This is a genomic window from Mesorhizobium sp. SP-1A (genome assembly GCF_032460275.1).
Taxonomy (GTDB): Bacteria; Pseudomonadota; Alphaproteobacteria; order Rhizobiales; family Rhizobiaceae; genus Mesorhizobium.
The window spans coordinates 565,950-676,205 of sequence record NZ_JAVXZD010000003.1 but is presented as its reverse complement, the minus strand read 5'-3'; the positions used below and the strand labels follow the sequence as shown (position 1 = coordinate 676,205).

The 110,256-nt window shown below is 65.7% G+C and carries 114 protein-coding genes (1 of these 114 cut by a window edge); 48 read left to right on the top strand and 66 right to left on the bottom strand.

Going from position 1 to position 110,256, the window contains the following annotated elements; genetic code table 11:
- Positions 1-50: 50 nt before the first annotated feature.
- The 3 genes from QU595_RS18265 to QU595_RS18255 form a co-directional block, all read right to left on the bottom strand.
- Positions 51-1,199, bottom strand: a complete 1,149-nt coding sequence (locus tag QU595_RS18265; RefSeq protein WP_315924473.1) for a DUF2333 family protein — start codon at positions 1,197-1,199, stop codon at positions 51-53.
- 224 nt (positions 1,200-1,423) lie between these two features.
- The gene (gene rpsU / locus QU595_RS18260) at positions 1,424-1,696 is read right to left on the bottom strand and encodes a 30S ribosomal protein S21 (protein ID WP_315924471.1); all 273 of its coding nucleotides are present in this window, start codon (positions 1,694-1,696) and stop codon (positions 1,424-1,426) included.
- 173 nt (positions 1,697-1,869) lie between these two features.
- The gene (locus QU595_RS18255; RefSeq protein ID WP_315924469.1) at positions 1,870-2,481 is read right to left on the bottom strand and encodes a thymidine kinase; all 612 of its coding nucleotides are present in this window, start codon (positions 2,479-2,481) and stop codon (positions 1,870-1,872) included.
- A 244-nt stretch (positions 2,482-2,725) separates the two neighbouring features.
- Between QU595_RS18255 and QU595_RS18250 the strand changes: the two genes are divergently transcribed.
- The 3 genes from QU595_RS18250 (at position 2,726) to choV (ending at position 5,810) form a co-directional block, all read left to right on the top strand.
- A complete protein-coding gene (locus tag QU595_RS18250; RefSeq protein ID WP_315924467.1) occupies positions 2,726-3,661 on the top strand; it encodes a choline ABC transporter substrate-binding protein in 936 nt (311 codons plus the stop codon).
- A gap of 116 nt (positions 3,662-3,777) precedes the next feature.
- Positions 3,778-4,632: a choline ABC transporter permease subunit gene (gene choW, locus QU595_RS18245; RefSeq protein ID WP_315924465.1), complete on the top strand. Its 855-nt coding sequence runs from the start codon at positions 3,778-3,780 to the stop codon at positions 4,630-4,632.
- Entirely contained in the window at positions 4,629-5,810 is a 1,182-nt protein-coding gene (gene choV / locus QU595_RS18240; protein ID WP_315924463.1) for a choline ABC transporter ATP-binding protein, read from the top strand. The genes choW and choV overlap by 4 nt, the downstream gene beginning before the upstream one ends.
- Before the next feature lie 94 nt (positions 5,811-5,904).
- On the opposite strand, the gene QU595_RS18235 is transcribed toward choV, so the two are convergent.
- Both QU595_RS18235 and QU595_RS18230 read right to left on the bottom strand, forming a co-directional pair.
- Positions 5,905-7,311, bottom strand: coding sequence for an ATP-binding protein (locus QU595_RS18235; RefSeq protein ID WP_315924462.1), 1,407 nt, complete (start codon positions 7,309-7,311; stop codon positions 5,905-5,907).
- The gene (locus QU595_RS18230; RefSeq protein ID WP_315924460.1) at positions 7,308-8,021 is read right to left on the bottom strand and encodes a response regulator transcription factor; all 714 of its coding nucleotides are present in this window, start codon (positions 8,019-8,021) and stop codon (positions 7,308-7,310) included. Before QU595_RS18230 ends, QU595_RS18235 begins: the two co-directional genes overlap by 4 nt.
- Before the next feature lie 268 nt (positions 8,022-8,289).
- Between QU595_RS18230 and QU595_RS18225 the strand changes: the two genes are divergently transcribed.
- The 3 genes from QU595_RS18225 to clpS all read left to right on the top strand — a co-directional run bounded on the left by QU595_RS18225 (position 8,290) and on the right by clpS (position 9,283).
- Positions 8,290-8,589, top strand: coding sequence for a hypothetical protein (locus QU595_RS18225; protein ID WP_315924458.1), 300 nt, complete (start codon positions 8,290-8,292; stop codon positions 8,587-8,589).
- A 35-nt stretch (positions 8,590-8,624) separates the two neighbouring features.
- A complete protein-coding gene (locus QU595_RS18220) occupies positions 8,625-8,858 on the top strand; it encodes a hypothetical protein (RefSeq protein WP_315924456.1) in 234 nt (77 codons plus the stop codon).
- A 116-nt stretch (positions 8,859-8,974) separates the two neighbouring features.
- Positions 8,975-9,283: an ATP-dependent Clp protease adapter ClpS gene (gene clpS / locus QU595_RS18215; RefSeq protein WP_315924454.1), complete on the top strand. Its 309-nt coding sequence runs from the start codon at positions 8,975-8,977 to the stop codon at positions 9,281-9,283.
- A gap of 68 nt (positions 9,284-9,351) precedes the next feature.
- Here clpS and QU595_RS18210 read toward each other — a convergent pair whose 3' ends face one another.
- Genes QU595_RS18210 through QU595_RS18195 form a run of 4 tightly spaced genes read right to left on the bottom strand, consistent with a single transcriptional unit; the run spans position 9,352 to position 16,165 of the window.
- Complete coding sequence (locus tag QU595_RS18210; protein WP_315924452.1) at positions 9,352-11,427, bottom strand: hypothetical protein; 2,076 nt, start codon at positions 11,425-11,427, stop codon at positions 9,352-9,354.
- 3 nt (positions 11,428-11,430) lie between these two features.
- Positions 11,431-14,247: a DUF4159 domain-containing protein gene (locus QU595_RS18205; protein ID WP_315924450.1), complete on the bottom strand. Its 2,817-nt coding sequence runs from the start codon at positions 14,245-14,247 to the stop codon at positions 11,431-11,433.
- Positions 14,244-15,161: a DUF58 domain-containing protein gene (locus QU595_RS18200; protein WP_315924448.1), complete on the bottom strand. Its 918-nt coding sequence runs from the start codon at positions 15,159-15,161 to the stop codon at positions 14,244-14,246. The genes QU595_RS18205 and QU595_RS18200 overlap by 4 nt, the downstream gene beginning before the upstream one ends.
- Positions 15,161-16,165, bottom strand: a complete 1,005-nt coding sequence (locus QU595_RS18195; protein ID WP_315924446.1) for a MoxR family ATPase — start codon at positions 16,163-16,165, stop codon at positions 15,161-15,163. The genes QU595_RS18200 and QU595_RS18195 overlap by 1 nt, the downstream gene beginning before the upstream one ends.
- Positions 16,166-16,297: 132 nt before the next feature.
- Between QU595_RS18195 and QU595_RS18190 the strand changes: the two genes are divergently transcribed.
- Genes QU595_RS18190 through QU595_RS18180 form a run of 3 tightly spaced genes read left to right on the top strand, consistent with a single transcriptional unit; the run spans position 16,298 to position 18,827 of the window.
- Positions 16,298-16,936 carry a DUF1285 domain-containing protein gene (locus tag QU595_RS18190; protein WP_315924535.1) on the top strand — a complete coding sequence of 213 codons (639 nt, stop codon included), beginning with the start codon at positions 16,298-16,300 and terminating at the stop codon, positions 16,934-16,936.
- Entirely contained in the window at positions 16,936-17,568 is a 633-nt protein-coding gene (locus QU595_RS18185) for a CoA pyrophosphatase (protein ID WP_315924444.1), read from the top strand. The genes QU595_RS18190 and QU595_RS18185 overlap by 1 nt, the downstream gene beginning before the upstream one ends.
- Positions 17,565-18,827: a CCA tRNA nucleotidyltransferase gene (locus tag QU595_RS18180; protein WP_315924442.1), complete on the top strand. Its 1,263-nt coding sequence runs from the start codon at positions 17,565-17,567 to the stop codon at positions 18,825-18,827. Before QU595_RS18185 ends, QU595_RS18180 begins: the two co-directional genes overlap by 4 nt.
- 118 nt (positions 18,828-18,945) lie before the next feature.
- Here the strand turns inward: QU595_RS18180 and QU595_RS18175 are convergent, their stop codons facing one another.
- From QU595_RS18175 to hemF, 3 genes are all read right to left on the bottom strand, one after another.
- Positions 18,946-19,131 (bottom strand): DUF1059 domain-containing protein, encoded by a 186-nt coding sequence (locus tag QU595_RS18175; protein ID WP_315924440.1) that lies wholly within the window; start codon positions 19,129-19,131, stop codon positions 18,946-18,948.
- 147 nt (positions 19,132-19,278) lie between these two features.
- The gene (locus QU595_RS18170; protein WP_315924438.1) at positions 19,279-19,542 is read right to left on the bottom strand and encodes a DUF1344 domain-containing protein; all 264 of its coding nucleotides are present in this window, start codon (positions 19,540-19,542) and stop codon (positions 19,279-19,281) included.
- A gap of 231 nt (positions 19,543-19,773) precedes the next feature.
- Positions 19,774-20,688, bottom strand: coding sequence for an oxygen-dependent coproporphyrinogen oxidase (gene hemF, locus QU595_RS18165; RefSeq protein WP_315924436.1), 915 nt, complete (start codon positions 20,686-20,688; stop codon positions 19,774-19,776).
- A gap of 100 nt (positions 20,689-20,788) precedes the next feature.
- On the opposite strand from hemF, the gene QU595_RS18160 reads away from it, so the two are divergent.
- The gene (locus tag QU595_RS18160; RefSeq protein ID WP_315924434.1) at positions 20,789-21,046 is read left to right on the top strand and encodes a hypothetical protein; all 258 of its coding nucleotides are present in this window, start codon (positions 20,789-20,791) and stop codon (positions 21,044-21,046) included.
- Between the two features lie 22 nt (positions 21,047-21,068).
- On the opposite strand, the gene QU595_RS18155 is transcribed toward QU595_RS18160, so the two are convergent.
- Positions 21,069-21,539, bottom strand: a complete 471-nt coding sequence (locus QU595_RS18155; protein ID WP_315924533.1) for a tRNA (cytidine(34)-2'-O)-methyltransferase — start codon at positions 21,537-21,539, stop codon at positions 21,069-21,071.
- Between the two features lie 298 nt (positions 21,540-21,837).
- Between QU595_RS18155 and QU595_RS18150 the strand changes: the two genes are divergently transcribed.
- From QU595_RS18150 to QU595_RS18135, 4 genes are read left to right on the top strand one after another with little or no spacing between them, the layout of a single operon-like run.
- Positions 21,838-22,371, top strand: coding sequence for a hypothetical protein (locus QU595_RS18150; RefSeq protein ID WP_315924433.1), 534 nt, complete (start codon positions 21,838-21,840; stop codon positions 22,369-22,371).
- A 9-nt stretch (positions 22,372-22,380) separates the two neighbouring features.
- On the top strand, positions 22,381-24,267 hold the full coding sequence (locus QU595_RS18145) for an ABC transporter ATP-binding protein (protein WP_315924431.1): 1,887 nt from the start codon (positions 22,381-22,383) through the stop codon (positions 24,265-24,267).
- Positions 24,264-26,147 (top strand): ABC transporter ATP-binding protein, encoded by a 1,884-nt coding sequence (locus QU595_RS18140; protein ID WP_315924429.1) that lies wholly within the window; start codon positions 24,264-24,266, stop codon positions 26,145-26,147. The genes QU595_RS18145 and QU595_RS18140 overlap by 4 nt, the downstream gene beginning before the upstream one ends.
- A gap of 36 nt (positions 26,148-26,183) precedes the next feature.
- Entirely contained in the window at positions 26,184-26,498 is a 315-nt protein-coding gene (locus QU595_RS18135; protein ID WP_315924427.1) for a DUF6665 family protein, read from the top strand.
- A 15-nt stretch (positions 26,499-26,513) separates the two neighbouring features.
- Here the strand turns inward: QU595_RS18135 and QU595_RS18130 are convergent, their stop codons facing one another.
- From QU595_RS18130 to QU595_RS18120, 3 genes are read right to left on the bottom strand one after another with little or no spacing between them, the layout of a single operon-like run.
- A complete protein-coding gene (locus QU595_RS18130) occupies positions 26,514-26,993 on the bottom strand; it encodes a hypothetical protein (RefSeq protein WP_315924425.1) in 480 nt (159 codons plus the stop codon).
- Positions 26,974-27,978 carry an archaeosortase/exosortase family protein gene (locus QU595_RS18125; protein WP_315924423.1) on the bottom strand — a complete coding sequence of 335 codons (1,005 nt, stop codon included), beginning with the start codon at positions 27,976-27,978 and terminating at the stop codon, positions 26,974-26,976. Before QU595_RS18125 ends, QU595_RS18130 begins: the two co-directional genes overlap by 20 nt.
- 3 nt (positions 27,979-27,981) lie before the next feature.
- Positions 27,982-28,212 (bottom strand): hypothetical protein, encoded by a 231-nt coding sequence (locus QU595_RS18120; RefSeq protein WP_315924421.1) that lies wholly within the window; start codon positions 28,210-28,212, stop codon positions 27,982-27,984.
- A 401-nt stretch (positions 28,213-28,613) separates the two neighbouring features.
- Here QU595_RS18120 and petA point away from each other — a divergent pair, with 401 nt between their 5' ends.
- From petA to QU595_RS18095, 5 genes are all read left to right on the top strand, one after another.
- Positions 28,614-29,174 carry a ubiquinol-cytochrome c reductase iron-sulfur subunit gene (petA, locus tag QU595_RS18115; protein ID WP_315924419.1) on the top strand — a complete coding sequence of 187 codons (561 nt, stop codon included), beginning with the start codon at positions 28,614-28,616 and terminating at the stop codon, positions 29,172-29,174.
- A gap of 16 nt (positions 29,175-29,190) precedes the next feature.
- Positions 29,191-30,495 carry a cytochrome b gene (locus QU595_RS18110; RefSeq protein ID WP_315924417.1) on the top strand — a complete coding sequence of 435 codons (1,305 nt, stop codon included), beginning with the start codon at positions 29,191-29,193 and terminating at the stop codon, positions 30,493-30,495.
- Positions 30,496-30,520: 25 nt separating this feature from the next.
- Positions 30,521-31,375, top strand: a complete 855-nt coding sequence (locus tag QU595_RS18105; RefSeq protein ID WP_315924415.1) for a cytochrome c1 — start codon at positions 30,521-30,523, stop codon at positions 31,373-31,375.
- Positions 31,376-31,519: 144 nt separating this feature from the next.
- Complete coding sequence (locus QU595_RS18100) at positions 31,520-32,917, top strand: MFS transporter (RefSeq protein WP_315924413.1); 1,398 nt, start codon at positions 31,520-31,522, stop codon at positions 32,915-32,917.
- Positions 32,918-33,061: 144 nt separating this feature from the next.
- Positions 33,062-33,607: an adenine phosphoribosyltransferase gene (locus QU595_RS18095; RefSeq protein WP_315924531.1), complete on the top strand. Its 546-nt coding sequence runs from the start codon at positions 33,062-33,064 to the stop codon at positions 33,605-33,607.
- Between the two features lie 17 nt (positions 33,608-33,624).
- Here the strand turns inward: QU595_RS18095 and QU595_RS18090 are convergent, their stop codons facing one another.
- From QU595_RS18090 to QU595_RS18035, 12 genes are all read right to left on the bottom strand, one after another.
- Entirely contained in the window at positions 33,625-34,092 is a 468-nt protein-coding gene (locus QU595_RS18090) for a MaoC family dehydratase (protein ID WP_315924411.1), read from the bottom strand.
- The gene (locus QU595_RS18085) at positions 34,089-34,553 is read right to left on the bottom strand and encodes a MaoC family dehydratase (RefSeq protein ID WP_315924409.1); all 465 of its coding nucleotides are present in this window, start codon (positions 34,551-34,553) and stop codon (positions 34,089-34,091) included. The genes QU595_RS18090 and QU595_RS18085 overlap by 4 nt, the downstream gene beginning before the upstream one ends.
- A gap of 133 nt (positions 34,554-34,686) precedes the next feature.
- Entirely contained in the window at positions 34,687-35,013 is a 327-nt protein-coding gene (locus QU595_RS18080; RefSeq protein WP_315924407.1) for a YMGG-like glycine zipper-containing protein, read from the bottom strand.
- 97 nt (positions 35,014-35,110) lie between these two features.
- Entirely contained in the window at positions 35,111-37,069 is a 1,959-nt protein-coding gene (locus QU595_RS18075) for an FAD-dependent oxidoreductase (protein ID WP_315924405.1), read from the bottom strand.
- 110 nt (positions 37,070-37,179) lie between these two features.
- Positions 37,180-38,523, bottom strand: coding sequence for a uracil-xanthine permease family protein (locus QU595_RS18070; RefSeq protein ID WP_315924403.1), 1,344 nt, complete (start codon positions 38,521-38,523; stop codon positions 37,180-37,182).
- 84 nt (positions 38,524-38,607) lie between these two features.
- Positions 38,608-39,960, bottom strand: a complete 1,353-nt coding sequence (locus QU595_RS18065; RefSeq protein ID WP_315924401.1) for an 8-oxoguanine deaminase — start codon at positions 39,958-39,960, stop codon at positions 38,608-38,610.
- A gap of 224 nt (positions 39,961-40,184) precedes the next feature.
- Entirely contained in the window at positions 40,185-41,288 is a 1,104-nt protein-coding gene (gene ychF, locus QU595_RS18060; RefSeq protein ID WP_315924399.1) for a redox-regulated ATPase YchF, read from the bottom strand.
- A gap of 11 nt (positions 41,289-41,299) precedes the next feature.
- Positions 41,300-41,764: a PIN domain-containing protein gene (locus QU595_RS18055; protein WP_315924397.1), complete on the bottom strand. Its 465-nt coding sequence runs from the start codon at positions 41,762-41,764 to the stop codon at positions 41,300-41,302.
- Entirely contained in the window at positions 41,751-41,987 is a 237-nt protein-coding gene (locus tag QU595_RS18050; protein ID WP_315924395.1) for a hypothetical protein, read from the bottom strand. Before QU595_RS18050 ends, QU595_RS18055 begins: the two co-directional genes overlap by 14 nt.
- Positions 41,988-42,088: 101 nt before the next feature.
- Positions 42,089-42,817, bottom strand: a complete 729-nt coding sequence (gene pth / locus QU595_RS18045) for an aminoacyl-tRNA hydrolase (protein ID WP_315924393.1) — start codon at positions 42,815-42,817, stop codon at positions 42,089-42,091.
- Positions 42,818-42,843: 26 nt separating this feature from the next.
- Positions 42,844-43,476 carry a 50S ribosomal protein L25/general stress protein Ctc gene (locus QU595_RS18040; RefSeq protein ID WP_315924391.1) on the bottom strand — a complete coding sequence of 211 codons (633 nt, stop codon included), beginning with the start codon at positions 43,474-43,476 and terminating at the stop codon, positions 42,844-42,846.
- A 206-nt stretch (positions 43,477-43,682) separates the two neighbouring features.
- Positions 43,683-44,915 carry an MFS transporter gene (locus QU595_RS18035; RefSeq protein ID WP_315924389.1) on the bottom strand — a complete coding sequence of 411 codons (1,233 nt, stop codon included), beginning with the start codon at positions 44,913-44,915 and terminating at the stop codon, positions 43,683-43,685.
- A 123-nt stretch (positions 44,916-45,038) separates the two neighbouring features.
- Between QU595_RS18035 and QU595_RS18030 the strand changes: the two genes are divergently transcribed.
- Complete coding sequence (locus QU595_RS18030) at positions 45,039-45,884, top strand: helix-turn-helix transcriptional regulator (RefSeq protein WP_315924387.1); 846 nt, start codon at positions 45,039-45,041, stop codon at positions 45,882-45,884.
- Between the two features lie 8 nt (positions 45,885-45,892).
- On the opposite strand, the gene QU595_RS18025 is transcribed toward QU595_RS18030, so the two are convergent.
- The 8 genes from QU595_RS18025 to QU595_RS17990 all read right to left on the bottom strand — a co-directional run bounded on the left by QU595_RS18025 (position 45,893) and on the right by QU595_RS17990 (position 52,330).
- Positions 45,893-46,828 (bottom strand): ribose-phosphate pyrophosphokinase, encoded by a 936-nt coding sequence (locus tag QU595_RS18025; protein ID WP_315924385.1) that lies wholly within the window; start codon positions 46,826-46,828, stop codon positions 45,893-45,895.
- A gap of 128 nt (positions 46,829-46,956) precedes the next feature.
- Entirely contained in the window at positions 46,957-47,658 is a 702-nt protein-coding gene (locus QU595_RS18020) for a hypothetical protein (RefSeq protein WP_315924383.1), read from the bottom strand.
- Positions 47,659-47,663: 5 nt separating this feature from the next.
- Entirely contained in the window at positions 47,664-48,815 is a 1,152-nt protein-coding gene (locus tag QU595_RS18015; protein WP_315924381.1) for a Xaa-Pro peptidase family protein, read from the bottom strand.
- Positions 48,815-49,612: a peptidoglycan editing factor PgeF gene (gene pgeF / locus QU595_RS18010; RefSeq protein WP_315924380.1), complete on the bottom strand. Its 798-nt coding sequence runs from the start codon at positions 49,610-49,612 to the stop codon at positions 48,815-48,817. Before pgeF ends, QU595_RS18015 begins: the two co-directional genes overlap by 1 nt.
- A gap of 100 nt (positions 49,613-49,712) precedes the next feature.
- A complete protein-coding gene (locus QU595_RS18005) occupies positions 49,713-50,798 on the bottom strand; it encodes a class I SAM-dependent methyltransferase (RefSeq protein ID WP_315924378.1) in 1,086 nt (361 codons plus the stop codon).
- Between the two features lie 5 nt (positions 50,799-50,803).
- Positions 50,804-51,658, bottom strand: a complete 855-nt coding sequence (gene lgt, locus QU595_RS18000) for a prolipoprotein diacylglyceryl transferase (protein WP_410000525.1) — start codon at positions 51,656-51,658, stop codon at positions 50,804-50,806.
- Positions 51,659-51,767: 109 nt separating this feature from the next.
- The gene (locus QU595_RS17995; protein ID WP_315924374.1) at positions 51,768-52,067 is read right to left on the bottom strand and encodes a type II toxin-antitoxin system RelE/ParE family toxin; all 300 of its coding nucleotides are present in this window, start codon (positions 52,065-52,067) and stop codon (positions 51,768-51,770) included.
- Positions 52,064-52,330, bottom strand: coding sequence for a type II toxin-antitoxin system ParD family antitoxin (locus QU595_RS17990; RefSeq protein ID WP_315924372.1), 267 nt, complete (start codon positions 52,328-52,330; stop codon positions 52,064-52,066). The genes QU595_RS17995 and QU595_RS17990 overlap by 4 nt, the downstream gene beginning before the upstream one ends.
- 142 nt (positions 52,331-52,472) lie before the next feature.
- Between QU595_RS17990 and QU595_RS17985 the strand changes: the two genes are divergently transcribed.
- The 3 genes from QU595_RS17985 (at position 52,473) to QU595_RS17975 (ending at position 54,077) form a co-directional block, all read left to right on the top strand.
- On the top strand, positions 52,473-52,778 hold the full coding sequence (locus QU595_RS17985) for an accessory factor UbiK family protein (RefSeq protein ID WP_315924370.1): 306 nt from the start codon (positions 52,473-52,475) through the stop codon (positions 52,776-52,778).
- A gap of 312 nt (positions 52,779-53,090) precedes the next feature.
- Positions 53,091-53,591, top strand: coding sequence for a YbjN domain-containing protein (locus QU595_RS17980; RefSeq protein WP_315924369.1), 501 nt, complete (start codon positions 53,091-53,093; stop codon positions 53,589-53,591).
- Between the two features lie 126 nt (positions 53,592-53,717).
- Positions 53,718-54,077, top strand: a complete 360-nt coding sequence (locus QU595_RS17975; protein WP_315924367.1) for a tRNA-binding protein — start codon at positions 53,718-53,720, stop codon at positions 54,075-54,077.
- A gap of 149 nt (positions 54,078-54,226) precedes the next feature.
- Here the strand turns inward: QU595_RS17975 and QU595_RS17970 are convergent, their stop codons facing one another.
- The 4 genes from QU595_RS17970 to QU595_RS17955 form a co-directional block, all read right to left on the bottom strand.
- Positions 54,227-55,249: a glycosyltransferase family 1 protein gene (locus tag QU595_RS17970; protein WP_315924365.1), complete on the bottom strand. Its 1,023-nt coding sequence runs from the start codon at positions 55,247-55,249 to the stop codon at positions 54,227-54,229.
- Between the two features lie 95 nt (positions 55,250-55,344).
- Complete coding sequence (locus QU595_RS17965; protein WP_315924363.1) at positions 55,345-56,757, bottom strand: ATP-binding protein; 1,413 nt, start codon at positions 56,755-56,757, stop codon at positions 55,345-55,347.
- 58 nt (positions 56,758-56,815) lie between these two features.
- Complete coding sequence (locus tag QU595_RS17960) at positions 56,816-57,535, bottom strand: response regulator transcription factor (protein WP_315924361.1); 720 nt, start codon at positions 57,533-57,535, stop codon at positions 56,816-56,818.
- A 17-nt stretch (positions 57,536-57,552) separates the two neighbouring features.
- Positions 57,553-58,071 carry a MarR family transcriptional regulator gene (locus tag QU595_RS17955; protein ID WP_315924359.1) on the bottom strand — a complete coding sequence of 173 codons (519 nt, stop codon included), beginning with the start codon at positions 58,069-58,071 and terminating at the stop codon, positions 57,553-57,555.
- Between the two features lie 254 nt (positions 58,072-58,325).
- Between QU595_RS17955 and QU595_RS17950 the strand changes: the two genes are divergently transcribed.
- From QU595_RS17950 to QU595_RS17940, 3 genes are all read left to right on the top strand, one after another.
- Positions 58,326-59,219: a branched-chain amino acid aminotransferase gene (locus QU595_RS17950; RefSeq protein ID WP_315924357.1), complete on the top strand. Its 894-nt coding sequence runs from the start codon at positions 58,326-58,328 to the stop codon at positions 59,217-59,219.
- A gap of 144 nt (positions 59,220-59,363) precedes the next feature.
- Positions 59,364-59,672: a hypothetical protein gene (locus QU595_RS17945; RefSeq protein ID WP_315924355.1), complete on the top strand. Its 309-nt coding sequence runs from the start codon at positions 59,364-59,366 to the stop codon at positions 59,670-59,672.
- Between the two features lie 132 nt (positions 59,673-59,804).
- Positions 59,805-60,446: an MBL fold metallo-hydrolase gene (locus QU595_RS17940; protein ID WP_315924353.1), complete on the top strand. Its 642-nt coding sequence runs from the start codon at positions 59,805-59,807 to the stop codon at positions 60,444-60,446.
- Between the two features lie 92 nt (positions 60,447-60,538).
- On the opposite strand, the gene QU595_RS17935 is transcribed toward QU595_RS17940, so the two are convergent.
- The 3 genes from QU595_RS17935 to QU595_RS17925 form a co-directional block, all read right to left on the bottom strand.
- Complete coding sequence (locus tag QU595_RS17935) at positions 60,539-60,979, bottom strand: BA14K family protein (protein ID WP_315924352.1); 441 nt, start codon at positions 60,977-60,979, stop codon at positions 60,539-60,541.
- Between the two features lie 303 nt (positions 60,980-61,282).
- Positions 61,283-61,498 carry a cold-shock protein gene (locus QU595_RS17930; RefSeq protein WP_315924350.1) on the bottom strand — a complete coding sequence of 72 codons (216 nt, stop codon included), beginning with the start codon at positions 61,496-61,498 and terminating at the stop codon, positions 61,283-61,285.
- 225 nt (positions 61,499-61,723) lie between these two features.
- On the bottom strand, positions 61,724-61,936 hold the full coding sequence (locus QU595_RS17925) for a cold-shock protein (RefSeq protein WP_315924348.1): 213 nt from the start codon (positions 61,934-61,936) through the stop codon (positions 61,724-61,726).
- A 534-nt stretch (positions 61,937-62,470) separates the two neighbouring features.
- Here QU595_RS17925 and QU595_RS17920 point away from each other — a divergent pair.
- Complete coding sequence (locus QU595_RS17920) at positions 62,471-64,105, top strand: tetratricopeptide repeat-containing sulfotransferase family protein (protein ID WP_315924346.1); 1,635 nt, start codon at positions 62,471-62,473, stop codon at positions 64,103-64,105.
- Positions 64,106-64,108: 3 nt separating this feature from the next.
- Here QU595_RS17920 and QU595_RS17915 read toward each other — a convergent pair whose 3' ends face one another.
- From QU595_RS17915 to uvrB, 4 genes are all read right to left on the bottom strand, one after another.
- Positions 64,109-65,026, bottom strand: a complete 918-nt coding sequence (locus QU595_RS17915; RefSeq protein WP_315924344.1) for a hypothetical protein — start codon at positions 65,024-65,026, stop codon at positions 64,109-64,111.
- An 87-nt stretch (positions 65,027-65,113) separates the two neighbouring features.
- Positions 65,114-65,467, bottom strand: a complete 354-nt coding sequence (locus tag QU595_RS17910; protein ID WP_315924342.1) for a DUF1428 domain-containing protein — start codon at positions 65,465-65,467, stop codon at positions 65,114-65,116.
- Between the two features lie 9 nt (positions 65,468-65,476).
- Positions 65,477-65,911: a glyoxalase/bleomycin resistance/extradiol dioxygenase family protein gene (locus tag QU595_RS17905; protein ID WP_315924340.1), complete on the bottom strand. Its 435-nt coding sequence runs from the start codon at positions 65,909-65,911 to the stop codon at positions 65,477-65,479.
- Between the two features lie 94 nt (positions 65,912-66,005).
- A complete protein-coding gene (gene uvrB, locus QU595_RS17900; protein ID WP_315924338.1) occupies positions 66,006-69,173 on the bottom strand; it encodes an excinuclease ABC subunit UvrB in 3,168 nt (1,055 codons plus the stop codon).
- Between the two features lie 169 nt (positions 69,174-69,342).
- Here uvrB and QU595_RS17895 point away from each other — a divergent pair, with 169 nt between their 5' ends.
- The gene (locus QU595_RS17895) at positions 69,343-70,470 is read left to right on the top strand and encodes a CapA family protein (RefSeq protein WP_315924335.1); all 1,128 of its coding nucleotides are present in this window, start codon (positions 69,343-69,345) and stop codon (positions 70,468-70,470) included.
- On the opposite strand, the gene QU595_RS17890 is transcribed toward QU595_RS17895, so the two are convergent.
- Positions 70,360-70,710, bottom strand: coding sequence for a SemiSWEET transporter (locus QU595_RS17890; RefSeq protein WP_315924333.1), 351 nt, complete (start codon positions 70,708-70,710; stop codon positions 70,360-70,362). The two genes, QU595_RS17895 and QU595_RS17890, sit on opposite strands and share 111 nt — an antisense overlap.
- A gap of 116 nt (positions 70,711-70,826) precedes the next feature.
- Here QU595_RS17890 and QU595_RS17885 point away from each other — a divergent pair, with 116 nt between their 5' ends.
- On the top strand, positions 70,827-71,759 hold the full coding sequence (locus tag QU595_RS17885; RefSeq protein ID WP_410000524.1) for a diacylglycerol/lipid kinase family protein: 933 nt from the start codon (positions 70,827-70,829) through the stop codon (positions 71,757-71,759).
- Between the two features lie 223 nt (positions 71,760-71,982).
- Here the strand turns inward: QU595_RS17885 and QU595_RS17880 are convergent, their stop codons facing one another.
- Entirely contained in the window at positions 71,983-73,194 is a 1,212-nt protein-coding gene (locus tag QU595_RS17880) for a mandelate racemase/muconate lactonizing enzyme family protein (RefSeq protein WP_315924330.1), read from the bottom strand.
- Between the two features lie 49 nt (positions 73,195-73,243).
- Positions 73,244-74,863 (bottom strand): GMC family oxidoreductase, encoded by a 1,620-nt coding sequence (locus QU595_RS17875; protein WP_315924328.1) that lies wholly within the window; start codon positions 74,861-74,863, stop codon positions 73,244-73,246.
- A gap of 213 nt (positions 74,864-75,076) precedes the next feature.
- Here QU595_RS17875 and QU595_RS17870 point away from each other — a divergent pair, with 213 nt between their 5' ends.
- Positions 75,077-75,475, top strand: a complete 399-nt coding sequence (locus QU595_RS17870) for an acyl-CoA thioesterase (RefSeq protein ID WP_315924326.1) — start codon at positions 75,077-75,079, stop codon at positions 75,473-75,475.
- Positions 75,476-75,490: 15 nt separating this feature from the next.
- Here the strand turns inward: QU595_RS17870 and QU595_RS17865 are convergent, their stop codons facing one another.
- Positions 75,491-75,862 (bottom strand): helix-turn-helix domain-containing protein, encoded by a 372-nt coding sequence (locus QU595_RS17865; RefSeq protein WP_315924324.1) that lies wholly within the window; start codon positions 75,860-75,862, stop codon positions 75,491-75,493.
- Positions 75,863-75,947: 85 nt separating this feature from the next.
- Here QU595_RS17865 and QU595_RS17860 point away from each other — a divergent pair, with 85 nt between their 5' ends.
- Positions 75,948-76,553, top strand: a complete 606-nt coding sequence (locus QU595_RS17860; protein WP_315924322.1) for an NADPH-dependent FMN reductase — start codon at positions 75,948-75,950, stop codon at positions 76,551-76,553.
- Positions 76,554-76,635: 82 nt separating this feature from the next.
- On the opposite strand, the gene QU595_RS17855 is transcribed toward QU595_RS17860, so the two are convergent.
- The 3 genes from QU595_RS17855 to QU595_RS17845 all read right to left on the bottom strand — a co-directional run bounded on the left by QU595_RS17855 (position 76,636) and on the right by QU595_RS17845 (position 80,214).
- Complete coding sequence (locus tag QU595_RS17855) at positions 76,636-77,946, bottom strand: hemolysin family protein (RefSeq protein WP_315924320.1); 1,311 nt, start codon at positions 77,944-77,946, stop codon at positions 76,636-76,638.
- Between the two features lie 194 nt (positions 77,947-78,140).
- Positions 78,141-79,154: an extensin family protein gene (locus QU595_RS17850; protein ID WP_315924318.1), complete on the bottom strand. Its 1,014-nt coding sequence runs from the start codon at positions 79,152-79,154 to the stop codon at positions 78,141-78,143.
- Between the two features lie 97 nt (positions 79,155-79,251).
- Positions 79,252-80,214, bottom strand: coding sequence for an extensin family protein (locus QU595_RS17845; protein WP_315924316.1), 963 nt, complete (start codon positions 80,212-80,214; stop codon positions 79,252-79,254).
- A gap of 176 nt (positions 80,215-80,390) precedes the next feature.
- Here QU595_RS17845 and QU595_RS17840 point away from each other — a divergent pair, with 176 nt between their 5' ends.
- The gene (locus QU595_RS17840) at positions 80,391-80,741 is read left to right on the top strand and encodes a DMT family protein (RefSeq protein ID WP_315924314.1); all 351 of its coding nucleotides are present in this window, start codon (positions 80,391-80,393) and stop codon (positions 80,739-80,741) included.
- Positions 80,742-80,920: 179 nt separating this feature from the next.
- Positions 80,921-81,394 carry a transcription elongation factor GreA gene (greA, locus tag QU595_RS17835; protein WP_315924312.1) on the top strand — a complete coding sequence of 158 codons (474 nt, stop codon included), beginning with the start codon at positions 80,921-80,923 and terminating at the stop codon, positions 81,392-81,394.
- 300 nt (positions 81,395-81,694) lie between these two features.
- Here greA and waaC read toward each other — a convergent pair whose 3' ends face one another.
- The 4 genes from waaC to QU595_RS17815 all read right to left on the bottom strand — a co-directional run bounded on the left by waaC (position 81,695) and on the right by QU595_RS17815 (position 85,583).
- Positions 81,695-82,687: a lipopolysaccharide heptosyltransferase I gene (gene waaC / locus QU595_RS17830; RefSeq protein WP_315924310.1), complete on the bottom strand. Its 993-nt coding sequence runs from the start codon at positions 82,685-82,687 to the stop codon at positions 81,695-81,697.
- On the bottom strand, positions 82,684-83,691 hold the full coding sequence (gene waaF, locus QU595_RS17825; RefSeq protein ID WP_315924307.1) for a lipopolysaccharide heptosyltransferase II: 1,008 nt from the start codon (positions 83,689-83,691) through the stop codon (positions 82,684-82,686). The genes waaC and waaF overlap by 4 nt, the downstream gene beginning before the upstream one ends.
- On the bottom strand, positions 83,664-84,614 hold the full coding sequence (gene rfaD, locus QU595_RS17820; protein WP_315924306.1) for an ADP-glyceromanno-heptose 6-epimerase: 951 nt from the start codon (positions 84,612-84,614) through the stop codon (positions 83,664-83,666). Before rfaD ends, waaF begins: the two co-directional genes overlap by 28 nt.
- 87 nt (positions 84,615-84,701) lie before the next feature.
- Positions 84,702-85,583 (bottom strand): lysophospholipase, encoded by an 882-nt coding sequence (locus QU595_RS17815; protein ID WP_315924304.1) that lies wholly within the window; start codon positions 85,581-85,583, stop codon positions 84,702-84,704.
- A gap of 263 nt (positions 85,584-85,846) precedes the next feature.
- Here QU595_RS17815 and rfaE1 point away from each other — a divergent pair, with 263 nt between their 5' ends.
- The 6 genes from rfaE1 to QU595_RS17785 are packed head-to-tail and all read left to right on the top strand — an operon-like array spanning position 85,847 to position 91,003.
- Entirely contained in the window at positions 85,847-87,337 is a 1,491-nt protein-coding gene (rfaE1, locus tag QU595_RS17810; RefSeq protein WP_315924529.1) for a D-glycero-beta-D-manno-heptose-7-phosphate kinase, read from the top strand.
- A gap of 1 nt (position 87,338) precedes the next feature.
- A complete protein-coding gene (locus QU595_RS17805; protein ID WP_315924302.1) occupies positions 87,339-87,911 on the top strand; it encodes an SIS domain-containing protein in 573 nt (190 codons plus the stop codon).
- A gap of 5 nt (positions 87,912-87,916) precedes the next feature.
- Entirely contained in the window at positions 87,917-88,555 is a 639-nt protein-coding gene (locus QU595_RS17800) for an HAD family hydrolase (protein WP_315924300.1), read from the top strand.
- Complete coding sequence (locus QU595_RS17795) at positions 88,552-89,295, top strand: glycosyltransferase family 2 protein (RefSeq protein ID WP_315924298.1); 744 nt, start codon at positions 88,552-88,554, stop codon at positions 89,293-89,295. Before QU595_RS17800 ends, QU595_RS17795 begins: the two co-directional genes overlap by 4 nt.
- The gene (locus QU595_RS17790; protein WP_315924296.1) at positions 89,292-90,179 is read left to right on the top strand and encodes a glycosyltransferase family 25 protein; all 888 of its coding nucleotides are present in this window, start codon (positions 89,292-89,294) and stop codon (positions 90,177-90,179) included. The genes QU595_RS17795 and QU595_RS17790 overlap by 4 nt, the downstream gene beginning before the upstream one ends.
- 56 nt (positions 90,180-90,235) lie before the next feature.
- Positions 90,236-91,003, top strand: a complete 768-nt coding sequence (locus QU595_RS17785) for an FkbM family methyltransferase (RefSeq protein WP_315924294.1) — start codon at positions 90,236-90,238, stop codon at positions 91,001-91,003.
- A gap of 32 nt (positions 91,004-91,035) precedes the next feature.
- Here QU595_RS17785 and QU595_RS17780 read toward each other — a convergent pair whose 3' ends face one another.
- Positions 91,036-91,509 (bottom strand): Lrp/AsnC family transcriptional regulator, encoded by a 474-nt coding sequence (locus QU595_RS17780; RefSeq protein ID WP_315924292.1) that lies wholly within the window; start codon positions 91,507-91,509, stop codon positions 91,036-91,038.
- Between the two features lie 242 nt (positions 91,510-91,751).
- Here QU595_RS17780 and trxB point away from each other — a divergent pair, with 242 nt between their 5' ends.
- Together trxB and QU595_RS17770 are read left to right on the top strand one after the other, a co-directional pair.
- The gene (gene trxB / locus QU595_RS17775; RefSeq protein ID WP_315924290.1) at positions 91,752-92,726 is read left to right on the top strand and encodes a thioredoxin-disulfide reductase; all 975 of its coding nucleotides are present in this window, start codon (positions 91,752-91,754) and stop codon (positions 92,724-92,726) included.
- A gap of 88 nt (positions 92,727-92,814) precedes the next feature.
- A complete protein-coding gene (locus QU595_RS17770) occupies positions 92,815-93,711 on the top strand; it encodes a LysR family transcriptional regulator (RefSeq protein ID WP_315924288.1) in 897 nt (298 codons plus the stop codon).
- 928 nt (positions 93,712-94,639) lie between these two features.
- Here QU595_RS17770 and QU595_RS17765 read toward each other — a convergent pair.
- On the bottom strand, positions 94,640-96,706 hold the full coding sequence (locus QU595_RS17765; protein WP_315924285.1) for an elongation factor G: 2,067 nt from the start codon (positions 96,704-96,706) through the stop codon (positions 94,640-94,642).
- Between the two features lie 200 nt (positions 96,707-96,906).
- Between QU595_RS17765 and QU595_RS17760 the strand changes: the two genes are divergently transcribed.
- Positions 96,907-97,401 (top strand): DUF2127 domain-containing protein, encoded by a 495-nt coding sequence (locus tag QU595_RS17760; protein WP_315924283.1) that lies wholly within the window; start codon positions 96,907-96,909, stop codon positions 97,399-97,401.
- A 105-nt stretch (positions 97,402-97,506) separates the two neighbouring features.
- Here the strand turns inward: QU595_RS17760 and QU595_RS17755 are convergent, their stop codons facing one another.
- Positions 97,507-98,709, bottom strand: coding sequence for a pyridoxal phosphate-dependent aminotransferase (locus QU595_RS17755; protein WP_315924281.1), 1,203 nt, complete (start codon positions 98,707-98,709; stop codon positions 97,507-97,509).
- 195 nt (positions 98,710-98,904) lie between these two features.
- Between QU595_RS17755 and QU595_RS17750 the strand changes: the two genes are divergently transcribed.
- The 4 genes from QU595_RS17750 (at position 98,905) to QU595_RS17735 (ending at position 102,055) form a co-directional block, all read left to right on the top strand.
- Positions 98,905-99,792 carry an EAL domain-containing protein gene (locus QU595_RS17750; RefSeq protein ID WP_315924279.1) on the top strand — a complete coding sequence of 296 codons (888 nt, stop codon included), beginning with the start codon at positions 98,905-98,907 and terminating at the stop codon, positions 99,790-99,792.
- On the top strand, positions 99,789-100,655 hold the full coding sequence (locus QU595_RS17745; protein ID WP_315924277.1) for an EAL domain-containing protein: 867 nt from the start codon (positions 99,789-99,791) through the stop codon (positions 100,653-100,655). Before QU595_RS17750 ends, QU595_RS17745 begins: the two co-directional genes overlap by 4 nt.
- A 115-nt stretch (positions 100,656-100,770) precedes the next feature.
- Positions 100,771-101,382 carry a glutathione S-transferase family protein gene (locus QU595_RS17740; RefSeq protein ID WP_315924275.1) on the top strand — a complete coding sequence of 204 codons (612 nt, stop codon included), beginning with the start codon at positions 100,771-100,773 and terminating at the stop codon, positions 101,380-101,382.
- A gap of 46 nt (positions 101,383-101,428) precedes the next feature.
- Entirely contained in the window at positions 101,429-102,055 is a 627-nt protein-coding gene (locus QU595_RS17735) for a glutathione S-transferase family protein (RefSeq protein WP_315924273.1), read from the top strand.
- A gap of 237 nt (positions 102,056-102,292) precedes the next feature.
- On the opposite strand, the gene QU595_RS17730 is transcribed toward QU595_RS17735, so the two are convergent.
- Entirely contained in the window at positions 102,293-102,502 is a 210-nt protein-coding gene (locus QU595_RS17730) for a cold-shock protein (RefSeq protein WP_315924271.1), read from the bottom strand.
- Positions 102,503-102,829: 327 nt separating this feature from the next.
- Between QU595_RS17730 and QU595_RS17725 the strand changes: the two genes are divergently transcribed.
- Complete coding sequence (locus QU595_RS17725; protein WP_315924269.1) at positions 102,830-103,183, top strand: hypothetical protein; 354 nt, start codon at positions 102,830-102,832, stop codon at positions 103,181-103,183.
- 29 nt (positions 103,184-103,212) lie between these two features.
- Here QU595_RS17725 and QU595_RS17720 read toward each other — a convergent pair whose 3' ends face one another.
- Positions 103,213-103,845 carry a methylated-DNA--[protein]-cysteine S-methyltransferase gene (locus QU595_RS17720; RefSeq protein ID WP_315924267.1) on the bottom strand — a complete coding sequence of 211 codons (633 nt, stop codon included), beginning with the start codon at positions 103,843-103,845 and terminating at the stop codon, positions 103,213-103,215.
- A gap of 185 nt (positions 103,846-104,030) precedes the next feature.
- Here QU595_RS17720 and QU595_RS17715 point away from each other — a divergent pair, with 185 nt between their 5' ends.
- Positions 104,031-104,879, top strand: a complete 849-nt coding sequence (locus tag QU595_RS17715) for a transglycosylase SLT domain-containing protein (protein ID WP_410000515.1) — start codon at positions 104,031-104,033, stop codon at positions 104,877-104,879.
- A gap of 944 nt (positions 104,880-105,823) precedes the next feature.
- Here QU595_RS17715 and QU595_RS17710 read toward each other — a convergent pair.
- The 3 genes from QU595_RS17710 to carB form a co-directional block, all read right to left on the bottom strand.
- Positions 105,824-106,045 carry a hypothetical protein gene (locus QU595_RS17710; RefSeq protein WP_315924265.1) on the bottom strand — a complete coding sequence of 74 codons (222 nt, stop codon included), beginning with the start codon at positions 106,043-106,045 and terminating at the stop codon, positions 105,824-105,826.
- Positions 106,046-106,248: 203 nt separating this feature from the next.
- Positions 106,249-106,656 carry a hypothetical protein gene (locus tag QU595_RS17705; RefSeq protein WP_315924263.1) on the bottom strand — a complete coding sequence of 136 codons (408 nt, stop codon included), beginning with the start codon at positions 106,654-106,656 and terminating at the stop codon, positions 106,249-106,251.
- A 513-nt stretch (positions 106,657-107,169) separates the two neighbouring features.
- Positions 107,170-110,256: the 3' portion of a carbamoyl-phosphate synthase large subunit gene (carB, locus tag QU595_RS17700; protein ID WP_315924261.1), read on the bottom strand. It continues 387 nt past the right edge of the window; 3,087 of the gene's 3,474 nt are visible here — the last part of the coding sequence; its start codon lies beyond the right edge, outside the window; the stop codon is at positions 107,170-107,172.

The window sequence follows — 110,256 nt, the reverse complement described above, 5'->3', positions numbered from 1 at the left end:
GCGGAAAACGACAGGTTCGCGAGCCGGGACCGGGTCGCGGGACCGCAGCCTCACCGATCCAGAACCGAACGAAGCTCGACGATGTTGGAGCGCACCTGCAAAAGGTTGAAGCCCATGGTGGCGAGGTGCGAGGGAAAGAACGAGCTCGATTCGCTGCCGTTGGAGATGATCCACGGCTGGACGTTGAGCGAGGCGCGCAACTGGCTTTCCATGCGCGTCCACAGGTTGGTGAGGTTGCGTTCGGCGATGACGGCGGCGAAATCCGAGCGTGCGGCGACGAGGACGCCGTAATAGGCGTAGAGCTGGCCGTAGGCGAACCAGAAGCGGTCGTCGGCCCGCATGTCGAACCAGCCGGCGTCGGAAGCGTCGATGCGCTGGCGCAATATGTCCGAGGTCGAGCCGATGTCGCCGGCGATGCGATCCAGGAACTGCATCAGATTATCGGCGCGGGCGTCGAAGGTGGACTGGCACTTCTCCAGGCTGGCGTTGAAGGCGCGCAGCTTGGCGATGGCTTCCCGATAGACGCTGGGCGTCGGGCGGGTCGGGCCGCGCAGCCCGATGTACCAGGCGGTCTCGTTCCAGGCCAGCGCCGTGCGCGCATCCTGAAGGTTCTGGTCGATCTGCGAGGTGCCGCGCACGCGCCCGAGCGTGTCGACCAGCTCCGTGGTGGTGCGCCGCATCACCTGATTGATGCCGAGCTGGAACGCCGCCTTGTTGTCGAAGAAGGGCGTGTCCTTCCAGTCGATGCCGAAGAGGCCCATCTTCGACACGATCATCGACGGAATCCAGGCATTGCGGTTGACGTTGAAATCGATGAGATCGGCCGAAAGGCCGGCGATCGCCGAAGGCTTGCAACTCTGCGCCGGCTGGCCGGAGCCCTGCGTGGCCGCGCCCGTCTGCGTGCCGGCGGCGGTGCCGACCGGATCTCCGGCGGCGACATTGTCGCGCGCCTGGGCCAGTGCGGCGGGATAGTCCGGATTGAAGCCTGTCCAGAACTGGGTGACGTAGAAGAAATAGCCGTACAGGCACACGATCACCAGCAGCGCGGCGCCGCCGACGGTCTTGAGGATCCAGCCGCGGCCCCAGTACCAGCGGCCGAGCCACATGAACGGCCACGCGATGATGCCGATGAGGAAGCCCAGACCCCGGCCGATCCACTGGAACATCCAGGTGAAGAAGTTCACGATCGGATCAAGCATCAAGTCCCTCGCAGGTGCCGCGCCCGATCCTCAGATATGTGGTTTTCTCACGCGCCACAACCTGCAAGCGCAAGCTGGCGAGAGCTCTCAGCACTTTCGCCTGCTTTCAGGCGGCACTGTCACATGTCGATCGGCCTTGAACCGGCGCGGAAATATCGCTCGGGGCATCCGCCCGCCATCGGCGCGCTGCGCGATGGGGACGGATGATGGTTGCCCGTTCGGGCTCAGGAAGCGGAGGTCGCAGGGGCTGCCTTGCGTGGGGCGGCCGGCCTCGGCTTCTTGGCGGGCCCGGCGATCAGGCCCTCGCGGATGGCGAGCTTGCGCGCGGCCTTGCGCGTGCGGCGAATGGCTTCGGCCTTTTCGCGTCCACGCCGCTCGGACGGCTTTTCATATGCGCGCCTTGCCTTCATCTCGCGGAAGACGCCTTCGCGCTGGAGTTTCTTCTTCAGGACCCTGATGGCCTGTTCGACATTGTTATCACGTACGAGTACCCGCAATGGTCTTTCGTCCTCCTGTCGGTTGGATTGTCACGGAATGACGGTGAACGGGACGGCCAGTCTCGGCTCGTCCCTGCGGGCTTATATAGGGTCTAAAGACCGTTCCGAACAGGCCTTTTGCCAAAAGCAAGGAATTACAAATATTTAGGCTGTCGTCCTGACAAACGGATTCGTCAGCCGGCTGCGAATCCGATCAGGTCGTCCGGCTCGCCGCGCCCCATTTCGTCCTCCCAGTGGCGGCGGCAGAGCGAAACATAGATGTCCTTGCCGATGGCGACCTGCTCGCCCTGGCGCGCGACCTTTCCATCCGGCCCGAGCCGGACGACCATGGTGGCCTTGCGGCCGCAACGGCAGATGGTGCGCACCTCGCGCAGTTCGTCGGCGATCGCCAGGAGGGCGCGCGAACCGCCGAACAGGTTGCCCTGGAAATCGGTGCGCAGGCCGTAGCACATCACCGGTACGTTCAACCGGTCGGCGACGCGGGCCAGTTGCCACACCTGTTCTTCCTCGAGGAACTGGGCTTCGTCGACGAAGACGCAATGCACCGTGGAATGACGGTGATGCTCGGCTATGCGCGCGAACAGGTCGTCGCCGTCGCGGAACATCTCGGCCTCGGCTTCGAGGCCGATGCGCGAGGAAATCAGCCCGCTTTCGTCCTTGCGGTAGTGCCCGGCCACGAAGAGCATGGTGGACATGCCGCGCTCGCGATAATTATAGGATGCCTGCAGCAGCATCGTGGTCTTGCCGGCATTCATGGTGGCGTAGTTGAAGTAAAGTTTTGCCATACGGTCTTTTACGCCCAAGCCCGCTCGCGCGGGGAGGGGCGCCGGGTCCTCGTCCACCAAAAATGCGCGGCACGGGAAAAACCGGGGGCGGTGTCGCTGATCGGCCAGTCCGCGCCGCCTCTCGTGAGGTGCACACGCTTGAAACCACCTCAGAATGGTGTTTGGCTGGCGCACTGAACAAGCAAGAACAAATATGCCGGGCCGAGGAATCGTATTGAGGACCAACCAAATGGGAGACTTCTTCATGTCGCACATGAAATCCATCGTTGCGGGGCTGAGCCTTGCGACGTTCCTGAGCACGAGCGCCGCCCTGGCCGGCGATCCCGACAGCTGCAAGGCCGTGCGCCTGTCGGATGTCGGCTGGACCGACATCCAGGCCACCACGGGTGTCGCCTCGGTCCTGCTCACCGCGCTCGGCTACGAGCCGGACGTCAAGCAGCTTTCCGTCCCGGTCACCTATGCGTCGCTGAAGAACAAGGATATCGACGTCTTCCTCGGCAACTGGATGCCGTCGATGACCAACGACATCAAGCCGTACACCCAGGACGGTTCGGTCGAGACCATCAGCGAGAACCTGTCGGGCGCGGGCTACGGCATCGTCGTGCCCGACTATGTCGCCGAAGCCGGCGTGAAGACGCTGACTGACCTCGGCAAGTTCAAGGACAAGTTCGATGCCAAGATCTACGGCATCGAGGCCGGCAATGACGGCAACCGCATCATCCTCGACATGATCAAGAACCCGGCCGACAACCTGCAGGGCTTCGAACTGGTCGAATCCTCCGAGGCCGGCATGCTGACGCAGGCCGAGCAGTCGATGAAGAACAAGGAATGGATCGCCTTCCTCGGCTGGACGCCGCATCCGGTCATGGGCCGGATGAAGATCACCTATCTTGAGGGCATGGGCGATTCGGGCTTCGGCGCGGCCACGGTGCACACCAACGTGCGCAAGGGCTACACCAGCGAGTGCCCGAACGTCGGCAAGTTCATCGCCAACCTGAAGTTCAATCTCGACATGGAAGGCGAGATGATGGACGCGATCCTGAAGGGCAGCGATGCCAACACGGTCGCGACCGACTGGCTGAAGAAACACCCCGACGCGGCGACGCCCTGGCTGAACGGCGTGACGACCTTCGACGGCGGGGATGCCGCGGCGGCGGTCAAGACCGCGCTGGGAAGCTGAGCCGAGGAACTCGCAAAGACGAGAAGGGGCGGCGCCGCAAGGGCTGCCCCTTTACCTGCGCTATAATAATATTGACGCTTCGCAGCGTGTTCGGCGCTGCAAGTTGAGAGGGGCGTATGGATCCTGTTTCCAAATTCCTGGTCACCTGGAAGATACCGATCGGCAGATGGGGGAAGGACTTCTTCACCTTCCTGACCGACAATTTCGACAGCTTCTTCCGCGGCCTGTCGCGTGGCCTGAACACGGTTCTCGACGGAACGGTGGACCTGCTGCTCCTGTTGCCGCCCTCGCTCGTGGCGCTGCTGATCGCGCTGCTTGCCTGGTGGCTGCAGCGCTCCAAGGCGCTGGCGCTCGGCGTCTTCATCGGTCTTCTGTTCATCATCAACCAGGGCCTGTGGAAGCAGACCGTGCAGACGCTCGTGCTGGTGGTGGCCGCGGCGGCGGTGTCCATGGCCATCGGCGTGCCGCTGGGCATCTGGGCCGCGCACAAGCCCAAGGTCTACCGCTTCCTGCTGCCCGTGCTGGACATGATGCAGACACTGCCGACCTTCGTCTATCTCATTCCGGTGCTGACCCTGTTCGGCCTCGGCAACGCGCCGGGCCTGATCGTGACCATCATCTTCGTCATCCCCACCCCGGTGCGGCTGACATATCTCGGCATCACGTCGGTGCCGAAATCCATCGTCGAGGCGGGCGAGGCGTTCGGCGCCACCAAGCGACAATTGCTGTGGAAGGTCGAGCTTCCGTCGGCGCTTCCCACCATCATGGCCGGGCTGACCCAGGCCATCATGCTGTCTCTGTCGATGGTCGTGTTCGCGGCGCTGATCGGGGCCGGGGGCCTCGGCACCGAGATCAACCGTGCGCTCGGCTCGCGGCGCATCGACCTCGGCCTTGAATCCGGTCTCGCCATCGTGGTGCTGGCCATCGTGCTCGATCGCATGACGCGCATCGGCGTGGGGGGCAAGAAATGACCGTCGCCGTCGATTTCCGCAACGTCGATATCATCTTCGGCGACGACCCGCGCGAGGCGCTGGCCATGGTGGATCGTGGCGCCAGCCGCGCCGAGATACTCGAGAAGACCGGCAACGTGCTCGGCTGCGCCGGCGCCAACCTCACCGTCAACGAGGGCGAGATCTCCGTGCTGATGGGCCTGTCGGGGTCGGGCAAGTCGACCCTGCTGCGCGCCGTCAACCGGCTGAACGTGGTGTCGCGCGGCCAGGTGCTGGTCAAGGAAGGCGAGCGCGTCGTCGATGTCGTCACCTGCGACGAGACGACCCTGCGCCGGCTGCGCCAGAAACAGGTGGCCATGGTGTTCCAGCAGTTCGGCCTTCTGCCGTGGCGCACGGTGGAGGAGAATGTCGGCTTCGGGCTCGAACTGGCCGGGGTTGCGGAAGCCGAGCGAAGGGAGCGGGTGCACCGCCAGCTCAAGCTCGTCAATCTGGAGCAATGGGCGAAAAAATATGCGCATGAGCTGTCGGGCGGCATGCAGCAGCGCGTCGGCCTTGCGCGCGCCTTCGCCACCGATGCCCCGATCCTTCTCATGGACGAGCCGTTCTCGGCGCTCGATCCGCTGATCCGCACCAAGCTCCAGGACGAGTTGCTGCAGCTTCAGGCGGAACTGAAGAAGACCATCCTGTTCGTGTCGCACGATCTTGAAGAAGCGCTCAAGATCGGCAGCCACATCACCATCATGGAGGGCGGGCGGATCGTCCAGACCGGCGCGCCCGAAGACATCGTCCTCAGCCCCGCCAACGATTACGTGCGCGACTTCATCGCCAATGTGAATCCGCTTTCGGTGCTGACGGCGTGGAACGTCATGCGGGCCCTGCACGAACTGGAACAGGACGAGGGCGGCTGGATCTGGCTGGACCGGCGCCGCACGACCCGCTTCAAGCTGGACGATCACGGGCTGGTGGCCGCGGCCGAGCGCCAGGGCAAGCCGATCGAATGGGTTTCGGCCGCCGATGTCGAGAAACATCCGGAACAGGGAAGCCAGGTGTTCTGGGCGACGCCCGCGACTTCCCTCAAGACGGTGATGCTGGCCATGCACCGTTCGCAGACGGCGCCGGTGGCGCTGTTCGACGAGCGGTCGCGTTTCGTGGGCGCCATCGGCATACGCGACGTGCTGAGCGCGGTGCTGAGGCGATAGGCGCTGGCGGCGACTTCATGAAGCGAGTCGCCGGATCGCTCCATGCGCCTGTTTTCGAATCGGATTTCCTTGAGGCGGCGCCCTCGGCTTTGTCCTACGCCGAAGGCAGGCGCAGCTCGGTGAGAAGGCCGCCTTCGGGGTGGTTCATGAGGCTGATTTCGCCGCCGGCTCCGCGCGCGATGTTGCGGGCGATGGTCAGGCCGAGACCGAGGCCGCCTGTCTCGCGGCTGCGCGAGCTTTCCAGCCGCACGAAAGGATTGAAGACGGCATCAAGCTTGGCCTGGGGAATGCCGGGTCCTTCGTCGCGTATGGAAAGCACGATCGAATTTCCGCTGCGGTGCAGGCTGAGATGGGCTTTCGCGCCATAGGTCACGGCGTTCTGCACGAGGTTCGTCACGCAGCGCTTGAGCGCCACGGGACGCGCCATGCAGATCAGTTCGCGCGAGCGAAGGCTCGCTTCCTCCAGGTTGGCGGCCTCGAAATCGTCCGCCACCGATTCCACCATGGACAGGAAGTCGATGCGCTCGGCCGGTTCCTCGGTCACCTCGAACGTGGCGAAGTCGATCACCGAACGGGCGATCATCTCGATGTCGGCGAGATCGCGCGCGAGATCGTCGCGGATCTTGGAATTGCGCAGCAACGCAAGCCTGAGGCGCATGCGCGTCAGCGGCGTGCGCAGGTCGTGGGCAAGGGCCGCGGCAAGCTGTTCCCGGTCCTCCACATATTCGCGCAATCGCGCCTGCATGGTGTTGATGGCATGGGCGGCGGCGCGGATTTCGCGGCTGCCGGTTTCGGCTATCGGCGCGCTCTTGAGATCCTCGCCGATCCGCTTCACCGCCCGTTCCATGACCCGGTAGGGCGCCGTCAGCCGCCTGAGCGACCAGGCGGAGGTGATCACCACAAGGCCTGCCATGACCGTGTAGAGCGGCAGGCTGTCGATGCTGAGCACGGGGCCGGGCGGAATGATCGGTTCGGTGAAGTTCAGCCATTGCCCGTCCGCGAACTGGATCGAGGCGGTCAGCTTGTCGCTCCTGGAAAATCCGGCCGCCAGGGCGAGCAGGTCCTTCTCCACCTCGCCGGCGTCGGAATCCACGGCGCGGCCGCGCGGCGTATGGTCCATCAGCGAGGCGGGGTCGCGCCTGACGAGCGCCTGGGTGACGCCGAATTTGGACAGCCGTCCGACCAGAATGTCCTCCAGCTCCGCCAGCTGGTCGTCCTGGGCGATGGCGGAGGAAACGGCCGGCCTGTCCGAGACCGTCATCGCATAACTGGAATTGCCGATGCCCGTCGCCAGGCGTTTGCGCTCGTCCGGCGTCGCCGAATACATGAGCTGCACGACGGAAAAGGCGCGGTCGTTCAGCCGGTAGTAGTCCACGATGTCGCTGGAGGCGGCGCGGTCCCGCGCCACGATGTAAAGCGTGGTCACCTGGCTGGCGAGGAGGCCGGCGATGACGATGATCAGCACCCAGATGGGCAGCGTCTGCGGCAGCAGGCGTCTCATTCGGAGGTCGTCTCGGGAATGAACTGGTAACCGCCGCCGCGCACCGTCTGGATCAGCTTGGGCGAACGGGGGTCGTCTTCCATCTTGCGCCGCAGCCGGCTGACGAGGATGTCGATGGAGCGGTCGTAGCTGATGCCGTCGCCGCCTGACAGCTCGATGAGCTGGTCGCGGGTGAGCACGCGCTGGGCGCTCCTGACCAGCGTGTGCAGGAGATTGAACTCGGCCGCCGTCAGTTCGACGCGCACGTCGCCCGGCGCGATCAGCCGGTGGCGCCCGCAATCCATGATCCAGCCGGCGAAGCGGTAGATCTGGCGCGGCGCCAGGCCTTTCGGCTCGGCGCTGGAGTTGCGGCGCAGCACGGCGCGGATGCGCGCCAGCAATTCGCGCGGATCGAACGGCTTGGGCACGTAGTCGTCCGCGCCCATCTCCAGCCCCACGACGCGGTCCGTAGTCTCGTTGACGGCGGTGAGCATGATGATGGGGGTGGACTGGCGCGCGCGCAGTTCGCGGCAAAGCTCCAGCCCGCTCTTGCCCGGAAGCATCACGTCCAGCACGACGAGATCGACCTGGCTGCGGCGCAGCACCGCTTCCATTTCCGTGCCGTCGCTGGCGACGGAGACATGCAGACCGCGCTTCTGGAAGAATTCCTGCAGCAGGTCGCGAATGCCCTTGTCGTCGTCGACGATCAGAATATGCGCATCTGATTTCACCGGATACCTGCCGCCCGCACCGTCTCGACCATCGGCTCCATAACAGGCTCTAGAATAGGAATCGCGGCTTTTGTTGACCAGCGGGGCAAGGCCCGGACCAGAAAATAAAGTTGGGCCGCCCTAAAAAAACGTCGTCAGAAACAATCCAGAAACAAAATTCAACATCGCGGAAAAACTCGCGAAAAAAACGGCTGTCATAAGGATACCCGTGCCGGCCAGAACAACGGCTTGAGGCGCTTCGTAAACCGGGGGTTCCAGAAACCCGACCATGCAAAGATTCTCGTTCGGATTGATGGGTGCTTTGCTCTGCATATCGCTCGTCACGGCAAGTGCCGGAGAATCGGAAGCCAAGGCGGCAATCACCCGGGGCGAAACATGCAGCAGGCTGAGTCACCAAGTCGACGAAGCCATCGAAACCCACGCCAAGGCGAGGCAGGTCGCTGAGGCAAAGGTGCTTCAGAAGAAGGCCAACCGGTTCTGTGCCGCGAAAAAAGAGGCGCAGGGAATACGGATGCTGGCCGACGCACTGAAACTCCTTGGTGTGGCACCGGTAGACCCAAACCAGTGACCTCCCATCAGCCTGTGTGAAAAAAGGAAACGACCATGAACAAGACCATTCTCTCCGCTCTCGGCCTCGGCCTCGCTCTCGCTTTCTCGGCTCCTCTGGCCGCCAACGCCGCCGCTTCCACGGCTGCCGCTTCGACCACCACGACCGCTCCGGCCGTGAAGAAGCCGGTCCACAAGGCCGCTGCGAAGAAGCACAAGAAGGTCGTGCACCACAAGAAGGCCGTCAAGAAGGCCCCGGCCAAGAAGACCGACGCCAACAAGACGATGTAATCCATCGCCCTACGGCTGAAAAAGACCGTCTCCTGAGCGGAGGCGGTCTTTTTCTTTTGAAGGTTGATTTGCCTGTCCCTGGCCGGTGTGCAAGATTCCCGGACCGGCAGGCGCCCATGAACGACGACGTTCTCACCAGACCCCGCACCAGGACAAAGCCGAAGACCGAGCGGCCCAAGCTCCACAAGGTCATCCTGCTCAACGACGATTTCACGCCGCGCGAATTCGTCGTGACCGTGCTCAAGGCGGAGTTCAAGATGAGCGAAGACCAGGCGCACCGGGTGATGATCACCGCGCACCGGCGCGGCGTCTGCGTGGTCGCGGTCTTCACCAGGGACGTGGCCGAGACGAAGGCGCAGCGCGCGACCGAGGCCGGCAAGGCCAAGGGCTATCCGTTGATGTTCACGACGGAGCCGGAAGAATAGCCGAACAGCTCAGCGGAGAAGGGGAATAGGCGCGCGTTCGCATCCATCCCGATCTACGCCCCGATCGCCTATCTTCCCTCCCGATACCACATGCTGCCGAGCGCCAGCAGCAGCAGGCCGAGCCCGAGGAAGCCGCCGAACAGCGGCACGCGGCCGACCGACTTGAGCACGCTGTCGTCCGTCGTGCGCAGGCCGATCCAATCGTCGCCGGACATCTGGCCCGATGCGCGTACCGGAACGACCGAGGGAAGGGCGATGCTGCTCGGGGCCGAGGGTGTTTCAAGCCGCCTCACGCTGCCGCCCGTCGCCTCGGCCACCGGCTTCAGCCTGTCAGGCGTCGAAACCACGTCCTGGAATTCCGGCGCGTTGACCGGCCCGACATGGGCGAGCGCGGTGAGGTCGCCGTTGCCGACCTGATAGAGGCCGATCTCGCCGACTTCGGCGCTGCCGGTGAACACGCCGGGCTCCGATTTCTGCAGACGCACGGCGAATTTCTTGCCCGTCGGCGTGATGACCTGGGCAGGGCCGGGATCGTCGCGCATCGTCTGGCGGCGGATTTCCAGCACCATGCCGCGTCCGTCCGCGGTCAGGCGTTCCTCTTCCAGTTCGGGCTCCTTCATCAGCCAGTGAGCGATGCGGCGGTAGAGCTGGACATGCGGCCCGCCGCCTTCATAGCCGCGCGCCCACAGCCAGCCCTGGTCGGAAAGCAGCATGCCGACCCGGCCTTCGCCCTTGCGGTCGAGAACCAGAAGCGGGCGGTCGTCGGCGCCCTTCATGACCACTTCGCCTTCCGGCCGGCCGATGCCGATGGTACGGAACCAGCGGCCCCAATGCGGCGGTTCCGCGCTTGAGCCTTCCAGCCCCCGGGTGACGGGGTGGCGCTGGCCGAGATCGGTGAGGCGCGGATAGAAGGCCTTGTCGATGACGTTGCCGTCGGGCAGGGCGGGCAGGGCCGACATCAGCGGCGTGCGCGCAATTGTGCTTTCGCCGGCATATTCGGGACCGGCAGCGATCAGCAGCGCGCCGCCCTTTTCGACATATTCGGCGATGTAGTCGTAATAGAGGATCGGCAGCACGTCGCGGTGCTGGTAGCGGTCGAAGATGATCAGGTCGAACTGATTGATCTTCTCCACGAACAGTTCGCGCGTCGGGAAGGCGATGAGCGACAATTCGTTGATCGGCGTGCCGTCCTGCTTCTCCGGCGGACGCAGGATGGTGAAATGCACCAGATCGACCGAAGCGTCCGATTTCAGCAGGTTGCGCCAGGTGCGCTCCCCGGCGTGCGGCTCTCCGGACACCAGAAGCACGCGCAGGTTCTCGCGGATGCCGTCGACCAGCGCCACCGCATGGTTGTTGGTTTCGGTGAGTTCGCCGTTTTCCGTGGCCGCCGTCAGCTCGACGATGTTGCGGCCTGCACCGGGGATCGTGATCTGCAGCGGCATTTCCTGGCCGATGAAGGCCCGTTCGACGGATATCTGCTCGCCATTGACCGAAACCCTGACCTCGACAGGTCCGGTCTCGCCGTCGGAGGCCAGCACCCGGTAGGTCATGTCGAGCGGTTTGCCGACGAGGCCGAAGCGCGGTGCCTTCTCGAAGCGGATGCGCCGGTCCTTCTCGTGCTCGTGGCCGGTGACCAGCGCGTGCAACGGCGCCTGGAAGTCCGGGGTGCCCGAGGGGACATCGTGCACCTCGCCGTCGGTGATCATGATGGCGCCGCCGACGCGGGAGGGCGGCACGTCGCGCAGGGCGTTGTCGAGCGCGGAGAACAGGCGCGTCTCGGTGCGCTCGTCGGCGCCGCCGCCCTTGCCCGCTTCCACTACGCGCACGTCGAACTGCTTGAAGCGGGCGAGCCTGTCCTTGACGCCTGCAAGCGCCTCGTCGGTCTGTTTCGTGCGGTCGCCGATGTCCTGGCTCTGGCTGCGGTCGACCACCACCGCGACGACGCTTTTCAGCGGTTCGCGGTCCTCGTCGAGGAAGACGGGGTTGAGCAGCGCCAGCGCCAGCGCGACCAGCGCGGCCAATCGAAACCATGATCCCCGCTGGCGCAACCACAGGCCGGCTGCGGCGAGGATGGCCAGCGGCACCAGCACGGCGACGACGAGCGGCCATGAGAGCAGGGGTTCGAGGGACAGCGACCAGCTCATCGGCTACTGCCCCAGCCTTTCCAGGAGGATCGGCACATGCACCTGGTCGGATTTGTAGTTGCCGGTCAGCATATACATCATGATGTTGACGCCGGCGCGCAGCGCCAGCACCCGCTGCATCGGGTCCGCAGGAACCGTGGGCAGAAGCGGGTTGCCGTCCGCGTCGATCGCCCATGCGCCGGCGAAATCGTTGGCGGTGATCATGATCGGACTGACGCCGTCGCCGGTGCGGACAGGCCGGTTCTCGGCATTGGAAGCGTCCAGCGAGGCTTCGACCCAGAGCGGGCTGCCGGCGAAGCGTCCGGGGAACTCCGGCATGATGTAGAAGGACTTGGTCAGCACGTGGTCCGGCGGCACCGGCTCCAGAGGCGGCACGTTGAGGTTGCCCAGGATGTCGCGCAGCCGTTCGGTGGCCGGGCTGGTCGAACCGGCATCGATGCCGGTAGAGAACTGGTCGCGCGTGTCGAACAGCACCGTGCCGCCCTGCTGCATATAGGCGTCGATGCGGGCGATGGCGGCCTGACTCGGCATCGGCGCGGCAGGGTCGATCGGCCAGTAGACCAGAGGGTAGAAGGACAACTCGTCTTTGGCGATGTCGACGCCGGCGGGAGGACCGGGTTCGAGCGCGGTCTTGTCGACGAGGAAGCGGGTGAGCCCCTCCAGTCCCGCGCGGCTGATCGAATCGACGCCTGGCACGCCCGTCACCACATAGGCGATGCGCGTCTTCTGGATGGCGGCGACGGCCGCGTCGTCGCCCGGCTTGGAATCGTCGGCGCGTGCGTCACCGGCGTAGCCGCCCAGCGCCCCGAGGGCGATCAGGGCGATCGCGGCCGCCGTGGCGGCGCGGGGGCGCTGCCCACGCCGAAAGGCGCCACCGATCCAGAACACGGCCAATGTGTCGAGGGCCATCAAAGCCAGCGCCGCCGCAATCAGCGAGCCCTTCAGGCGCTGCGATTCGTCGAAGGCGTAGCGGACCGTGGTCACGGGCACGGAAACCTGCGGCCGCGCCAGCGGCGCGAAGGCGGTGTTTGCGTCCAGCAGGTTGTGGGCGAAGGTGCCGGCCTCGGAGCCGTACAGGCCCGGCGGGTTCTCGATGGTGACGGGCGCGCCGGTCCGCGCGGCCAGAGGCCGGGCCTCCTGCGTGGGGGGCACCAGGGCGCCGTCGGCCGCGATCATGCGGTAGGGTGCGAGCGAAGCGGCGGCGGTGCCGGCGGCAGGGGCGGCGCTGCCCTGGTTGCGGGAAAGCTGGACGATGCGGCGCAGCATCTCCACGAAGCTGCCGGAGATGGGCAGGTTGGACCATGTCGCCTCGGAGGTGACGTGGAAGAGCGCGATCGTGCCCTTGCCCTTTTTCACGCCGGTCACCAGCGGCGTGCCGTCGGCAAGGTTCGCCCAGGTACGGTCCACGATATCGGCCGAAGGTTCGGCCAGCACCTGCCGCGAAACCGTGACCTCGCTCGGCGGGGCGAGGTCGGCGAACGGTCCTGTCTTGGGGAATTCGGTGACCTGCTGCGGCGTGGTCCAGGACAGCGCGCCGCCCAGCGAGCGCTCGCCGGTGCGGAGCCTGACCGGCAGCAGGTCTTCGTCATTGCCGGCCGCCGCCAGCCGCGGGCCGGCGAAGCGCACCAAAGTGCCGCCATTGTCCACCCAGTCCACCAGCTTCTGGCGCACCTGCGGCGGTATGGTGCCGACATCGGCCATGACGATCATCGCCGGCTTGCGGTCGAGGATCTGCGGAATGGCGTCCGCGAGATCGGCGCTCGACGGCTCGACCAGGTCGGCGAAGGGCGAGAGCGCGCGGCGGATATAGTAGAGCGGCGACAGCAGCGGCTGCGCCTGGTCCGCTTCCGCCTGCGACAGCAGGCCGACGCGGCGGCGCTTGGAGCTTTCGTCCAGCACCCGCACGGCGCCGGCATGGCGTTCGCCGTCGAGCGCGACCGAGGTGAAATCGTTGCGCAGCTCGAAAGGCACGGCCATGGTGCCGGTCGTGGCGGTTTCGCCCGGCCGGAAAGTCAGCGTGGCATCGGCGATGCGGCGGCCCTTGTCGTCGTAGGCGCCGGCGGTGACCTGTGCCGGGGCAGGGTTGCCGGGCGCACGGATGGCGGTCAGTGCGAAGCCGTCCACCTCGTTCTCCGCGGCGGTCAGGCCGATCGGCTCCACCCGGTCGGGCACGGCCCAGACCAGATTGCCGGCGTTGCGCGACAGAAGCGTCGAAAACGCCTTCTCGTCGTCCCTGGCCGCCAGCCCGTCGGCCAGAACCGCGACGCTGGCGCCCGGCAGCGAGGCGAGCGTCTCGGCGACGCGGGCATAGATGGCCGGACGATCGGTCGGGATCGGCCTCGGCGCGGCGGCGCGCAGGCGGTCGATGGCGGCGGCGGCGTCGAAGGGGCCGATCTCTGCGTTCGGCTTTTCGGCCGTGAAAGCGAGCACGACGGGCACGCTCTTGCGGCCGGCGTCGGCGATCAGCCGCTCGGCGGTCGCCACGCGCCTGTTCCAGTCGGGTGCCGCGGCCCAGTCATTGTCGATCACCAAAGCGAGGGCGGACCCTTTCGTCGGCAGTTGCTCTCGCGGGTTCCAGACCGGCTCGGCAAGCGCCGCGATGACCAGCGCCGCCATCAGCAGCCTCAAAAGGGTAAGCCACCAGGGACTCTGTTGCGGCGTCTCCTCGCGCCGCAGCACGCGGGCGAGGATGGCAAGCGGCGGAAACACCTCGGTTTCGGGGCGAGGCGGCGTGAGCCGCAGCAGCCACCAGATCACCGGCAGGGCGAGCAGCCCCCACAGCACCATCGGCGCGCCGAAGGAGAGCGGCAGCCAGCTCATGCCGCCGACCTTCCGACATGCGAGCTGTCGGCGCTGAGCACCATATGCAGGCGCACCAGCGCCTCGGAAGCCAGACGGTCGGTGTGGTTGGTGGTGAAGCTCCAGCCGAGCCGCCGGCACCAGGCGGCCAGTTCCTCACGGCGGGCGAGATAGAGCCGGCGGTAATCCTCGGCCAGCGTCTCGGCACGGCCGGCGGTCAGCTTCTCGCCGGTCTCCGGGTCGGTGAACTCGGTGCGGCCGGCATAGGGAAAGGTCTCCTCGGCGGGATCTGCGACCTCGAGCAGATGCGCGCGCACGCCGTGACGGGCCAGCACATCCAGCCATTCTGCGGTCTGCTCGACCGGATCGAGGAAATCGCCGATCAGGACGATGTCCGAGAAGCGGCGGATCGCGGCGAGGTCCGGCTTGGCCGGCAGGTCGCTCGCATGGATGAGCCGCGAGGCGATGCGCTCGGCGCCGTCCCGGGCGGTGAAGGGATCGACCAGCCCCGGCCAGGCGATGCGTTCCCCGCCCCGCGACAAGAGCTCGGCCAGCGCCAGCGCCAGGACCAGGGCGCGCGCCTGTTTCGAGGTAACGGCGGCGGTGGACTTATAGAGCATCGAAGGGGAAGGGTCGGCCCACAGCCAGACCGTATGAGCAGCTTCCCATTCGCGGTCGCGCACATAGGTATGGTCGTCGCGGGCGGAGCGGCGCCAGTCGATGCGCGCGATGGATTCGCCTTCGACGTAGGGCCGGAACTGCCAGAAATTCTCGCCGATGCCGCGCTTGCGGCGGCCGTGCCAGCCGGCGATCACCGTGTTGACGATGCGGCGGGCCTCGACCAGCAGGTCCGGCACCAGGGCGGCGCGGGCACGGCCGCGGGCGAGGGCGCCGCGTGCGCCCTCCGGTGCCTGCGCCTCGCCGACTTTCGCCATCAGATGCCTTTCGCCAGCCCGGCCACCACGTCGCGCACGCTCATGCCTTCGGCGCGGGCGGCGAATGTCAGCGCCATGCGGTGCTGAAGCACCGGCTCGGCCAGCGCCCGCACGTCGTCCACCGAAGGCGCGAGGCGCCCGTCGTAGAGCGCCCGGGCGCGGGCGCAGAGCGTCAGCGCCTGGCTGGCGCGCGGTCCCGGCCCCCAGGACACGTGCTTGTCCACTTCGGCATTGCCCTGGCCGGGGCGGGCCGAGCGTACCAGCGACAGGATGGCTTCCACGACGCTCTCCGGAACCGGCATCCGGCGGATGAGCGTCTGGATTTCGCGCAGACGCTCGGGATTGACCACATTGGCGGCCTTGGCTTCGTCGACGCCGGTGGTTTCCAGCAGGATGCGGCGTTCCGCCTCCAGTTCGGGGTAGAGGATGTCGATCTGCATCAGGAAGCGGTCGAGCTGCGCCTCGGGCAGGGGATAGGTGCCTTCCTGTTCCAGCGGGTTCTGCGTCGCCAGCACGTGGAACGGGGCCGGCAGGTCATAGCGCGCGCCGGCGACGGTGACATGATATTCCTGCATGGATTGCAGCAGCGCCGACTGCGTGCGCGGCGAGGCGCGGTTGATCTCGTCGGCCATCAGCAACTGGGTGAAGATCGGTCCGGAAATGAAGCGGAAGGAGCGGCGGCCGCTCTCGTCCTGCTCCATCACCTCGGAGCCCAGTATGTCCGAAGGCATGAGGTCCGGCGTGAACTGGATGCGGCGCGAATCGAGGCCCAGCACCACGCCCAGCGTTTCCACCAGCTTGGTCTTGGCCAGGCCGGGCACGCCGACGAGCAGCGCGTGGCCGCCGGCCAGCAGCGCCACCAGCGTCCTTTCGACCACGCCTTCCTGGCCGAAGATGACGCGGCCGACGCCGTCGCGGATACGGGAAATGTCCGCCAACGCCTTTTCGGCCTGCGCGATCATGTCCTTCTCGCCGACCGGATCTCCCTTGACCATGATGCTCATGAAGCTGCGATCCTCGTGGTTGGGGGAAGGTTCAATATCTTCCGCCGCGACTCGTCCCGGCGCCTGGGCCTTATCAAACTTAAATCACGTAACCCGGCTGACAAGCGCGTCAACAGTGACTATTTCGTGGCCATGACCGATCAGCGCAACCCCGAAAACGCCGCCAAAGAAGGCCTTGCCGCCGCCGGCGATACCGGCGGACTGGAAGCCCTTGTGGCCCGCGCGGCCCGCGCCGGCAAGGGCCTGCCGCCGGTGGAGCGCTGGAATCCGCCCTTCTGCGGCGACATCGACATGGAGATCCGACAGGACGGCACCTGGTTCTATCTGGGCACGCCGATCGGCCGCATGCCGCTGGTGCAGCTTTTCTCCACCGTGCTGCGCAAGGATGCGGACGGCAGGACCTATCTGGTCACGCCGGTCGAAAGGGTAGGCATCCGCGTGGTCGATGCGCCTTTCGTCGCGGTGGAAATGAACGTTTCCGGCACCGGCGACGGGCAGGTCGTCACCTTCCGCACCAATGTCGGCGATGTGGTCGAGGCGGGGCCGGACCATCCGCTGCGCTTCGTGGACGAGGACGGCACCGGCGGCCTCAAGCCCTATCTCCTGGTGCGGGGCCGGCTGGAAGCGCTGGTGGCGCGGCCCGTCATGTACGAACTTGTCGGGCATGGCGAGGAGATCGTCCTGGACGGCAAAGCCATGTTCGCCCTGCGCTCGCGCGGCGCGGTGTTCCCGATCATGCCGGCCGAGCAGCTCAGGAGACTGGGCGGGTGATGGACCGGATAGCGCCCGCCGCCTTTTCCGCCGCGGATTTCCGCGCGCGGATCGCCGCGCAACCGGATATCCGTCCGGACGAGGATTTTGGGGACCACCGTTTTAATCCGGGCCATCCACGGTTGAATTTCACGCAGCCGCTGCGCGACGCCGCGGTGCTGATCCCGGTCGTGGACCACGGTTCGGAAGCGACCATGTTGCTGACCAAGCGCGCCGAGACGTTGCGCAGCCACACGGGGCAGGTGGCCTTCCCCGGCGGCCGGATCGATGCGGAAGACGCCTCTCCGGAGGCGACGGCGCTGCGCGAGACGGCCGAGGAGATAGGCCTGGACGCTGCTTTCATCGATCTGGTCGGGCGCATGCCGGACTATGTGTCGGGCACCGGCTACCGCATCGCGCCTGTGCTTTCCGTCGTGAAGCCGGGCTTTCACCTGACGCTCAACCCGGACGAGGTGGACGCGGCCTTCGAAGTGCCGCTTTCCTACCTGATGGATCCCGCCAACCATCGGCGCGGCAGCCGCTTCTGGAACGATCTCGAATGGTTCTTCTACGAGATGCCCTATGGCGGCCAGCGCATATGGGGCGTGACGGCCGGCATCATCCGCACGCTCTATGAAAGGCTCTACGCATGAGCGAGGCGGTTTCCATAGCCGGGCGCGCGCCGTGGCTGCGCGACAAGAACCTCCAGCGCCTTCTCGCCGTGCTGTCCGGCCATGGCGACAAGGCGCGCATCGCCGGCGGGGCCGTGCGCAACGCGCTGATGAACCAGCCGGTCGCCGATGTCGACATCGCCACCACGACGCAGCCGGAAGAGACCATGCGACGCGCGGAGTCGGCCGGGTTCAAGTCCATCCCGACCGGCATCGCGCATGGCACGATCACCGTGGTTGCGGCCGGCAAGCCGTTTGAGGTGACGACGCTGCGCGCCGATATCGAGACGGACGGCCGCCGGGCCAAGGTTTCGTTCGGGCGCGACTGGAAGACGGACGCCGAGCGCCGCGACTTCACCATCAACGCGCTCTATGCCGAGGCCGACGGCACGGTGGTCGATCTGGTGGGCGGCATCGCCGACATCGAGGTGCGACGGCTGCGCTTCATCGGTGACGCCGAAGCCCGCATCCGCGAGGACTATTTGCGCATCCTGCGCTTCTTCCGCTTCTTTGCCTGGTATGGCGACGGGCGGCCCGACGCCGAGGGGCTGAAAGCCTGCGCGCGGCTGAAGGAAGGCCTCGACCGCCTGTCGGCCGAGCGGGTCTGGTCGGAACTGAAGAAGCTGCTTTCGGCGCCGGACCCGTCACGGGCGCTGTTATGGATGCGGCAGGCCGGGGTGCTTTCGCGCGTGCTGCCCGAGAGCGAGAAATGGGGCATCGACGCCATCCATTCCCTGGCCGGGACGGAGCGTGCGCTGGACTGGAAAGCCGATCCGCTGCTGCGCCTGGAAGCCATCGTGCCACCCGATGCCGCGCGCATGAACAAGCTGGCCGAGCGGCTGCGGCTGTCCAGCGCGGAGGCAAACCGGCTGCAGCGCTGGGCGCTGACACCGCCGGTCGAGCCCACCGACACGGAAGGCATGCTGGCGAGGACGCTCTATCACGGCGACCAGCAAGGGATAACCGACCGGCTGCGCCTGTCGCTGGCCGCGGCGCGCGGCAGGGCGATGCAGGACGACGGCGCGCTTGAACAGGCGGGCGGATTTTCGCGGCTGCTCGGCTACGCCGAGAAGTGGCGGCGGCCGGTGTTTCCCGTGAAGGGAGCGGACCTGACCGCGCTGGGCGCCGCGCCCGGGCCAGAACTCGGCGCGCTGCTCAAGAAGCTTGAGACGGAATGGATCGGATCGGGCTTCTCGCTCGGCCGCGACGCGCTTCTCGAACGCGCCGCCCAGGCCATCTGAACTGGCCATCCAGCCTCGGGCGAACCTGCGAGACAGATTCACCTTCGCCGTTCATCCGTTTGATTACGCCGCGGATTTCATTGAACGCAGCGGCTGGCCGCGGTGCGTGGCGGCCGGCTCAGGCCGCGTCGCGCGCCTTCTCGATCCGCGAGCGGATGGCTTCGACCATGGTTTCGCGGATGATGGTCTCGCCGTGCGTTTCGCGCATGTGCTCGATGGCACGGCGCATGACTTCGGCCTCTTCCTCGGCCCGGGTGTGCCATTCACAGCCCGGAACGAGCGATCCGCAATGAAATTCCTTCATCGGACTCCTCCAATCCTGATCTCGTCGTATGCGAACGATAACACGTTTGCGCGGGTTTGGTTGCCCAATTGCGCTGCCCGTTCGCGGCACCGGAACGGAAAGGCGGGACACCGGGTGCCCCGCCTTTCCGCTGTCCGTGCGGGAGCGCTATTGCTTCAGGATCTTCACGGTTTCGGCAACCTTGTTCTTGCCGCTCGTGTCCCAGGAAACCCTGACCTTCTCGCCCGCCTTCAGGCCCGGATCGGTGAAGGTCTTGGACAGCGTGAAGGTCGATCCGTCGTCAAGGGTGAGGTTCATCGTGGCCGCATCATACGATTTGACCGTGCCGGTGGTGTGCTTGACGGCGGCGAACGCCATGGTGCCCGAGGCCAGAAGCGTGGCCGCTGCGGCAGATACGATCAGCTTGCGCATATCGGTTTTCCTGGAGTGGGGCATCGTGGGAGACACCCGTTTCCTGGGCCGTCCGGCAGCGTCGGGTCGCGGTCAGGAGAGAAAACCGCCGGCGCTGCCCGGCCCGGTTTCCCAAACTAAAGGCCGATCGGGGTCGGGCTATTAGACGAAAAAGAAAAATCCCGGCGCGCGCGGTGCCATATTGGCCGTCCAGATTGGCCGAATTGGACCGCAATACGGCTCACATCGCGCTCACGGCCATTTTACCTGCGGCGGCATGGAGGACAGGATGGAGGCGACGTTGCCGCCTGTCTTCAGGCCAAAGATGGTGCCGCGGTCGTAAAGCAGGTTGAACTCGACATAGCGGCCGCGCCGGATCAGCTGCTCCTCGCGGTCGCCGTCCGTCCAGTTCTGGTTGAAGTTGCCGCGCAACAGGTGCTGGTAGACCACCAGAAACGCACGCCCCACATCCTGCACGAAGGCGAAATCGGCGTCCCAGCCGCCTTTTTCGTCCGGCGAATGCAGCCAGTCGAAGAAGATGCCGCCGATGCCGCGCGGCTCGTTGCGGTGGGCGAGGAAGAAATATTCGTCGCACCAGTCCTTGTATTTTCCGTAGTCGGCGACGGCAGCGTTCTTCTCGCAGGCGAACTGCATGGCGCGATGGAAGGCGACCGAATCGGGATCGTCCTGCGTGCGGCGACGGTCGAGCACGGGGGTCAGGTCGGCGCCGCCGCCGAACCATTGCCGCGACGTCACCACCATGCGCGTGTTCATGTGCACGGCCGGGACGTTCGGGTTCCAGGGATGGGCGATCAGCGAGATGCCGCTGGCCCAGAAACGCGGGTCTTCCTCCGCGCCCGGCATCTGCTTGCGGAATTCGGGCGAGAATTCGCCGTGGACGGTGGAAGTGTGCACGCCGACCTTCTCGAAGACGCGGCCGTGCATCATGGACATGGTGCCACCGCCGCCTTCGCCGTCGTCGCGCAGCCAGGGCGTCTTTTCGAAGCGCCCGGGCGCCCAGCTCGCCTGCGGGCCGGTCAACTCGTCCTCTATGACCTCGAAGCCGGCGCAGATGCGGTCGCGCAAGGTTTCGAACCAGACCCGCGCCTTTTCCTTTTTCGCCTCGATGTCGGCGGGCAGGCCCGCGGGGATTTCTGGACGTTCCACTATGTCGTCTCCGGTAGCGGGCCGGCCGGCCCGACAAATGACTCGTCTTTTCCGGGCGCGATCCCTAATCTCTTGAAGAGTTGGGTCAAGGAGTTCTTTCGTGCGTACTCCGGCAAGACCACCGCTGGACGGCCTGAAAAGGAAGCTCGACCGCAGCCGGGCCGAGAAGGGTCGCATGCCGCGCGACGGCTTCCTGCGCGAGACCTTCGTGCTGCCGCGCCGGGACGCCCGGCTGAAGGCGCAGGAATGGTTCGACCGCTGGCCGAAGCAGGCCTACTGGACCGAGATCGAAAGCTGGTTCGAGCGGCCGGGGGACGTCATCGAATTCACCATACGCCGGCTGCCCGCCGCCGATTGAGCGGTCAGGAAACCGAGTCATTTCAAATCGTTGCGTGCCGAAGCTGGCGGATCGATTCACCCGCCACCATGGCGACGGACAGGGCAAGGTTGAGGCTGCGCGCTCCTGGCTGCATGGGGATGACGAGCCGTGCGTCCGCCGCTTCGTGAACCGCTTCCGGCACGCCGGCCGATTCGCGGCCGAACAGCAGCGTGTCGCGATCCGAAAAAGCGAAACCGGTATAGGGCACGGAGGCGCGGGTCGACAAAAGGATCAGCCTGCGATTCTGCGCGTGCAGATGTTCCCGGAAGGCCTGCCAATCGACATGGCGGGTGAGGGCCGCCATCTCCAGGTAGTCCATGCCGGCCCGCTTGAGATTGCGGTCGGACAGGTCGAAGCCGGCCGGCTCGATGATGTCCACGGCCAGTCCCATGCAGGCGGCGAAACGCAGGATGGTGCCGGTATTGCCGGCGATGTCGGGCTGGTAAAGCGCGATGCGGGGGCCGCTCGTCATGGACATCAGGTGTCTTCCCGGCGTTGCTCATCGGCCACAGCCGGGAAGCGGTTCCCGGCTTTCGCAACCTTACGTATGGCCAATCGCCGCGAATGCGTGTATAGCGTGTCCATTGTCAACTCGAACCGACGGAGGCGGATAATGATGATGCGATTCGTAACAACCGCATATATCCACCGTCCCGATTGGGCACTTTCCGCCTGACGGCGGCAGTCGGTTCGACGCTTTCCTGACTTTCTAGGCACTTTCGACTCGATTCCCGCCGAAGCCTGTACCCGGTTTTCGTAGGAATCCTGCAATGTCCGCCAAGTCCTTCAAGGGGCGCAAAGCCCTTTCCGCGCAGCCGTCGCCGCGATCCGCCGATGCTTTCGGTCTCGGGCGCGGGGACCGCTTCTTTCACCGAGCCTTTTCCCTGGAGGACGGACCGATGTTCGACCCCTGCAATATTCCAGGTTGTCGCGGCCTTCACGAGCGCAGGGTCGCCACCTGGGCGCTGCTGATCGGCGAAACCTTTTGCCCGGGCGCTCCTGCCGAGACGCGGCGCCGGCCGCACCGCGGCATGCTGCCGGACGTCGATTTCTCCGGTGTCGTGCCGCACGGCAGCCGGCCTTCGCTGGTACGGCGGCTGTTCGACCTGTTCCGGCCGCATGGCGGACGAAAACGCCCGGAAGGGGAGCGTCAGGAGACATCTGACCTTTCTGTCGGCGAAAAGCGCCCCACCACCTATATTGGACGTGGCCGTCAGCCGGTTGATTCCGGATGGCGAAAGAAGCGTGTTGCGCGAATGCGCGGCACGAGCGTGCGTCCGGACAGTACGGCCTCGAAAGCATGAGACGAAACGATGTTCCGCTGGTTTGAAAAAAGGCTCGACCCGTTCCCCTCCGAGGAGCCGGTGGAGCCGCCCAAGACGCTTTTGGCGTTCTGCTGGTATTTCACCAAGCCCGCCTGGCCCTTCGTATTGATCGCCGCGCTGCTGACGGCGCTGATCTCGGTCATCGAAGTGTGGATGTTCGCCTTCCTCGGCCATATCGTGGATTGGCTGTCGGTGCAGAACCGCGACACCTTCCTCCAGACCGAGGGCTGGAAGCTTGTCGGCATGGGGCTGGTCATCGCCGTGGTGCTGCCTGCGGCGGTGGCCCTGTCGTCGCTGAACACCTACCAGACCCTGTTCGGCAACTATCCGATGCGCATCCGCTGGCAGGTGCACCGCTATCTGCTCAAGCAGTCCATGACGTTCTACCAGGACGAGTTTGCCGGTCGCATCGCCACCAAGCTGATGCAGACGGCGCTTGCGGTGCGCGAGACGGTGATCAAGTTCGCCGAGGTGCTGAATTACGTCGTGGTGTATTTCGTCGGTATCCTGATCATCGTCGGATCTTCCGACTGGCGGCTTGCCGCGCCCATGGCGCTGTGGCTCGTCGGTTATCTGGTGGCGCTGCGCTATTTCATCCCGCGCCTCGGCACCGTTTCTGCGGCGCAGGCCGACGCCCGCTCGGTCATGACCGGCCGCATCGTCGACAGCTACACCAACATCCAGACGGTCAAGCTGTTCTCGCACGGGCGACGGGAATCCGATTATGCGCGCCAAGGCATGGCCGAGTTCATGCAGACGGCATATGCGCAGGGACGGCTGATCAGCAAATTCTACATCGTCGTCTATGGGCTGAACTCGCTGCTTCTGCTCAGCGTCGGCGGGCTGTCGATCGCCCTGTGGCTGGAAGAGGTGGTCACGGTGGGCGCCGTCGCCGTCGCGGTCGGCCTGGTGCTGCGTCTTTACGGCATGTCGCAGTGGATCATGTGGGAGGTCTCGGCCCTGTTCGAGAACATCGGCACGGTGCAGGACGGCATCGGCTCGATCTCCATGCCGCGCCTGGTCGAGGACCGGCCGGACGCCAGGGATATCGTCGTCGAGAAGGGCGAAATCCGCTTCGAGCGTGTCGGTTTCCATTACGGCAAGCGCAAGGGCATCATCGAAGACCTGTCGCTGGTCGTGAAGCCGGGCGAGAAGGTCGGCATCGTCGGCCGCTCGGGCGCGGGCAAGTCCACGCTGGTGAACCTTTTGCTGCGTTTCTACGACCTGGAGCGCGGGCACATCCTGATCGACGGGCAGGACATCGCCGCCGTTATGCAGGATTCGCTGCACGGGCATATCGGCATGGTCACGCAGGACACCTCGCTGCTGCACCGCTCGGTGCGCGACAACATCCTCTATGGCCGTCCCGACGCCAGCGAGGAGATGATGGTCCGGGCGGCGCGCCAGGCCGAGGCGCTGGAGTTCATCGGCGGGCTTTCCGACGCGAAGGGCCGCAAGGGCTTCGACGCCCATGTCGGCGAGCGCGGCGTCAAACTGTCCGGCGGGCAGCGGCAGCGCATAGCCATTGCCCGGGTCATGCTGAAGGACGCGCCGATCCTTATCCTCGACGAGGCGACCTCCGCGCTGGACTCCGAGGTGGAGGCCGCTATCCAGGAGAACCTCTACAAGCTGATGCAGGGCAAGACCGTCATCGCCATCGCGCACCGGCTGTCCACCATCGCAGCGATGGACCGGTTGGTGGTGATGGACAAGGGCCGTATCGTGGAGCAAGGCACGCATGAGGAACTGGTGGCCGCAGGCGGTATTTACGCACAGCTCTGGCAGAGGCAATCCGGCGGCTTCCTGCCGGACGACGGCCAGCACGAGCAGGCGGCGAAGATGAAACTGGAACTGAAGGAAGAACCGGCGGAATGATGAAGGCCATCTACCGCTGGTTCGAGAATTGGGTCTATCCGTTCCGGGAGCCGGCGAAGCTTCGCCCGCCCTCGTCGGTCGGCGGTTTCATCTGGCACTATGTCGGACAGGCCAAGCTGGCCTTCTTCGTCATGCTGGTGATCGGCGGCATCGCGCCGCTGGTCGAGGCCGGCCTGTTCTATTTCGTCGGCCGCCTGGTCGATATTCTCGACCAGGTGCATGGCGAGCGAAGCTGGCAGGCGCTGTGGAACGCCGCCGGCTGGGAACTCGTGTTCATGGCCGTCGTGGTGCTCGTCATCCGCACCGTTGTGGTGGCGCTGTCGGCGCTCGTGGAAGAGCAGACCATCGTGCCCGGCTTCTTCAGCCTGGTGCGCTGGCAGGCGCACCGGCACGTCTCGCGGCAATCCTACAGCTTTTTCCAGAGCGATTTTGCCGGCCGGATCGCAACCAAGGTCTGGCAGGCGGGCCAGGCCACCGGCGACCTGATGGAAAGCTTCATCGAGGTCGTGTGGTTCATGATCGTCTATACGGTCACGACGTTGGCGCTGGTGGCGGGACTGGACTGGCGGCTCGCCGCGCTGGTCATGGTGTGGATCGCGGCCTTCGGCCTGCTGGCGCGGCTTTACCTGCCCTCGATCCGCAGGCACGCGGAGGCGACCGCCGAGGCGGGCTCGATGATCAACGGGCGCATCGTCGATTCCTACTCCAACGTGCAGACGCTGAAGCTGTTCGCGGCCGATGGCGACGACCGCTACATCCGCAACGGTTTCGACATCTATCTCGACGAATTGCGCCCTTTCACCCGGCGGCTGACTGGCGTGCGCATGGCGCTGACTGGCCTGTCCGGCGTGATGATAACGGCCATAGGCTGTTTTGCGATCTACCTGTGGCTGGAGGATTCGATCACCGTCGGCGCGGTCGCCTTCACGCTGTCGCTGGTGCTGCGCCTCAACATGCTGCTCGGCCGGCTGATGATGCAGCTCAACGGCATCCTGCGGAACCTCGGCGTGCTGGAAAACTCCAAGGCGCTGATCTCGCAGCCGCTCGGGCTGGTCGACCGGCCGCATGCGAAGGAACTCGTCGTCACCGGCGGGCGCGTGCAGTTCAGCGACGTCACCTTCCACTACGGCAAGGGTGCGGGGGTGCTCGACGGCATCGACCTGGTCGTGCGGCCGGGCGAAAAGGTCGGGCTGGTCGGTCCCTCGGGGGCGGGAAAGACGACGCTGGTCAACCTGCTCCTGCGTCTCTACGACCTGGAAGGCGGCAGGATCACCATAGATGGACAGGACGTCTCGGCCGTTACGCAGAACTCCCTGCGCGCCAATATCGGCGTGGTCAGCCAGGACACTTCGCTGTTCCATCGTTCGCTGCGCGACAACATCCGGCTCGGCATGCCGGATGCCACGGATGCCGAGGTGATCGCCGCCGCGCGCCGCGCCGAGGCGAACGGATTCATCGAAGCGCTGGAGGACAACCGGGGCCGCACGGGATACGACGCCTTTGTCGGCGAGCGCGGCGTGAAACTGTCCGGCGGACAGCGCCAGCGCATCGCCATCGCCCGCGTGTTTTTGAAGGATGCGCCGATCCTGGTGCTGGACGAGGCGACCTCGGCGCTCGATTCCGACATCGAGGCGGCGATCCAGCAGAATCTCACCAGGCTGATGGAAGGCAAGACGGTGATCGCCATCGCGCATCGGCTCTCCACCATCGCCGCGCTCGACCGGCTGGTGGTGCTGGACCGGGGGCGGATCGTGGAGCAAGGTACGCATGACGAGCTGGTCGCGCTCGACGGGCTCTATGCCAGGCTGTGGAAGCGGCAGTCCGGCGGCTTCCTGTTCAATGAGGAAAGCCCGCTGGAAGAAACGCGGCCCGCGGAATGAGGGCAAAAGGGCAGAAGAAGCGGGAAAGATAGAGGAATGTCGCTGCGCCCACCTTCCGGATATTCCGGCGCCACGACGCCGGAAGTGTTCTTCGACGCGCTCGGCCACGAGATCCTGGCCGAGAAAGCGTCCGCGCTCGGCAGGGCGGGCGCAAGGGCCGAGACGGCGCTGGCGCGGCTTCGCGCACATGCGGGCGAGGAGACGGAGCGCCGCAGGCTGCTCGCGGAAACCGCCGAGGCCGTCTACGCCTGGTTCATCCAGCGCGAATTGTGCGGGTTCCGGCGTCATGATTCGGTGATCCGGGAATTCTCCATCCCGCGCGAGGTGCTCGTGCGGCTGGGGGCAAAATAGCGCGTCGCCGGAACGTCAGTCCGAAAGTGCGGCGAGATCGGCGGCCGCAATCAGATCGGCCGGGCATGTGCCTGTGCTGATGATGGCCCGTACGCGCAGGGCAGGAGCCCGTATGCCCATATAGCGCTCGGCCCGGCGCAGATAGTGGCGCAGCAGCGGCATCAGGATGGGCTGCGCCGGATAAAGGGCCTTTCCCGAGGAATAAAGCACGGAAGCGCCGGCGGCTTTCCATTCCACCGCGGCGCGATGCCAGCCCTGCGGCGAGACGTTGGCGATCTGGAGCAGGCAGGCCGCGCGCTTGCCCGTTATCCAGTAGGGATCGCTGTTGGGCGCGGGCCGGCTTACCTCGAAGCCGTTTTTCGAGAGCATCTCGATGATGTCGTCGCTACCCGGATATTGCTCGCTGAAATTCGAGGGGGCCCCGAGACGGAGCTTGACGCCCATGCTCAGCACCAGGAGCAGGGCGAGCGCGAGGCTAAGGCCTGCCCTGCTCACCGATGCCGATCCCGTAGCTGAAGATCGCCAGCATGGCGGCGATGGTGGCCCAGGCCGCCAGCGTGGCGCCGAGCGGGCCGTGGATGTCGTCATAATGCTCGGGCATGACGCCGATCAGGGAAATGCGCAGGACGTTGATGAGCACCGTCACCACGCCGGCGGCGGCGAGTGCCGCGACCGCCCGTTTCGACCAGGGCCGGTCCTGAGCCTTCACGAACAGGACGCCGCACAGGACGACGAGCGAGAGATTGGTGAGCGAGGAGCAGGCCGGCTCCAGGAAGATGACGCCCGAGCCATCCGCCAGATCGATGGTGTTGCCGCGGCTTTGCGTGCCCACAAGCCATCCGATCAGCTTGGCGTCCGCACCTAATATCGTGTTGCTTGCCGAGGCAAAGACGATGCGCGCCCACAACACCGGTATGGTCAGCGCGAGGAAGACGGTGCCGGCCCGGCGTGCGACCGAATCGGATTGGGGCGAGAGGCGAAGGGCGGCCCCGATGGCCGCTATGCCGAACCAGCTGAAGAAGGGCGCCGGCACGAGGAAGCAGGCGGCGGCGAAAAGGCTCACCGCCCCGTCCATGGCCGTGATGCGCGAAGATCGGGTCCGCCACAGCAAAGCCATGCCGACGATGCCGGCGGCCCAGACGACGGCGCTTACCCCCAGCGTGTTGAACAACGCGAGGGCCACGCCGTCGCGCCCGATCTCGGTCCCGGCCCGCTCGCTGATGCCGTTAACGAACCCGATCCCCACCAGGCCGCAGAACAGCAGCACACGCGACGCGGCCGCGTGGCCATCCCGGATATTTGTCCCTTCCGGATTGGAGACGGACATGTTCCGCAGGTCCTCGATCGGCTGGCATCCGCCGGATGCCGGTGCCTGGAGCATGTCGGAAAGATAACGCCGATTCTCGGACTGGACCATGCTTTGTGGAATCGTTCCGGCCGCGTTGGTGCGCGGCGAGGCCGAGCCGCCTCGCCGCGACATGGGCTAGTCCCTGGTCTTGTCGCGCGAGCGGCGCCTCAGCCAGATATAGCCTCCCACGATCGCGACCGCGGGCAGGCCGATACCGATGACCGGCCCCGGCGCGGAGTGCGACACCGAGCCCCCGTCGTCGTCACCGCCCTTGTGCGGCGGAAACCAGGAAGAAAGCGCAAAAGCAGGCGCGCTTGTGAAGGCCGCCAACAGGATGGCGGCCGGCAACGACTTCAATGCCGACATTCCGAAACCCCACCGATAGAATGCTGATCAAATGCTATGTGATCTAGCTAACGTAACACGGCCGCATCGGGTCGCGGCTAGATCATAGGTGGTAAGCCGCTCGATTAAACGCATTAGCGCCCGGCCATGCGGAGAGCTAGCCAGCCTGATTTCCGCAGACCAAATGCGGCGGCTGTAACCGTTTTGAACCACGCTGGGCAAAACGCCGCGACAATCTGCCCATATCTATCGAGCCGGCTGGACAAAAAGAGGCTTCACGCATAAACCGAACTCCGAAATGCCGGAGGACTTCGTTAGCCTGACCGCCATGCGCTGTCGGGCCGGGGTGATTGAGCGGGGACAGCTCAGCGGGACAAGGGGCTCGACCTTCGGCACGGAAGAGGCGAAAGGACCAGGCACCCGTGAGCGCAACCGAAACCCACGATCCCAACCGCCGTGATTTTCTTTACATAGCCACGGGCATGGCCGGCGTGGTGGGCGCCGCCGCAGCGGCATGGCCGTTCATCGACCAGATGCGCCCGGACGCCTCGACCTTGGCGCTGGCCTCCGTCGAAGTCGACGTTTCGTCGCTGCAGCCGGGATCGTCGCTGATCGTGAAGTGGCGCGGCAAGCCCGTCGTGGTGCGCTACCGCACCGAGAAGGAAATGAAGGACGGCGAGGCAGTGAAGCTCGAGGATCTCAAGGATCCGATGGCGCGCAACGCCAACCTGCCTTCCGACGCGCCGGCCACCGACGCCAACCGCGCCGCCACAGGCAAGGAGGCCTGGCTGGTGATGGTGCAGGTCTGCACGCATCTCGGCTGCATCCCGCTCGGCCAGGAAGGCGAGTATGGCGGCTGGTTCTGCCCCTGCCACGGCTCGGTCTACGATACCGCAGGCCGCATCCGCCATGGGCCGGCCCCGGAGAACATGCCCGTTCCGACATTCCAGTTCATCTCCGATACCAAGATCCGCGTCGGCTGAGGCAGGGGGACATATCATGAGCGAGGGACACTCCACCTATACGCCGAAGACCGGTATCGGACGCTGGTTCGACGCGCGCATGCCGCTGCCGCGGCTGGTCTATGATTCATTCATCGCCTATCCCACTCCGCGCAACCTCAACTATGCGTGGACGTTCGGCGGCATTCTCTCCATCATGCTGGTCGCGCAGATCCTCACCGGCATCGTGCTGGCCATGCACTACGTGTCCGACACGGGCCTGGCCTTCAACTCGGTCGAGAAGATCATGCGCGACGTCAACCAGGGTTGGTTGCTGCGCTACCTGCACGCCAACGGCGCGTCGTTCTTCTTCATCGCGGTCTACGTGCACATCTTCCGCGGCCTCTATTACGGTTCGTACAAGGCGCCGCGCGAGCTGTTGTGGATTCTCGGCTGCATCATCTACCTGTTGATGATGGCGACCGGCTTCATGGGCTACGTGCTGCCGTGGGGTCAGATGAGCTTCTGGGGCGCGACCGTCATCACCGGCTTCTTCAGCGCCATTCCGCTCGTCGGCGACTGGATCCAGCAGCTGCTGCTCGGCGGCTTCGCCGTCGACAATCCGACGCTGAACCGCTTCTTCGCGCTGCATTACCTGCTGCCGTTCATGATCGCCGGCGTCGTGGTGCTGCATGTCTGGGCGCTGCACGTCACCGGCCAGAACAATCCGACCGGCATCGAGGTGAAGTCGAAGACCGACACCGTCGCCTTCACGCCCTACGCCACCGTCAAGGACGCGTTCGGCATGGTGGTGTTCCTGCTGGTCTATGCGTATTTCGTGTTCTACCTCCCGAACTATCTCGGCCATCCGGACAACTACACCATCGCCAACCCGCTGAAGACGCCGGCGCACATCGTCCCGGAATGGTACTTCCTGCCGTTCTACGCGATCCTGCGCGCCATCACCTTCAACATCGGGCCGATCAACTCCAAGCTCGGCGGCGTGCTGGCCATGTTCGGCGCCATCGTCATGCTGTTCCTGGTGCCGTGGCTCGACACCTCCAAGGTGCGGTCCGCCGTCTACCGGCCCTGGTACAAGCTGTTCTTCTGGCTGTTCGTCGCCGACTGCATCCTGCTGGGCTGGCTCGGCTCACAGCCTGCCGAAGGCGCGTTCGTGGCCATGGCGCAGATCTGCACCCTGTTCTACTTCGCCTTCTTCCTGGTGGTGATGCCGGTGCTCGGCCTCATCGAGACGCCACGGCGGTTGCCGAACTCGATCACCGAGGCGGTGCTGGAGAAGAACAAGGGCTCCGGAGGCGGGCATCCCGCCGGCGCGACCGCCGCTCCGGAAACCAAGGGCTGAGCGAAAGAGAATCAGGGGACCTAGCATGAAGAAGATTCTCATCTCGCTGGCAGCGGCCGGTGTCGTGTTGGCAGGGGCCGCGGCCTTCGCCCAGGAGGGCGGAAACGCGGCGGCGCCGACGGAATTCCCGATCAAGAAGCCGAAGGAAATGAGCTGGAGCTTCTCCGGTCCGTTCGGCACCTACGACAAGGCGCAGCTCCAGCGCGGCCTCAAGGTCTACAAGGAAGTCTGCTCGGCCTGCCATTCGATGAACCTCGTGGCCTTCCGCACGCTGGAAGACCTCGGCTATTCGGAGGCGCAGGTGAAGGCGCTGGCGGCCGGATACCAGATCCACGACGGCCCCAACGACGACGGCGAAATGTTCGATCGTCCGGGCATCCCGTCGGATCACTTCCCGGCACCGTTCGCGAACGAGCAGGCGGCCGCGGCGTCGAATGGCGGCGCTGCTCCGCCCGACATGTCGCTGCTGGCCAAGGCGCGCGGCATCGAGCGCGGCTTTCCGCAGTTCATCTTCGACATCTTCACGCAATATGCCACGGGTGGTCCCGACTACATCCACTCGCTGCTGACCGGCTACAACGAGCAGCCGCCGGCCGGCCTGCAGGTGCCGGAAGGCACGCACTACAATCCCTATTTCGATGCCGGCGTGTCGCTGAAGATGCCGCCGCCGCTGTCGGACGGGCAGGTGACCTACGACGACGGCGCGCCGCAGACGGTCGAGCAATATTCGCAGGACGTCTCCGCCTTCCTGATGTGGGCGGCGGAACCGCACCTCGAAGACCGCAAGAAGACCGGCTTCCGCGTCATGGTCTTCCTGCTGCTGTTCGGCGCATTGATGTACCTCACCAAGCGCAAGGTCTGGGCCAACGTCGCCCACTGACCGGTACCCAAGCCGAGAACGAAAAGGCGCCTTCGGGCGCCTTTTTCTTGGGTCTTCTACGTCTTCCGGATGATGGACACTACCACCTTAGCGTGACAGGGTGGGGTCGACATCGATCTGCGCGGGAAAGCAGGAGGACGGATCATGGCCGCTGCATCTCGGTCCGGCAGCCCATCCGGTTCGGGCGGCCCATCTCGTTCCGGGGACGATGACGCCATGCGCGAACGCGTCATCCGCAAGGTCGCGTGGCGGCTGTCGCCCTTCCTCGGGCTGCTGTATTTCATTAACTATCTCGACCGCACCAATATCGGCTTCGCCGCGCCGCACGGCATGAACGACGCGCTGGGCTTCGACAAGGCCGCGTTCGGCCTCGCTTCGGGCATCTTCTTCATCGGCTACCTGCTGCTCGAAGTGCCGAGCAACCTGATGCTGCACAAGGTCGGGGCGCGGCGCTGGATCGCGCGCATCATGGTGAGCTGGGGCATCGTCGCGTCGCTGATGGCTTTCGTGCCCAACGCTGCGACGATGTACGGCCTGCGCTTCCTGCTCGGCATCGCCGAGGCCGGCTTCTTCCCCGGCATCATCCTCTATCTCACCTTCTGGTTCCCCAAGCGCGAGCGGGCAAGGGCGGTGGCGCTGTTCATGGTCGCTATACCGCTGTCATCCGTGTTCGGCGCGCCGCTGTCGGCCTGGCTGATCCAGGCGGGGCACGGAGTGCTGTTCGGGCTGGACGGCTGGCGCTTCATGTTCCTGGTCGAAGGCCTGCCGGCGATCCTGATCGGCATCGCCTGCTGGTTCTATCTCACCGACCGGCCGCAGGACGCGGCATGGCTGGAGCAGGGCGAGCGCGCCTGGCTGCAGAAGGAAATGGACATGGAGCACGCGCAAACCGGCCAACGCTACCATTACCCGTTGCGCAAGGCGCTGACCCGGCCGCGCATACTGGCGCTCGCCTTCGTCTATTTCGGCATCGTCTACGGGCTCTACGCGGTGGGCTTCTTCCTGCCCACCATCATCGCCGGCTTCCAGCAGGCCTTCGACACCAATTATTCCGTGCTCGAGCAGGGTTTCATCGTCGCCATACCCTATCTGTTCGGCGCCGTGGCCATGTATTTCTGGGCGCGTCACGGCGACCGCACGCGCGAACGGGTGTGGCATGTGGCCATCCCCGCAATCGTCGGCGGCCTGGCCATCCCGGTGGCGCTCTACATGGAATCGCCCTTCACCACCATGATCGCGGTGACGATCTGCGCCATGGGCATCTGCTCGGCGCTGCCGGCCTTCTGGCCGCTGCCCACCACCTTCCTGACCGGGGCGGCGGCGGCCGGCGGCATTGCGCTGATCAACTCGCTCGGCAATCTGGCCGGCTTCGTCGGCCCCTACGTGACCGGCTGGCTGACCGACCTGACGGGCACACCGAAGGCGGGCCTGTGGGTGGTCGGGGCCTTCATGGTGGCGGCGGGCATCGTCGCCGTCGCGTTGAAGGCGGCACCGGCGGCCGACGACGAGCGGGCGCTCGAGGCGGACGCCTCGAGGACGTAGAACACGCAACGGATCCCTGCCGCGCCTGCCGTGCGTCGCCGATGACCGCGAAGTGAAAAAAGCGGGCCGGTCTCGACGGCTTCCTGCTTTTCTTTGTCGTTTCCAGCCTCTATCGATGGGGCGACAGGAAACGGACCCCCCATGATTTCTTCTTCTCTCGAGAACACGCTGCTGTCTTCGATCCGCACGATCCCGGATTATCCGAGGCCCGGCGTCATGTTCCGCGACATCACCACGCTGCTCGGCAATGCGCAGGCCTTTCGCCGTGCGATCGACGAACTGGTGCATCCTTACGCCGGACAGAAGATCGACAAGATCGCCGGCATAGAGGCGCGCGGCTTCATCCTGGGCGGCGCGATCGCCCACCAGCTTTCGGCCGGCTTCGTGCCGATCCGCAAGAAAGGCAAGCTGCCCCACGACACGGTGCGCGTGGCCTACAGCCTCGAATATGGCGTGGACGAGATGGAAATGCATCGCGACGGCGTCGCGCCGGGGGAGAAGGTCATCCTGGTGGACGACCTGATCGCCACCGGCGGCACGGCGGAGGCCGCGGTCAAGCTGCTCAGCCAGATCGGCGCCGATATCGTCGCCGCCTGCTTCGTCATCGATCTGCCCGATCTCGGCGGCCGGGCGAAGCTCGAAGCGCTGGGGGTGCCGGTACGCACCCTCATCGGCTTCGAAGGTCACTGAGGCCGGAGCGGCTTTGCTTATCCGGTCCTGACCAGAACGGCGCTTTCGAACTCGATCACCTTGTCGCCGGTGCTATCGGTACCGTCGGCGCGCACGGTCAGCATGCGCCAGCCCGGGCGGGACGAGACCGGCCGATGGGCAAGCGCCGTGCGCGTGAAGGTGACGGTCTCGCCGGCATGCACCGGCTTCAGCCATTTCAGGTTCCTGAACCCGGGCGAGGGGCCGTATTCCGGCTCGGGACCGGGCCCGTTCCAGCGCACGCCCGGCGGCGAGCGCACGGCGAGATTGTATTTCATCCAGGTGGCGGCCGTGTGCCAGCCGGAAGCGCACAGGCCGCCGAGCACGCTGCGGGCGGCGGCTGCCTCGTCGAGATGGAAGGGCTGGGGATCGTAATTCGCCGCGAAGGCCTTGATCGCCTCCGCCTCGAATGTGTGCGAGCCCAGCGTGACGGCGACGCCGATGCCGAAATATTCGTCCAGGGTCATGCGCCGGCACCCTCGCGGGTCAGGAACATGGCCGTGTTGTCCAGTTCGAAAACGGTTTCGCCGCGCTGGTTGAACAGTTCCGAATGGATGGTGACGAAGCCGAGCCGGGGCTTGGATCGGGACAGGCGCTTGCCGACCACGGTGCAGCGGCCGGTCAGCGTATCGCCGGCAAGCACAGGCTTTTTCCAGCGGACCTGATCGACGCCCGGCGCACCCTGCGAAGTGGAGTTCAGCAGGAAGGCGTCGCACAGCATGCGCATGAACATGGCGCAGGTGTGCCAACCCGAGGCCGAAAGGCCGCCGAGTATGCTCTCTCTGCCCGCCGCGGCGTCGAGATGCATGGGCTGCGGGTCGAATTCGGACGCGAATTCCACGATCTCCGCGGCCGTGACATGCTTGGTGCCGAGGTCGAGCGAGGCGCCCTCTTCGAAGTCCTCGAAGGCCCATTTCCTGCCGGTCATGATCGCAATCCTGTTCAGGCTTGTACGATCATTGTGGACCGCCCGCGCGGCTTGTTCAAGCCGTGGAGACCGTACGGGCAGTCCGGCCCGGCGATTTGACGGCAGGCAGGGCCGAAGCCCCGCCCGACCGGGATCAATAGTCGCCGTTGTAGTAGCGGTCGTCGCAAGGCGCGGTGTAGATGCGGCCGTAGCGGTCGCGATAACGGCACATCTCGTCGCCGCGCGGCTGCTGCTGCGGCGAACTGGCCGAGCCCACGGCAGCACCCAGCAGCGTGCCTGCGGCGGCGCCGATCAGCGTGCTCTTGGTGTCGTGGCCGATGGCCTGGCCGACGAGCGCGCCGCCGGCACCGCCGATCAGCGCGCCGGTGCCGGTCCGCTGCTGCTGTTCGGTCTGGGCGCAGCCGGCGAGCGCCAGCGTGAGCAGTGCCGCCGCGGCGGCAATCGTCCTTTTTGCATTCATGGCAGTCCTCTCCTTCAATGTCCCTTGCCGGAGAACTGCAGGGTCAATGCGGCGGAAGGTGGGCGCACCCGAAAGTGCCGCGGGCCAAATACGAGAGTTAAAGCAGCAATCCCACCTTGAGGCCTTCCAGCACGGCTTCTTCCGCCGTGCGCGGTGTCAGGGCGTCGCCGATCACATGCACCTCGCCGGCGAAGTCCTCCAGCTCGGTTTCGAGGCCGGCCACCCTGTCGAAGCCCTGCGACAGGACCAGCGTGTCGATGCCCTCGAAGATCATCGGCTCGCCGGATGCGGCATGTTCCATGTAGATGGTGGAGCCGTCGGCGCCGTAGAGCCGCGCATAGGTGGTGATCTCCACGCCCAGCCTGTGCAGCGCCGCGACCATGGCGTCGCGCACATAGCCATGTATGGTTTCGCCCGCGGCTACGCCTTCGACGCACAGCCTGACCTGGCAGCCGTCGCGCGCCAGCTTCTCGGCCAGGCCGAGCCCTATCCAGTCGGCGCGCCAGTCCGCGATCAGCACGCTGGAGCCGACATTGGCCATGCCGGTCAGCACCTGGACGGCATCGACGACATGCGTGTCCTCGCCGCCCTCCATGGGCGGGCGATGCGGCTTGCCACCGGTGGCGACGACGACGGCGTCCGCGCCCGCCGCCTCCACCATGGCCCGGCTGACCGGGGAGCGTTTGTGAACCTTTACGCCCGCAAGCTCCATTTCCCGTTCCAGGTTGGTGATGATGCCGCCGAACTCGGCACGTCCCGGCAGCAGTTGCGCGACGCGCGCCTGGCCGCCGAGCTGGGCATCCGCCTCGTGCAGGAAAACCTCGTGGCCGCGTTCGGCCAGAACGGCCGCCGCCTTCATGCCCGCCGGCCCGCCGCCGGCCACGATGATGCGCTTGCGCCGCTCGATCGGAGGCCGGATGCCAAGGGTCAGCTCGCGCCCGGTTTCCGGATGCTGGATGCAGGAGATGGGATAACCCTTGTGGAAATGGCCGATGCAGGCCTGGTTGCAGGCGATGCAGGCGCGGATGTCGTCCAGACGGCCCTCGGCGGCCTTTTGCGGCATTTCGGGGTCGCAGATCATGGCGCGGGTCATGCCGCACATGTCGGCCTGGCCGGAGGCCAGCACCTGCTCGGCGATCTGCGGCTGGTTGATGCGGCCTGCGACGAAGACCGGCTTGCGCACGACGGCTTTCATTGCCGCGGCGAAGGGGGCGGAATAGCCGCCCTCGAAATACATCGGCGGTACGATATGGACCGCGCCCTTCAGCGAGGCCGACGTGCCCGCCACGACGCTGAAATAGTCGATCACGCCGTCCTCATCCAGCATGCGGCAGAAGGTCAGCACCTCGTTGGTGTCGAGCGTCTGGCTGTCGTGCTCCTCGCCGGTGATGCGCAGGCCGATGGCAAAGCCGGGGCCGGTCCTGGCGCGGATTTCGGCGGCGATCTCGCGCAGGAAGCGCAGCCGGTTTTCGACGCTGCCGCCATATTCGTCGTCGCGCAAATTGACGTTGGGATTGAGGAACTGCGCCGGCAGGTAGCCATGGCTGGCGACGATCTCGCAGCCGTCGAAGCCGGCGGCCATGAGCCGGGCTGCCGCTGCGCCGTAGCCGGCCACGATCTCGCGCAGCATCCGCCGCGACAGCGGCACCGGCATGACGTGGAAGCGGGAATTGGGGACGGCGGAGGGCGCATAGGCGACCGGCGCGGTGCCGTCCTGCGTCTCCATAATCTCGCGGCCGGGGTGGAACAGCTGGCCGCAAATCTTCGCGCCGTGCCTGTGCACGGCGTCGGCCAACGCGCGATAGCCGGGGATGGCGTCGTCGGAGGTCGCCATCAGGATATGGGAGGTGTAGCGGGCGGTTTCATGGACGCCGGACACCTGCACCACGATCAGCCCGGCGCCGCCCTTGGCGCGGGCCTCCTGATAGGCGATCAGCCTTTCGGTGACGTGGCCGTCATGCGCCATGACGGTGTCGTGTCCGGTCGACAGGATGCGGTTGCGCACCTCCATGCCGCCGATCTTGAGGGACGAGAACAGGTTCGGGAACGTGGTCATCGGCGGACGGTGCCGGCAAGGTGGCCTGCCAGTCAAGCCGGCTTTGCAGTGCCAGCCGCGTTTCGGCGATGGCCGTCCCGGGATCGGGCGGCCATCGCCTGCGCACGGGCTCAGTTCGCCCGGAAGAGATCCGGCAGCCTGACCAGGCAAAGTTCGGCCAGGATGACCGTGACCGAGCCGACGACGATGGAATGCCCAATCATTTCCGCCAGGATCGACGGCAGGAACGGGGCGAGGCTGGCGGACATGGACGGTATGGCGAGGCCCGCCATCAGGCCGAGCGGCGCCACCAGGTTCTTGACCGCCGAGCCGCGTTCCTGGGCGGCGAGCTGGATGCCGGTCATGATCACAGTTGCCGCCGCCGGCAGGAACAGGCCGCCGATCACCGAAGCAGGGGTGGCGACCAGCACCGCCGCGACCTTGGGCAGGAAGGCCAGCACGATGAAGATGATGCCGGCCACCCGCACCACATGCCGGCTGGCGACGCCCGTCATCTTCACCACGCCGAGGTTCTGCGCATAGGCCGTGGTGCCGAAGCCGCCGATGAGGGCCGCAAGCATCGAGCCGCCCGCTTCGCCGGCGATGCCCATGTTGACGCGGCGGTCGGTCAGTTCCTGCCCGGTCAGCTTGGCGGTCGCCTCGTACATGCCCATCGCCTCGACCACCGCGACGAGGAAGACGATGCACATGGTGATGGTGATGCCGGCGTCGAAATGCAGCGCGCCGTAAGGCAGGAGCTTGGGGAAGGCGAGCCAGGGTGCCGTTCCGACGCTGGAGAAATCCAGCAAGCCGAGCGCCAACGCCAGCGCGTCGCCGACGACCAGCGCGATCAGGAATCCGAACATGCGCAAGCTGCCGCCGAGCGCGGAGCAGACGAGAACCACACAGGTCGTCACGCAGGCGAGCAGCAGGCTGGAGCCGGTGCCGAAGGTCGGCATGCCGGGCCCGCCGAAGAATTCCATGAAGGTGAAGCCGGCCAGAGCGATGCCCACCAGCGTGATGATGGTGCCCGACACGGCGGGCGAAAGCAGCCGGCGCAGGCGCGCCAGTTGCCCGCCGACGGCGGCGAGGAACACCAGCGCCGCGCCGATGATGAGACCCAGGCTGGCGGCCGGTATGGTGCCGGCCTTGTAGTAGCCGATCGCCAGCGGCGAGAAGGCCGAGGACGGTCCCTGCACGATGGGCAGGCGCACCAGCTTCGTGCTTTGCAGAACGGTGACTATACCGGCGGCCAGGAAGGTCGCCGTGACCAGATTGGTCGCCAGCGAGGCCGAGAAGCCAGCCACGCTGGCGATGAAGATCGGATCGAGCCAGGCGTTGGAGACGAGGGCCTGTTGCAGGCCCAGCGCCGCCATGCGCTTGGCGGGGACGATCTCCTCCACATCCCCGATGACATTGACTTGCGGAACGCTATCGTGGCGCCCGTCCAGCGGGACATCCATCATACCGGCCATGGTACTTCCTCCTCCAAGAAGCAGACTGTGCGGTGATTTGCGGGGCTTGCCGGCCGAGGAAACGGGCCCGGGCCGGCAAACCGGTCAGGCAGCCAGCCGCTGGATGCGGCGGGCGTGCTTGGCGTGCTCGCGCAGCACGTCGTCCAGCGCGGCCATGGTCGGCCGGCCGTTCTCGACAAGCACCTTGCCGTTGACGATCGTGGTGCCGGCGGTCGCCGGGCCGCAGCGCAGCCAGGCCTCGACCGGGTCGGTGTGCGCGCCGGCCAGCGCTATGTCGGACATCTCCCAGATGACGAGGTCGGCGCAGGCGCCCGGCCGCAGATGGCCGATCTCGTCCTCCCAGCCGAGGCAGGCCGCGCCGCCGCGCGTGGCGATGTCGAGCGCATCGCGCGCCGACATGGAACTGGGGCCGTTGCGGAAACGGCCGAGCAGCAGCGCGGTGCGCGCCTCCAGCCACATCGAGGCGTGGTCGGTCGAAGCCGAGCCGTCGCAGCCGAGCCCCACTTTCATGCCGCGGGCGCGCAGGCCCATGGCGTCGGCAGCACCGCCGCCGATCAGCATGTTGGAGCAGGGGCATTGCGCGGTGCAGACGCCCGCATGGGCCAACCGGCCGATCTCGGCGTCGGAGGGGTAGATGTAGTGCGCCACCCAGGAGCGCTTGCTGGCCCAGCCGACGCGCTCGAAATATTCGGTCGGCGTGCAGCCATAGACCTCGGCGCAGTAGGTGTCCTCCTGCGGGTCCTCGGCCAGATGCGTGTGCAGCCTGAGATCGTATTTCTCGGCGAGCCTAGCCGATTCCGACATGATGCGCTCGGTGACCGAGAACAGCGAGCAGGGCGCCAGCGCCACGCGCGTCATCGAGCCGGCGGAGGCGTCGTGGTATTTTTCCACCAGCCGCACGCTGTCGGCGAGAATGGTCTCCTCGTCCTGCACCACCGATTTCGGCGGCAGGCCGCCGTCCTCCACCGAACGGGTCATGGAGCCGCGCGTGGCATAGAAGCGGAAACCGATATCGGTGCTGGCGCGGAACTGCGCGTCGATGAGGAAGGGCTTTGGATGGACATACATGTGGTCCATCGAGGTGGTGCAGCCGCCCATCATCAGTTCGGCCATGGCGATGTAGGTGGAAAGGTAGACGGATTCCTCGTCCAGATCGGCCCACAGCGGGTAAAGCCCGGTCAGCCACTCGAACAGCGTGCCGTTGGTCACCGGCGCATAGGAGCGGGTGAGGTTCTGGTACATGTGGTGATGGGCGTTGATGAGACCCGGCGTCACCAGCCGGCCGCGCGCCGAGATGGTGCGCCTGGCCTGGGGTTCCTCGCTGGCCTTGCCGACGGCATGCACGCGGTTGCCCTTGACGGCCACCCAGCCGCCGGCGATTTCCATGTCACGGTCTATGTAGACGTACGCATCGCGTACGAGCAGATCAACGGTCATTCGTTGCCTCCCGGTCCGGTCTCGAATCTCGAAAAGGCTGAACTTCAACCCTTCCGCGCTACGAGCCCTGTCCCAGGAGGTGCGAACTCCGGATCGTCATCGACTAAATGTTGAGCGGGCGTGCTCTGGTGCGCCGACGCGAAACGCCGGCTGCCCGCCTAGTTGGAAGGACGGAGCGCTTCCTGTCAAGCAAGTTTTTTTACCTGCCGGGAACCGAAGCGGCGTCAGGTGTTGAACTTGAAGAGCAAGACGTCGCCGTCCTGCACCACATATTCCTTGCCTTCGTCGCGCGCCTTTCCGGCTTCCTTGGCCGCAACCTCGCCGCCGAGATTGACGAAGTCGTCATAGGCGATGGTCTGCGCGCGGATGAAGCCGCGCTCGAAATCGGAGTGGATCACGCCCGCCGCCTGCGGCGCCTTGGTGCCCTTCTCGATGGTCCAGGCGCGGGTCTCCTTCGGGCCGGCGGTGAAATAGGTGATGAGGTGAAGCAGCTCGTAGCCGGCGCGGATGAGCTTGTCGAGGCCCGGTTCCTCCAGCCCCATCGAAGCGAGGAACTCGCGCTCCTCCTCGTCGGGAAGCTGGGCGACCTCGGCCTCGATCGCGGCGGAGATGATGACGGTGCCCGCGCCCTGCGCCGCAGCCATCTTCTCCACGGCCTTCGAGTATTCGTTGCCGGTGGCGGCGTCGGATTCCGCCACGTTGCAGACATAGAGCACCGGATGCGAGGTCAGCAGGTTGAGGCCCTGCAGGATGCGCAGGTCTTCCGGCGCGATGCCGGCCAGCAGCAGGCGCACGGGCTTGCCGGCCTGCAGCAGTTCCAGCGCCTTCTCCATCATGGGCAGGACGGTGAGGGCTTCCTTGTCCTTGCCTTGCGCGCGCTTGCGGATCTGGACGATGCGGCGCTCCAGGCTTTCGAGATCGGACAGCATCAGTTCGGTCTCGACGGTGTCGGCGTCGGCCACCGGGTCGATGCGGCCCTCGACATGGGTGATGTCGTCGTCCTCGAAGCAGCGCAGCACATGCACGATGGCGTCAACCTCGCGGATGTTGGCGAGGAACTGGTTGCCCAGGCCTTCGCCCTTGGAGGCGCCGCGCACCAGGCCGGCGATGTCCACGAAGGAGATGCGGGTCGGGATGATCTCCTTGGACTTGGCGACCTCGGCGATTTTCCTGAGGCGTGGGTCCGGCACCGCCACCTCGCCGGTGTTCGGCTCGATGGTGCAGAAGGGATAGTTGGCGGCCTGCGCGGCGGCCGTCCTGGTGAGCGCATTGAACAGCGTCGACTTGCCGACATTGGGCAGGCCGACGATGCCGCATTTGAAACCCATTTTGTCCGGTCCTATCGGGGATTGAGAATTTGCTCAGGGCTATGGGCGAAAGGATCCACGATCGTCAAGCTCTTGCCGCCGGTATCTTCGATAGCTTGGCCGTCCTGAAGGTCCTCGGAGAGGAAATGCGTGCAGCCGAGTTCGAGGGCGGAGGCGAGCAGCAGGCAATCCCACCAGGAGTAGCGGAGCCGAAGGTGCAGCGAACGGGCGAGCGACGTTTCTTTCGCTCCGAGCGGCTGGGTGCCGAGCCGGCTGAAGCGGTCAACGATCGCGAACACATCTGCAGGATGGACATCGCGTCGACGCCTTAGCAGCAAGCTCGTTGTTTCGTTCAACACCTGGAGATTGGTGCTGCCGGCTCCATGATGCGTCAGCGACAGCAGCCACTGCTGCGCCAATAGACCTTTGGCGAGTTCAGTCTCGTCGACTGCATAGAGGAGAACGTTTGTGTCTACGAATATCTTAGCGCCGGGCATTGCGCTCGTCTGCCGTAGGCATCTTGCCGTTCTCCGAAATTCTGAATTTCGGCCCGGCGAAGACTTCACGCAAGGCTTCGACGTCGCTCCTGCGCCGCGCTATCTCATCGGACGATAGGTGCTGCTTGACCGGTTCCCGGAGCCGATCGGCAATGTATTTCGACATGCTCTTGCCGGCCTTCGCCGCCTCGATCCGTATGGCGCGCTGAAGCTCGTCATCCATCGATATCGTCACGTTGCCCACTGCACGATCTCACGAAAACACGAAGTTCGTGTAACTTAATGCCGCATGTTCCCGACATCAAGACTGCCGTCGAAGGGGGCTCAATCCTTGCCGAGCAGCTTCTTCAGCATGGCGGCCATCGGGCCGGTTTCCGGCAGCTTGGCCGCAGGCTGCTGCGGGCGGGCCTGGCGGATATGGCTCTGGGCCTTGGCCGGTTTCTGCTTCGGCGGCGGCGTGTCGTCCGCTCCGGTGGGCTGCAGCTTGTCGCGCAGGGTCAGCGTCACGCGGTTCATGAAGCCGCTGTCGTCGCCCTTCGCCAGCATGTCGGCGCTGTCGGCGAGGGCGTCCAGCAGCACGTCCAGCCATTCACGGTCGGATTTGGAAAAGTCGCCCAGCACATGGCCGTGCACCATTTCCTTGATGCCGGGATGGCCGACGCCGATGCGCACGCGCCGGTAGTTGTTGCCGATATGCTGGTCGAGCGAGCGGATGCCGTTGTGGCCGCCTGAGCCGCCGCCGACCTTGACGCGCAGCTTGCCGGCGGCGAGGTCGATCTCGTCGTAGAAGACGGTCACGGCCGACGGGTCGAGCTTATAGAAGCGCAGGGCCTCGCCGACGGACTGGCCGGAAAGGTTCATGAAGGTCTGCGGCTTGAGGAGAAGGACTTTTTCGCCGCCGATGCGGCCTTCGCAGATCTCGGCCTGGAACTTCCGCGACCAGGGAGAAAAGGAATGGCGGCGGGCTATCGCGTCCGCCGCCATGAAGCCGACATTGTGCCGGTTGTTGGCATATTTCGCCCCCGGATTGCCGAGACCTGCGAAGAGCAGCATCGTTCAGGCTCCCGGGAACGGAAGGCTTACTCGCCCTCGGCCTCTTCAGTCGGGGCCGCGGCCGCCTCTTCCTCGGACTCCGACTTCGCAGCAGCGGTGCCAGCGATGGTGGCGATGGTGAAATCGCGGTCGGCGATCACCGGCTTGACGCCCGCCGGCAGCTTGACCGCCGAGATGTGGATGGAATCGCCGATTTCGGCGCCCGCCAGATCGACGGTGATGAATTCCGGGATCGCGTTGGCCGGGCAGTGGAACTCGACCTCGTGACGAACGATGTTGAGCGTGCCGCCGCGCTTGATGCCGGGCGCCTTCTCTTCGTTGATGAAGTGCACCGGAACGTTGACGTTCACCTCGGTATCCTTGCCGACGCGCAGGAAGTCGACATGGATCGGGAAGTCCTTGACCGGATCGAGCTGATAATCCTTGGGCAGGACCTGGATCTTCTTGCCGCCGACGTCGATCGTGGCAACCGTGGTCAGGAAGCCGCCGCCGTGGATCTTGTAGTAGATTTCCTTGTAGGACAAAGCGATAGCCAGGGGAGGCTGCTTGTCGCCATAGATGACTGCAGGCACTTTACCGTCGCGGCGAACTGCACGGGCGGACCCCTTACCGACCTGTTCGCGCGCTTCGGCCTTGAGCTCGTAGGAAGCTTGGCTCATGGCATTTCCTTTCGCGTGTTATGGAGCGTCTGCGGCGCCGGGCGCCGTAAACGTCGAAAGCCGCGATACTGCGCGTGACCATCCAAAAAACGGAAACCACTTTCCGGGGTCATGCGAGCCGACGGCTCTCCGCCGCGTTGCCTCCAAGGGTGTCTACGCGGGTGGCGGCTCTATAGCGGAAGGCGGGCGGGCGCGCAAGCCGCGGCTCAGGCGCCGTCGGCCCTCGCCATCCGGCGGGCTTGCTTCATGTCGGGCAGGAAGATCGTCAGCAGCCCGAGCAGGGGCAGATAGGAGCAGATCCTGTAGACGAAGTCGATGCCCTTGGCGTCGGCCACCACGCCGAGCACCGCCGCCGCGATGCCGCCCATGCCGAAGGCGAAGCCGAAGAACACGCCCGCCACCATGCCGACGCGTCCGGGCACCAGCTCCTGCGCGAAGACTACGATGTTGGAGAAGGCCGAGGACAGGATCAACCCGATCAGCACGGTCAGGACCATCGTCCATTCGAGATTGGCGTAGGGTAGGGCGAGCGTGAAGGGCAGGACGCCGACGATGGAGAACCAGATCATCGCCTTCTGGCCGTAGCGGTCGCCGAAGGGGCCGCCCAGCAGGATGCCGAGCGCCGAGGCGCCGAGAAACAGGAACAGCATGACCTGCGACATCTGCACCGACACGCCGAACTTATGGATGGCGTAGAAGGTGTAGTAGCTCGACAGGCTGGCGATGTAGGCATTCTTGGTCAGCACCAGCAAGGTGAGCACGACCAGCGCCCACAGCACGCGGTTGCGCGGGAAGGGCGAGGTGTGGCCCGCAGCCTTGCGGCTGGCCATGGAAGCGCGCAGGCGGCTGTACCATCCGCCCACCCGCCACAGCACGAAGATGCCGACGAGCGAGCCGACGGCGAACCATGCGATGCTCGTCTGGCCGAAGGGCACGACTATGAAGGCGGCCAGCAGCGGACCCATCGCCTGGCCGAAATTGCCGCCGACCTGGAACAGCGATTGCGCCAGCCCGAAACGGCCGCCGGAGGCATAGCGGGCGATGCGCGAGGATTCGGGATGGAAGACCGCCGAGCCGATGCCGATCAGCGAGGCGCCGGCGAGCAGGATCCAGTAATGGCCGGCATAGGCCAGCACGATCAGGCCGACCAGCGACGACGCCATGCCCCAGGGCAGGGAATAGGGCATCGGCTTCCTGTCGGTGATCATGCCGATCACCGGCTGCAGCAGCGAGGCCGTGAGCTGGAAGGTGAAGGTGAGCAGCCCGATCTGCCAGAAGTCGAGCCCGTAGTTCTCCTTCAGCAGGGGATAGATGGCAGAAAGCAGCGACTGCATGATGTCGTTGACGCAATGGCAGAAGCTCACCGCCAGGATCACGGTGAAGGCGGTGGCGGTCGCAGTCGCCGGGGCGCGCACGCCTGTCGCTGTCGTATCGGTCACGGGATGCTCCGTCGTCATTCCGGCAAAGTCGGTGCCGCGATGCATATAGTCGGGTTGCCGCGCGACTTCTTTCGTGGTTTGGTCCAATAATTACGCGAGTGGGCCATCCGAAGGCACAATTTCATGCCATATCCCATTTCCCATGCCGGCACATCGGCCAGAAACCTGGATCGATTGCAGCACGACCGGCTCGAATGGCTGGAGACGAGGTCCGGCCCCATCGTGGCGCTGCCTTCCGAATATCCGGACGGCTACGAGGTGCGCGAGCACCGCCACAGCCGCAGCCAGCTGCTGCATGCGCTGACCGGCGTGGTGCTGGTCAAGACGCGTTACGGGCGCTGGATGGTTCCGCCGGACCATGCGATGTGGATACCGGCTGGCATCGAGCATGCGGTGGAAATGCTCGGCAACGTCTCCATGCGTTCCGTCTATGTCCAGCCGGACGCCATCGACGGACTGCCGGCGCAGTTGCGCGTGGTCGGCGTCGGCGACCTGATGCGCAGCCTGATCGTGGAGGCGGTGGCGCTGCCGGACGAGCCGCCGCTGCCGCCGCGGGCGACCTTGCTGCTGAACCTGCTTCTGCATGAGATTCCCGGCATGCCGGAGCGGCCGCTCGGGCTGCCGTTTCCGGCCGATCCGCGCATCGCCGCGCTTTGCCGGCATTTCGTGGCCGAGCCGTCGCCGCATGCGACGATAGACGACTGGGCGCGGCAGGCGGGCATGAGCCGGCGCACCTTCACCCGCACCTTCCAGCGCCAGACGGGGCTGTCGCTGTCGACATGGCGGCAGCAGGCGCTTTTGTTCGCGGCGCTGCCGAGGCTCGCCGAGGGAGAGCCCGTGACCAGCGTGGCGCTGGACCTCGGCTACGATTCCGTGCCGGCCTTCACCACCATGTTCAAGCGCATGCTGGGAACCTCGCCGCGCAGCTATCTCAGCGGGTCGCGGGACGCCGAAAGGCCGGGCGGATGAGGCAGGCTTCAGTCGAAGAGGCTTGAAACCGACTCTTCGGTCGCCGTGCGCGAGATGGCTTCGCCGAGCAGGTCGCCGATCGAGATGACGCGAATGTTCGGGGCGTCGATCACGGCCTGGGTCGCCTGGATGGAATCGGTGATGACCAGTTCCTGCAGCTTGGAGCCGGTGATGCGCGCCACCGCGCCGCCGGAAAGCACGCCGTGGGTGATGTAGGCGGTGACGCTGGTGGCGCCCTTGGCGAGCAGGGCCTCCGCGGCGTTGCAAAGCGTGCCGCCCGAATCGACGATGTCGTCGATCAGCAGGCAGTCCTTGCCGTGCACGTCGCCGATGACGTTCATGACCTCGGATTCGCCCGGCCGCTCGCGCCGCTTGTCGACGATGGCGAGCTGGGCGTCGAGGCGCTTGGCGAGAGCGCGGGCCCGCACCACGCCGCCGGTGTCGGGCGACACGACCATGACGTTGCCGAGCTGCTTGTACTTGGCCTTCACGTCACGCGCCATGACCGGCACCGAGAACAGGTTGTCGGTGGGGATGTCGAAGAAGCCCTGGATCTGGCCGGCATGGAGATCGAGCGTGAGCACGCGGCTGGCGCCGGCGCGGGTGATCATGTTGGCCACCAGCTTGGCCGAGATCGGCGTGCGGCCGGAGGCCCGGCGGTCCTGGCGGGCATAGCCGAAATAGGGGATCACCGCCGTGATGCGCCGTGCGGACGAGCGCATGAAGGCGTCGATCATGATGAGCAGTTCCATCAGGTTGTCGTTGGTCGGGTAGGAGGTGGACTGGAGGACGAACACGTCCTCGCCGCGCACATTCTCCTGGACCTCGACGAAGATTTCCTGGTCGGCGAAGCGCCGCACGCTGGCCTTGCCGAGGGGGATGTTGAGATAGCGGGCGACCGCTTCTGCCAGCACCCTGTTGGAATTGCCCGCGAAGAGTTTCATGCACCGAATTTCCGATGGGAAGATTTTGAGGGCTTTTAGCGGGCCTGACCGGTATTGCAAGCGCTGCGATTACGATTCGGCGTTGAAAGCCCAATTAAACCGGCATCCATCGACTGCGCTGCAACAGCTTAGCCGGTTTGACCCCCCACCCAGGCGGCAAGCTGGTCCACCGTGGTGTCGGCGATCGACTGCATGGTGGCGGGCGCCACGGCCGCCCAACCCTCGCCGCCGTTCACGGACGCGGCCTTCTGCTGCCCGTTGATGCGATGCAGCCGGTTGCCGGAAGGATCGTAGACGTCCCAGACATAGATGACGGTGGTGTCCTTGCCCTCCGTCATGGTCGAGAAATAGCCTTTCAGCACATGCGTCGCCGTCTGGTCGGAACTGCCGACGAGGGTGATGCCGCGCTCCCTGCTGCGCTGGTTCAGGCGCTCGGTCAGCGGGCCGGCGGCCTCGACCGGCGCGCCGACGATGGGCGCGACCTGGAGCCGCATCTTGCCGATCACCGCCTTGGCAGCCGCCGAAAGCGGCTGCGGGGCAGGGGCGGTGGTTCCCGGCTGGACGGTCGTGGCCGTGCCCTGGCCGGTGGCGGCCTGCGCCTTCTGCTGCGGGGTGATGGCGGAAGGTTCCAGCACGCTCGAACTGTTGCAGGCGGCGAGCGTCAACGCCGCCAGCAGCGAGGCGGCGATACCGAGCCGGCGCGCCGGCCTTTTCAACAGCGATTCCGAAACGGCGGAGGGGAAGGCGCGGCGCGCTTTCCCGGGGATGGCTTTCGGCAACACGGACACTCCCTGGGCGGAACCGGCCCGGCGATACTCGTCCCTTTTCATCGGATTCACCGCACGATCAAGTCGAGATCATGGCGCGAAAGCGGCTTCGGCTGCGATTCGGTGGTGAGATAGGTGCGACCGAGCGTCATGGCCGTCTCGGTCTCGGAATCCATGATGATCATATGCGCGAACAGCGTCATGTTGGGGGCGATCGGCTCCGGATTGCCCTGATAGAACATGGGCGTGTCCATCCAGGAGGGGCTGAAGCGGGCGCCGAGCGAATAGCCGCAGGCGTTCAGCCGGTGTTTCGTCAGCCCGTGCGCCTCCATGGTGCGGGCATGCGCCTCGAAGACGTCGCCGAAGGTGTTGTCGGGAACCATCGCCTTTTCCACCGCCAGCATGGCGTCGCGCGCGGCGTCGAACAGTTCCTGATGGCGCTTGGATACCTTGCCCGTCAGCACCGTGCGCATCATCGCCGCATGGTAGTGATTGAAGACGCCGGCCCATTCCAGGGTGAGCTGGTCGTTCTTGTTGAGCTTGCGGCGTCCGGACTTGTAGCGGCACAGCAAGGCGTCCGTCCCCGAACCGATGATGAATTCGTTGGCCGGGTAGTCGCCGCCGCCGGCCAGGATCGTGCCCTGCAAGGCGGCAAGTATGGCGGCCTCGTCGCCGCCCTGCTTGATGAGCGGCAAGGCGGCGTCCAGCGCGTCGTCGGCAAGTGCGGCGGCCTTTTCCACCTTGGCGATCTCGGCCGGGCTCTTGAACTGGCGCAGGCGGCTGACGATGCGCGAGGCGTCCACGATCTGGCCGAAGGTCTGCAACTGCTCGTCCAGCCGCCGGCCGTTATAGGCGGTGAGGCCGTGGGTGTCGTACTCCACGCCGATGCGCGCGCCGAGCAGGTCGAGGTCGTTCAGGAGATTGCGCAGGTCCACGGCCGGATTGGCGTCGGCGCGGTCGGTCCAGACCTGGATATTGTCGATGATGGAGGTCAGCTGCGCCTGGCGCAGGTCGGCGGAACGGGTGAGCAGCACCATCGAGCCGTCGGATTTCACGACGAGGCACTGGAAGAAGCAGAAGCCGAAGCTGTCGTAGCCTGTCAGCCAGTACATGCTTTCCTGCGCAAACAGAAGAATGGCGTCCAGCTTCTGCTCCGCCATGTCGATCATCAGCCGGTCGCGGCGGGCGTCGAATTCCGAACGTTCAAAATGCAGTGCCATCAGCCCCGCTCCTCCAGGACAATCGCCGATATCTGCCGCCCGTAATCGGGTTCGCCGCGATGTGTTCCGCGCCGGTAGGAATAGAACAGCCCTTCCTCGGCATAGGTGCAACGGTCGAGCTTGTCCGCGCGCACGCCCGCCCTGCGCAGGCGATCGACCGTATAGAGGTTCAGGTCGAACATGGCGTATCCTTCCCGGGCCGAGGGGCTGAAATAGCGTCCGTTGCCGGAATCGGCCTCGACGAAGCGGGCGATGAATTCGGAACCGACCTCGTAGTTGGCCGGGCCGATCGAGGGGCCGAGCACGGCGACGATGTTGTCGCGCCGGGCGCCGAGACTTTCCATCGCCGCGACGGTGTTTTCCAGAACGCCGGCGAAGGCGCCTCGCCAACCGGCATGGGCCGCGCCGACGACGCCGGCATTGGCATCGGCGAACAGCACCGGGCCGCAATCCGCGGTGGAGGCGCCGACGGCGATGCCCGGCCTGTCCGTGACGACGGCATCGGCGCGCGGCCGGTTGCCGGAAAAGGGCTCGCGCGCGATCACTACGTCGGGCGAATGGATCTGGTGGGCGGTCAGCAGATGCGTTGCCGGCACGCCCATCCATTCCGCCACGCGCTGGCGATTCTCCTGCACCAGGGCAGGATCGTCGGATGAGCCGGCGCCGATGTTCAGCCCCTCGTAGATGCCCGAGGACACGCCGCCCACGCGCGTGAAATAGCCGTGGCGGATGCCTGCTGCCTTTGCCTCGCCCAACAGGGATGACCGGATGGGATCGAGCTTGGATTGAGTCGACATGACGGCGTTGTTGTCTCCATCGCCCGTTTCGTCAAGCACGGTTGTCGCGCGATCCGATCCATCCGCGAGGCGCGAGAGTGCGGCAGGCGATCCGGAAAAGTCAATCGGCCAGCGGGAACGGAGCGGCCTCGATACCATGCGGCAGCACCGCCAGAACCTTGAAAAGGTCACCCATTGCCTGCGGCCCGGCAAGGCGTTCGACCGCTGCGGATATTTTGTCGCGCTCCGGCCCGTCGGCATCCGCGCCGAGCTGCCCGGCACGTTCCAGCAGCCCCATGTCGAGCAGGAAACGCCCCTGCGTGGCCAGGTGCGCGGCAAGCCCTGCGCTGCGCGCGACGGCCGCGAGCGCGGAAAAATCGACATGGGCGGTCAGGTCCGCCTCGCCGGGATTTTCCAGCACGTCTTCATGGCGGTGCCTGCGCAGCGCCTGGAAGGTGTCGCCTATCCCTGGCTGGAGATAGCCATAATCGACGAACAGGCCGGCGCCGCGATGCCGCGCGAGCCGCTCGGCGATGAGCTGCATCAGGGCCGTGCGGGCCGGGGAGAATTCGACGATCGCCCCCTGCGGAGCGGAGGCGGAATCGGGCGGAAGAAGGGCGGCGTCGAGCGAGGCGGCACCGGCGAAGAAGCCAAGTTCGCCACCGTCGAGGCCGACCATGCGCTCCTTCCATCCGGCCTGCGTGTTCACGAACTGGCGGATGGGAAGGGCGTCGAACAGTTCGTTGCCGACGATGAGCAGCGGCGCGTCGGGCAGGGTGGAGACGGTCTCATGCCAGGCGATGTCCGCATTCGAGCCGGAAAGCGCGGCTTTCTGGATTTCCGTCAGGCGCGGGCTGGTCTCGACCATGGCAAAGCGGGCGTTGGCCATGAAGCCCGGGTCGAGCTTCGACAGCGTGCGCTGCATGTCCTTCATCAGCGTGCCGCGGCCGGGGCCGATCTCGGCCAGCGTCACCGGCACGGGCCGGCCGAGCGCTTGCCAGGCCTGGTAGAGCCACACGGCGACCAATTCGCCGAACATCTGGCTGATTTCGGGCGCGGTGACGAAATCGCCCTCCGCGCCGAACGGTTCGCGCGTGGTGTAGTAGCCGGCCTGCGGGTCGAACAGGCAGGTCACCATGTACTCGCTGACGGGAACAGGTCCCGTCGCCGCGATCAGATCCGTGATGCGCGCCTTGAGCGGGGTCATTGGTCCTAGCTTTCAGCCTCTTGCGGCGCGAGTGCCGAGGGGCGCGCGGTCGCCATGGCCCAGATGCCGAACAGCACCATCGGCGTGGACAGCACCATGCCCATGGTCAGCCAGTTGGTGCCGAGCAGATAGCCGAGCTGGGCATCCGGCTCGCGGAAGAACTCGGCGAAGATGCGCGACAGGCCGTAGCCGCAGACGAAGGCGCCGCCGACGAAGCGCGGCGTCTTCAGTTTCAGGCGCGAATGGGTGAGGAAGCGCAGCACGAGGAAAAGCACCAGCCCTTCCAGCAATGCCTCGTAGATCTGGCTGGGATGGCGCGGGAACGGTCCGCCGGTGGGGAACACCACGGCCCAGGGCACGTCGGTGGGGCGGCCCCAAAGCTCCGAATTGATGAAATTGGCCAGCCGCACCAGCCCCAGCCCCACGGGCACGCCGGCGGCGACGACATCGATCAGCGACCAGGGACGGATGCCGCGCGAGCGGGCGAAGAGCACCATGGCGAGGACGGTGCCGAGCAGGCCGCCATGGAACGACATGCCGCCTTGCCAGACGGCGAAGATGTCGAGCGGATTGGCCAGATAGCGCGGCAGGTCGTAGAACAGCACGTAGCCGGTGCGACCGCCGACGACCACGCCCACGGCCGCCCAGACGATGAAGTCGTCCAGGTCTTCCGGCTTCATCGGCGCGGGGCCTTCCGGCCAGAGCCGCGGATTGGTGACCAGGCGCTTGGCGTACCACCAGGCGAACAGGATGCCGACGATATAGCCGACGCCGTACCAGTGTATGGCCAGCGGGCCGAGATGGACGATCACCGGATCGATGTTCGGAAAGGGCAGGACGGCAAGCGACAAGGGCTGGATCTCCCGATGGAGAGGCGCGGAGCCGGCGCGCAGGACCGGATCGCTGTTCGCGGCGGACCATGCGGCAGGCGTTTGGCAGGGTCAAGGCGCCGGCGGGACCGCAGACGGCTCAATCCTCGGGGAACAGCATCCGTTCATATTCCATCGCGCCGTGCAGGACACGCAGTATTTCCACGGCTTCGCCGCCGATACGATAGAAGATCAGGTAGTTGCCGTGGATGCGGCGTCGAATGCCTGCATGCAGATTATCGTCGATGAGAGGAAAAGCTTGCGGCATCTCGCGCAAGCCGAGGCATTTCTCCCTCATCTTGCGCACGAAGCTCACTGCACGAGAGGGATTGGATTGAGCGATATAGTCGCCGATTGTTTCGAGGTCGATCTCCGCCGCTGCGGTAAATATCACCCTCATTGTGCCGTCTTTGATCGTGCCGGATTCAGATATTTCGCTTCGAGGCGATCAAACACTTCCTCGGCCGGTTTTACCCTGCCGGCATCCGCGTCGGCGATGCCCTTGGCGAGCGCTGCGTCGAGCGCAGCCAGCCGCTTCTCGCGCTCCTGTACCAGTCGCACGCCTTCGCGCAGGACCTCGCTCTTGGAATTGTAGCGTCCCGTGCTGACGAGTTCGTTGACGACACCCTCGAGGTGAGTGCCCAGATCCGCGCTGATGGCCATGCTCGGCTCCCTTGGTTCCGGTTCTTAATAATAGTTATTGAAAGCGCCCGCAAAGGCAAGTGCCGGGAAGTGTCCCGTCAGGCCGTGCTTGCATTCGGGGCGCGCCGCCACTACGTCAGGATGAACCATGTGAGGACCAGCCATGTCGACCGGATCGAACCGTATTCTCGATGAATTCGCCAAGCTGGTGACGGATGCGGCGGGCGCGGCGCAGGGCGTGCGGCGCGAGGTCGAGACCGCGTTGCGCGGGCAGGCCGAGCGCGTGCTCAATTCCATGGACCTCGTGCAGCGCGAGGAATTCGAGGCCGCCCGCGACATGGCCGTGAAGGCGCGCGAGGAAAATGCGAAGCTCACCGCCCGCATCGAGGCGCTGGAAGCGCGTCTCGCCGCCTCGTCCGAAGGCGGCGAGGCTTCGGCCACGTCGGCGAGACCGCGCGCAAAAAAATAATTGCTGCACTTTTCCACAAAGCCGAAGCGTGAAAAGCGCTTTGTCGTGAATCGCTTACGTTAGGTGCGCTCTTCGCAGCCGGCGCAGCTTTCCACACCCGATTTGGCCCCTATCAAAAATTGGGCTGGTCACGCGACTCCCGATCAATAGACTGAATTTGCTGCATGATTCGGAACAGGAATCGTGCGCCGGGCGGTGGGGTCCGGTCATGGAGTGTCGCGTCGAGCAGTCCAGGCCGTCCGAGTTCTAGAAAGTGTTCGTGCGTGCCTCCCGGGAGCGTGGCGGCGCTCCCCGAACGACAGGAAGCATTTCATGGAACTCATTGAACTCGAAGTCGCCCGCGATATTCATCCGGTGGATGTCATCGAACAGGTCGCGCACAACAACGACTGGTCCTTCGAACGCGCCGGCGACGACGAGATCTCGATCTCGGTCGCCGGAACCTGGACCGATTATCACGTCTCCTTCTCCTGGATGGAAGATTTCGAGGCGCTGCATCTGGCCTGCGCCTTCGACATCAAGGTGCCGGAAAACCGGGCGCTGGAGGTGATGCGGCTGCTCTCGCTCATCAACGAACAGATGCTGTTCGGCCATTTCGACCTGTGGGAGCAGGAGGGCGCGATCATGTTCCGCCAGTCGCTGTTGCTGGCCGGTGGCGTGGAGCCGTCCAGCCAGCAGGTGGAAGTGCTGCTTTCCTCTGCGCTGGAAGCCTGCGAATGCTATTTCCAGGCGTTCCAGTTCGTCGTCTGGTCGGGTACCCCGGCCAAGGAGGCGCTGGCCAGCGTGCTGTTCGAAACTTTCGGCACGGCCTAGACCATGATGCCGAAAAGCGTGAAGCGGTTTTCGGACGGCATCATGGTCTGTCTGATTGATTTTACCGCATGTGTGCGACGCCAAGTGATTCCACTTGGCTGCAACATGCTCTAGCGGATGGCGGCCATGGGACCGGGCGAGGCGCGCAAGCCTGAGATCGCCTATGCGGATTTCGACAAGGTCGATATCCGGGTTGGCACCATCGTCGAGGCCGAACCGTTTCCGGAGGCGCGCAAGCCGGCGATCAAGCTGAAGATCGATTTCGGGCCCGAGATCGGCGTGAAGAAGTCGTCAGCCCAGGTCACCAAATATTATACGCCGGAAACGCTGGTGGGGCGGCAGGTGTTCGCGGTGGTGAATTTTCCGCCGCGCCAGATCGGCAAGTTCATGTCCGAGGTGCTGACGCTGGGTTTCCCCGACGGGGACGGCGACGTCGTGCTGGGCGCCATCGAACGCAGGGTGCCGGACGGCGGACGCCTGTTCTGAGAGGCCGTTGCAAATTCCGCTGCGCGGCCACCTGAGGCGTTTTCTGCGCTTCTGTCGCCCACGGAGCGAATGTCCGCTGCGCAACGTGGCCGAACCCACCGCCATGCGGTTTGCCGCGGTGAATTTCCGGCCGGTCTGAGAGCCTATGTCTACGCCGCCAGTTTCGGCCGGGTCGCCAGGGCTGTGTTGACGGCGTCGAGAAACATTTCCGCGCAGGCGTTCCAGCTGTAGCGCAGCGCTCGCTTGCGCGCCTCCGCGCGGTCGATCGCCAGAGCCGCCAGCGCGGCTTCGCGCAGGTCCTGAGATACGGCTCCGGCGACGCCGTCGCCGATGATATCGATGGGGCCGGTCACCGGAAAGGCCGCGACCGGCGTGCCGCTGGCAAGCGCTTCGATGATGACGTTGCCGAAGGTGTCGGTGCGGCTGGGGAAGACGAACACGTCGGCGGCGGCATAGAGCGAGGGCAGTTCCTCGTTGGAGCGGCGGCCGAGGAAATGCGCCCGGGGATATTTTTCCCGCAGGCGCGCCAGTTCCGGCCCCTCGCCGACAACCACCTTGGAGCCCGGCAGGTCGAGGTCGAGAAAGGCCGGAAGGTTCTTTTCCACCGCCACGCGGCCGACGCACAGGAAGATCGGACGGGGCAGGTCGAGCCCGCTCGGACGGTCCGGCCGGAAATGCTCCGTGTCGACGCCGCGCGTCCAGGGCCTGAGCTTGGTGAAGCCGCGCGCGGCGAGGTCGTCCGCCAGCGATTGCGTGGCGACAAGGCAGCCCGCGCCGGAATTGTGGAAACCGCGCAGGAAGCGGTAGGCCCAGTCTTCCGGCACCGGCAGGCGCGCGCTCAGATATTCGGGAAAGCGGGTGTGATAGCTGGTGGTGAAGGGGCGCCCCGTCGCCAGGCAATGGCGGCGCGCCATGATGCCGAGCGGCCCCTCGGTGACGATGTGTACGTGGTCGGCGCGCCGATCCTCCACGAGACGGGCCACGTTGCGCGGCGTGGTCAGCGCCAGCCTTATGTCGGGATAGGTCGGCAGCGGCAGGGTGCGAAAGCCGGCGGGCGTGAGGAAGTCGGTCTCGACGCCGAAGCCGAGCAGCGTTTGCGACAGGCGCTCCAGCGTGTGGACGACACCGTTGATCTGCGGGCGCCAGGCGTCCGTCACCATCAGAATGCGCATGGGCAACTCCGCCTGGGATTGGCGTGCTTCGTTGCGCGCCTTTCACCACGATTCCATGACGGCGGGATGAAACAGCGTTCTTGCGACCTGAAAACTCAGGCTGGAACCCGGATCACGGCGCGCAGGCCGCCCAGCGGGCTGTCCTCCAGCGCGATGTCGCCGCCATGGCTGCGGGCTATGTCGCGCGCGATGGCAAGGCCGAGCCCCGTGCCGCTGGCATCGAGGTTGCGGGCCTCGTCCAGCCGCACGAAAGGCTTGAAGACTTCCTCGCGCTTGGCTGCGGGGATTCCGGGTCCGTCGTCGTCCACCGTGACGGTCAGCATTCCCTTGTCATGGGTCGCGCTGACCTCGACGGTCCTGGCATAACGGAAGGCATTGCCGATGATGTTGGACAGCAGCCGCGTGAAGGCGTTCGGACGCACCAGCACCTGCCCGTCGCCGGTTATGGCGGTGGTCAGTTTGCATTGGCGCAGCCTGGCCTCGTCCGAGAGCTTGTCGAAATAGCTGACGAGGTCGAAATCGGCGGGTTCCTCCGCCATGTCGCCGCGTGCGAAGGCCAAATAGCCCTCCAGCATGGACTGCATGTCCTCGATGTCCTGGTTGAGCGCCTCGATGTCGGCCTTGCCGCGCGCCAGGGCCAGTTGCAGCTTGAAGCGGGTGAGGATGGTGCGCAGGTCGTGGCTGACGCCGGTCAGCATGGCCGTGCGCTGCTCGATCTGCCGCTCGATGCGCTCGCGCATCTGGATGAAGGCGAAGCCGGCCCGCCGCACCTCGTCGGCGCCGCGCGGCCGGAAATCGCGCGGCATCGGCCGTCCCTTGCCGAAGCTCTCGGCCGCTTCGGCCAGCGTCAGGATCGGCCTGATCTGGTTGCGCAGGAAGGGGATGGCGATCATCAGCAGAACCAGCGACGTGCCCACCATCCACATCAGGAAGATGTGGGTGTTGGAGGCATAGGCCTGGCTGCGGCGCACGAAGACCCTGAGCACCTTGTTCTCGAGCTGGATGCGGACCTCGACGATGTTGGAATTGCCGACCGTGTCGATCCAGAACGGCCGGTTGATCTGGCGGGTGATTTCCGAAGACAGCGTCTCGTCGAGGATGGAGAAGAACGGCTTGGGGCCGGGCGGGGGCAGGGGATCCGGCGGCAGCAGGTCGACCTTGAGCTGCAGGCGGTCCTGCGAGATGCGGATGATGTTGGCATAGTCGGCGTCGCGCGGATAGGTCTCCATCAGGTCGATGACGGCGGCGATGTCGCGCACCACCGCCTGCGACAGGCGCAGCGTCACCGTCTGCCAGTGGCGTTCCATGAACACGAAGGCGATGACGGATTGCAGCAGGAACATCGGCGCGATGACGATGATCAGCGAGCGGGCATAGAGCCGCTTGGGCATGTAGAGCGAGACCTGGCGCCAGAAGCGCCGCCACACGCCGCGCGTCGCCGCCGCGAGGCGGATCAGCCGTGCGCGCGCGCCGCCCGCATTCGGGTCTTGTAATTCCGAAGTCGCCATCTGCCCGTCGGTCCGTGAAACGCCCGCCGGCGGACGATATCGCCCGCCGCGCCTCATGCTATTCCACGCTGAGCCGATACCCAATACCGCGCACCGTCTGCAACCAGACCGGATTGGCCGGATCGCGCTCGATCTTGCGGCGCAGGCGGTTGATCTGCACGTCGATGGTGCGCTCGCCCACTTCCGAATCGTCTCCGATCAGCTCGTGGCGCGGAATGGTCTCGCCGGCGCGGGCGGCGAAGATCGCCAGGATCTCCTGCTCGCGGTCGGTGAGCTTCAGCGCCTCGCCGCCCCGCTTCAGCTCGCGCTTGGCGATCTGGAAGGTGTAGGGACCGAAGACGAGCTGCTCCAGTTTCGGCGTCGCGGCCGGGCCGCCTCGGCGCAAGATGTTGTTGATGCGCAGGATCAGTTCGCGCGGATCGAAGGGCTTCGGCAGGTAGTCGTCCGCGCCCGCCTCCAGCCCGGTGATGCGGTTGTCCGTTTCCGAAAGCGCGGTCAGCATCAGGATCGGCACGTTCTTTTCGGCTCGCAGCGCCTTGGTCAGTTCCACCCCGCTCTCGCCCGGCATCATGACGTCGAGGATCAGGAGGTCGAAGTCGAGGCCGACCAGCTTGCGCCGCGCCTCGTCCGCATTGCCCGCCACGGTGACGCGGAAGCCGTTCTCGGAGAGATACTGCTTCAAAAGGTTGCGGATGCGGGTGTCGTCGTCGACCACCAGCAAATGCGGCGCGTCGTCGCCGATGACCGCAGGATTGTCCGTCTTTTCGTTGCTCTCCATGGCAACCTCCATGGTTGTCAGTCCACAACCTCGTTCCTCGGCACAATGTCGATCTGCGCCCGAAGTTCCGGATTTACCATAGCCTTCAGGAAATGCTCTATCGGGCCGCGATCGGTCACGCCGCTGTCGTGCAATGCGCCATGGATGCGGCGTGACTGTGGCCGCGCCAGCGCCAGCGCCAGGGCGCGACCTTTCGCGGTCGGATAGAGCTCGCGCTGGCGCCGGTCGCGCGGGCCCTGCACCTGCACGATGTGGCCGGTATCGATCAATTGCTTGAGCACCCTTGCCAGCGACTGCTTGGTGATCTTCAGCACGTCCAGCAGTTCGGCGACGGTGAGGCCCGGCCGCCGGTTGACGAAATGCAGCACCCGGTGATGCGCCCGGCCGAAACCGTAGTCGGCCAGGATCTGGTCGGGATCGGAGGTGAAATCCCGGTAGGCGAAGAAGAGCAACTCGATCAGGGTGAAGTCGATGCCGTCCTCGTCGGCGATCGCTTCCCGTATCGGTTTTGCGCGCTCGGTGCTGCTTTCGGTCATGATCTTTCCGTGCAAGTCCAAATTAAGTCAGCAGTGTTGACATAATTTGGGGCCGATGGTAATTTTTGACAAGCCTTAGGGCCGATTATGAACGAAAAGGCAAGCCGGCGCTCGTTTTCCGGAACTTCGTGAGTTTGCCAGGTCGCGAATATGGGCCTACGCTCCAGACACCGGCCGCCCGGGTCCACGACCCCGTCGCGACTGATCAAATAACAACTCAAAGACGTGCGGGCGGCCGCTCGCAGGAGGTTATCATGGCATCCGTTCCCTTCGACCAACTCGATGGTTTTATCTGGATGAACGGCGAGTTCGTCAAATGGGCCGACGCCAAGATCCATGTACTGACCCACGGCCTTCACTATGCCAGCGCCGTATTCGAGGGCGAGCGCGCCTATGGCGGCGAGATCTTCAAGCTGACGGAGCATACCGAGCGCCTGCATGAATCGGCGCGCATCCTCGGCTTCAAGATTCCCTATTCGGTCGCCGAGATCGACGACGCCTGCCGCGAACTGCTGAAGAAGCAGGGCTTCCAGGACGCTTATGTGCGGCCGATCGCCTGGCGCGGCAGCGAGCAGATGGGCGTTTCGGCGCAGAACAGCCGCATCAACTGCGCCATCGCCATCTGGCAGTGGCCGAGCTATTTCGACCCGGCGCAGAAGCTCAAGGGCATTCGCCTCGACATCGCCGAGTACCGCCGGCCCGACCCGAAGACCGCGCCGTCGAAGTCGAAGGCCGCCGGCCTCTACATGATCTGCACCATCTCCAAGCATGCGGCGGAAGCCAAGGGCTATGCCGACGCCATGATGCTGGACTGGCGCGGGCAGGTGGCCGAGGCGACCGGCGCCAACATCTTCTTCGTCAAGGACGGCAAGATCCATACGCCGAAGCCGGACTGCTTCCTGGACGGCATCACCCGCCGCACCGTGATCGGGCTGGCGCGCGACCGCGGCCTTGAGGTCGTCGAGCGCGCCATCATGCCCGAGGAACTGGAAGGTTTCGAACAATGCTTCCTGACCGGAACGGCGGCCGAGGTGACCCCGGTTTCGGAAATCGGGCCGTACCGATTCGAGGTCGGCGAGATCGCCAAGACGCTGATGGAAGCCTATTCGGCTGCCGTGCAGCCCAAGCACGCCATCGCTGCGGAATAGAAAAACACAGTATTTTCAAGGGAAAGGGCGGCTCTTGAGCCGCCCTTTTCATATTAGCGCTTCCGAATTTGACATTCCCCGCGTTCGGCGTCTCATGATCGGCGTCAGCCACGCGAAGGCTGATGCCAAGGAGGGAACGGCAACATGGAGACTCTTCTTCCGATCATCGTTCAGGTTGTCACCGGCGTTATCGGTGGGCAGGCAGTGGGTGCGGCGCTCAAGCAGGCGGCGATGGGACAAGTCGCCAAGATCCTGAGCGGCGCCATCGGCGGCGTAGCCGGCGGGGCCATCCTCAACAGCATCCTCGGCGGCAGCGTCGATCCGGCGGCGGTCGCCCAGGCGGCTCAGGGGCTGGGCGCGTCGCTCAACCTCAACAACATCGTCGGCGGCGTGGGCGGCGGCGCGATCCTGACCGGGATCGTCGGGGCGATCATGAACGCCATGAAGAAATAGGCGTCGAGCCTCTGTATTGCAGATGGGCGGCTTCGGCCGCCCATTTTCGTTCTCGTCCGTTTCATTTCCTCGATTATGTAGACGCAAGCTGCTCAAGCACCTAAATCACCTCGCGAAACGAGGAAATTTCCGATGGGTCAGCTCAATGCCGGCATTGTTCCGGTCACCCCGTTCCAGCAGAACTGCACGATCCTGTTCGACATGGATACGAAGAAGGGCGTCGTGGTCGACCCGGGCGGCGATGTGGACCGCATTCTCGCGGCGCTGAAGGACAACGGCATCGAGGCCGAGGCGATCTGGATCACGCATGGCCATATCGACCATGCGGGCGGGGCCATGGCGCTGAAGGAAGCGCTGGGCGGCGTCGAGATCGTCGGCCCGCACGAGGCCGACAAGCCTTTGCTCGACAATCTGGAGGAACAGGGCAGGCGCTACGGCATCGCCGGCGCGCAAAACTGCGTGCCGGATCGCTTCCTGAGCGAAGGCGAAACCGTTTCGTTCGGCGATCATGTCTTCGAGGTGCTGCATTGTCCCGGCCATGCGCCGGGCCATGTCGTCTTCTACGACAGGGACGCGAATTTCGCCCATGTCGGCGACGTGCTGTTCCGCGGCTCCGTCGGGCGCACCGACCTGCCGGGCGGCGATCACGCGGCGCTCATCCGCTCGATCAAGGAGAAGCTGCTGCCGCTCGGCGACGATGTCGGCTTCCTCTGCGGCCACGGTCCCGGCGGGCGCTTCGGCGAGGAGCGGCGCGGCAATCCCTTCCTGACCTGAGCGCGCAAAAAGCCGCCGTCCACGAAGGACGGCGCTTTCAGTCGAGCAGAGAAGACGCGCCGGAGCGTCGCCGCTCCGGAAACGCGCAAGCGTCAGTTGGCGACGCAGAAATGCTGCTGGCCATCATAGCCGATAAAGGTGCCGGAGCGTTCATCGAAGCTGCGGTAGCGGTTCGCGCAGTAATTGTACCAGGGCCGGGTCCAGGGTTGCAGGCCGCCGGAATAATATTCGCGGACCACCCGCACCGGAGCGCGGCGCACGACATAGGCGGGCCTGTCGTAGACATAGGACGGCCTGTCGTAATAGTCGTCATAGGCCGGGTCGTCATAGTAAGCGGGGCCGGACGGCTGCGAGGCGATTGCTCCGCCGATCAGGGCGCCGGCCGCGAGTCCGGCTATGCCGGCGATCGCGGCATCGTTGCCATGATGGTGACGCCGCCAGCGCCAGTCATCGGCATTGGCGGCCGACAAGGCGGTCAGCGACATCGCGCCGACGCCCACGCCGAGAATTGCTGTCTTGAGAAAACGGTTCATCACGGTCTCCTTCGTTCCGGCCGGCCCCTCGGGCGGGGCAAAGGCCCGGTGTTGGGGGCATTAATAGGAGTCCGTGGCTGAACGGAGGCTGAACGAAAAAGTTCCTGAAAACGCGGCCAAGCCGCCATAAACAGCCGAAAAAGGCCCGATTGCGCGGTCCGGTTGCACAGGAACGGGGCAATCGGGCCAAAAACGGCCGCCGGCCCATTCGTCCGAGGCCAGCGCTTTTCTCGCCTTGGCTTTAAAAATCCGCGCGCCGGCCGATTGCCGAAGCGTCCGATCGATCCGCTATGCGGAGCGCAATCAGCCGCCAATCGTCAGGTTGACGGCCTTCGGACCCTTGCCGCGCTTGTCCGGCTCGGTATCGAATGTCACTTTCTGTCCATCCTCAAGGCCAGGCAGTCCCGACGCTTGCACGGCCGAGATGTGAACGAAGACGTCCTTCGCTCCGTCGTCCGGCGTGATGAAGCCGAAACCCTTGGCGTGGTTGAAGAATTTGACAGTGCCGGTCTGCGGCATGGGTAACTCCTTTGAACCCCATCAGTCCATTTCCAGGCCCGCAAGCGCCCGGAATGGAAATTTGTCGTTTATTTTATGGCCATCGGCAAGCGAAACTTTCGAGCGATTCGCCGCCGCCTCCAGGCCTGATTCGGCGAGGCCGGCCGGTCGGGAATCCGGCCTCGCTCAGGGGAAAGGCGCTGCGGGAACCGCCACGCCTTTTCCATTTCGGGAACTGCCGGCTGCTCAGGCCGCCCGCAGGTTGACTGCCTTGGGGCCCTTGCCCATACGGTCGGGCTCGACGTCGAAGGTGACCTTCTGGCCGTCGATGAGCGTGCGCATGCCCGACTTCTCGATCGCCGAGATGTGGACGAACACGTCCTTGGCCCCGTCGTCGGGGGTGATGAAGCCGAAGCCTTTGGTGGTGTTGAAGAACTTGACGGTGCCGGTCTGGGCCATTGGGGAAACTCCTTCCACCCATTCAGTATCTGGTCCTGCCCGCCGCCTGGCGCCGGAAGACAGTTCCGGTTGGTTCTTTCGGCGATCATGCATTCGCGCACGACAAAAACCCCCGCCGAAAACGGGGCCGTCAGAGATTCACAGTGTCGGGGAAAGGGTCGCGCAAACGTTCCAGTCTCCGGGTCGCAAATGCCCGAACACGAAATTTATTGCACGGAAATGTGAAGCTTGCAAGATACCGGCGACAAGCCCGGCAAGTTGCCCCTCATACCGCCGATCGGCAAGACGGGTATCGGCCAGAAGCGCCTAAGCATAGGTACAAGAAAATGGGCCAGGGCGCGTGCGCCAAAACCGGGCGCCGTTCCATCGAAACGCCTTGAAACTTGGCGCTTCCTGGCCTACGCCGAAGCGAAACGAAGATAGGGCAGGTCTCCCATCAACAGGGCTTCGAGAAGACGAGAGGGCGCCAAGGGCGGAGCCGGCGGTTCCGGACGAGGCACGCAGCCGCCGCGCGGCGCGGCGCTCGACGCCGCGGTGCGCCAGGCGCTCGCGCTGCATCAGGCCGGGCGCGCGCAGCAGGCCGAGGCGCTCTATGGCCAGGTTCTGGCCGCGCGGCCGGACCATGCGGCGGCGGCCCATTTCCTCGGGCTGCTGATGCACCAGACCGGGCGGCGGGCCGAGGGGCTGGCGCTGATCGAGCGCTCGGTGAAGGCGGAGCCGGAGAATCCCGATTTCCTCAACAATCACGGCGCGGTGCTGCGCGATCTCGGCCGTGTCGGAGCGGCCGCGGAAGCTTTCCGCAAGGCCGTGGCCGCACGGCCCGACATGCCGGCGGCGCGCGACAATCTCGGCACCGCGCTGAAGCAGCTCGGCCAGTTCGAGGCGGCGCTGGAGGTGTTTCGCGGCACGGTCGGCCGCAATCCCTTCCATGTCCGCGCCCGGCTCGGCCTCGCCGACACGCTGATGGAAGCCGGCCGTCTGGACGAGGCGCTGGCCGCGTTCGAGGAAGCCCTGGCGATCCGCCCCAAGGACGCCGAGGCGCTGCATGGCTTCGGCGTCGCCCTGATGGAAAAGGGCCGGCTGGACGAGGCGGCCGAAATGTTCCGTCGCGCGCTCGGCGTCGAGACCCGCATGGCGACCGCATGGCAGATGCTCGCGCAGGTCAAGCAGCAGCGGGAAGCGGATGCCGAGCTTTCCTCCATGGTCTCGCTGCACGACAGGGTGCCGGCCGGCAGCCTGGAGCGCATGCAGCTTTCCTTCGGCCTCGGCAAGGTCCATGACGACCTGAAGGACTATGGGCGCGCCTTCGACTATTTCGCCGAAGCCAACGCGATCCGCCGCAAGGGCATCGCCTATGACGGCGAAAAGACCCGGCGCGAATTCGAGGCGATGAAGGCCACCTTCAGCAAGGCGTTCTTCGCCGCGCACAAGCCGAGCGCCATAGACGACGACACGCCGATCTTCGTGGTCGGCATGCCGCGTTCCGGCACGACGCTGGTCGAGCAGATCATCTCCAGCCATCCGAAGGTGTTCGGCGCGGGCGAGCTGACCATCCTGAAGACGGCGGTCGGCAAGGGCTTTCCGCTCGACATGAAGGGCGGCTTCCCGGCCGGCATCGCCGACATGCCGGACAAGGTCTTCGCCGATGCCGGCCACGACTATCTGGACATGCTGCATGCCCGTTATCCGGGCTACCGGCACGTCACCGACAAGATGCCCGGCAACTTCATGCTGATCGGCTTCCTGCACCTGATGCTGCCGAAGGCGAAGATCGTGCATTGCGCGCGCAATCCGGTGGCGACCTGCCTGTCGATCTTCAAGACCAATTTCCGCAATGACGGCCATCTCTACAGCTACGACCTCGCGGAACTAGCCGACTTCCACAACCTCTACGCCGACATGATGGCGCATTGGCACGAGGTGCTGCCGGGGGTGGTGCACGACGTGCGCTACGAGGATTTCGTCGCCGACCAGGAAGGGCAGACGCGGGCGCTGATGGATTATCTCGGCCTGCCATGGGACGATGCGGTGCTTTCCTTCCACGAGAACCAGCGGCAGGTGCGCACGGCCTCGGCCGCGCAGGTGCGCCAGCCCATGTACAAGGGGTCCGTCGATCTGTGGAAGCGCTACGGCGACCGGCTCAAGCCGCTGATCGACCGGCTCGCCTGAGCCTCACGACGGCAACGACACCGCTATGTCCCTGGCTGCCAGTGCGGCGAGAAGGCCCTGTTGCCCGGTCAGCAGGCTGATCGGCGCCATGGCGAAGAACGGCTCGGGCCCGATCGTCCGGAGCTGATCGGTCAGGCGAGCCAGCAGCAGCCCGGTCAGTTTCGGCTGGTCCACCCACAGGCCCGGCGTCGGGATGCCGTGCAGGCGCACGTCCTCGTTGAAGCGCTGCAACTCGTCGCTCTGGCGCTGGACGTAGAGCTTTTCGAGATGGGCGCCGATGGGGCCGACGCGGTGGCGCGTTTCGAGCAGATAGGCGATCTTCGGCTGGTCGATCGCCCGGTTGATGGCGGTAAGGTCGACGTTGCGGCCCAGTTCCTGGAATTCCTCGTCGGAGACGAGTTGCCTGACGGCGAGACCCTTCTGCTTGGCGCTCCCCATGATGACGCCGCCGACGGTCGGCTCCGGCCGGTGCTGGCCTTCGCCCATCAGAAGCACCGTCGCCTCCACGCCGGAAAGCGTGTCCACGACAGAGGCCAGTTGCGGCGAGGTGGAGAAGATGGCGCGCAGCCGGTCGGCGGTCTGGGCATCGAGCAGCTTGAGGATCGGCGTTATGGCCTTGCGGTCGAGATTGCTCTTCGGGAGCACCACTTTCGGCCCGACATCGACGAGGATCTGCTTCGCCGCATCGACATAGCCATTGCCGTCGGCCACCACGTCCGGGGCGAGGTTGGCGTTGATGCGCTCATAGCCGAACAGCACGCCGTTGGCTTCGCCTGGGCCGCGCAACTGCCAGAACAATGCCTTCTTGCCGGCGGCCGTGGCCAGCGAGGGCGCCAGGGCGAGCGCGGCGGCAAGGCCGAAAAGCTGGCGGCGGCTGACGGTGGACGGCTTCAGTTCTGGCGCCGGGGGAAGGGCAGGCATGGCGGGTCCGGGTCTGTTTCGGCCTCGAACGTAGATCGGGCGCCCGCCTGACTATTTCAAGCGCCCGATCCATGAATGTCACCGCAGCTAAAGCTCGATGAAGCTCTCGAAGCCGCCATAGATCAGGCGCTTGCCGTCGAAGGGCATGGTCTCGAAGTTGGTCTTGATGCGAGGATCGACCATGACCTTGGCGAGGATCTCGTCACGATCCTTGCGCGATTTGTAGGTGACCCAGGAAAAGACGACGATCTCGTCGTCCTTGGCCTGCACCGCGCGCGGAAACGAGGTCAGCTCGCCATAGGGCACATCGTCGCCGATGCACTCGACATAGCTGAGCGCGCCATACTCCATCCACACCTCGCCGGCCTTCCGGGCCATTTCCTTGTAGTCGTCGAGCTTCGCCTTGGCCACGGCGAGCACGAAACCATCGACATAAGTCATGTCAGCCTCCTATGCCTTGACCGGAGCGTTCAGGCCCCATTCGACGCCGAACGGGTCGCGCACCAGACCCCAGCGGTCGCCCCAGAACATGACCTGAAGCGGCACCGCCACCTCGCAACCGGCATCGACGGCGCGCTGCCACCAGCGGTCGATATTGTCGTTGGTCAGGTGCAGTTGCATGGTGCAGCCCTGGATGGGCTTGTGCGGATGGCCGTGCTCGGGGAAGGCATCGGAGATCATCAGGCTGGAGCCGTTGATGTAGAGATGGACGTGCATGGTGCGGCCCTTCTCGTCCGGCGGCACGACATAGACCTGCTCGGCGCCAAAGGCCTTGGCGTAGAATTCGGCCGCCTTCAGCGCGCCGTCGAGTTGCAGGTAAGGCGTCAGCCCGCCGAGCGCTTTCGGCATCTGCTGCTGCGCGGGCTGTGCGTTGGTGTCCGTCATGCGGTCCTCCTGTCTTCGGTTGCAAGCCCCCAAAGGACGTGGGGCGAGTGGGCGATCCGACATGCCGCCGACATCTTTTTGCTTCAGGCGCCCTTCAGCGGCCTGGCCGGCCGGTCTTGCCGGGCCTGCGTTTCTGGCGCACGGCGTCGGCCGGGTCCTCGTAGGAGCCGATGCCGGCTCGCTCGCGCCTGACGGGTTTGTCGCTCACGCTGTCGCCGCTTCGCGGCTCGCTCCGCCCCTTTTCCCTTTGCGCGCCTTCGGCGTCGCGGGGCGGCACCGAACGATCGGCGGCGGCCGGTCGGCCTTGCGGCTTCGCCGGAATAGCACCCTGGACCGGCTTCTCGGTGCGCCGCACCGTCATCTCGTCCAGCGTGTTTTTCCTGAACAACGATTTCTCGCGTTCGCCGGGCACGCCGTAGTCCGAGCCATGCGCCTCGCGCGCCGACTGCTTCTTGAACAGCGAGCGCGAAACCGCTCCGGCCGGCGTCTGCGTGTCGGTGCCGGGGCCCATGTCGTCCAGCGAGGGTTTCGCGAACAACGGCTTCTTCACCGGCACGGCGCCGTCGGCGCCCATCTCGTCCAGGTGCGGCTTGCGGAACAGCGAACCGCTTTCGGTCCCGTCGTCCACGGTCCGGTGCCGCTCGCGGCCCTTGTTGTGCTTGCCCTTCTCGCGGCCGGAGACAGGGCTTTCCATTTCCGCATAGCGCGCCAGCGGGTCGTCCGAAACGGCGAGTTCCAGATCGCGCAGGCGCTTGATCTCGTCGCGGATGCGGGCGGCCTTCTCGAAATCGAGGTCGGCGGCGGCGTCGCGCATCTGCTTGTCCAGCGCTTCCAGATGCGCCTTGAGGTTGTTGCCGACCATGTTGCCGTCGGCGGCGAAGTCGGAGATGTCGGCGCGGACATGGTCCTTCTCGTAGACCGAATCGAGGATGTCGGCGATGCGCGACTTGACCGATTCCGGGGTGATGCCGTTGGCTTCGTTGTATTCGAGCTGCTTCTCGCGGCGGCGGTTGGTCTCGACCATCGCCCGCTCCATCGAGCCGGTGATCTGGTCGGCATAGAGGATGACCTTGCCGTCCACGTTGCGCGCCGCGCGGCCGATGGTCTGGATCAGCGATGTCTCCGAGCGCAGGAACCCTTCCTTGTCGGCGTCGAGGATGGCGACGAAGCCGCATTCGGGAATGTCGAGGCCCTCGCGCAGCAGGTTGATGCCGACCAGCACGTCGAAGGCGCCGAGGCGCAGGTCGCGCAGGATCTCGATGCGCTCCAGCGTGTCGATGTCGGAGTGCATGTAGCGCACGCGCACGCCCTGCTCGTGCAGGTACTCGGTCAGGTCCTCGGCCATGCGCTTGGTCAGCACCGTCACCAGCGTGCGATAGCCCTTGGCCGTGGTCTCGCGGATCTCGCCGACCACGTCGTCCACCTGGCTCTTGGCCGGACGCACCTCGACCGGCGGGTCGATCAGGCCGGTCGGACGGATGACCTGCTCGGCGAAGACGCCGCCGGACTGGTCAAGTTCCCAGCCGCCCGGCGTGGCCGAAACGGCGACGGTGAGCGGGCGCATGGCGTCCCACTCCTCGAAGCGCAGCGGCCGGTTGTCCATGCAGGAGGGCAGGCGGAAGCCGTATTCGGCCAGCGTCGCCTTGCGGCGGAAGTCACCCCGGTACATGCCGCCGATCTGCGGCACGGTGACATGGCTCTCGTCGATGAAGATCAGCGCGTTGTCCGGCACATATTCGAACAGCGTCGGCGGCGGATCGCCCGGCTGGCGGCCGGTGAGATAGCGCGAATAGTTCTCGATGCCGGCGCAGGAGCCGGTCGCCTCCAGCATCTCCAGATCGAAGCGGGTGCGCTGCTCCAGCCGCTGCGCCTCGAGCAGGCGGCCAGCCTTTTCAAGCTCTTGCAGGCGGTGCTGCAGCTCTTCCTTGATCGACTTGATGGCCTGATTCAAGGTCGGGCGCGGCGTGACGTAGTGCGAGTTGGCGTAGATCTTGACCGATTTCAGGTCGCCGGTCTTGGCGCCGGTCAGCGGATCGAACTCGGTGATCGCCTCGATCTCGTCGCCGAACATGGAAATGCGCCAGCCGCGATCCTCGAGGTGGGCGGGGAAGATCTCGATGGTGTCGCCGCGCACGCGGAACGAGCCGCGCACGAAGTTCAGATCCTGCCGCTTGTATTGCTGGGCGACGAGGTCGGCGAGGAGCTGGCGCTGGTCGAGCCGGTCGCCGATCGTCATCTGGAAGGTCATCGCGGTATAGGTCTCGACCGAGCCGATACCGTAGATGCAGGAGACGGAAGCGACGATGATGACGTCGTCGCGCTCCAGCAGCGAGCGCGTGGCCGAGTGGCGCATGCGGTCGATCTGCTCGTTGATCGAGCTTTCCTTCTCGATATAGGTGTCGGTGCGCGGAACGTAGGCTTCCGGCTGGTAGTAGTCGTAGTAGGAGACGAAATACTCCACCGCGTTCTCGGGGAAGAACTTCTTGAACTCGGCATAGAGCTGGGCGGCCAGCGTCTTGTTGGGCGCGAGGATCAGGGCAGGGCGCTGCGTTTCCTCGATCACCTTGGCCATGGTGAAGGTCTTGCCCGAGCCGGTGACGCCGAGCAGCACCTGCGTGCGGTCCTCGTTGGCGATGCCTTCGACGAGGTCCTTGATGGCGGTCGGCTGGTCGCCGGACGGCTTGAATTCCGTGTCCATCCTGATGGCGATGCCGCCCTCGGATTTCTCCGGCCGTTCGGGGCGGTGCGGCGTCCACAGCACGCCGTTCTTGTGCAGCGGGTTGCCGCTTTCGATCAGGTCGGCCAGGGCCTTGACCGTGGCGGTGACGCCGGAATTGGAAATCGTCTCGGCGTCTTCCAGCGAGATATCCAGCCCCGCCACCGGATTGAGGCCGACCGCCGCGCGCTCCTTGGCGCTGGCCGCGCCGCCCATGGAGGTGCCGCGCGCCGTGCGGGTGGGGGAGGCGCTCTTCTCCGGGATCTTTTTTGAAGGTTTAGGCGATTTGCCAATGTCCCCCCTCGAGGGTGAGATTGCCTGGCGTCCTTCCTTCTCCGCTTCCTGCGAAATCTGCTCGGCCCAATCCGAGATCGAGCCGGAGAGCGGCGCGCCGGTGAATTCCGCCTGCGGCGCCTCGCCGAAGCCGCCGCGATGCAGGGGTTCGGACGCGTCGAGGAAATCGGTCACGCCGTTGCCGCGCTTTTTCGGCGCCGCACGGTTTCCATCTGCCTGAGACGGCGATTTCTTTTCGGAGGATTTGGCCATGGCCCGAATATGGGCGGAGTCAGGCCAAATGGAAAGGGTCGCCGTCCGGTCCAGCCGGATTCCGCGCCCCTTCCTGACATGAGGGTGTCAGCAGCGCGGGACTGTTCGGCGCGGCTCTTTTCGCGGACCGGTGCAAAAGCTACACAGGCGGCAAAAGGGCGAATGCGGCGTGTCTAATTTTCCTCTCTGCTACAAGCTGACATGGCTGCCGCGCCTGCTGCGTCCGTCGCTGGCCGGCAAGGCGGGCGATTTCGCCCCGGTCTCGGCATCGCTGACGCCGCCACCGGCCCGAAGCGTGCGTCTGGCCTTTGTCGGCGATATCTCGGCCGTGGCAAACCGCGCCGCGCCGGTCGTCGATCCCTCGATCTCCGCGCTGCTGGCTTCGGCCGATCTGGTCGTGGGCACATGTGAAAGTCCGGTGGTGGCGCGGCCATACGCGAGATTCGGCACCCGGATCGGCACGCGGCATGCAATGACCGAGACGTTTCTGGCCGAGGCGCTGGAGGCCGCCGGCATCCAGCGGAAAAGGCTGGTGCTCTCGCTCGCCAACAACCACGCGCTCGACCAAGGCGCCGAAGGGTTCGAGGAGACACGCGCCAGCCTCGCGCGGCTCGGCATCCGCTTCGCCGGGACGACGCGCGACGCGCCCATCGTGAATGTCGGGCCGCTCAGGCTCGGCCTGTCCGCTTTCACGATGTGGCGCAACACCGGAGCCTCCGGTTTCGACGGCCGGGTGGCGATGAACCCCGACCTGCCGCTAGCGGAATCGGCCGATCTCGTCTGCGCCCTGCCGCATTGGGACCGCGAGTTCCGGCATTTCCCGCAGGCCGGGACGCGGGCGCTGGCCAGCCGGCTGACAGGGCAGGGCGCGGCGCTGATCGTCGGCGGCCATGCCCATGTCGTGCAGCCGGTCGAGCGTATCGGCAGCGCGGTCGTGGTCTATGGGCTCGGCGATTTTCTGGGCACGGCGCTGCCCTTGCAGCCATGGCCGCTGCGTCTCGGCGCGGTGCTGACGGCGGAGGTGAGCGTGGATGCCGCGACCATGGGGGCGGTCGGCGCCTATCGCATGCACTTCTTCTACCGTCGGCCGGACGGAGCCCGCGAGCATCTGCTTCCGGTCGAGGCGCTGGATGGCGCGCTGCGGCGCACGGTGCTTTCGCGGATCGAGGCGGTGTTCGGGCCGGGGTCAGCCGAAGCGCAGCTTCATGCCGACGATGGCGATGACGAACAGGAAGGTGGCGGCGTTGGCGATGATGACCGGCCAGGAGCCGATCAGCAGGCCGTAGAGCGTCCATAGCAGGACACCGGCCGCGATGGCGCTGGTTGCCGACAGCGAGATGTCGTCGGCCCTGCGCTCGCGGGCGACCTTCGTCACCTGCGGTATCCAGCCGAGCGTGGTGATGAGCGCGGCGGCCGCGCCGATGATTTCGATTGCGGGATGCAAGGCAGCGGACTTTCGAGAAACGCCGTTTATCCGGCGCGGCCGCTCTATGCCAGATTTGCCGATTTCTGTGAAGCGGGCGGCATGCTGGTCCAATGAATCGCTCCCGGTGCCGTATGGGTGGAGTTTGTGCTTTTGATCTTGCCGGCCAAAGCCTGTTGGCGCTTCAATAGCGGAGTATCGGCAGCGAAACCGGGAGGGCACGCTTGAAAGTGGGGGTGATCCTCAATCCGGTGGCCGGCGGCGGAGGGCTGGAGCGCGAGCGGCCGCGCCTGGTCTCGGCGCTGAAGCGGCATTTCGGCGAGGTCGAATTGCGCGAGACGCAGGCTTGCGGCGACGCCGAGCGGCTGGCGCTGGATTTCGCCGTGGACGGCTTCGGGCTCGTCATCGCGGCCGGCGGCGACGGCACCGCCAGCGAGGTCGCCGACGGGCTGCTGCAGGCGGCGGACGAGGGCTGCGGCGCCGCCGAACTGGGGCTGATTCCCTGCGGCACCGGCATCGACTTCGCCCGCGGGCTCGGCCTGCCGCAGGACCTCGACGCCCTGGTCAGGCGCATCGCCGAAGCCAAGGGCCGCAAAATCGATGCCGGCCGCATCTCCTATGTCGACGACCATGGCGCGCTGGCCAGCCGGCATTTCATCAACATCGCCAGCCTCGGCCTGTCCGGCGCGACCGACCGCGCGGTAAACGCTGACAAGCGCAAGGGCCGGGTTTCGGCCAAGGCGCTGTTCTATTGGCGCACCGTGGCCGAGTTCGTGCGCTACCGGTTCCAGAACGTGCGCATCGCCATCGACGAGGGCGAACCGTTCGAGGCGCGCATGGCGCTGGTGGCGGTGGCCAATGGCAGGTACTTCGGCGGCGGCATGATGGTGGCGCCCGACGCCGCGCTGGACGACGGGCAGTTCGAGATCGTCATCCTGAAGGCGGCCGGCAAGCTGGGGCTGATCCGCGACATCCGCCTCGTCTATGGCGGGCAGCACCGCAACCATCCGGCGATCACCATCCTGCGCGGCCGCAAGGTGACCGTCGAGCCGATCGGGGACGGGGAGGAGAACGCCGCCCTGGTCGATATCGACGGCGAGTCCCCGGGGCGCATCCCGGCCATGTTCGAAATGCTGCCGGGCGCCCTGACGCTCAGATACTGATTCGGGCAGGCACGAGGGGGAAGCGGTATATGCCGACGGCCGTGGGGTGCCTGGAGAGGTTCCGGACAGCATCGCCTTCACTTCGCTCGGCTCGCTTGCGGGATGACGCCAACACCGCCATCCCGGCCAAGGGAGCGATAGCGAGCGCGAGCCGGGATCCATTCCGGAACATTTGACGGATCCCGGGCAGCCGATCTTCGCTACGGAGACGCTGGCTTAGCCGTCACGGCATCAGCGGTTCCTGCATCATCTGCAGGTGGAGCTGGTCGCCGGTCCATGGGTGCGCCTCGCACACCGCCTCGTCCAGTTCGACGCCGAGGCCGGGTTCCTTCGAGGGGATCACCCAGCCGTCCTGCCATTCGATCTTCTTCTTCAGCAGCCTGGCGTGGAAGCCGTCCCATTGCTTCAGGGATTCCAGGATAAGGAAATTGGGCAGCGTCACCGCAAGCTGGATATTGGCCGCGCCCACGATCGGCCCGCAATAGCAATGCGGGGCGATCTGGATATGGTAGGCCTCGGCCATGCCGGCGATCTTCTTGGTCTCGAGAATGCCGCCCGAGCGGCCGAGGTCGGGCTGGAGGATGGTCGCGGCGCGGTTTTCGATGACGCGGGCGAATTCGGTCTTGGTGGTCAGCCGCTCTCCGGTGGCGATGGGGATTTTCGTGCCGCGCGCCACCTCGGCCATCACCTCGGGCATGTCCGGCGGCACCGGCTCCTCGAACCAGAGCGGGTCGTAGGGTTCGATGGCGCGGGCCATGCGCAGCGCGCCCGAGGCGGTGAACTGGCCGTGGGTGCCGAACAATATGTCGGCCTTGGTGCCCACCGCCTCGCGGATCGCCTTCAGCATGCGCGCGGAAAGGTCGATGTCGACGAGCCGCGGCTGGTGGCCGTCGAAGGCCGTATAGGGACCTGCGGGGTCGAGCTTCACCGCGTTGAAGCCCTGGGCCACGTAACCGGCCGCGCATTCGGCCGCCATGTCGGGATCGTTGTAGACGTTCCTGCCCTGCGCGTCCTCGGAATGCACGCTGCCTTTTTCGGGATAGAGATAGGTGTAGGAGCGCAGCTTCTCGTGCACCTGCCCGCCCAGCAGCTTGTAGACCGGCTTGTCGGCCTCCTTGCCGATGATGTCCCAGCAGGCCATCTCCAGCGCCGAACAGCAGCCCATGACGGAAACGTCCGGACGCTGTGTGAAGCCGGAGGAATAGCAGCGGCGGAACAGGTTCTCGACGTCGTGCGGGTCGCGGCCGACGAGATAGCGTTCGGCCAGGTCCTCGATCATGCGGGCGGTGACATGGGCCGAGAAGGTGGCGTTGTAGGCCTCGCCGTAGCCGACCACGTTGGAATCGGTCGTCAGCCTGACGAAGATGAAATATTTGCCGCCGATGCCTGGCGGCGGGTTGCCGACGACGAAGGTCTTTACGTCGGTGATTTTCATGCTTGTCTCCTCTGCTGCGCCCCGCCCGGCGAATAAGGGGTGGCCTGCTTCACTGGCTCCAATCCTCCAGGACCATCTGGGCGCCTTTCCAGCCGGTCATGATGGACGCGGCGTTGGTGTTGCCGGCGATGTTGTCGGGAAAAATGGACGCATCGATGACGCGCAGACCCGAAAGCCCGTGCACGCGCAGGCGCGGATCGACGACGGCGCGCGCCGGATCCGGCCCCATGCGGCAGGTCGAGACCGGATGATAGACGGTGCCCGAACGCTTCCTGAAATCCTGAATCAGGTCGGCGTCGGAAGTGATTGAAGGACCGGGCAAAACCTCTTCCTCGATGATCTCGGCGATGGGCGGCTGGGCGGCGATGCGGCGCAGGAATTTCACCGCGTCGAGCATTTCCGAGACGTCCTCGTTGGTGGAATAGGCGTTCGGCGAGATCCGCGGCGCGGCAAAGGGATCAGCCGAGCGGATCATGATCTCGCCCCGGCTGGAAGGCCGGCAGTTCGACAGGCCGATGGAGAAGCCCGGCCACGGGTCCGGCGACAGGATCGGCCGCTCGCCGCTCCTCGGGATGACGGTCGAGAAGGCCTGGAAGTAAAGCTGCATGTTGGGGCGCGGCTGGTCCGGATCGGTGCGGAAAAAACCGCCGCCCTGGTTCATCGACATGGAAAGCGGCCCCGTGCGCATCAGCAGATAGCGCGTGCCGACCAGCGCCTTGCCCCACCAGGGACGCAGGATCTGGTTGAGCGTCGGCACCTTGCCTTTCCAGGTGTAGTTGATGCCCTGGTGGTCCTGGAGGTTGCGGCCGACATTCTCCAGCGCCTGCACCACCGGGATATCGAGCCCGGCAAGCAGTTCGGCCGGGCCCACGCCCGACAATTGCAGCAGTTGCGGGGAATTCACCGAGCCTGCCGAGACGATCACCTCGCGGCCGGAGAGCGCCCGCTTCGTCTCGCCGTTCTGGCGGTATTCGACGCCGACGGCGCGCCTGCCGTCGAACAGGATCCTCGTCGCGTGCGCACCGGTCTCGACGCGCAGGTTCTTCCTGCGCATCGCCGGGAGCAGGAAAGCGCGCGCCGCCGACATGCGCCGGCCGTTGCGGGTGCTGATCTGGTAGACGCCGACGCCTTCCTGGCGCGCGCCGTTGAAGTCCTCGTTCAGCGGCAATCCGGCCATCTGGGCGGCGGCGAGATAGCGCCGGGTCAGCGGATGGATTTTTTCGCGGTTGTCGGTGACGTGGACCGGACCGTCCTGGCCGCGCCATTCGTCGGCGCCGGCCTGGTTGTGCTCGATGGCCTTGAAGGCCGGCAGCACGTCCCGGTAGCCCCAGCCGGGATTGCCGGCCGCCTCCCAGGCATCGAAATCCTCGCGCGCGCCGCGGATCCAGACCATGGCGTTGATCGAGCTCGAACCGCCCAGCAGCTTGCCGCGCGGCCAGTGGTCGGCATTGCCGGCGAGGCCGGAGTCGGGCTCAGCGCGATAGTTCCAGTTGACGGCAGGGTCGAAGAAGGTCTTGCCGTAGCCCAGCGGCATCTGCACGTAGAAGCGGCGGTCGCTGCCGCCGGCTTCCAGAACCAGCACCGAGAGGCGGCCCGAGGCGGAAAGCCTTTCGGCCAGCACCGAGCCGGCCGAGCCGGAGCCGACGATGACGAAGTCGTAAGTCTGCATAACCTGCGGAATCCGCGCCGAATCCATGGCAGCGTAGCGGCTGGGCCCGGCGGGGGGCATCAAGGCGACCGGCATTCGCTGTGAAAAAAGCGACGGTCGCCGCCCTTGCCTCGCCTCGTGGGGAGGGGTGCCGTTGTACGGCGGTGCGGCGTTGACGCGCCGCCGGCGCGGGGCTACGGCATCAGCCACGGCGACGCGGAAGGGAACTCATCGATGGTGCACTATGTGGACGGAAGCAAGCCGCTCGGGGAACTGACGCTGAGGACGCTGGCCATGCCTTCGGACGCCAATGCGGCCGGCGACATTTTCGGCGGCTGGGTGATGGCGCAGATGGACCTTGCCTGCGGCATCCGCGCCGCCGAGCGTGCCCGCGGCCGCGTGGTGACGGCGGCGGTGAAGGAAATGTCCTTCGCCAAGCCGATGAAAATCGGCGACACACTGTGCATCTATTCGCATATTGACCGGGTGGGCCGCACCTCGATGGTGCTCAAGGTCGAAGCCTGGGCGCAGCGTTACCTCTCCGACATCATGGAGAAGGTCACGCATGCCGACTTCGTCATGGTGGCGCTGGACGAGACCGGCAGGCCCAAGCCGGTGCCGCCCGAAGCCTGAGACATTTAGAGCCGTTCAGGCCGCCATCTCGCCGTCGAAGCGCCGCCGGGCCGCATTGACGCGGCTCATATTGGCCATGGCCCATTCCGCCAAGCCCTTGACCGGAACCAGCAATTCGCGCCCGAGATCGGTCAGCTCGTAGTCCACGCGCGGTGGGATCGTGGGGAAGACGGTGCGGGTGACGAAGCCGTCGCGCTCCAGCGAGCGCAGCGTGGTCGTCAGCATTTTCTGCGAGATGCCGCCGATCGCATGCCGCAATTCGTTGAAGCGCATGGGGCCGTCGCCCAGCCGGCGCACGACCAGCAGGGACCATTTGTCGCCGATGCGCTGCAGGATTTCCGAGACGGCGCGGCAGTCCTCGGTGTTGTGAAGGTGCGCAGGTTTCAAAAAAGTGCCTCCTTGCATATCGGGTTCATGGTCTCTCATATAGCGCAGGTATCTATTGGATACCAGACTTTCAAAGGAGCCCCCCATGTCCAAGCCGAAAATCGGCATCATCGTCGGTTCGACGCGCGCCGCGCGCTTCGCCGACAAGCCCACCGAATGGATCGCCAAGATCGCCAAGTCCCATGCCGACATCGAGGTCGAGGTCGTGGACCTGCGCGACTATCCGATGCCGTTCTTCGACGAGGTCGCGTCGTCTGCCTGGGTGCCGTCGCAGAACGAAGTGGCGTTGCGCTGGCAGAAGAAGGTGCAGGACCTCGACGGGTTCATCGTCGTCGCCGCAGAATACACGCACGGCCCGACGGCGGTGCTCAAGAACGCCCTCGACTATGCCGTCACCGAATGGAACAAGAAGCCCGTCGGCTTTGTTGGCTATGGCGGCGTCGGCGCCGCGCGCGCCATCGAGCAGCTTCGCCTGAACGTCATCGAGCAGCAGATGGTGCCGGTGAAGTCGGCGGTCCACATCACCTGGGGCGATTACATCGCCGTCAAGCAGGACGAGAAGAAGCTGGAGGAGCTGGAACACCTCAACCAGACGGCGCAGGCGCTGGTCAACGACGTCGCCTGGTGGGCGAAGCTCCTGAAAAAGGCCCGGGCCGACGAGGCCGTCGCGGAAGAAGCGAAGGCTGCCTGAGCCTCAAATCAGGCAAAGATTCCTCCCAAGGAAGCTCAAGGGCGGCAGCGATGCCGCCCTTTTTTCATGCCGATGCTGCAGGTCAGAACATCACTTCCCGCTGGCCGGGAACGAGGCGCGTGGCGATGACCTTGTCGATGCGGCGCCCGTCCATGTCCACCACCTCGAAGCGCCAGCCGCCGGCGTCCACCGTCTCGCCGGTGGTGGGCAGGTGATGCAGGTAGGACAGCACGTGGCCGGCGACGGTCTCGTAGTCGCGGTCCTCCGGCAGGTCGATGCCGAGCAGGTCGGCCATCTCGTCGGCCGGCATGTAGCCGGCGAGCAGCCATGAGCCGTCCTCGCGCTGCACGGCGTTTTCCTCCTCGTCGCCCGCGTCGAGGTCGGAGCGGAACACGCCGGTGATCGCCTCCAATATGTCGGCTGGCGTGACGATGCCCTCGAAATGGCCGTACTCGTCGTGGACGAGCGCCATCGGCACGTCCGATTCCTTCAGCCGGGCCAGCACGTCGAGCGCGTCGGCCTGGTCGTAGACGATCGGCGCGGCGCGCACGAATTTGCGGACGTCGAAGGCGCGCCCGGCCAGCAGCGAGGCCAGGACCTCGCGGGTCTGGACCACGCCCACCATGGCGTCGACGCCTTCGCCCGCCGGCAGGCGCGAGTGCTGCGTGTCCGTCAGAAGCTTGCGGATGGCGGCGTCGCCGGCCTCCAGATTGATCCAGTCGACCTCGGTGCGCGGCGTCATCACCGCGCGCACGGCTCGGTCGCCGAGGCGCATCACGCCGGCGATCATGCGGCGCTCGTCCGATTCGATGGTGCCGTGGTGCTCGGCTTCGGCGACCAGCATCTTGATCTCGTCGTCGGTCACCTTCTCCTCGCCGGCGCCGTGCTGGCCGAGTAGCCACAGCAGTCCCCGGCTGGAGACGTCGAGCAGGAACACCAGAGGGGCTGCGATCCTGGCCAGCGTCCGCATGGCGGGCGCGGCCCTCACCGCGACGCGCTCGGGATTGCGCAGCGCGATCTGCTTGGGCACCAATTCGCCCGCCACCAGCGAGAAATAGGTGATGACGGCCACGACAACGCCGACGCCGATCGGGTCGGCAAGGCGGCTGCTCAGGCCCGCGGAAGCCAGGAAGGCAGACAGCCTCTGGCCGAGCGTGGCGCCGGAGAACGCGCCCGACAGCACGCCGACCAGGGTGATGCCGATCTGTACCGAAGACAGGAATTTCCCGGGGTCGCCGCCAAGTTCCAGCGCGCTTGCCGCACCGCGCACGCCACGGTCGATCATGGCTTTCAGGCGGGCCGGACGGGCGGAAACGATGGCGAGTTCGGACATCGACAGGAGGCCGTTCACGCAGATGAGCACGACCACGATGGCGATTTCGATATAGATCATGATGGAGGCTCAATAGAGCATTTTGCGGCAAGGTGGAATCACCTAGCGCCGCACAAATTCGGCCAAGCCCCGAACCGGCGCGAAACGGGCGTCACCGCGCGGACGGCCGGCCGCTTCGCAAGGCGGCCGCTGCCGAACGGACTCACCATCCGGCGCTACCGCATTGTTGGCCGGGTGTTTTCGGCTCCGGCCGGCTAGCGGCAGGCGCGGTAGCCGTTGCGCCGGTTCTTGATGTCGAAATGGAAGTGGTTGCGATGGTCGTAATTGTAGCCGGGACCGAGCACGGTGGTGAAGTACTGGCAACCGTCGGCGCGCACGGTGTTGAGGAAGCCGCGCGTGCGGAAGGCGAACAGGCCGGGCTTGCGCACGTCGATATTGTCGCCGTTGGTCAGGTCGATGCTCATCACATCGATGGCGTTGCCCTTTCCATGTTCGGACAGGGTGCGCTCGCCGGCGATGTTGCGGCAGGAATAGGAGCCCGCACGGATGGCCCTGACTCCCGACCAGTAGCGCCAGCGTGCGGCCGGAACCAGTTCGTTCTTTGTCCATGAGGCGAAGGTGGCGGCCATGTTGCAGGTGAGCGTCGCGGCCGGCCTCATCTGGATGGAGCCGATCGCGGTGACCCTGACCGGATGCGCGATGCCGCACTGGCCGCGGCCCTGGATCGGCGGAATGTCGGTATAGGTCACGCGCAGCCGCTTCAGTTCCCTGCGGCAATCGACCTCGTCCGCCGGGAACTGATCGGACGGCAGGGCGGGGCGATCGATGCGCGGATAGGCGACCGTCATCACCGGCGCGGGCGCTGCGGGCGCAGGCGCTGCCGGTTCGGCCATGGCAGGGCCGGAAACGGCCGGTTCGGAAATGGCGGGATCCGAAATCGCCGGCTGCGACATTTCGGGTGCCGATGCGGCTTCCGCGCCCGGGTCCTGCGGCGCATCCGGCGAAGCCGGGTCCGGATAGGACTGCTCCACCGGGGCCGCCGGCTGGTTCATGGGCGCGGGCGGCAGTTGCCGGCGTAGCTCGGGATAGGGCGCCACGGCTGCGGTCTGCGTGCCGACATCGACCGCAGGCGTCAGGTTGAAGACATCGCCGGTCGTGCAGGCCGAGACCGCCGCGACGGCGGCTGCCGCCAGCATCGGAGAGGCAAATCGCATGTGCCGCAATGTCCGGGCCGCGAGCGTCGCCGCGGCGCAAAATATCTTCGCCATCGTCGGTTCCCGTCCCCTCGGGAAGCGATTCTAAGCGGCAACGGTAAAGGAAAGATCAGCGTCGGAATTCATCGCTGCGGCCAAATTGCGGCCGCGCTCAGTCGCAGAAGGCGCCGCCGTCGCGGCGCGGTTGCAGGTCGAGATGCAGGTGCAATTCATGGTCGGCGTCGCTGCCGGGGCCGAGCACGGTCTTGAACGGTCCGCAGGCTGCGTTGCGCACCTTGTCGAGGAACTTCTTTTCCTTCTCGGACGGCGACGGCTTCACGTCCACCGCCGTGCCGTCCTCCAGCGTGAAGCGGGCGATGTCGAGCGCGTTGCCGAAGGCGTGCTCCGACAACTTGCCGCCGGCATGGCGCGGCCGGCAGACATAGGCGGACGCCTGCCCGATCGTCTTCACGGGCGAGCCGAGTTCGGCCTTGGCGGCCGGCGACACGACTTCGCCGGCGAAGCGGGCGGCGGCTTCGGCCATGGCGCAGTTCATCTCGGCGTCGGGCTCGAGGGCGATCGAGGCGCCCAGATTCTTCACGATCAGCGGGTAGGGGATGGAACAGCCGATGCCGGGATCGTGTTCGGGACCATGCTCCTCGAAGGAAACGCCGAGCGCCTTCAGCCTGTCGCGGCAGGCCAGTTCCCCGGCGGGCATCTTGTCCGCCGGCACTTCATTCGAACGCGGATCGGGCGCGACCGGTTTCGGCTCCGGCGGTCCTGCCTCCTTTTCGGCGTCCGCCGGCTTCTCCGGCGGTTTCGGCGCCTGCTCGGGCGGGGTGCCCGGCTTCTGCTCCTCCTGCGCATCGGCTGGCCGCGGCTGAGGGACAGGGGCTTCGGTGGAGGCGGGCGGTTGCTGCTGCGGCGGTTCGGGCGCGACGGGAGCCGCCTCTTCCTTCAATTCCGGCAGCGGCGCCGTGGCCGGCAGGCGCGGCCAATCCTGCCCGTACGATCTCAAATGCCCATGCGATCCGGGATGCCTGTGCGATCTGGCCGAAGACGGCGCGGTGGCCAGCGAAAGGGCCACGACCGAGACAAAAAGGGCGGCAATCTTGCGAAGTCCGGGTGCCGTCATGAGGCCTAAACGACATCGCACCGCCAAGGTTGCCCGCGCGCGATCGCCTTTCGATCACAATGGGTTACGGCTTTGTCACGGTTCGGCGAAGTTGGGGCGAGGCGGCGCGAATCCGGTTGACCGGCTTCGCGCGAGGCGCAACAAGGCGTTCCCGCCCTCATTCCACGGTTTTCCCGATGGCCCTGCTGCTTTCGCCCCGCGTGCTGCCCGTGCTGATGCTCGTTGCCTCGAACGTGTTCATGACGTTCGCCTGGTACGGGCACCTGAAGTTCAAGACCTCGCCGATCTGGATCGCGGTGATCGCGAGCTGGGGCATCGCCTTCTTCGAATACTGGCTTGCGGTGCCGGCCAACCGCATCGGCAGCCAGGCCTATCCGGCGGCGGAGCTGAAGACGATCCAGGAGGTGGTGACGCTGTCGGTTTTCGCGGTCTTTTCCGTATTCTACCTGAAAGAGGCGCTGACCTGGAACCATGCTTTCGGTTTCGCGCTGATCGCCATTGGAGCCGCCTTCATTTTCCGCGGCTGAAGCGCAACCAAAATCAGCCGACTGAATTTTTGGGCGTGAAAAGCGCGCGAAGATCGCTATATTTGAAGAATCTATGGTGAGACGGTTCCGTCAGTTCGACCTGCCGGGCCGTTTTCTTTTTGTACCTGTCGACAGAAGCCGCTCCCGAAAAGGCGGGGGCGGACGCGGAAAGGAGAGCCATGAACAAGGTGCCGATGACCGGTGGGGGATTCGAAACCCTGAAGGAGGAATTGCGCTGGCGCCAGCAGGAGGAGCGTCCACGCATCATCGAGGCGATCTCCGAGGCGCGCTCCCATGGCGACTTGTCCGAAAATGCGGAATACCACGCCGCCAAGGAGTCGCAGAGCCTCAACGAGGGCCGGGTCGCCGAGCTGGAGGACCTGATCGCGCGCGCCGAGGTGATCGACGTGTCGAAGCTCTCGGGCGACAAGATCAAGTTCGGCGCCACCGTGGTTCTCGTCGACGAGGATACGGAAGAGAAGAAGACCTACCAGATCGTCGGCGACCAGGAAGCGGACGTGAAGTCCGGCCGCATCTCCATTTCCTCGCCCATCGCGCGCGCGCTGATCGGCAAGGAAGTCGGCGACGCGGTGGAAGTCAACGCGCCGGGCGGCGCGCGCGGCTACGAGATCGTGCAGGTCCAGTTCGTCTAGAGGCCATTTGCAGCCAAGTGGGATCACTTGGCGTCGCACACATGCGCCAATCAATCAGATAGACCATGATGTCGTCCAAAAGCCGCTTCGCACTTCTCGGCATCATGGTCTAGCACAGCCAGGCACTTAATTCCTCAGCGTCATCCCGGCCAACGGAGCGACAGCGACCGCGAGCCGGATCCATTCCGTGACGTGACCGGACCGTCGCGGCGATTTACTTGCAGCGTTCCGGAACGGATCCCGGATAGCCGTTCTCAGCCACGCTTCGACGGCGTCCGGGATGACGGCCCGCAGGAGGCCTCAGATTTCCGCGGTGGCCTCGCGGAGGCCGAGTTGCCGCTCGGCTTCTTCCACCACCTCGGCGGGCGTGACGCGTCCGCCCTTTTCCGCCACCAGCGTCGATGAGAACGGGCCGCGCGGGCCGGTCAGCCCGGGTTCGGTGGTCAGGAACACGGCCACGGTCGGCAGGCCGTAGGCGCTGGCCAGATGCGTCAAGCCGGTGTCTGCGCCGATCACCAGCGTCGCCCGGCCGACCAGGCCGGCGATTTCGGCGAGCGGCGATTTCGGCAGCACCATGGTCTGCGGCACGGCCTGCGCGATCGCTTCGGCCACCGCCTTTTCCTTTTCGTTCGACCAGGTGGTGACCGGAACCAGGCCCTTCCCGGCCAGCAGGCGCGCGGTTTCGGCCCAGTCGGCGGCCGGCCATTTCTTGTCATCGCGGCTGGTGCCGTGCAGCAGGAAGGCGATGTTTCCTTCCGGCAAGGCAGGGCCGCCGGCAGGCGCCACGATGCCGGACTCCAGCACCGGAAGGTCGGGCTCGTAGCCCAGCGCCAGACCGAACAGGCGGCGCGTGCGCTCTATGGCATGAAGGTCGCGGGGAACCGCATAGCGCTGGTCGTAGAGGCGCGAGGCCGCCGGTTCGCGAATGCTTTTGGCGTCGAAGCCGGATACCGGCGCGCCGGCCAGTTTCGCCACCAGCGCCGACTTCAACAGCCCCTGCGCGTCGATGACCAGGTCGTAGTTCGCCGCCCGCAGCGCGCGGCGCAGCTCGGCCGCCTCGCGCCATGTCCCGCCGGCAAGCAGCGCCTTGCGCCAGCGCCGCAGCGCCACCTTGTGGATGGTGCCGACGGCCGGATGCAGCGCCACGATGCCGGCGAAGGCGTCCTCCACGCACCAGTCGAAGGAGATGTCCGGCCGCGCGCGGCGGGCGTCCTCTAGCGCGGGAAAGGTATGGATGACGTCGCCCATGGAGGACGTCTTGACGATCAATATTTTCGCGGGCGGGACCGTCATGCGGCGGCCGCCGGGGCCAAAAGCCGCTCCGCCGCCGCGGCGACCAGCGAAACGTCCAGCGTCTTCAGGCAGTTGAGATGGCCGAGCGGGCATTCCTTCTTGTGGCAGGGCGAGCAGGAGAGGCCGAGCCACACCAGTTCGCGCCGTTCGGACAGCGGCGGCGTGTTTTCCGGCGAGGTCGAGCCGTAGACGGCGATGATGGGCGTGCCGACGGCGGCGGCGACATGCATCAGGCCGCTGTCGTTGGAGACGGCGAGCCGCGCGCCGGCAATGAGGTCGATGGCGTCCTCGATGCGGGTGTGGCCGGCAAGGTCGAGCGCGCCGGGAGCCAGTGCGGCGATCTCGGCGGTGACCGGCGCGTCGTTCTTCGAGCCGAGCAGCACGACGCGAAAGCCTTTGCCCATCATGCGCCTGGCGAAGATGGCGTAGCTTTCGGCGGGCCAGCGCTTGGCAGGGCCGAACTCGGCGCCGGGCATCAGCGCGACATAATTGCCGGCCTCAAGCCCGTGTCTGGCCAGGAGTTCCGCCTGGTTGGCCGCGTCCACGGTCAGGTGGGGCGCGCGAAAGGTGCCGCCGCGCGCCAGATTGAAGAAGCCTTGCGCGGTGCGGCGCTTCAGCTCGGCCGGCAGCGGCACGATGTCGGTCAAGAGGCCGTAGCGCATTTCGCGCAGGTAGCCGACGCGGCGCGGGATGCGCGCGAAGTAAGGAACCAGCGCGGATTTCCAGCTTCCCGGCAGCACATAGGCCTGTTCGTAGCGGCCGCGCAGCGAAAGGCCCAGGCGGCGGCGCGCGCCGAGATCGAGCTTGCCGCGCGAGAAGGGCAGGTCGATGCGCTGGCGCACTTCCGGCATGCGCGCGACCAGGGGTGCTGCCCAGCCTGGCGCCATGACGTCGATCGCGGCATCGGGATATTGTTCGCGCAAGCCCGAGAACAGGCACTGCGCCATCACCATGTCGCCCACCCAGCTCGGGCCGATTACGAGGATGGCCGGGCCTTCAGCCATTCCACATAATCCCTGACGCCGGTTTCCACGTCGCGGAAGCGGCCGTTGTAGCCCGCGCCGCGCAGGCGCGACATGTCGGCTTGCGTAAAGCTCTGGTAGCTGCCCTTCAGATGGTCGGGGAAGTCGATATATTCGATCTCGCCCTTGCCGAGCGCGCCGATCACCGTTTCCGCCACCGCGCGGAACGGCTGGGCGCGGCCGGTGCCGCAGTTGAAGATGCCGCTCGCGCCACGCTTCCACAGCCACAGGTTCACGTCGGCCACGTCGCCGACATGGATGAAGTCGCGGCTCTGGCCGCCGGCCTCGTAGCCGCCATAGGCGCCGAACAGCTTCGGGTTCTCGCCGCGCCCGACCTGGTTGAACAGGTGGAAGGCGACCGAGGCCATGCTGCCCTTGTGCTGCTCGCGCGGGCCGTAGACATTGAAGTAACGCAGGCCCGCCACCTGCGAATGCTCGGTGCCGAACACGTTGCGGCGCACATAGTCGTCGAACAGCTTCTTCGACCAGGCATAGACGTTGAGCGGGCGTTCGAACTCCGGCTCCTCGCGAAACTCGGAACCACCGCCATAGACCGAAGCGGAAGAGGCGTAGATGAGAGGGATGCGGGCGGCGAGGCAGGCCGCCAGCAGGCGCTTCGAATAGGCGTAGTTCACGTCCATCATGAACCTGCCGTTCCACTCGGTGGTGGTCGAACAGGCGCCCTGATGGAACACCACCTCGATCCCGCCCAGCGTTCCGGCCTCCAGCGCGGGCAGGAATTCGTCCTTGTCGAGATAGTCGGCGACGGACAGGTCGGCCAGGTTGAAGATCTTGCGGCCGTCGGTCAGGTCGTCCACGACGATGATGTCGTCGCGACCCTCGGCGTTGAGGGCGGCGACGATGTTGGAGCCGATCATGCCGGCGCCGCCGGTAACGACGATCATCTGGGCCTCGGGAGCAGGTGCAAATCGCGGCCCTTATAGGGGAGCCGGCGTGGCCTGTCGAGAAAGGCGCACGGCCGGGTTGCGGTTTCAGGCAAGGCTTTCGACGCCGCTGCGCCAGGCGCCGGGCAGATGCGTCTCGATCCAGTTCCTGACGTCGCCCATCACCTCCTCCCTGCCGAGGTCGTTCAGCAGGTCGTGATAGTGCCCCTCATAGAGCTTCAGGGTCTTGTCGGGCGAGCCGGCATTGTCGAGAAAGAACCGGCTGCCGGCGGGTCTGGTCGCCTTGTCCGCCGTGCCGTGCAGGATCAGCAGCGGCAGGGTGATCCTGGGGAACTCCTTCTTCAGCCGCTCGTCGGCTCGGGCAAGTTCCGCCACCGTCTTCGTGGGCTGGGTTTCGTGGGCGATCAGCGGGTCCTCGTCCATCGCCTTGACCGCGGCCGGGTCGCGCGAGAAATCGGCGTTCTTCAGGTGCAGCACATGGGCGTGCGGGGCGATGTGGCTCAAGCCCTTCAGCGCGGCGATGGCGAAATCCGGCGCCGGCACCTGGAAGGCGAAGCTCTCGCAGATCAGCCCGGCCAGCCCCGACTGGTGCTCGAGGGCATAGAGGCAGGAAACGACGCCGCCCGCGCTGTGCCCGAGCAGGTAGACGGGCAGGCCCGGGTCGCGCGCCTTGGCGATCTTCACCAGATCGTCCACGTCGCCGACATAGTCCGAAATGCTTTCGACATAGAAGCGCTCGCCGTCGGACTTGCCGCGCCCGCGCAGGTCGATCGCATAGGCCGCGAGGTCGGCGGCGGCCAGTTGCGCTGCCACCCACAGATAATAGCCGCTGTGCGAATTGAAGCCGGGCACGATGACGACCACGCCGCGCGGCGGATTTGCCGGGCGCAGCGCGCGGAACGCAATGGAGAGGCCGCCGGCGCCCTCGAATTTTTCTTCCTTCACGGTGTTTTCGGAAAGCCTGGCCATGGAATTCCCCTCGGGTGAAACGGCGCGGCAAGAACCGGTCCGGTTGCGGCGGAAGGCGAAGCAGGCACTGAATGCGTGTGATGCGGCTGTCGCCCTGTTCGCGGCCCGGCTGGGGGCGGAAAGCAGATGCGGGCGCATCGCATCAGCAAAGCATAATGCATTGCCCTTCGCGCGCAACGGGCGAATCGGCGGGATCGCGGCGCGGTCGCATGGCGCCGCTCGCCCCGTTGCGCTGTCCCGATTTGCGGTATATCGCCTTCGCCATGAGCCAAGCGTATCCGCCGTCTCCGCAAAGCCTGCACCGCGCCGTGGCGGCCTTTCCGGGCCTGACCGTGCTGGTGGCGGGCGATCTCATCCTCGACCGCTTCGTCAACGGCGTGATCGAGCGCATTTCGCCGGAAGCGCCGATCCCGGTGCTGCACGGGCGCGGCGAGAGCCTTGCGCTCGGCGGCGCGGGCAATGTCGTGGCCAACATCGTATCATTGGGCGCGGCGGCCGTTCCCGTCTCGGCGGTGGGCGAGGACACCGCCGGCCGCACGGTGATGCGCCTGCTCGAAGAACTGGGCGCCGGCACGGAAGGACTTCTTGCCACGCGGGAGCGCATGACCTCGGCCAAGAGCCGCTTCAGCGCCCTGAACCAGCAGGTGCTGCGCTTCGACGAGGAGGAGGTGCGCGCGCTCGACGCGGCCGAGCGGTCCGCGTTGATCGCGCGGTTCCGGGCCGCGCTGGCGCGCTGCGACATCGTCATCCTGTCCGACTACGGCAAGGGCGTGCTGCTGGACGGCGTCGCCGAGGAACTGATCGCCATCTGCCGCGCTGTCGGCAAGCCGGTGCTGGTCGATCCCAAGGGGCGCGACTATCGCCGCTATCGCGGCGCCACCGCCGTCACGCCCAACCGCAAGGAACTGGGCGAGGCGGTCGGCCGCATGGTGTTCACCGACGAGGAGGTGACGGAGGCGGCGCGCGAGCTGATCTCCGACTGCGGCTTCGATTTCGTGGTCGCCACCCGCAGCGAGAAGGGCATGAGCGTGGTGGACGCGCGTGAAGCGCACCACATCGCCACGCAGGCGCGCGAGGTGTTCGACGTGTCCGGCGCGGGCGATACGGTGATCGCCTCCTTCGCGCTGGCACTGGCGGCCGGGGCAGACCCGACCGAGGCGGCGGCCATCGCCAACGCGGCCGGCGGCGTCGTCGTCGGCAAGCGCGGCACCGCGCGGCTGACGGTGGAGGAACTCACCGGCGCGCTGCTGCGCTCGCAGGGCGCGGCCGCGCATCGCGACGCCATCCTGGACCGGGCGGGCGCCGAACGGCTGGTGGAAGCCTGGAAGCGGGAAGGGCTGGCGGTGGGCTTCACCAATGGCTGCTTCGACATCCTGCACGCCGGGCATGTCAGCCTGCTGCACGCCGCGCGCGCGCAGTGCGACCGGCTGGTGCTGGGGCTGAACAGCGATGCCTCGGTGACGCGGCTCAAGGGGGCTGGCCGGCCGGTCAACGACCAGCACGACCGCGCCTGCGTGCTCGCCGCGCTCGCTTCGGTGGACGCCGTGGTGGTGTTCGAGGAGGACACGCCGCTGGCGCTGATCGAGGCGCTGAAGCCGGATATTCTGGTCAAGGGCGCGGACTACACCATCGACCAGGTGGTCGGCGCCGACGTGGTGCAGAAGGCGGGCGGGCGCGTGGTGCTGGTCGATCTCGTCGCGGGAAAAAGCACCACGGGCACGATCGGCAAACTGCGCGCCGGCAACGGGAACTGAAATGTCGAAGCTGAACGATTACCTGACGCGTTCCGCCGCCGCCATCACGGCGATGGTCGAGCGCGACCTGTCCGGCGCGATGGACAAGGCCGCCGATGCCGTGGTGGGGGCGCTTTCGCAAGGCAAGGCGTTCCTCATCTGCGGCAATGGCGGCTCGGCCAGCGACGCCATCCACATCGCCGGCGAACTGGTCGGGCGTTTCCTCAAGGAGCGCAAGGCCTACAACGTCATCGCCCTGCCGGCCAACGCGGCGGTGCTGACGGCCTGGGGCAACGACTACGGCTTCGACACCGTGTTTTCGCGGCAGGTGGAGGCGCATGGCGCACCGGGCGCGGTGCTTTTGGCCATCTCCACCAGCGGCAATTCGCCCAGCATCCTCGCCGCCGCCGAACAGGCGCGCGCCATGGACATGACCGTCATCGCCATGACCGGCGACACCGGCGGCAAGCTGGCGCCGCTGGCCGATATATTGCTCAACGTGCCTTCCACCTCGACGCCGATCATCCAGCAGGGGCATCTGTGCCTCTACCATCATCTGTGCGAGGTCGTGGAAGCCCGGCTCTCCAACGGGTAAGGGCCATGGCCGAGACGGCGCGGCCTGCGCGCCACCCGCTGGAGGGACCGGGGCTGTGGGTCGAGCGGGTCGGGGCGAGGAGCTTTCCGGCCGGCCGCCCGGCGCTGTTCCTCGACCGCGACGGCACCATAAATATCGATACCGGCTATCCGTCCGATCCCGAGGCCGTCGCGCTGCGCCAGGAGATCGTGCCGGCGATCCGCGCCGCCAACGAGGCCGGCCTGCCGGTGGTGGTGGTGACCAACCAGTCCGGCATCGCGCGCGGCTATTACGGCTGGGATGAATTCGCGGCGGTGAACGGCCGCGTGCTCGCGCTGCTCGCCGAGCAGGGCTGCGAAGTGGACATGGTGCTGGCCTGCGCCTACCACGAGGCGGGCAAGGGCGCGCTGGGCGTCGCCGGCCATCCCATGCGCAAGCCCAATCCCGGCATGCTGCTGCGCGCGGCGGAAATCCTTAAACTCGATCTTTCCCGCTCGCTCATGGTGGGCGACAAGGCGGACGACATGGAGGCCGGGCGCCGGGCGGGGCTGCCCGGGCTGTTTCTCGCCGGCGCTTCCGAAGACGACGGCGAAGCCCTTGGCGACCGGATCGCGGCCGAGATCGCGGCGCTTCGCGGAACGGACGGCGGCCGGCACGCGCGATGAGCCTCTCCGTCATCCTCATCACCAAGAACGAGGAGGCGCATATCGCCGCCTGCCTGGAAAGCGTCGCCTTCGCCGACGAGATCGTGGTGGTGGACAGCGGCAGCACCGACCGCACGGTCGAAATTGCGCAGAGCCTCGGCGCGAAGGTGACGGTGACCGCAGACTGGCCGGGCTTCGGACCGCAGAAGCAGCGCGCGCTGGACCTCGCCACGGGCGACTGGGTGCTTTCCATCGACGCGGACGAGCGCATCCCGGACGCCCTGCGCGACGAGATTCTCGCCGCAACGGCAAAGGGAAGCCGAACGGGCTTCCGGCTGAACCGCCTGTCATGGTTCCTCGGTCGGCCGATGCGGCACGGCGGCTGGCATCCCGACCGCGTGCTCCGGCTGGCGCTGCGGACGAAGGCCCGGTTCAGCGACGATATCGTGCACGAAAGGCTGACCGTGGACGGCGCCGTCGGCGATCTGAAGGAGCCGATGCTCCACTACAGCTATGCCTCCGTGGACGACGTGCTGCGCAAGATGCGCGCCTATGCGCTCGCCACCGCGGCCGAACGCCGGGCGAGGGGCGTGAAGGGCGGCGTGGGCGTCGCGATTGCCCGCTCGCTGTTCGGGTTCTGCAAGGCCTATGTGCTGCGCGCCGGTTTTCTCGACGGGAAACGCGGCTTCCTCGCCGCCGTCTTCAAGGCGCAGGAAACGTTCTGGCGCTACGTGGCGGTTGAATCGGAGCGCGAGGGATGAAGGTCTACTTCATCAACCTGGATCGTTCGCCTGAAAGACGAGGCTGGTTCGAGGCCCAGGCAGCGCGATTGGGGCTGGACGCGGTCCGGATAGAAGCGGTGGATGCCCGGCAGTTGCCGGACATCGAGATCGAACGCTTGCGTGGCTTGTCTTCTGGCCGGAATTCGCTCTCGCCGGGCGAGATCGGCTGTTTTTTGAGCCATCGCAAGATCTGGCAAGCGGTCCTTGACGGAGCCGATGAGTGGGCGTTCGCGGCGGAGGACGACCTCCATCTGGCGCAAGACGCGGCAAGGTTCATCAACGACGGCGGATGGATCCCGCTGGGGGCCGATCTCGTCAAGGCCGAAACCAATCTCCAACAGACGATAGAGCTTTCCTGGCGCGTGGCCGGACATCCTTTTGATCGCGAACTCAGGCGGCTGCGATCGTTCCATTATGGGTCCGGCGGTTACTTCATCTCGAGAGGAGCCGCCGTGCATTTGCTGTCATTTAGCGAGAACCGTTGCGAACCCCTGGACGTGATCCTGTTTTCGCCCGTTCTCGGCTCGCTCAGGCAATTGCACGTGCTGCAACTTAGTCCGGCCATCTGCCTCCAGGACGTCTTCGTGGCCGCCGATCCCGATGCCAGCGAGCTCGCCAGCCTGATTGAGAAGGAGCGTTTCGGGTTCCGCAAAAGCGATCCCGGCAAGGCGAAGGGGCGCGCGAAGGTCTGGCGCGAAACCAGACGGGTGGCGCGGCAGCTTGCATATCCCGTCCGCAGGTTCTGGCTCTGGGTTACCGGGCAAGCGATTTTCCGCATCGTTCCCGTCAGGCTGAGCGTGCCAGACAATCGGTGGACGGTGCAGCCGCATATGCAGGTTCCCATCAATACCGAAGTTCGCTAGAGCGAGGTGTTTCAGGCGCCTGCCGGCGTCAAGTATCCGAACGGAGAGCGCAGGGCATGGGGTTTCGCAAGAGTTTGCGGCGTTTGAAGAAGCGGACGTCCAACGCCCTCGATGCGCTCCGGCTCGACGAGACGAGCTATCGGCTGGATATCCGCGAGATCGCCGGGTTCAAGGTCGCTCTCCGACAAGGAACCGCCGACGAGTCGGTCGTGGACGAGAGTTTCGATCAGGACATCTTCTTTTCAGGCGTTCCCGAATACCTGTCGCGCGAAGACGATGTCGTGATCGATGTCGGCGCGCATATCGGAACGTTTTCGCTTCTGGCGGCGCGCAGGTCGCCGCGCGGCACGGTCCATGCCATCGAAGCCAGCCGCGAAAGCTACAATTATCTCACCGTGAACGCGGCGCTGAACGGCCTTGGCAATCTGAAGCCGCATTTGCTGGCGCTGTCGAATTCCCAAGGGACAGTCACCCTGCATCATGACAGCGGAAACTGGGGCCACTCCATCATGAAGCGGCTTTCGGCGAAGGGAGAGCAGGTCAAGGCCGATACGCTTGGCCATTTTATGGAGGAGAACGGGATCGAACGTTGCTCCTTCGTGAAGTTCAATTGCGAAGGCGCGGAATTCCCGATTCTCATGAACGCAGCGGATGATGATCTTGCGAAGATCGACATGATGTTGATCCTGTATCATGAAGACTTGGCCGAGGGCTTCAAGGCTGACCGGCTCATCGACAGGCTGACAAGTGCCGGTTTCGCAACGAAAGTCAGGAAACAGGAAAAACTCAGGGGCTGGATCATCGCGCAACGCAAGGCAGCATAGCGACGGGATGGACGGCGATCCCGTAGAGGCTGCTATCCGATCGCCAGCAGCCCCTCGTCCTTGATCTGGCGGATGGTCAGCGCGGTGCGCACCGTGTCGACATTGGGCGAAGAGGTCAGTTCCTCGATGACGAAGCTCTGGAAGGTGCCGAGGTCGGCTGCCACGCAATGCAGCAGGAAGTCGGACTCGCCCGAGACCATCCAGGCCTCGCGCACGATCGGCCAGTTGCGCGTGCGCTCGGCGAATGTCTTCAGCTCGGCTTCCGACTGGTGCTTGAGGCCGATCAGGCAGAAGGCGACCACGTCCATGCCGAGCGCAGGGGCGTTGAGCAGCGCGCGGTAGCTGCGGATGATGCCGGTGTCCTCCAGCCGCTTGACCCGGCGCAGGCACGGCGGCGCGGATATGCCGACTCGTCGCGACAGTTCCACATTGGTCATGCGGCCGTCCTGCTGCAATTCCCGCAGGATCTTCCAATCGATGGCGTCGAGATCGGCCTTGATCGGCATTCGGGTCCCCTTGTTCCGCGCACCGCAACCGCGCAAGAATCTGTCGTTAGGCCGTACTTAAACGACTTTTCGCGCCGTGCCAGCCCTCGGCGCAAATAAGCGCGGGGAGGCCGCCGCGGCAGGCGGCGCAAGCTTTCAGGGGACACCGGAAGTCTGTCGCTTGCTGGCGAGGCAGCCAATCCCTACATTGTGCGCGACAAATTCCGGCCGCGCGTGGCGGCCCGCTCGCAGAAGGCCGCTCCATGACCGTCAAGCATGCGCCCGTCCTCATCATCGGTTCCGGACCCGCCGGCTATACGGCCGCCATCTATGCCGCCCGCGCGATGCTGAAGCCGATGCTGGTGGCCGGGCTGCAGCAGGGCGGGCAGCTGATGATCACCACCGACGTGGAGAACTATCCCGGCTTCGCCGACCCGATCCAGGGCCCGTGGCTGATGGGCGAGATGGCCAAGCAGGCCGAGCATGTCGGCACCGAGATCATCCACGACATCATCATGGAGGTCGACCTCGACGTCCGGCCCTTCGTCGCCAGGGGCGATTCCGGCACGGTCTACACCGCCGACGCGCTCATCATCGCCACCGGCGCGCAGGCGAAGTGGCTCGGCATCCCGTCCGAGCAGGCCTTCATGGGCTTCGGCGTTTCGGCCTGCGCCACCTGCGACGGTTTCTTCTATCGCGGCAAGGACGTGGCCGTGGTCGGCGGCGGCAATTCGGCCGTCGAGGAAGCGCTCTACCTGTCCAACCTGGCGAAGACCGTCACGGTCATCCACCGCCGCAGCGAATTCCGCGCCGAGCGCATCCTGCGCGAACGGCTGATGGCGAAGGATAACGTCCGCGTCATCTGGGACAGCGTGGTGGACGAGATCACCGGCCGGACCGGCAAGGCGCCGATGCCGCCCTCCGTCGAGGGGCTGAAGCTGCGCAACGTCGCCACCGGGCAGGAAAGCCTGCTGAAGGTGGACGGCGTGTTCGTCGCCATCGGCCACGCGCCGGCGGTGGAGCTGTTCGTCGGCAAGCTGAGGCAGAAGCCGAACGGCTATCTGTGGACGGAACCGAATTCGACGCGCACCGACGTGCCCGGCGTGTTCGCGGCAGGCGACGTCACCGACGACGTCTATCGCCAGGCGGTGACGGCGGCGGGTCTCGGCTGCATGGCGGCGCTCGAGGCGGAGAAATATCTGGCGGGCATAGAGGCACACAGGGAGGCGGCGGAGTAGGACAAAACGTCCTGCCCGATCCGGGTTTCTCCGGGTCGCAAAAAATCCGGATTCTTCCTACAGACGCCAAAACACAACGAGGGGAATCATGGCGCTGGATTGGGATAAACTACGCGTGTTTCACGCTGCGGCCGAAGCCGGCTCGTTTACCCATGCGGCCGAGACGCTGCACCTGTCGCAGTCGGCCATCTCGCGGCAGGTGAGCGCGCTGGAACACGATGTCGGCGTGCCGTTGTTCCACCGCCATGCGCGCGGCCTGGTGCTGACCGAGCAGGGCGAGATGCTCTATCGCACGGCGCATGACGTGCTGATGAAGCTGGAAACGATCAAGACCCGGCTGAGCGAGACCAAGGACAAGCCTTCCGGCATCCTGCGCGTGACCACCACCGTCGGCCTCGGCGCGGGCTGGCTGACCGACCGGCTGCAGCAGTTCATCGACCTCTATCCGGACATCCATGTCCAGCTCATCCTCGCCAACGAGGAACTGGACCTGACGATGCGCCAGGCGGACTGCGCGATCCGGCTGCGCCAGCCGCAGCAGCCGGACCTCATCCAGCGCCGCCTGTTCACCGTGCACTTCCACCTTTACGCCGCGCCTTCCTACATCGCACGGTTCGGCAAGCCCGCCTCCATCGCGGACCTGAAGAACCACCGCATCGTCACCTTCGGCGTGCCGGTGCCGACGCATCTGTCGGAACTCAACTGGCTGGAGACGCTCGGCGATTTCGAGGGCGGCCAGCGGGTGCCGACCCTCCAGATCAACGACATTCTGTCCATCAAGCGCGCCGTGCAGGGCGGCACGGGCATTGCCATGCTGCCCGACTACATGGTGGAAAAGGACGCCGGGCTGGTGCAGTTGCTGCCGGAGACCGAGGTTCCGTCCTTCGATACCTATTTCGCCTATCCGGACGCGATGAAGAACCAGGCCAAGCTGCATGTCTTCCGCGATTTCGTCATCGCCAAGGCGCGCAACTGGTCCTACTGAGCATCGCCGACAGCACCTTGCGCACCGGCCTGGAGCGCGGGGCGCCTCCGGCCCTCGCGCCGGCTGCCGCGAAATCAACGGCGTCGCCCTTTCGGCAACGAAACCGGCCGGCGCCGGCGTCGTGCCCGTTCCGGCAGCAGCCTTGCCGGCAAAACAGGCCCGGCCGGACGACCTTTCCTTCAAACGCCCCGGGACCTGCCCGATTGCAATGCAGCAAGCTCTTGCGCCTATTGGTTAATCGATTTTACTGGCCCTATGGCGGGCAAAAGTGCATTGGACCACAGACGTTCCGTTTTTGCATGTGTGCGTTGCAAAATAGTTGCTTGTTTGTTGGGCAGGAAGCGACCATATTCCAGTCATCTCCTGAGCGCGTTCTCCTCCCATTAGCGCTCACGAGTGTTCCCCTCTGGAGGTTTAGCCGTTTCGGCACTTCCAACCAAACTCAGCCGGGTCATTCTTGATCCGGCTTTTTTGTTTCCTGGATCGCCTCCGTCGCAACCGAAGCGCGCGCTGCGGCTTCGCATCCGCGCCGCGATTCGAGCTTCTCCACTTTCAGCCGCGTCATCCGGCCGCCGTTCACGGGCGGCTGCGCGCGGCGGCGTTTTCGATGGGGAGCGCTTGATTTTTCCCGGTTCCGGTGCCGTGCGCCGGGCCAGTTTACGGATTCATGGGGTCATGTAACCCGCATGTAACGGTGGGTAACTTGTCCGGGCTCCGGTTTGGCGCTTAAGCAGGCAAAGGACGCGGCGTGGTTCGCGGGGTGATGGGGGCATCATCCGGCGTTCCGGGCTCAGGTAAACGTCGCGTCTATCTGTTTCGGGTGAAGAATGCGGCGGACCTGCCGTTTCACCTCCCACGGAAGCGGTCCGCGCGAAGCGGCACCCGGTTCGTCCGGGTGCCGCTTTGTGTTTGAGGACGGCCGCGGAGGTCAGGCCGCCTTGCCGTTCGCGTTCATCGCGTCGTCGGCCAGCCGTCCGGTCAGCTCCGCCATATGGTCGAAACCGGTGCGATAGCTCGCCACGCCGGCCGTCGCCGAGCGCAGCTCGACGATGAGATCGCCGATCTCGGCCTGCGGCATGGTCGCCTCCACCACGTCCCAGCCCGGCCAGCCGGGCCGCGCGTCATAGCCGAGGATCTGGCCGCGCCGCTGCGGCACCAGCGCGATGATCTTCGCAGTGGCGTCGGAGGGCGTGACGATCTCCACCTTCATCACCGGCTCCAGCAGCACCGGCGAGCATTGCGCCATGCCTTCCTTCATGGCCAGCTTGGCCGCCATCTGGAAGGCCATGTCGGAGGAATCGACCGAGTGGTAGGAGCCGTCGGACAGGTTCACGGCGACGTCCACCACCGGGAAGCCGAGCGGTCCGGATTTCAGATAGTCGCGCACGCCGGCCTCGACCGACTGGATGTAGGTCTTGGGCACCACGCCGCCGGAGATGGTGTCGGTGAACTGGAAACCGGAGCCGCGCGGCAGGGGCTTGATCTGCAACACCACGTCGCCGAACTGGCCGTGGCCGCCGGACTGCTTCTTGTGGCGGCCGCGCTGCTCGATCGGCTTGCGGATGGTCTCGCGATAGGGCACCGCCGGGGCGTGGCCCTCGACCGGGATCTGGTTCTTGCCTTCCAGACGCTCGCGCACCACGCGCAGATGCATCTCGCCATGGCCCGACAGCACGGTCTCGGCCGAATCCTGGTTGCGCGTGAGGCTGAGCGAGGGGTCCTCCTCGGCGAGGCGCTGGATGGCCGCCGACATCTTGACGTCGTCCTTGCGCTCCTTGGGCCTGAGCGCGAAGGCGTAGACCGGCTCCGGCGGCGTCAGTTCGAGAAGCGGGGCCATGCCGTTCTTGGCCGAGGTGAGCGTCTGCCCGGTCCTGGCGGCATCGAGCTTGCCGAGCGCGACGGTATCGCCGGCGCCGGCCGAGGCGAGCTTCGCCTGGTCCTTGCCGAGCATCCGGTAGATGCCGGACACTTTCGCGACATCACCGCCTTCGACATAGAGTTCGGCGCCGTCGGCCACCTGGCCGGAGAGGATGCGCGACACGGAAAGCTTGCCGCCATGCGCGGTGTGGATGGTCTTCATCACCTGCACAATCGTGGCCGCGTCTTCGGCCACGCCGAGGCGCCGGCGCGTCGTCTCGACATCCGGCACGTCGTGGCGGATCGCCTTCAGCAGCCGCAGCACGCCGTTGCCCTTTTCCGCCGTGCCGATCAGGACCGGGGTCACGGCGCCGGCACGCAGGTCGGCGGCGAGGTCGTCGAACACGGCGTCCTTGGGCGGCTCGATCTCCTCCAGAAGCTGCTCCATCAGTTCGTCGTCATGATCGGCCAGCGTCTCCAGCATGGAAAAGCGCGCCTCGATCTCGCGCGCCTTGTCGTCGCCGGGAATCTCGGCCACCTCGCTCGGCGCATATTCGCGGTAGACATAGGCGCGCTCCAGGGCGAGGTCGATCGAGCCGACGACGACGCCGTCCTTGCGCAGCGGTATCTGGCGCAGCAGCAACGGCACCGCGCTGGTCGGCTGTAGCATCTTCAGCGTCTCGCGTATGCCGGCGACGGCCTTGTCCACCTTGTTGAGGAACAGGATGCGCGGCAGGCCGATCTCGTCCAGGCGCCGCATGATGAGCTGCAGCGCCGGCATCTTCTTCTCGTCGGCTTCCGCCACGACGACGGCCGCGTCGCAGGCGGCCAGAACCGGCTCGGACTCGAAGGCGAACTCGACGGAGCCGGGACAATCGACGAAGGTGATGCTGTCGCCCATGAATTCGGTGGTGGCGAAGGTGGCCTCCACGCTCATGGCGTGGGCGCGCGCCTCGGGCGAATGATCGGAAACGGTGTTGCCGGAAGCGACCGGGTTCTGGCGGGGGATGGCGCCCGTTCGGGCGAGAATGGCTTCGAGAAGCGTCGTCTTACCGCTTGAGAAGGGACCGATGATGGCGATGCATTTCGGTCCCGTGCGTCGTCCTCCGGCGCGATTACCCCCTGCGCGATTTCCCATGGCTGACCTCCACTCGGCGTTCACCAGTGAGCGGCGGCCGGCCTGCGGCCGTCGCAGGCAGACGTCAGGCCGCCTGCCTGGAAGCATCGTCACACGGGTTCATGGGCGGAGCAAGGGAAATAGCGGCGCGTTGCCCCGTCGTGTGATTTGCCGATCCGTGAGATGCTGTCCACCCGGAGTGCCCTGTCGGTGAGGCTGGATTGGAAGAGCGGCGCATACATCAGATTTTCGAGATCAGCGTCCTGCTCAAGGGCGCCCATGCCTTGCTCGAATGCGCGGGCGGCGTGGCTCTCTGGCTTATCGGGACGGAGACGATCTCTAAACTGGTCAACACGCTCACCCAGGAGGAACTGGTTGAAGATCCGAAGGATTTCCTGGCCAGGCATCTTTTGACGTGGGCGCAGGGCTTTTCGATAGAAACGCAGCACTTCTACGCCTTCTACCTGTTGAGCCACGGCGTCGTGAAACTCCTGCTTGTCGCCGGATTGCTCCGGAACAAGCTGTGGGCCTATCCGGCGTCGCTGGTCGTCCTCGGCCTGTTCATCGTCTACCAGCTCTACCGCTTTTCCTACACCGGCGGATGGGGGCTCATCGTCCTGAGCGTCTTCGACATCGTCGTGATGTGGCTGATCTGGCACGAGTACGGCATCGTCAGGCGACACCTGGCCGGTCCCGATCCGAGCGTCCGCACATGATGCGCCTGCCACCCCGGGGCCGCCTGCTGCCGGCGACGCGGTTACAAAAAAAGCCCGGCGCGAGGCCGGGCTCTTTGTTGGAATCTTTCGAATCCCTTGGGCGCGTCAGCTCAGGCTTGCCGTGAAGCGCTGGATGCGCGTGCAGGCTTCCTCCAGCAGCTTCTCCGACGTGGCGTAGGAGATGCGGAAGTTGGGCCCGAGCCCGAAGGCGGTGCCGAACACCACCGCCACGCCCTCGGACTCCAGCAGTTCGGAGGCGAAGACCTCGTCATTGGCGATGACCTTGCCGTCCTTCGTCTTCTTGCCGATCAGCGCCGCGCAGGACGGGTAGACGTAGAACGCGCCTTCGGGCGAGGGGCAGGTGATGCCGCGCGCCTGGTTGAGCATCGACACGACGAGGTCGCGCCGCGCCTGGAAGATCGCCTTGTTCTTCCTCACGAAGTCCTGCGGGCCGTTCAGCGCCTCGACCGCCGCCCATTGCGCGATGGTGCAGGCGCCGGACGTCTGCTGGCCCTGGATCATGTCCATGGCCTTGATCAGCGGCAGGGCGCCGGCCGCGTAGCCGATGCGCCAGCCGGTCATGGCATAGGCCTTCGACACGCCGTTCATGGTCAGCGTGCGCTCGTACAGCGCCGGTTCGACCTCGGCGATGGTCTTGAAGACGAAATCGCCATAGGTCAGGTGCTCGTACATGTCGTCGGTCAGCACCCAGACATGGGGGTGCTTCAGCAGCACGTCGGCCAGCGCGCGCAGTTCGGCCTCGGTATAGGCCGCGCCCGACGGGTTGGACGGCGAGTTCATCAGCAGCCATTTCGTCTTCGGCGTGATCGCCTTCTCCAGCGCCTCGGGCGTCAGCTTGAAGCCGTTGTCGATCGAGGTGTCGGCAAAGACGGAGGTGCCGCCGCAGATCGCCACCATCTCGGGATAGCTCACCCAGTAGGGGCGCGGGATGATGACCTCGTCGCCGGGGTTCAGCGTGGCCATGAAGGCGTTGAACAGGATCTGCTTGCCGCCGGTGCCGACGATGGTCTGCTCCGGCCTGTAGTCCAGATTGTTCTCGCGCTTGAACTTCCTGGCGATCGCCTCGCGCAGCGGCACGATGCCCGACACCGGCGGGTATTTGGTCTCGCCGCGCCGGATCGCCTCGATGGCGGCGTTCTTGACGTTGTCGGGCGTGTCGAAATCCGGTTCGCCGGCGCCGAGGCCGATCACGTCGCGCCCGGCATTTTTCAGCTCGCGTGCTTTCTGCGTCACCGCGATGGTCGCGGAGGGTTTTACGCGCGAAAGGGCATCGGCGAGGAAGGCCATATCAATCATCTCCAGAAAATCGCTGCCACGGCCGGCAGCGGGGCTTCTAATGTCGCATAGCGCCGCCGAGCGCAAGCGTTGTCCGCCGTTTCCGGGCCAAACGAGAGGCTGCCATTAACGCAAGCTCAAACCTTGGGCGGCTAGGCTGGCTGGCCATGCCAGACCTTCATGCCGGACCTTGGGAGCCAGCCAATCTTGTCGCGCAGCATCGGGCTCGCCCATATCATCCGCCATGACGACGGCACTTCGACCGGCGTGTGGGGGCTCTATACGCTCAAGAGCGCCTTCCAGCCGATCTTCGCCTTCCGGGAAGGCAAGCTCGTCGTGGTCGCGTTCGAAGGGCTGATCCGGCCTTTCCGCGACGGCGAGCCGCAATCGCCGGCGCAGTTCTTCGGCGCCTGTCCCGTCGCCGAGCGGCTGCATATCGAAACGGTGACCCGCACGCTGCACCTGCTCAACGCGGGCGCCTGCCTGCCGCAGGATGCCTCGATCTTCATCAATTTCGACCCTTCGGTCTTCGTGGATCACGCCGTCGCCGACAATGCGCTGCGCGAAATGCGGCTGGTGCTGCATGAGGCCGGCATCGAGGCCGGCCGCGTGGTCTGCGAGGTCACCGAGCAGCCCTCGGCCTCGCAGGAGGCGCTGTACGCCTTCGTGGAGGCCCTGCGCGCGAACGGGCTGCGCATCGCGGTGGACGATTACGGTGCCGACGAGTCGGACATCAAGCGCATCGAGGAACTGCGGCCCGACATCGTGAAGTTCGACGCGCAGTGGACCGGCCAGCTGATGGATTCGGCCACCGGCTTCGCCTTGCTGACCGCCATGGTGGAGGGCTTCGAACGGCAGGGCATACACACGGTGTTCGAGGGCATCGAGGAAGGCTGGCAGCTCGAACTGGCCGAAAGGTCGGGCGCTTCCATGGTGCAGGGCTTCGTGCTGGCGCGGCCCGAACTGGCCCCGACCAGCTTTGCAAGGCCGCGCGCGGAGGTCGTGCCGGGCGCGGCCGCCGCTTCCGACGTGCTGCCGCCGGTGCCCCGACCCGGGCGCCGGCCGCGCGCCTTCGGCCGGCGGGCGGCGCCGTGAAGCCGCCGCTGGAAAGACGACGCGACGTCCGCGCGGCGCTGTTCGCCGACGAGATCGGCATCGAATACGGCGTCTATGGCGACTACCGGCTCAAAAGCGCCTACCAGCCCATTTTCACGCTGCGCGACGGGCTTCTGTTCCCCGTCGCGGTCGAGGCCCTGGCGCAGCCGCATCGAAAGGGCGCGCAGGTTCCGGTCAGGGAATTCCTTTCCGCTCTGCCCGCGGCCGACAGGCTCTATGTGGAAACCATGTGCCGGATGCTGCATCTCGCCAATTTCCGCAACATCGGCGTCGACGGGTTGGACCTGTTCTTCAACTACGACCCCCTGATCAACGATCACGAGGGGCGGGCGCTGGCGGAAATCAGGCTGATGGCGCAGCATCTCGGCGAGTTCGAGCTCGACGCCGGCATGCTGGTCTGCGAGATCACCGAAACGGCCGCGCCCGACGAGGGCGTCCTGGCCCGGCTGGTGGGCGAGATGCGCCGCAACGGCCTGCGCATCGCCATCGACGATTTCGGCGCCGGCCATTCCACGCAGGAACGGCTCGAACGGCTGAAGCCGGATATCGTCAAGATCGACGGCGGCTGGTTCGCGCAACTGTGCCGGCATCCGGCCGCAACGCGCCTGTTCCGGCCGCTGCTCGATCTCCTGCATGCGCATGGCGCCCGGGTGCTGGTGGAAGGCATCGAGGAGCCGCAGCACCTGCGGCTGGCGCTGGAGGGCGGGGCCGATCTGGTGCAGGGCTTCCTGCTCGCCCGGCCGGCGCCCGTCGGCACGATCTGGCGCGAGGAGCCTCTGGACGCGGAAAGCCTGCTCGACAAGGGCAAGGTGATCCCGCTTTTCGGCCGGCCGCCGGCCTAGGTTCATCCTGCCCGGTCGGCCCGATCCATCAGCGCCGTCAATCCTCCATGCAAAACAACTGACTGGATGGAGCGCCGCGCCTGCGCGATGCTGCCGGGCGAAAGAGGACGCGCGCATGACCACACTTTACGGAATGATCGACAGCGGCAATTGCTACAAGCCGCGCCTCCTGATGGCCAAGCTCGGCATTCCCTTCGCCAATGTGGAGGTGAGTTCCCACACCGGCGATACGCGCAGGCCCGACTATGTCGCCAAGAACCCGAACGCCATGGTGCCGCTGCTGGAACTGGACGACGGCCGCCGCATCGCCGAATCCAACGCCATCCTGCTCTATCTCGCCGAAGGCACGCGCTTCCTGCCCGAGGACCGCTACGAGCGGGCGATGGCCTATCAGTGGCTGTTCTTCGAGCAGTACAGCCACGAGCCCTACATCGCGGTGCGCAAGGCCCTGCTGATCTTTCCCGAACGCGCGAAGGACGCCACGCCGGAGCGTCTGGCGGCGACGCTGGAGCGCGGCAACAAGGCGCTCGGCGTCATGAACCAGCACCTCGCGCGAAACGATTTCTTCGCCGGCAATGCCTGTTCGGTGGCGGACATCGCGCTCTATGCCTACACGCACACGGCCGACCAGGGCGGCTTCCAGCTCGACGCCTATCCGGCCGTCACCGCATGGCTGAAGCGCGTGGAGACCGACCCCGGCCACGTGCCGATCGAGTGGCTGCCGTGACGCGAGCCGGCGGCTTCGGTTTTCCATCCGGACAGGAGTTTTGCGCATGATCCTCATCGGCCAGTACGATTCGCCTTTCGTGCGCCGCGTCGGCATAGCCATGACGCTCTACGGCCTGCCGTTCGAGCACCGGCCGTGGTCGACCTTCGGCGACGCCGACAAGATCCGGCCCTACAATCCGCTGACGCGGGTGCCGACGCTGGTGCTGGACGACGGCGACGTGCTGATCGAAAGCCATGTCATCATCGGCTATCTCGACGGCCTCGTGCCGGCGGGGCAGGCGATGTTCCCGCGCGAGGAGCCGGCGCGGCACCGTGCCCTGAAGGTGGCGGCGCTGGCGACCGGGCTTTCCGACAAGGCGGTGAGCCTGTTCTACGAACAGCGCCTGCACACGGAAATCTCCCAGGCCTGGGTGGAGCGCTGCCGCGCCCAGATCGAGGCCGTGCTTGGCGTGCTCGAAACCGACCGCGCCGCGCGAAGCGGCGCCTACTGGTTCGGGGAGCGCATCGGCCACGCCGACATCGCCGTGGCGGTGGCGCTGCGCCATCTCAACGATTCGCAGCCGGGCCTGGTCGACATGGCGCGATTTCCGGCGCTTGCGGCGCATTGCGAAAGGCTGGAAGCGCTGCCGGTCTTCCGCGCCGTCTCGCAGCCCTTCATCGCGCCGGCTTGACGCCGGCCGGCGCAGGCCGAAGGCCCGGAACGAAGGCGCAGACAGCAAAAAGGCGGGCTGTTGCCCGCCTTCCTTACCCGGTAGCCTGACCGGGAGCCTTTCGTCCGGGGCCGGCAGCAATCCGCTGCTTCGACCTGCCTTCCTTCCGGCTCCGGCGCGCTTGACGCGCGGCCGCCAGTACATCCGTGACTTGCCGTGCGCTTCAGGCCTGCGGCCTGGCGCGCGCCTCGGACCAAATCAGGCTGCCGAGAGAGACCCAGCCGAGGACTTGCCAGTGCGGCGGTCCTGCTCGATCTCGAAGCTGATCTTCTGGCCATCGGCGAGCGTGGTCATGCCGGCCCGCTGCACGGCGGAGATGTGGACGAAAACGTCCGCGCCGCCATTGTCGGGCTGGATGAAGCCGAAGCCCTTGGTGGCGTTGAACCACTTGACCGTTCCAGTTGCCATGCGATGTTCCTTTACGTTGCTGGCGTTTCACAATTGACCAGGCCTGGCCCGGTCGGTGGTATCGAAATTTTGGAGAGAGACGTCAGCAACCGCGAACTTCCGCGAGGCCAGATCGTTCGGCCGAAATATCAACTCGGCCTATATAGTCGAAGCTTGCGGCGAAAACAAGAGCGGCGCACAACGGGACGACGCGTGCATGCCGGCGGAGGTTGCGGCCGGCGGCGGGAACCGCCCGGGATCGCGGGCGTTTTGCGCGGTGAAAAGGGCCGGACTGCCGCAGGCAACGCGCTGGCGCAGCCCCGGTGTCGGCCGAACGGAAGGTGATCGATGACGTCATTCGCGAAGTCCTGCGTGAAGTCCGGCCTGGTGCTTGCGGCGCTCGTGACGTTGAGCGCCGGACAGGCGCAGGCGATCTCACGCTACGACCCCACCCGCATGGCCTGCGCACAGGTGCAGGCGGCGATCGCGCGCGACGGCGCGGTGATCCTGCGCTACCAGTCGAGGCGCACGCCCGGCCTGCCGCTCTACGACCGCTACGTCGCCAGCCGCGCCTTCTGCGACGCGGGCGAGGTGCGCGACCCGGCCTATGTGCCGAGCGCCGACCGCGATTCCTGCCCGGTCTACAAGTGCAAGAAGCTGGAATTCGACGATCCGAGGGACCGCTTCATCATGCCGGACTGAATACCGGACTAATTGCTGGGCCGGGCGCATCAGAAGCCGAACGAAGCCTGCGCCGGAGGCGGCGGACCCACTTGCACGCCTTCCAGCGCCAGCATCCTTTCCTTGGAGGCCGAGCCGCCCGGCGCCGAAAAGCCGCCGATCCTGCCGCCGGCCGCGAGGATGCGGTGGCAGGGGATGACCAGCGGCACCGGGTTGGCGCCGAGCGCCGCGCCCGTCTCGCGCGGCAGTCCGGAATGGCCGGCGCGCTTCGCCAGTTCGCCATAGGTGGTGGTTTCGCCATAGGCCAGCGCGCGGGCGGCCGCGTAGATGGCCAGCCGGAAATCGTCGACGCCGGAAAGATCGACCGGCACGTCCGCAAAATCCACCTGGCGGCCCTCGGCATAATCCCGGATGCCGGCGATCAGCCGCTCGACCCATCGCGGCCGCGCGCCCCTGTCTTCGGCCACGCCCTCGAGCCGCAGCAGCCGGCGCTGCACCGCCTCGCGGCTTGCCTGCGGCAGGCAGAGCCGCGCCAGGCCGGCCGCGCTCCAGGCGATGCCGAAGAAGCCGAGCGCCGTCTCGAACACCGCATGGCCGGCGGCGCCGGCAGCCTTGGCGGACGAGCCTTCCGGGACCGCGCCCGCGCCGGCGGCAGAAGAAATGCGTGCGGATGATTCGCCCATGATCTTCCCCTGCTTCTCTCCCGAACCGGTACGAAACGGGCCCGAACCAGTACAAATCAGGAACATTGTCGCACGGAAATGCCACGGCCGCCACCCGAAAAAGCTTCGAAACCACAGGTTGCCCGACGGAATCGGCTGGTGTAAGGAGGATTTTAACACTCCCGATCAACGGACCCGAACGCGGCTTGCCAGCGAAGCTCTACAGTCTCTGCCTCGGCGTGGTTCTGGCGGCTGCCGGCCTGAGCGGCTGCACGTCCACTTCCGCCACCCACACGGCCCCGAGCCTGGCGGCCGCCGGCAGCGAAGCGGGCGCCGATGCCGGGCCGACGCTGGAGCTGCCGCAGACGGTGGCGGTGCTGCCGGAAGCCGCCGATCCGTCGATCCAGATCGCGGCGCTTCCCGCCGGAGCGATGGCGGCCAACGCGTTTGCCGGCTCCACGCCGGGCGTGCCGGCGCTGGCCGCTTCCGACGCCGGCGCGCCGGTGGTGCCGCTGGCGGCGATTGCCGCCGCTGCCGCGCCTTCGGCCGGGGAGGGCGTCGCCACCCTGCAGCCCGCCGTCTATGTCGAGCCCGCCGGGCCCGCCGGGCCGGCCGACCGTGGCGAGATCGACAAGCTGATCTCCAAATACGCGGTCCTCTACGAGGTGCCGGAGGATCTGGTGCGCCGCGTGGTGAACCGCGAGAGCACCTTCAACCCGCGTGCCTACAATCGCGGCCATTGGGGCCTCATGCAGATCAAGCACGCCACGGCGCGCGGCATGGGCTATCTGGGGCCGGCGAGGGGCCTGTTCGACGCCGAGACCAATCTCAAATACGCCGTGAAATATCTGCGCGGCGCCTGGCTGGTCTCGGGCGGCAATGCCGACCGCGCCGACAGGCTCTACCAGCGCGGCTATTATTACGACGCCAAGCGCAAGGGCCTGCTGGAGGAAACCGGGCTGGGCGGGGACGGCAGACGCCACCGCCTGCCGCAGCCGGAACCGATGCCCGCCGCCATCCTGCCGCCGCCGGCGAAACCCGAACCCGCCGCCTGACGCAGCCTTGCCCGGCTCCTCGCGGGGAGGGGCGATGCGCGGCACCAGGCTGCGGAGCGCGTCGAGCCGGACGCGGCCCTGCTTTCCGCTCCCACCCCGCATCGCAGGCCGCGCCTGCCGCGCGCCTTGCTTCGCGACCCTCCCCACGAGGGGAGGGTGAAGGCGGGCGCGCCGAGCCGGCGCCACGCCCGGAAATCTCCGTCTGGCCATTTTTCAAAGAGCCGACCTCGTAAAATTCGGAAGTCGGGAAGACGGGCGGCCGCGCGGTCGCTCATCTAATGTGTAAACTTGCGGCCTCGCGACCGCCCGTCCGGCCTCTCCGAACCACCTGCGGGGATCGCCCCGTGCCCGGGAAAGCCCTTGCCCGCTACGGCAGGAAACCTTTCCATGATGGCTGCTCAGCGCCCGAAGCGCTGATTTCGGCCGGCGGGCCCGAAAGCCCGACCGACCTTGATTAAGCCGCCACCCTTTTCAGGTGCATCCGGTCCTTTCTCGCAGCCACGTTAGCCGCGAAATCGGAAGCCGGTTCCTCCCCACGCAATCACCGTCATGATCGGCGTTCCCGCGAGAGAAACTGCGGGGAAGTATGGGGGAGGTGGAAAGGGGTGGAAAGATTTTTTGCATGCCCTGGCATCGGCATCATATGAGGCCGATGCTGGGAGTGGCGCAAACTATGGGATTTATGCAGAACGATTTGGCGGCACCAGACAATGCAAGCAACGCCCACGGTCTGACCACTGAGTTTGAAAATTGCCAAAGTAGGGAGGGTTGCCGACACTGCAACAACCCTCTTTCCGTTACTTACGCTGCCCCTTCTTTTCATCTTGGGAGAGGACGGAAGCCGCCAATTTCTTTGACTCTGCTGCAGTGGGTTTCTTATTTCCACTTAGAACTTTGCTCGCAAGAGTGGAAATTTTTGAAGACGTTTGTTTTTTTGCCATGGGCTAAAATCCAGTTACAATATCAATCGGTGCAGGAGGAACGTCAGGATGGCGCTTTCCATTGTTCACTTCGCTGACGCGGCCCTGGTTGATCCCAAACCGTGCAGCAATGTCATGCTGAGCCATGCCGTGCGCTAGCATCGTCTTGATCTTTGCTGCCATTTCCGGAGAAACCTTCGGTGAACGGCGGCGGCGGGGGTAGGGCAGTTCAATTTCGATCGTCATTTTCGCGCTTCCTTTATTTGCGCATATGACCCGAGTTGAATGGCAGAACGAATTGAGCTAAGGACTTGTTGTGAATGGGAGCCTTAGCTGCTTCGGTCGACCATGCCTGACTCGGGTCGGAAACGACCTCAGGCTTAGTCATGAAAAGCGGGTGATGCATTGGTGGTGCAGCCCGCTTTTTTGTTGCCCGCACTGGCGGGACGTCATTGACGTTCAGGTGTCTCCTTAGTCAAAGTCCAAATTCCGTGAATGTCGTAAACGGTACCGTCTCGCTTAAGGCGAGATAACTGAGGGCTAAGACTTGAGCGTTCATAGTTGGTCCCAAGCATCTTGTTTAGCTCAAAAAGGATTTTCATAGCCGGAAGACCGTCCGGATATTTTTTTAATATCTCGACCGAAGCTTCTTTCATGGTCATATTGTCTTTGGATGATTTGTCTTTGGTTTCTCGTTGTCGAGATTCAGATTCGACTAGCTGCAAACCCGACGCCCTTGAGGCTTTCTCTATTTCTTCCATTTCCTTCTGAACGGCTCGTAATCGCGCGTGCAGTTGTGCTCGCTCTTGTAGCAAGGCAGCGTAACGCGCTTTCGTGAACTCCTCGAACGTCGTCATTTGGAAAGTATAGTCTTTTTGGAGTCCAAAGTCAACAGTTCGCGACTCGGAGTCGTGGTTAACGAGTCGTTGATGCGGAATTGCTGGATTGGCATGGCAATTGCTACGCGCGAAAACCCTTTTTCAAGAAAAAAGCAGGGGGATTGGGGGAGTCGTGGTTAACGAGTCGTTATTAAATTTGCGCCTCGATGTGCGTCATTTTGACGCATAGCGAGGCGCGCAGGCCAAGTCTTCTTAGAGGGATGACACCTGCGGTTAGCAATTCGCGACGTGGTCGTTGCTTCCTAGAGCTTCCGCTGTTCGCGCTTGCTTAGCTAGTTTTTTCACAGGGGAGGCGGCGTTCACCTATCTCTCCTTTGCCAAGAGTATTACAGATCGCAGGCTCGTCGGAAGCGGTAACAACCACTACCTTGCCGGGTTCGTCACTCAAGGAACCAAGCAATCATCTTCTTGTTTGCTTCGCAAACTACTCTTCAGTCCCTGGTAAGGGGAGAGGAACGCACCTCCAGCCCCTCAAAAATACTCCTGCAGCGGCCGGACCTCCAATGACCCCGCCTTGAGCGCGGCGATGGCTTCGGCCACCGCCTCCATGCCGGCCAGCGTGGTGTAGTAGGGCACCTTCTGCATCAGGGTCGCGCGGCGCAGCGACTTGGAGTCCGACACCGCCTTCTGGCCGTCGGTCGTGTTGAACACGATCTGCACCTGGCGGTTGCGGATGGCGTCCTCGATATGCGGGCGGCCTTCCAGCACCTTGTTGATCTTCTCCGCCTCGATGCCGTTCTCGGCGAGGAAACGCTGGGTGCCGCCGGTGGCCAGCACCTTGAAGCCCTGTCCGGCCAGCCGCTTCACCGGGCCGAGGATGCCCTTCTTGTCGGCGTCGCGCACCGAGACGAACAGCGTGCCCGAGCGCGGCAGGTCCACGCCCGCGCCGAGTTGGGCCTTGGCGAAGGCCAGCGCATAGTCGCGGTCGAGGCCCATGACCTCGCCGGTGGAGCGCATTTCGGGCCCGAGCAGGATGTCGACGCCCGGGAAGCGCGCGAAGGGGAACACCGCTTCCTTGACCGCGACGTGGCCGGGCGTGCGCGCGTCGGGTTTTGCGCCGTAACGGGCGAAGGCGCCGTCCAGCGTCTCGCCGGCCATGATGCGGGCGGCGACCTTGGCGATCGGCTTGCCCACGGTCTTGGCGACGAAGGGCACGGTGCGGCTGGCGCGCGGGTTCACCTCCAGCACGTAGATGGTGCCGTCTTGAATAGCGTATTGCACGTTCATCAGGCCGCCGACCTTGAGCGCCTTGGCGAGCGCCGCCGTCTGGCGCTCCAGCTCCTCGACGATCCCCGCCGGCAGCGAGTGGACGGGCAGCGAGCAGGCCGAGTCGCCGGAATGGATGCCGGCCTCCTCGATGTGCTCCATGATGCCGGAGACATAGACTTCCGAGCCGTCGCACAGGCAGTCCACGTCCACCTCGATGGCGCCGGTGAGATAGGTGTCGAACAGCAGCGGGTTCTTGCCGAGCAGCGTGTTGATCTGGCCGGTCTTGTCGTTCGGGTATTTCTGCTTGATGTCCTCGGGCACCAGGCCCGGCACGGTGTCGAGCAGGTAGGACTGCAACTGGCTCTCGTCGTGGATGATCTGCATGGCGCGGCCGCCGAGCACGTAGGACGGGCGCACCACCAGCGGGAAGCCGAGCTCGGAGGCGACGGTGCGCGCCTGCTCGACCGAATAGGCGATGCCGTTCTTGGGCTGGGTGAGGTCGAGCTTCTGCAACAGCTTCTGGAAGCGGTCGCGGTCCTCGGCGAGGTCGATGGCGTCGGGCGAGGTGCCGAGGATCGGGATGCCGTTCTTCTCCAGCGCTTCGGCAAGCTTCAGCGGGGTCTGGCCGCCGAACTGCACGATGACGCCGACCAGCTCGCCGCGGGTCTGCTCCATCTTCAGGATCTCGATCACGTCTTCGGCCGTCAGCGGCTCGAAATAGAGCCGGTCGGAGGTGTCGTAGTCGGTCGAGACCGTCTCCGGGTTGCAGTTGATCATGATCGATTCGTAGCCGGCCTCGGCCAGCGCGAAGCAGGCGTGGCAGCAGCAATAGTCGAACTCGATGCCCTGGCCGATGCGGTTCGGGCCGCCGCCGAGGATCACCACCTTCTTGCGGTCGCTGACGCCGGCCTCGTTGGCGGGCTGGCCGGCGAACGGCACCTCGTAGGTGGAGTACATATAGGCGGTGGGGGAGGCGAATTCGGCCGCGCAGGTGTCGATGCGCTTGTAGACCGGACGCACGCCGAGCGCATTGCGCAGTTGCGCGACTTCCTTCGGCGTCCTGCCCGTCAGCGAGGCGAGGCGGGCGTCCGAAAAGCCCATGGCCTTGAGCATGCGCAGGTTGGTCGCGTCTTCCGGCAGGCCGTGCTCGCGGATGCGCGCTTCCATGGCGATAATGCCGGCGATCTGCTCCAGGAACCACGGGTCGATCTTGCACATGGCGTGCACGTCTTCCAGCGAGGTGCCCATGCGGATGGCCTGCGCCACCATGCGCAGGCGGTCGGGCGTCGGCGTGCCGAGCGCCGCGCGGATGGCGTTCTTGTCGTCGCCCTGGCCCACGCCCGGGATCTCGATCTCGTCGAGGCCGGTGAGGCCGGTTTCGAGCCCGCGCAGGGCCTTCTGGAGCGATTCCTGGAAGGTGCGGCCGATGGCCATGACCTCGCCGACAGACTTCATGGCGGTGGTCAGCACCGGCGAGGCGCCTGGGAATTTCTCGAACGCGAAGCGCGGGATCTTGGTCACGACATAGTCGATGGACGGCTCGAAGGAGGCGGGCGTCGCGCCGCCGGTGATGTCGTTGTCCAGCTCGTCCAGCGTGTAGCCGACGGCGAGCTTTGCGGCGATCTTGGCGATGGGGAAGCCGGTCGCCTTGGAGGCGAGCGCGGAGGAGCGCGACACGCGCGGGTTCATTTCGATGACGACGAGGCGGCCATTGTCGGGATTGACGGCAAACTGCACGTTGGAGCCGCCGGTCTCGACGCCGATCTCGCGCAGCACCGCGATCGAGGCGTTGCGCATGATCTGGTATTCCTTGTCGGTCAAGGTCAGCGCCGGCGCCACGGTGATGGAATCGCCGGTGTGCACGCCCATCGGGTCGATGTTCTCGATGGAGCAGACGATGATGCAGTTGTCCGCCTTGTCGCGCACGACCTCCATCTCGTATTCCTTCCAGCCGAGCACGCTTTCCTCGATCAGCACCTCGGTGGTCGGCGAGGCGTCGAGGCCTGACTGCACGATCTCGAAGAACTCCTGGCGGTTGAAGGCGATGCCGCCGCCGGTGCCGCCGAGCGTGAAGGAGGGGCGGATGATGGCCGGCAGGCCGACCGCGTCGAGCGCCTGCGCGGCCACGCCCATGGCGTGCGAGACATAGCGCTGCTTGCGGTCGCCTTCGCCGAGATTCCAGCTCGTTTCGAGCGCGTCGAGCTCGGTGTCGGAGGCGCCCGAAGCCTTCAGCGCGGCGCGCTCGGCCTCATGCTTCTTGCGGTCGGCGTCCTTCACGTCGGTGGCGTTGGCCAGCATCGAGCGCGGCGTCTCCAGCCCGATCTTGGCCATGGCCTCGCGGAAGAGGGC

What these genes read in the sequence shown, in the direction of transcription:
- QU595_RS18265 (WP_315924473.1), bottom strand. Translation starts at nt 1,199, where the DNA reads ATGCTTGATCCGATCGTGAACTTCTTCACCTGGATGTTCCAGTGGATC.
- QU595_RS18255 (WP_315924469.1), bottom strand. Translation starts at nt 2,481, where the DNA reads ATGGCAAAACTTTACTTCAACTACGCCACCATGAATGCCGGCAAGACC.
- QU595_RS18250 (WP_315924467.1), top strand. Translation starts at nt 2,726, where the DNA reads ATGTCGCACATGAAATCCATCGTTGCGGGGCTGAGCCTTGCGACGTTC.
- choW (WP_315924465.1), top strand. Translation starts at nt 3,778, where the DNA reads ATGGATCCTGTTTCCAAATTCCTGGTCACCTGGAAGATACCGATCGGC.
- choV (WP_315924463.1), top strand. Translation starts at nt 4,629, where the DNA reads ATGACCGTCGCCGTCGATTTCCGCAACGTCGATATCATCTTCGGCGAC.
- QU595_RS18235 (WP_315924462.1), bottom strand. Translation starts at nt 7,311, where the DNA reads ATGAGACGCCTGCTGCCGCAGACGCTGCCCATCTGGGTGCTGATCATC.
- QU595_RS18225 (WP_315924458.1), top strand. Translation starts at nt 8,290, where the DNA reads ATGCAAAGATTCTCGTTCGGATTGATGGGTGCTTTGCTCTGCATATCG.
- QU595_RS18220 (WP_315924456.1), top strand. Translation starts at nt 8,625, where the DNA reads ATGAACAAGACCATTCTCTCCGCTCTCGGCCTCGGCCTCGCTCTCGCT.
- clpS (WP_315924454.1), top strand. Translation starts at nt 8,975, where the DNA reads ATGAACGACGACGTTCTCACCAGACCCCGCACCAGGACAAAGCCGAAG.
- QU595_RS18210 (WP_315924452.1), bottom strand. Translation starts at nt 11,427, where the DNA reads ATGAGCTGGTCGCTGTCCCTCGAACCCCTGCTCTCATGGCCGCTCGTC.
- QU595_RS18205 (WP_315924450.1), bottom strand. Translation starts at nt 14,247, where the DNA reads ATGAGCTGGCTGCCGCTCTCCTTCGGCGCGCCGATGGTGCTGTGGGGG.
- QU595_RS18200 (WP_315924448.1), bottom strand. Translation starts at nt 15,161, where the DNA reads ATGGCGAAAGTCGGCGAGGCGCAGGCACCGGAGGGCGCACGCGGCGCC.
- QU595_RS18195 (WP_315924446.1), bottom strand. Translation starts at nt 16,165, where the DNA reads ATGAGCATCATGGTCAAGGGAGATCCGGTCGGCGAGAAGGACATGATC.
- QU595_RS18190 (WP_315924535.1), top strand. Translation starts at nt 16,298, where the DNA reads ATGACCGATCAGCGCAACCCCGAAAACGCCGCCAAAGAAGGCCTTGCC.
- QU595_RS18185 (WP_315924444.1), top strand. Translation starts at nt 16,936, where the DNA reads ATGGACCGGATAGCGCCCGCCGCCTTTTCCGCCGCGGATTTCCGCGCG.
- QU595_RS18180 (WP_315924442.1), top strand. Translation starts at nt 17,565, where the DNA reads ATGAGCGAGGCGGTTTCCATAGCCGGGCGCGCGCCGTGGCTGCGCGAC.
- QU595_RS18175 (WP_315924440.1), bottom strand. Translation starts at nt 19,131, where the DNA reads ATGAAGGAATTTCATTGCGGATCGCTCGTTCCGGGCTGTGAATGGCAC.
- QU595_RS18170 (WP_315924438.1), bottom strand. Translation starts at nt 19,542, where the DNA reads ATGCGCAAGCTGATCGTATCTGCCGCAGCGGCCACGCTTCTGGCCTCG.
- QU595_RS18155 (WP_315924533.1), bottom strand. Translation starts at nt 21,539, where the DNA reads ATGACGAGCGGCCCCCGCATCGCGCTTTACCAGCCCGACATCGCCGGC.
- QU595_RS18150 (WP_315924433.1), top strand. Translation starts at nt 21,838, where the DNA reads ATGTCCGCCAAGTCCTTCAAGGGGCGCAAAGCCCTTTCCGCGCAGCCG.
- QU595_RS18145 (WP_315924431.1), top strand. Translation starts at nt 22,381, where the DNA reads ATGTTCCGCTGGTTTGAAAAAAGGCTCGACCCGTTCCCCTCCGAGGAG.
- QU595_RS18140 (WP_315924429.1), top strand. Translation starts at nt 24,264, where the DNA reads ATGATGAAGGCCATCTACCGCTGGTTCGAGAATTGGGTCTATCCGTTC.
- QU595_RS18135 (WP_315924427.1), top strand. Translation starts at nt 26,184, where the DNA reads ATGTCGCTGCGCCCACCTTCCGGATATTCCGGCGCCACGACGCCGGAA.
- QU595_RS18125 (WP_315924423.1), bottom strand. Translation starts at nt 27,978, where the DNA reads ATGTCGCGGCGAGGCGGCTCGGCCTCGCCGCGCACCAACGCGGCCGGA.
- QU595_RS18120 (WP_315924421.1), bottom strand. Translation starts at nt 28,212, where the DNA reads ATGTCGGCATTGAAGTCGTTGCCGGCCGCCATCCTGTTGGCGGCCTTC.
- QU595_RS18110 (WP_315924417.1), top strand. Translation starts at nt 29,191, where the DNA reads ATGAGCGAGGGACACTCCACCTATACGCCGAAGACCGGTATCGGACGC.
- QU595_RS18105 (WP_315924415.1), top strand. Translation starts at nt 30,521, where the DNA reads ATGAAGAAGATTCTCATCTCGCTGGCAGCGGCCGGTGTCGTGTTGGCA.
- QU595_RS18100 (WP_315924413.1), top strand. Translation starts at nt 31,520, where the DNA reads ATGGCCGCTGCATCTCGGTCCGGCAGCCCATCCGGTTCGGGCGGCCCA.
- QU595_RS18090 (WP_315924411.1), bottom strand. Translation starts at nt 34,092, where the DNA reads ATGACCCTGGACGAATATTTCGGCATCGGCGTCGCCGTCACGCTGGGC.
- QU595_RS18085 (WP_315924409.1), bottom strand. Translation starts at nt 34,553, where the DNA reads ATGACCGGCAGGAAATGGGCCTTCGAGGACTTCGAAGAGGGCGCCTCG.
- QU595_RS18080 (WP_315924407.1), bottom strand. Translation starts at nt 35,013, where the DNA reads ATGAATGCAAAAAGGACGATTGCCGCCGCGGCGGCACTGCTCACGCTG.
- QU595_RS18075 (WP_315924405.1), bottom strand. Translation starts at nt 37,069, where the DNA reads ATGACCACGTTCCCGAACCTGTTCTCGTCCCTCAAGATCGGCGGCATG.
- QU595_RS18070 (WP_315924403.1), bottom strand. Translation starts at nt 38,523, where the DNA reads ATGGCCGGTATGATGGATGTCCCGCTGGACGGGCGCCACGATAGCGTT.
- QU595_RS18065 (WP_315924401.1), bottom strand. Translation starts at nt 39,960, where the DNA reads ATGACCGTTGATCTGCTCGTACGCGATGCGTACGTCTACATAGACCGT.
- ychF (WP_315924399.1), bottom strand. Translation starts at nt 41,288, where the DNA reads ATGGGTTTCAAATGCGGCATCGTCGGCCTGCCCAATGTCGGCAAGTCG.
- QU595_RS18055 (WP_315924397.1), bottom strand. Translation starts at nt 41,764, where the DNA reads ATGCCCGGCGCTAAGATATTCGTAGACACAAACGTTCTCCTCTATGCA.
- QU595_RS18050 (WP_315924395.1), bottom strand. Translation starts at nt 41,987, where the DNA reads ATGGATGACGAGCTTCAGCGCGCCATACGGATCGAGGCGGCGAAGGCC.
- pth (WP_315924393.1), bottom strand. Translation starts at nt 42,817, where the DNA reads ATGCTGCTCTTCGCAGGTCTCGGCAATCCGGGGGCGAAATATGCCAAC.
- QU595_RS18040 (WP_315924391.1), bottom strand. Translation starts at nt 43,476, where the DNA reads ATGAGCCAAGCTTCCTACGAGCTCAAGGCCGAAGCGCGCGAACAGGTC.
- QU595_RS18030 (WP_315924387.1), top strand. Translation starts at nt 45,039, where the DNA reads ATGCCATATCCCATTTCCCATGCCGGCACATCGGCCAGAAACCTGGAT.
- QU595_RS18025 (WP_315924385.1), bottom strand. Translation starts at nt 46,828, where the DNA reads ATGAAACTCTTCGCGGGCAATTCCAACAGGGTGCTGGCAGAAGCGGTC.
- QU595_RS18020 (WP_315924383.1), bottom strand. Translation starts at nt 47,658, where the DNA reads ATGAAAAGGGACGAGTATCGCCGGGCCGGTTCCGCCCAGGGAGTGTCC.
- QU595_RS18015 (WP_315924381.1), bottom strand. Translation starts at nt 48,815, where the DNA reads ATGGCACTGCATTTTGAACGTTCGGAATTCGACGCCCGCCGCGACCGG.
- pgeF (WP_315924380.1), bottom strand. Translation starts at nt 49,612, where the DNA reads ATGTCGACTCAATCCAAGCTCGATCCCATCCGGTCATCCCTGTTGGGC.
- QU595_RS18005 (WP_315924378.1), bottom strand. Translation starts at nt 50,798, where the DNA reads ATGACCCCGCTCAAGGCGCGCATCACGGATCTGATCGCGGCGACGGGA.
- QU595_RS17995 (WP_315924374.1), bottom strand. Translation starts at nt 52,067, where the DNA reads ATGAGGGTGATATTTACCGCAGCGGCGGAGATCGACCTCGAAACAATC.
- QU595_RS17990 (WP_315924372.1), bottom strand. Translation starts at nt 52,330, where the DNA reads ATGGCCATCAGCGCGGATCTGGGCACTCACCTCGAGGGTGTCGTCAAC.
- QU595_RS17985 (WP_315924370.1), top strand. Translation starts at nt 52,473, where the DNA reads ATGTCGACCGGATCGAACCGTATTCTCGATGAATTCGCCAAGCTGGTG.
- QU595_RS17980 (WP_315924369.1), top strand. Translation starts at nt 53,091, where the DNA reads ATGGAACTCATTGAACTCGAAGTCGCCCGCGATATTCATCCGGTGGAT.
- QU595_RS17975 (WP_315924367.1), top strand. Translation starts at nt 53,718, where the DNA reads ATGGGACCGGGCGAGGCGCGCAAGCCTGAGATCGCCTATGCGGATTTC.
- QU595_RS17970 (WP_315924365.1), bottom strand. Translation starts at nt 55,249, where the DNA reads ATGCGCATTCTGATGGTGACGGACGCCTGGCGCCCGCAGATCAACGGT.
- QU595_RS17965 (WP_315924363.1), bottom strand. Translation starts at nt 56,757, where the DNA reads ATGGCGACTTCGGAATTACAAGACCCGAATGCGGGCGGCGCGCGCGCA.
- QU595_RS17960 (WP_315924361.1), bottom strand. Translation starts at nt 57,535, where the DNA reads ATGGAGAGCAACGAAAAGACGGACAATCCTGCGGTCATCGGCGACGAC.
- QU595_RS17955 (WP_315924359.1), bottom strand. Translation starts at nt 58,071, where the DNA reads ATGACCGAAAGCAGCACCGAGCGCGCAAAACCGATACGGGAAGCGATC.
- QU595_RS17950 (WP_315924357.1), top strand. Translation starts at nt 58,326, where the DNA reads ATGGCATCCGTTCCCTTCGACCAACTCGATGGTTTTATCTGGATGAAC.
- QU595_RS17945 (WP_315924355.1), top strand. Translation starts at nt 59,364, where the DNA reads ATGGAGACTCTTCTTCCGATCATCGTTCAGGTTGTCACCGGCGTTATC.
- QU595_RS17940 (WP_315924353.1), top strand. Translation starts at nt 59,805, where the DNA reads ATGGGTCAGCTCAATGCCGGCATTGTTCCGGTCACCCCGTTCCAGCAG.
- QU595_RS17935 (WP_315924352.1), bottom strand. Translation starts at nt 60,979, where the DNA reads ATGAACCGTTTTCTCAAGACAGCAATTCTCGGCGTGGGCGTCGGCGCG.
- QU595_RS17930 (WP_315924350.1), bottom strand. Translation starts at nt 61,498, where the DNA reads ATGCCGCAGACCGGCACTGTCAAATTCTTCAACCACGCCAAGGGTTTC.
- QU595_RS17925 (WP_315924348.1), bottom strand. Translation starts at nt 61,936, where the DNA reads ATGGCCCAGACCGGCACCGTCAAGTTCTTCAACACCACCAAAGGCTTC.
- QU595_RS17915 (WP_315924344.1), bottom strand. Translation starts at nt 65,026, where the DNA reads ATGCCTGCCCTTCCCCCGGCGCCAGAACTGAAGCCGTCCACCGTCAGC.
- QU595_RS17910 (WP_315924342.1), bottom strand. Translation starts at nt 65,467, where the DNA reads ATGACTTATGTCGATGGTTTCGTGCTCGCCGTGGCCAAGGCGAAGCTC.
- QU595_RS17905 (WP_315924340.1), bottom strand. Translation starts at nt 65,911, where the DNA reads ATGACGGACACCAACGCACAGCCCGCGCAGCAGCAGATGCCGAAAGCG.
- uvrB (WP_315924338.1), bottom strand. Translation starts at nt 69,173, where the DNA reads ATGGCCAAATCCTCCGAAAAGAAATCGCCGTCTCAGGCAGATGGAAAC.
- QU595_RS17880 (WP_315924330.1), bottom strand. Translation starts at nt 73,194, where the DNA reads ATGAAAATCACCGACGTAAAGACCTTCGTCGTCGGCAACCCGCCGCCA.
- QU595_RS17875 (WP_315924328.1), bottom strand. Translation starts at nt 74,863, where the DNA reads ATGCAGACTTACGACTTCGTCATCGTCGGCTCCGGCTCGGCCGGCTCG.
- QU595_RS17870 (WP_315924326.1), top strand. Translation starts at nt 75,077, where the DNA reads ATGGTGCACTATGTGGACGGAAGCAAGCCGCTCGGGGAACTGACGCTG.
- QU595_RS17860 (WP_315924322.1), top strand. Translation starts at nt 75,948, where the DNA reads ATGTCCAAGCCGAAAATCGGCATCATCGTCGGTTCGACGCGCGCCGCG.
- QU595_RS17855 (WP_315924320.1), bottom strand. Translation starts at nt 77,946, where the DNA reads ATGATCTATATCGAAATCGCCATCGTGGTCGTGCTCATCTGCGTGAAC.
- QU595_RS17850 (WP_315924318.1), bottom strand. Translation starts at nt 79,154, where the DNA reads ATGGCGAAGATATTTTGCGCCGCGGCGACGCTCGCGGCCCGGACATTG.
- QU595_RS17845 (WP_315924316.1), bottom strand. Translation starts at nt 80,214, where the DNA reads ATGACGGCACCCGGACTTCGCAAGATTGCCGCCCTTTTTGTCTCGGTC.
- QU595_RS17840 (WP_315924314.1), top strand. Translation starts at nt 80,391, where the DNA reads ATGGCCCTGCTGCTTTCGCCCCGCGTGCTGCCCGTGCTGATGCTCGTT.
- greA (WP_315924312.1), top strand. Translation starts at nt 80,921, where the DNA reads ATGAACAAGGTGCCGATGACCGGTGGGGGATTCGAAACCCTGAAGGAG.
- waaC (WP_315924310.1), bottom strand. Translation starts at nt 82,687, where the DNA reads ATGACGGTCCCGCCCGCGAAAATATTGATCGTCAAGACGTCCTCCATG.
- waaF (WP_315924307.1), bottom strand. Translation starts at nt 83,691, where the DNA reads ATGGCTGAAGGCCCGGCCATCCTCGTAATCGGCCCGAGCTGGGTGGGC.
- rfaD (WP_315924306.1), bottom strand. Translation starts at nt 84,614, where the DNA reads ATGATCGTCGTTACCGGCGGCGCCGGCATGATCGGCTCCAACATCGTC.
- QU595_RS17815 (WP_315924304.1), bottom strand. Translation starts at nt 85,583, where the DNA reads ATGGCCAGGCTTTCCGAAAACACCGTGAAGGAAGAAAAATTCGAGGGC.
- rfaE1 (WP_315924529.1), top strand. Translation starts at nt 85,847, where the DNA reads ATGAGCCAAGCGTATCCGCCGTCTCCGCAAAGCCTGCACCGCGCCGTG.
- QU595_RS17805 (WP_315924302.1), top strand. Translation starts at nt 87,339, where the DNA reads ATGTCGAAGCTGAACGATTACCTGACGCGTTCCGCCGCCGCCATCACG.
- QU595_RS17800 (WP_315924300.1), top strand. Translation starts at nt 87,917, where the DNA reads ATGGCCGAGACGGCGCGGCCTGCGCGCCACCCGCTGGAGGGACCGGGG.
- QU595_RS17795 (WP_315924298.1), top strand. Translation starts at nt 88,552, where the DNA reads ATGAGCCTCTCCGTCATCCTCATCACCAAGAACGAGGAGGCGCATATC.
- QU595_RS17790 (WP_315924296.1), top strand. Translation starts at nt 89,292, where the DNA reads ATGAAGGTCTACTTCATCAACCTGGATCGTTCGCCTGAAAGACGAGGC.
- QU595_RS17785 (WP_315924294.1), top strand. Translation starts at nt 90,236, where the DNA reads ATGGGGTTTCGCAAGAGTTTGCGGCGTTTGAAGAAGCGGACGTCCAAC.
- QU595_RS17780 (WP_315924292.1), bottom strand. Translation starts at nt 91,509, where the DNA reads ATGCCGATCAAGGCCGATCTCGACGCCATCGATTGGAAGATCCTGCGG.
- trxB (WP_315924290.1), top strand. Translation starts at nt 91,752, where the DNA reads ATGACCGTCAAGCATGCGCCCGTCCTCATCATCGGTTCCGGACCCGCC.
- QU595_RS17770 (WP_315924288.1), top strand. Translation starts at nt 92,815, where the DNA reads ATGGCGCTGGATTGGGATAAACTACGCGTGTTTCACGCTGCGGCCGAA.
- QU595_RS17765 (WP_315924285.1), bottom strand. Translation starts at nt 96,706, where the DNA reads ATGGGAAATCGCGCAGGGGGTAATCGCGCCGGAGGACGACGCACGGGA.
- QU595_RS17755 (WP_315924281.1), bottom strand. Translation starts at nt 98,709, where the DNA reads ATGGCCTTCCTCGCCGATGCCCTTTCGCGCGTAAAACCCTCCGCGACC.
- QU595_RS17740 (WP_315924275.1), top strand. Translation starts at nt 100,771, where the DNA reads ATGACCACACTTTACGGAATGATCGACAGCGGCAATTGCTACAAGCCG.
- QU595_RS17735 (WP_315924273.1), top strand. Translation starts at nt 101,429, where the DNA reads ATGATCCTCATCGGCCAGTACGATTCGCCTTTCGTGCGCCGCGTCGGC.
- QU595_RS17730 (WP_315924271.1), bottom strand. Translation starts at nt 102,502, where the DNA reads ATGGCAACTGGAACGGTCAAGTGGTTCAACGCCACCAAGGGCTTCGGC.
- QU595_RS17725 (WP_315924269.1), top strand. Translation starts at nt 102,830, where the DNA reads ATGACGTCATTCGCGAAGTCCTGCGTGAAGTCCGGCCTGGTGCTTGCG.
- QU595_RS17720 (WP_315924267.1), bottom strand. Translation starts at nt 103,845, where the DNA reads ATGGGCGAATCATCCGCACGCATTTCTTCTGCCGCCGGCGCGGGCGCG.
- QU595_RS17710 (WP_315924265.1), bottom strand. Translation starts at nt 106,045, where the DNA reads ATGACGATCGAAATTGAACTGCCCTACCCCCGCCGCCGCCGTTCACCG.
- QU595_RS17705 (WP_315924263.1), bottom strand. Translation starts at nt 106,656, where the DNA reads ATGACGACGTTCGAGGAGTTCACGAAAGCGCGTTACGCTGCCTTGCTA.